Annotated in this window: 68 protein-coding genes and 1 tRNA gene (2 of these 69 only partly in view); 28 read left to right on the top strand and 41 right to left on the bottom strand. The window is 70.7% G+C overall.

The features are described 5' to 3' along the window. Nucleotides 1–296, bottom strand: the start of a protein-coding gene (locus tag ACFXI3_RS02195; RefSeq protein WP_378397512.1) for an ABC-F family ATP-binding cassette domain-containing protein. Its footprint begins 1342 nt before the window's first position; the window shows 296 of its 1638 coding nt (coding positions 1–296); it begins with the start codon at nucleotides 294–296; its stop codon lies off the left edge, out of view. A 121-nt stretch (nucleotides 297–417) separates the two neighbouring features. On the opposite strand from ACFXI3_RS02195, the gene ACFXI3_RS02190 reads away from it, so the two are divergent. From ACFXI3_RS02190 to ACFXI3_RS02180, 3 genes are all read left to right on the top strand, one after another. Beyond that, a complete protein-coding gene (locus ACFXI3_RS02190; RefSeq protein ID WP_344276044.1) occupies nucleotides 418–1308 on the top strand; it encodes a PaaX family transcriptional regulator C-terminal domain-containing protein in 891 nt (296 codons plus the stop codon). After that, complete coding sequence (locus ACFXI3_RS02185; RefSeq protein WP_378397511.1) at nucleotides 1305–2075, top strand: enoyl-CoA hydratase/isomerase family protein; 771 nt, start codon at nucleotides 1305–1307, stop codon at nucleotides 2073–2075. The genes ACFXI3_RS02190 and ACFXI3_RS02185 overlap by 4 nt, the downstream gene beginning before the upstream one ends. A 259-nt stretch (nucleotides 2076–2334) precedes the next feature. Further along, nucleotides 2335–2408, top strand: a tRNA-Pro gene (locus tag ACFXI3_RS02180). 676 nt (nucleotides 2409–3084) lie between these two features. Here the strand turns inward: ACFXI3_RS02180 and ACFXI3_RS02175 are convergent. The 8 genes from ACFXI3_RS02175 to ACFXI3_RS02140 form a co-directional block, all read right to left on the bottom strand. Further along, nucleotides 3085–4176: a tyrosine-type recombinase/integrase gene (locus ACFXI3_RS02175; RefSeq protein WP_378397510.1), complete on the bottom strand. Its 1092-nt coding sequence runs from the start codon at nucleotides 4174–4176 to the stop codon at nucleotides 3085–3087. 107 nt (nucleotides 4177–4283) lie between these two features. Then, on the bottom strand, nucleotides 4284–4502 hold the full coding sequence (locus tag ACFXI3_RS02170) for a helix-turn-helix transcriptional regulator (protein WP_378397509.1): 219 nt from the start codon (nucleotides 4500–4502) through the stop codon (nucleotides 4284–4286). Between the two features lie 14 nt (nucleotides 4503–4516). Then, on the bottom strand, nucleotides 4517–6106 hold the full coding sequence (locus tag ACFXI3_RS02165) for a replication initiator (RefSeq protein WP_378397507.1): 1590 nt from the start codon (nucleotides 6104–6106) through the stop codon (nucleotides 4517–4519). Continuing rightward, nucleotides 6103–6228 carry a hypothetical protein gene (locus ACFXI3_RS02160; protein WP_378397506.1) on the bottom strand — a complete coding sequence of 42 codons (126 nt, stop codon included), beginning with the start codon at nucleotides 6226–6228 and terminating at the stop codon, nucleotides 6103–6105. Before ACFXI3_RS02160 ends, ACFXI3_RS02165 begins: the two co-directional genes overlap by 4 nt. A gap of 252 nt (nucleotides 6229–6480) precedes the next feature. Then, nucleotides 6481–8043, bottom strand: coding sequence for an FtsK/SpoIIIE domain-containing protein (locus tag ACFXI3_RS02155; RefSeq protein ID WP_378397505.1), 1563 nt, complete (start codon nucleotides 8041–8043; stop codon nucleotides 6481–6483). 321 nt (nucleotides 8044–8364) lie between these two features. Beyond that, nucleotides 8365–9291 (bottom strand): helix-turn-helix domain-containing protein, encoded by a 927-nt coding sequence (locus tag ACFXI3_RS02150; RefSeq protein WP_378397503.1) that lies wholly within the window; start codon nucleotides 9289–9291, stop codon nucleotides 8365–8367. A 53-nt stretch (nucleotides 9292–9344) separates the two neighbouring features. Next, nucleotides 9345–9803 carry a hypothetical protein gene (locus tag ACFXI3_RS02145; protein WP_378397502.1) on the bottom strand — a complete coding sequence of 153 codons (459 nt, stop codon included), beginning with the start codon at nucleotides 9801–9803 and terminating at the stop codon, nucleotides 9345–9347. A gap of 25 nt (nucleotides 9804–9828) precedes the next feature. Further along, entirely contained in the window at nucleotides 9829–10251 is a 423-nt protein-coding gene (locus ACFXI3_RS02140; protein ID WP_378397500.1) for a hypothetical protein, read from the bottom strand. Nucleotides 10252–10307: 56 nt separating this feature from the next. Between ACFXI3_RS02140 and ACFXI3_RS02135 the strand changes: the two genes are divergently transcribed. Beyond that, the gene (locus ACFXI3_RS02135; protein ID WP_378397499.1) at nucleotides 10308–11051 is read left to right on the top strand and encodes an XRE family transcriptional regulator; all 744 of its coding nucleotides are present in this window, start codon (nucleotides 10308–10310) and stop codon (nucleotides 11049–11051) included. A gap of 10 nt (nucleotides 11052–11061) precedes the next feature. Beyond that, entirely contained in the window at nucleotides 11062–11529 is a 468-nt protein-coding gene (locus tag ACFXI3_RS02130) for an NUDIX hydrolase (protein WP_378397498.1), read from the top strand. On the opposite strand, the gene ACFXI3_RS02125 is transcribed toward ACFXI3_RS02130, so the two are convergent. Beyond that, nucleotides 11522–13549 carry an AAA family ATPase gene (locus tag ACFXI3_RS02125; RefSeq protein ID WP_378397497.1) on the bottom strand — a complete coding sequence of 676 codons (2028 nt, stop codon included), beginning with the start codon at nucleotides 13547–13549 and terminating at the stop codon, nucleotides 11522–11524. The two genes, ACFXI3_RS02130 and ACFXI3_RS02125, sit on opposite strands and share 8 nt — an antisense overlap. An 894-nt stretch (nucleotides 13550–14443) precedes the next feature. Between ACFXI3_RS02125 and ACFXI3_RS02120 the strand changes: the two genes are divergently transcribed. The 3 genes from ACFXI3_RS02120 to ACFXI3_RS02110 all read left to right on the top strand — a co-directional run bounded on the left by ACFXI3_RS02120 (nucleotide 14444) and on the right by ACFXI3_RS02110 (nucleotide 16905). After that, nucleotides 14444–14800, top strand: coding sequence for a hypothetical protein (locus tag ACFXI3_RS02120; RefSeq protein ID WP_378397495.1), 357 nt, complete (start codon nucleotides 14444–14446; stop codon nucleotides 14798–14800). A 123-nt stretch (nucleotides 14801–14923) separates the two neighbouring features. Beyond that, on the top strand, nucleotides 14924–15460 hold the full coding sequence (locus tag ACFXI3_RS02115) for a DUF1883 domain-containing protein (protein WP_378397493.1): 537 nt from the start codon (nucleotides 14924–14926) through the stop codon (nucleotides 15458–15460). Nucleotides 15461–15474: 14 nt separating this feature from the next. Further along, complete coding sequence (locus tag ACFXI3_RS02110) at nucleotides 15475–16905, top strand: hypothetical protein (protein WP_378397492.1); 1431 nt, start codon at nucleotides 15475–15477, stop codon at nucleotides 16903–16905. 14 nt (nucleotides 16906–16919) lie between these two features. Here ACFXI3_RS02110 and ACFXI3_RS02105 read toward each other — a convergent pair whose 3' ends face one another. Then, nucleotides 16920–17825, bottom strand: a complete 906-nt coding sequence (locus tag ACFXI3_RS02105; RefSeq protein ID WP_378397491.1) for a TIR domain-containing protein — start codon at nucleotides 17823–17825, stop codon at nucleotides 16920–16922. Between the two features lie 38 nt (nucleotides 17826–17863). On the opposite strand from ACFXI3_RS02105, the gene ACFXI3_RS02100 reads away from it, so the two are divergent. Next, nucleotides 17864–18685, top strand: a complete 822-nt coding sequence (locus ACFXI3_RS02100; protein WP_344276136.1) for a hypothetical protein — start codon at nucleotides 17864–17866, stop codon at nucleotides 18683–18685. Between the two features lie 204 nt (nucleotides 18686–18889). Here ACFXI3_RS02100 and ACFXI3_RS02095 read toward each other — a convergent pair whose 3' ends face one another. Beyond that, entirely contained in the window at nucleotides 18890–19426 is a 537-nt protein-coding gene (locus ACFXI3_RS02095; RefSeq protein WP_378397489.1) for a ricin-type beta-trefoil lectin domain protein, read from the bottom strand. Between the two features lie 158 nt (nucleotides 19427–19584). Here ACFXI3_RS02095 and ACFXI3_RS02090 point away from each other — a divergent pair, with 158 nt between their 5' ends. The 3 genes from ACFXI3_RS02090 to ACFXI3_RS02080 are packed head-to-tail and all read left to right on the top strand — an operon-like array spanning nucleotide 19585 to nucleotide 21603. Continuing rightward, a complete protein-coding gene (locus ACFXI3_RS02090) occupies nucleotides 19585–19980 on the top strand; it encodes an XRE family transcriptional regulator (RefSeq protein ID WP_344276142.1) in 396 nt (131 codons plus the stop codon). Nucleotides 19981–20002: 22 nt separating this feature from the next. Further along, nucleotides 20003–20491 (top strand): hypothetical protein, encoded by a 489-nt coding sequence (locus ACFXI3_RS02085; protein WP_378397487.1) that lies wholly within the window; start codon nucleotides 20003–20005, stop codon nucleotides 20489–20491. After that, entirely contained in the window at nucleotides 20488–21603 is a 1116-nt protein-coding gene (locus ACFXI3_RS02080; protein ID WP_378397486.1) for an MAB_1171c family putative transporter, read from the top strand. The genes ACFXI3_RS02085 and ACFXI3_RS02080 overlap by 4 nt, the downstream gene beginning before the upstream one ends. On the opposite strand, the gene ACFXI3_RS02075 is transcribed toward ACFXI3_RS02080, so the two are convergent. From ACFXI3_RS02075 to ACFXI3_RS02065, 3 genes are read right to left on the bottom strand one after another with little or no spacing between them, the layout of a single operon-like run. Further along, a complete protein-coding gene (locus ACFXI3_RS02075) occupies nucleotides 21597–22766 on the bottom strand; it encodes a cytochrome P450 (RefSeq protein WP_378397484.1) in 1170 nt (389 codons plus the stop codon). The two genes, ACFXI3_RS02080 and ACFXI3_RS02075, sit on opposite strands and share 7 nt — an antisense overlap. Continuing rightward, nucleotides 22763–27103 carry a beta-ketoacyl synthase N-terminal-like domain-containing protein gene (locus ACFXI3_RS02070; protein ID WP_378397483.1) on the bottom strand — a complete coding sequence of 1447 codons (4341 nt, stop codon included), beginning with the start codon at nucleotides 27101–27103 and terminating at the stop codon, nucleotides 22763–22765. Before ACFXI3_RS02070 ends, ACFXI3_RS02075 begins: the two co-directional genes overlap by 4 nt. After that, nucleotides 27100–31584, bottom strand: a complete 4485-nt coding sequence (locus ACFXI3_RS02065; RefSeq protein ID WP_378397482.1) for an SDR family NAD(P)-dependent oxidoreductase — start codon at nucleotides 31582–31584, stop codon at nucleotides 27100–27102. The genes ACFXI3_RS02070 and ACFXI3_RS02065 overlap by 4 nt, the downstream gene beginning before the upstream one ends. Nucleotides 31585–31794: 210 nt before the next feature. On the opposite strand from ACFXI3_RS02065, the gene ACFXI3_RS02060 reads away from it, so the two are divergent. Both ACFXI3_RS02060 and ACFXI3_RS02055 read left to right on the top strand, forming a co-directional pair. Beyond that, nucleotides 31795–45357, top strand: a complete 13563-nt coding sequence (locus ACFXI3_RS02060; RefSeq protein ID WP_378397480.1) for an amino acid adenylation domain-containing protein — start codon at nucleotides 31795–31797, stop codon at nucleotides 45355–45357. Then, entirely contained in the window at nucleotides 45354–46526 is a 1173-nt protein-coding gene (locus ACFXI3_RS02055) for a macrolide family glycosyltransferase (protein ID WP_378397478.1), read from the top strand. The genes ACFXI3_RS02060 and ACFXI3_RS02055 overlap by 4 nt, the downstream gene beginning before the upstream one ends. 61 nt (nucleotides 46527–46587) lie before the next feature. Here the strand turns inward: ACFXI3_RS02055 and ACFXI3_RS02050 are convergent, their stop codons facing one another. Both ACFXI3_RS02050 and ACFXI3_RS02045 read right to left on the bottom strand, forming a co-directional pair. Then, a complete protein-coding gene (locus ACFXI3_RS02050) occupies nucleotides 46588–47274 on the bottom strand; it encodes a response regulator (RefSeq protein ID WP_378397477.1) in 687 nt (228 codons plus the stop codon). Further along, nucleotides 47271–48443 (bottom strand): histidine kinase, encoded by a 1173-nt coding sequence (locus ACFXI3_RS02045; RefSeq protein WP_378397476.1) that lies wholly within the window; start codon nucleotides 48441–48443, stop codon nucleotides 47271–47273. The genes ACFXI3_RS02050 and ACFXI3_RS02045 overlap by 4 nt, the downstream gene beginning before the upstream one ends. Before the next feature lie 148 nt (nucleotides 48444–48591). On the opposite strand from ACFXI3_RS02045, the gene ACFXI3_RS02040 reads away from it, so the two are divergent. Next, nucleotides 48592–49362 (top strand): hypothetical protein, encoded by a 771-nt coding sequence (locus ACFXI3_RS02040; protein ID WP_378397475.1) that lies wholly within the window; start codon nucleotides 48592–48594, stop codon nucleotides 49360–49362. Here ACFXI3_RS02040 and ACFXI3_RS02035 read toward each other — a convergent pair. Genes ACFXI3_RS02035 through ACFXI3_RS02025 form a run of 3 tightly spaced genes read right to left on the bottom strand, consistent with a single transcriptional unit; the run spans nucleotide 49352 to nucleotide 53065 of the window. Then, entirely contained in the window at nucleotides 49352–50014 is a 663-nt protein-coding gene (locus tag ACFXI3_RS02035) for a response regulator transcription factor (RefSeq protein WP_344276176.1), read from the bottom strand. The two genes, ACFXI3_RS02040 and ACFXI3_RS02035, sit on opposite strands and share 11 nt — an antisense overlap. A 10-nt stretch (nucleotides 50015–50024) precedes the next feature. Then, nucleotides 50025–51671, bottom strand: coding sequence for a right-handed parallel beta-helix repeat-containing protein (locus ACFXI3_RS02030; protein ID WP_378397474.1), 1647 nt, complete (start codon nucleotides 51669–51671; stop codon nucleotides 50025–50027). Next, a complete protein-coding gene (locus tag ACFXI3_RS02025; protein ID WP_378397473.1) occupies nucleotides 51671–53065 on the bottom strand; it encodes a BTAD domain-containing putative transcriptional regulator in 1395 nt (464 codons plus the stop codon). Before ACFXI3_RS02025 ends, ACFXI3_RS02030 begins: the two co-directional genes overlap by 1 nt. Nucleotides 53066–53099: 34 nt before the next feature. Between ACFXI3_RS02025 and ACFXI3_RS02020 the strand changes: the two genes are divergently transcribed. Further along, complete coding sequence (locus tag ACFXI3_RS02020) at nucleotides 53100–53774, top strand: response regulator transcription factor (protein ID WP_344276185.1); 675 nt, start codon at nucleotides 53100–53102, stop codon at nucleotides 53772–53774. Then, nucleotides 53771–55021, top strand: a complete 1251-nt coding sequence (locus ACFXI3_RS02015) for a sensor histidine kinase (protein WP_378397472.1) — start codon at nucleotides 53771–53773, stop codon at nucleotides 55019–55021. Before ACFXI3_RS02020 ends, ACFXI3_RS02015 begins: the two co-directional genes overlap by 4 nt. Nucleotides 55022–55058: 37 nt before the next feature. Here ACFXI3_RS02015 and ACFXI3_RS02010 read toward each other — a convergent pair whose 3' ends face one another. The 5 genes from ACFXI3_RS02010 to eccCa are packed head-to-tail and all read right to left on the bottom strand — an operon-like array spanning nucleotide 55059 to nucleotide 62545. Next, complete coding sequence (locus ACFXI3_RS02010) at nucleotides 55059–56267, bottom strand: hypothetical protein (protein WP_378397471.1); 1209 nt, start codon at nucleotides 56265–56267, stop codon at nucleotides 55059–55061. Between the two features lie 14 nt (nucleotides 56268–56281). Next, complete coding sequence (locus ACFXI3_RS02005; RefSeq protein WP_378397470.1) at nucleotides 56282–56752, bottom strand: hypothetical protein; 471 nt, start codon at nucleotides 56750–56752, stop codon at nucleotides 56282–56284. Nucleotides 56753–56763: 11 nt separating this feature from the next. Next, nucleotides 56764–58122: a hypothetical protein gene (locus ACFXI3_RS02000; RefSeq protein ID WP_378397468.1), complete on the bottom strand. Its 1359-nt coding sequence runs from the start codon at nucleotides 58120–58122 to the stop codon at nucleotides 56764–56766. Between the two features lie 10 nt (nucleotides 58123–58132). Beyond that, nucleotides 58133–58531: a hypothetical protein gene (locus ACFXI3_RS01995; protein ID WP_344276201.1), complete on the bottom strand. Its 399-nt coding sequence runs from the start codon at nucleotides 58529–58531 to the stop codon at nucleotides 58133–58135. Nucleotides 58532–58579: 48 nt separating this feature from the next. Further along, nucleotides 58580–62545, bottom strand: coding sequence for a type VII secretion protein EccCa (gene eccCa / locus ACFXI3_RS01990; protein ID WP_378397467.1), 3966 nt, complete (start codon nucleotides 62543–62545; stop codon nucleotides 58580–58582). Nucleotides 62546–62719: 174 nt separating this feature from the next. On the opposite strand from eccCa, the gene ACFXI3_RS01985 reads away from it, so the two are divergent. Both ACFXI3_RS01985 and ACFXI3_RS01980 read left to right on the top strand, forming a co-directional pair. Next, nucleotides 62720–63055, top strand: a complete 336-nt coding sequence (locus ACFXI3_RS01985) for a type VII secretion target (protein ID WP_344276208.1) — start codon at nucleotides 62720–62722, stop codon at nucleotides 63053–63055. A 28-nt stretch (nucleotides 63056–63083) separates the two neighbouring features. Beyond that, nucleotides 63084–63380: a hypothetical protein gene (locus ACFXI3_RS01980; RefSeq protein ID WP_344276211.1), complete on the top strand. Its 297-nt coding sequence runs from the start codon at nucleotides 63084–63086 to the stop codon at nucleotides 63378–63380. Between the two features lie 57 nt (nucleotides 63381–63437). Here ACFXI3_RS01980 and mycP read toward each other — a convergent pair whose 3' ends face one another. Next, nucleotides 63438–64724: a type VII secretion-associated serine protease mycosin gene (gene mycP / locus ACFXI3_RS01975; RefSeq protein ID WP_378397466.1), complete on the bottom strand. Its 1287-nt coding sequence runs from the start codon at nucleotides 64722–64724 to the stop codon at nucleotides 63438–63440. Between the two features lie 117 nt (nucleotides 64725–64841). Between mycP and ACFXI3_RS01970 the strand changes: the two genes are divergently transcribed. The 4 genes from ACFXI3_RS01970 to ACFXI3_RS01955 are packed head-to-tail and all read left to right on the top strand — an operon-like array spanning nucleotide 64842 to nucleotide 80573. Beyond that, entirely contained in the window at nucleotides 64842–65219 is a 378-nt protein-coding gene (locus ACFXI3_RS01970; RefSeq protein WP_378397464.1) for a YbaB/EbfC family nucleoid-associated protein, read from the top strand. Further along, nucleotides 65219–65593 (top strand): hypothetical protein, encoded by a 375-nt coding sequence (locus ACFXI3_RS01965; protein ID WP_378397462.1) that lies wholly within the window; start codon nucleotides 65219–65221, stop codon nucleotides 65591–65593. Before ACFXI3_RS01970 ends, ACFXI3_RS01965 begins: the two co-directional genes overlap by 1 nt. Nucleotides 65594–65601: 8 nt before the next feature. Beyond that, entirely contained in the window at nucleotides 65602–78447 is a 12846-nt protein-coding gene (locus ACFXI3_RS01960) for a hypothetical protein (protein ID WP_378397461.1), read from the top strand. Between the two features lie 14 nt (nucleotides 78448–78461). Beyond that, on the top strand, nucleotides 78462–80573 hold the full coding sequence (locus ACFXI3_RS01955; RefSeq protein WP_378397573.1) for a YrhB domain-containing protein: 2112 nt from the start codon (nucleotides 78462–78464) through the stop codon (nucleotides 80571–80573). A gap of 13 nt (nucleotides 80574–80586) precedes the next feature. On the opposite strand, the gene ACFXI3_RS01950 is transcribed toward ACFXI3_RS01955, so the two are convergent. From ACFXI3_RS01950 to ACFXI3_RS01930, 5 genes are all read right to left on the bottom strand, one after another. Next, a complete protein-coding gene (locus tag ACFXI3_RS01950; RefSeq protein WP_378397460.1) occupies nucleotides 80587–81252 on the bottom strand; it encodes a precorrin-3B C(17)-methyltransferase in 666 nt (221 codons plus the stop codon). Nucleotides 81253–81295: 43 nt separating this feature from the next. After that, nucleotides 81296–82732 carry a type VII secretion protein EccB gene (gene eccB, locus ACFXI3_RS01945; protein WP_378397458.1) on the bottom strand — a complete coding sequence of 479 codons (1437 nt, stop codon included), beginning with the start codon at nucleotides 82730–82732 and terminating at the stop codon, nucleotides 81296–81298. A gap of 5 nt (nucleotides 82733–82737) precedes the next feature. Beyond that, the gene (gene eccD, locus ACFXI3_RS01940; protein ID WP_378397457.1) at nucleotides 82738–84117 is read right to left on the bottom strand and encodes a type VII secretion integral membrane protein EccD; all 1380 of its coding nucleotides are present in this window, start codon (nucleotides 84115–84117) and stop codon (nucleotides 82738–82740) included. Between the two features lie 159 nt (nucleotides 84118–84276). Further along, entirely contained in the window at nucleotides 84277–84951 is a 675-nt protein-coding gene (locus ACFXI3_RS01935) for a hypothetical protein (RefSeq protein ID WP_378397456.1), read from the bottom strand. 59 nt (nucleotides 84952–85010) lie between these two features. After that, nucleotides 85011–85355 (bottom strand): hypothetical protein, encoded by a 345-nt coding sequence (locus tag ACFXI3_RS01930; protein ID WP_378397455.1) that lies wholly within the window; start codon nucleotides 85353–85355, stop codon nucleotides 85011–85013. A 163-nt stretch (nucleotides 85356–85518) separates the two neighbouring features. Between ACFXI3_RS01930 and ACFXI3_RS01925 the strand changes: the two genes are divergently transcribed. Further along, nucleotides 85519–87507, top strand: a complete 1989-nt coding sequence (locus ACFXI3_RS01925; protein ID WP_378397454.1) for a protein kinase — start codon at nucleotides 85519–85521, stop codon at nucleotides 87505–87507. 10 nt (nucleotides 87508–87517) lie between these two features. On the opposite strand, the gene ACFXI3_RS01920 is transcribed toward ACFXI3_RS01925, so the two are convergent. The 4 genes from ACFXI3_RS01920 to ACFXI3_RS01905 are packed head-to-tail and all read right to left on the bottom strand — an operon-like array spanning nucleotide 87518 to nucleotide 93740. Then, nucleotides 87518–89635: a transglutaminaseTgpA domain-containing protein gene (locus ACFXI3_RS01920; RefSeq protein WP_378397453.1), complete on the bottom strand. Its 2118-nt coding sequence runs from the start codon at nucleotides 89633–89635 to the stop codon at nucleotides 87518–87520. Beyond that, nucleotides 89632–90750 carry a DUF58 domain-containing protein gene (locus ACFXI3_RS01915; protein ID WP_378397452.1) on the bottom strand — a complete coding sequence of 373 codons (1119 nt, stop codon included), beginning with the start codon at nucleotides 90748–90750 and terminating at the stop codon, nucleotides 89632–89634. The genes ACFXI3_RS01920 and ACFXI3_RS01915 overlap by 4 nt, the downstream gene beginning before the upstream one ends. Nucleotides 90751–90753: 3 nt before the next feature. Beyond that, complete coding sequence (locus ACFXI3_RS01910) at nucleotides 90754–91707, bottom strand: MoxR family ATPase (RefSeq protein ID WP_344276253.1); 954 nt, start codon at nucleotides 91705–91707, stop codon at nucleotides 90754–90756. Between the two features lie 11 nt (nucleotides 91708–91718). Further along, a complete protein-coding gene (locus ACFXI3_RS01905; protein ID WP_378397451.1) occupies nucleotides 91719–93740 on the bottom strand; it encodes a fibronectin type III domain-containing protein in 2022 nt (673 codons plus the stop codon). A 152-nt stretch (nucleotides 93741–93892) separates the two neighbouring features. Between ACFXI3_RS01905 and ACFXI3_RS01900 the strand changes: the two genes are divergently transcribed. Further along, nucleotides 93893–95179, top strand: coding sequence for a type VII secretion protein EccE (locus tag ACFXI3_RS01900; protein ID WP_378397450.1), 1287 nt, complete (start codon nucleotides 93893–93895; stop codon nucleotides 95177–95179). Nucleotides 95180–95272: 93 nt separating this feature from the next. After that, a complete protein-coding gene (locus ACFXI3_RS01895) occupies nucleotides 95273–96676 on the top strand; it encodes a hypothetical protein (protein ID WP_378397449.1) in 1404 nt (467 codons plus the stop codon). 78 nt (nucleotides 96677–96754) lie between these two features. Here ACFXI3_RS01895 and ACFXI3_RS01890 read toward each other — a convergent pair whose 3' ends face one another. From ACFXI3_RS01890 to ACFXI3_RS01865, 6 genes are read right to left on the bottom strand one after another with little or no spacing between them, the layout of a single operon-like run. Beyond that, nucleotides 96755–98482, bottom strand: a complete 1728-nt coding sequence (locus ACFXI3_RS01890; RefSeq protein ID WP_378397448.1) for an ABC transporter ATP-binding protein — start codon at nucleotides 98480–98482, stop codon at nucleotides 96755–96757. After that, complete coding sequence (locus ACFXI3_RS01885) at nucleotides 98479–100155, bottom strand: ABC transporter transmembrane domain-containing protein (protein WP_378397447.1); 1677 nt, start codon at nucleotides 100153–100155, stop codon at nucleotides 98479–98481. The genes ACFXI3_RS01890 and ACFXI3_RS01885 overlap by 4 nt, the downstream gene beginning before the upstream one ends. Continuing rightward, nucleotides 100148–102112, bottom strand: coding sequence for a B12-binding domain-containing radical SAM protein (locus tag ACFXI3_RS01880; RefSeq protein ID WP_378397446.1), 1965 nt, complete (start codon nucleotides 102110–102112; stop codon nucleotides 100148–100150). Before ACFXI3_RS01880 ends, ACFXI3_RS01885 begins: the two co-directional genes overlap by 8 nt. Then, complete coding sequence (locus tag ACFXI3_RS01875) at nucleotides 102097–105429, bottom strand: amino acid adenylation domain-containing protein (RefSeq protein ID WP_378397445.1); 3333 nt, start codon at nucleotides 105427–105429, stop codon at nucleotides 102097–102099. Before ACFXI3_RS01875 ends, ACFXI3_RS01880 begins: the two co-directional genes overlap by 16 nt. Beyond that, nucleotides 105426–107711 carry a lantibiotic dehydratase gene (locus tag ACFXI3_RS01870; protein ID WP_378397444.1) on the bottom strand — a complete coding sequence of 762 codons (2286 nt, stop codon included), beginning with the start codon at nucleotides 107709–107711 and terminating at the stop codon, nucleotides 105426–105428. Before ACFXI3_RS01870 ends, ACFXI3_RS01875 begins: the two co-directional genes overlap by 4 nt. Beyond that, entirely contained in the window at nucleotides 107704–112926 is a 5223-nt protein-coding gene (locus ACFXI3_RS01865) for an SDR family NAD(P)-dependent oxidoreductase (protein WP_378397443.1), read from the bottom strand. Before ACFXI3_RS01865 ends, ACFXI3_RS01870 begins: the two co-directional genes overlap by 8 nt. 160 nt (nucleotides 112927–113086) lie before the next feature. Here ACFXI3_RS01865 and ACFXI3_RS01860 point away from each other — a divergent pair, with 160 nt between their 5' ends. Next, on the top strand, nucleotides 113087–114196 hold the full coding sequence (locus ACFXI3_RS01860; protein WP_378397441.1) for a hypothetical protein: 1110 nt from the start codon (nucleotides 113087–113089) through the stop codon (nucleotides 114194–114196). Beyond that, nucleotides 114166–115343: the 5' portion of a DUF6002 family protein gene (locus ACFXI3_RS01855; RefSeq protein WP_378397440.1), read on the top strand. It continues 181 nt past the right edge of the window; 1178 of the gene's 1359 nt are visible here — the first part of the coding sequence; its start codon is at nucleotides 114166–114168; the stop codon falls past the right edge of the window. Before ACFXI3_RS01860 ends, ACFXI3_RS01855 begins: the two co-directional genes overlap by 31 nt.

The raw sequence follows: 115343 nt of genomic DNA, 5'->3' as shown, positions 1-115343 counted from the left end.
TGCGCGGTCGCGACGCCGGTGCGTCGCGCGAGAAAAGCGCGCACCGACTCGCCCTCGCGCCGCTCCGGCTCCTGCGGGAGGTGCCCGACGGTGGCGGTCGGCGGGTTCAGCCGGACCTCGCCGGATTCCGGGCGGGCCAGCCCGGCCAGCGTGCGCAGCAAGGTGGACTTGCCGGCGCCGTTGACGCCGACCAGGCCGATCACCTCCCCCGGGGCGACGACGAGATCGAGACCGGAGAAGAGAACGCGGTCACCGTGGCCCGCGGCCAGGTCCTTCGCGACAAGTGTGGCGCTCATATCGCAGCCGAGTTTACGGGCGCCCCTCGCGCCGCGTGCCGCGTGTCGGCTCCGTCACTCCGAGTGGGTACTCTGGGCGGGTTGCCGGGTCCAACGAGAGCAGTGAGGTCGGTGAAAAGCGATGGCGGAACCCGCCCCGGTCCCGTTCGGCCGGGGGAAGCAGCGGGCTCCCCGGCCGACCGTCAGCAGACGGCGCGAGGTGAGTCACGCCAGCGCGCGGTCGCTGCTGATGACCGTGCTGGGCGAGTACGTGCTGCCGCGCGACCGTCCGGTGTGGACGTCGATGCTGGTCGAATCCCTCGGCATGCTCGACATCGAGGAGAAGTCCGCGCGCCAGGCGCTGGCCCGGTCCGCCGGCGAGGGCTGGCTGGTGTCCGAACGCATCGGCCGCCGCGTCCGCTGGTCGCTGACCCCGCCCGGACGTCGCCTGCTCACCGAGGGCGCCGAGCGCATATACGCCTTCGGCCGCGACGCGCACGCCTGGGAGAACCGCTGGCTGATGCTGATCGTCTCGGTGCCGGAAGCGAAGCGCGACCTGCGCCACCGCCTGCGCACCCGCCTCACCTGGGCCGGCTTCGGTTCGCCGGTCGCGGGCGTCTGGGTGAGCCCTGATCCGAGCCGCGAGCCCGAAGCGCAGAAGATCGTCGCCGAACTGGGCCTCGAAGCGCAGGCGATGTCCTTCACCGCGGAGTACGGCGCGATCGGCGACCAGGAAAGCATGGTCGCGCGGTCCTGGGACCTCTCCGAGCTGACCGACCGGTACGAGGACTTCATCGACCGCTTCACCGGTGTGTCGCCATCGGGCGCGCAAGCAGTCCTGCGCGCGCAGACCGAACTCGTGCACGAATGGCGGCGTTTCCCCTTCCTCGACCCACAACTGCCCGCAGAACTGCTGCCCGCAAGCTGGAGCGGTGCCAAGGCGGCTGAGCTGTTCCACCGCAAGCACGTGGAATGGCGGCCGGCCGCGCAGGCGTACTGGGACCAACTGACCGCGAACGAGGAGCAAGCATGACGAGGCTGGAACGCGACGGCGGGCTCGCCGTGCTCACCATCGACGAGCCGCCGCTCAACCTCTACACGAAGCCGCTGCAGGACGCGCTGCTCGACGCGATCGGCTCGCTGGAGGAAACCCCCGCCCGAGCCCTCCTGATCCGCGCCGAGGGCCGAGTCGTGAGCGGGGGTGTCGATGTCGCACTGTTCGATGCGCAGTCCTCTCCGGCTGAGGCGAAGGTTCTCTTCGACGAGCTGCTGACTGTCCCGGATCGCCTTGCCGCACTGCCGTTCCCGACGGTTTTCGCTGCGCATGGCCTTTGCCTGACCTGGGCGTTCGAGGTCGCCATGGCTTGCGACCTCCTGCTGGCCGCTTCGCGCGCGAAGTTCGGTTTGGTGGAGAAGGTGGTCGGCCTTACGCCGACGATGGGCGGCACGCAGCGCCTCGCCGCTCGGGCTGGGGTGGCGCGGGCGAAAGAGTTCGTGTTCACCGGCGAGCCGTTCGACGCGGTCACCTTGGAGCGATGGAATGTCGTGAACCGGGTACTGCCGGACGAGGGTTTCGACGACGCGGCGCGAGAGTTCACCCGCCAACTGGCCGAGTGCCCGACCCAGGCGCACGCCGCGACGAAGCGGATCCTGTCGCACTTTGAACACGGCGGGGTACCGGAGGCGAACTCGCACGTGACGGCTATCGCCGCGGATCTGTACAACACCGAGGATCTGCGGGGTGCGGTGAAGTCGTTCCTGGCCGAGGGACCGGGGAAGGCTCGGTTCAGCGGTCGCTGAGCAGGTTGCTCTCCAGCCCTGGTCCCTTACTGCGGACCAGGGCTGGCTTTTTTGGTGCCCGCGCGCTGGGGAGGCTCCCGGCGCGGTTGATCATGGCGGTGCCGTCTTCTCCTTCCCTCAGCTGGATCGTGATCTTTGGGGATTTGGATGGTTTTCGCAGGTCAGGGGGTAATGGAGACCTCGTTGCGGGGCCGGTTCGGGGACCCGCTAGAGTAGTCACATCGCACTCCACGAGGGGTTCCTCGGGGAGTGAGGAGTCCGGGCTGTGGCGCAGTTTGGTAGCGCACTTGACTGGGGGTCAAGGGGTCGCAGGTTCAAATCCTGTCAGCCCGACCGGACGAGAGAGCCGCTTGGCTTGGGTGAAAGCCCAGGTCGGGCGGCTTTTTTGTGTCCAACATGGGCAAGCGTCCGGCCGGACGGGACGGCACGCTTGGGGACCATTTGGGGACCACGCGGCGAGCCCCCCAGAGGTAGCGTCATGAGATCCGCCTCCCTCAGCGGACCCCCTCCGGCGCACTCGCTTAAGGACACGTCTGGCGGGTCCTTGAGATCAGGACCCGCCAGACGTGCGTCGACTTCGCTAGGCGAGTCTGATCAACTTCCACGTGACCGCCTTGCCGTTGTACGGCGGCATTACGTTGGGTTCAGCGATCGGTGCCGTCGTGGTCGGCGAACCAACTACCTGCCACACACCGCTTTCAGGACACCGTTCACCGGTTCGCGCCGTCCGTCCTACTGCCATGTCAAACTCCTAAATTTGTATGATCATTTCTGCCGCGCCCCTCAGAGGAAAGCGCTGCATAAACAGAGTTACACGCCTGTAAGCAATAGCCCATAAGTGTCCCGCTGAGCGGCACTCACGATGCGCCAAGCGGCATACTGCCTGGTGATTGCGCATAGCGCAGGCGAATTTGACCTACCGCTTGACGTCGAACACCTGTTCTTTATAGCGTGCTAAACGTACGTCTTGTTTATGCAAGATCAATTATTCATGCGTGATCAATTTTGGCTACGCGGCTTTCAAATGTGCGTGACGTGGGGACCTCAAATGCTTCGTCAGCAGCTCTCCTGCATCGGCGACTGACTGGCGATCCGGATGCAAGTACCGCTGTGTCGTAGTAAGCGAGCCGTGGCCCGCGATCTTCCGCAGGTGATGCACCGGAACACCGGCATCCGCCATCCAAGTCAGCCCCGTATGCCGCAGGTCGTGGCGGCGAAGGTGGTCATACCCCAGTTTCGACACCACCTCATCCCACGACGTCGCGTCACGGAGCACAGCCGTCGTAATACGACCACCGCGCGGCCCATGGAACAGCCGGGCATCCGGGTCTCGATTGACCGACGCCATCCGCCGCTCAACCAGCTCCCGAATGTCCTCGATCAGCGGCACGTCCCGCGCCCTCTTGCCCTTGGTTCCCTTATCCACCAGTCCGCCAGGTGACGGCGTCGTCTGGCGTCGGACGTTCCACATCCACTCTTTGGTGTCGATGTCCCGCACCCGACAGCCCGAAACCTCCCCGATCCGGGCAGCCGTGCACGCAGCGAACAACACCACGTCACCCCAACCGCGATACTCGTCGGACGACCGCGCCACCAGCGCATCCGCCAACGTCGTCAACGCGTGCCAATCCGGAAGCGCCAACGACCGCGGATCGTCCAACTCGTCCTCAGCCCGCTTGTACTCCTGCTGCCAGCCCGACACCCGCGCCGGATTCCGGTCAATCAGCTCATCCCGCACGGCCTGCTCCATCACCCGCACAAGCACGGCGATGCTGTTCTTCACCGTCGACCGGCCGCACTCGTCCGCGATCCACCCGTGAACCGCCCGGTCAACCGCCCCGTTCGTGATCATGCTGACCGGCAGATGCCCCAACGTCGGCACCACCCGCTTGCGCCAGCCGGCCAGGTACGGATCCGTCGTCTTCGCTTCCAACCCGCGCAGGGCAAGCGTCATGTTGACGTCGCCGTACTCGGCCAGCGACATGGTCGCCGTCAGTGGGTCGATACCCTGCGCCGCAGCACGTTCAATCCGCGAGATCCACGCCCGAGCTTCGTCCTCCTCCGCGAACGCCTCCGATTTGCTCGGCCGCTTCTTCGTCACCGGATCAATCCACCGCACACGGGCCTTGTACGGCTTAGCCCGATCAGGCCGGTACTCGACATCCGACGACAACGAGACGCCGATCGGAAGCCCAGTCTCAGCGCTCATTACGCCGCCACCGCCCCAGGATCGACGCGCTTGCTGCGAAGCCACGCCTCAACGTCGGCAGCGTTGTAGATCGTCACGCGCTCCGAGAGCTGTACAAACGGCGGACCTTGCGGAGGCCGAGAGGTGCGCCAACGCCGCACGGACGACGGATCGACCCCCAACAACTCGGCCAGTTCCTCAGTGGTGAACCACTGCTCGTCCAGAAGCCGCAACTCCATCTCATCCTCCTCCCTCACGCTGCCAACCGAGTTGCCGAAGTTTCTGGCGGTCTCGCTGCCAGTAGCGCCCGGTCGTACTCGGCCCTCCACGCAATCCGCTCCGCGATCGCCCGCATAACCAGGTGAGGCCGAGGCGGCACCTGCGGGTTTCCCGGTTCGACCTTCCGCCAGATGAGGTGCGACCGGTCCGCGTCTGGCTTCTCGATCCCGACTGCCGCGAGCGACTGCAACACAAACGCCCGCCGGTCGGCCTTGTGGTCCACCAGCGTCTTGCCCGACCACTTCCGCGAAACCAACACACGACGCCCCGGCAGCCCCAGCGTCGAGCGTCGGTGCGCGCGACCCTTGCAGTGGCCGGGAGTCGTCTTGCCTGTCGCGCCCTTGGGTTGGATGCCGTACAGCAGCCAGACCGCGCAGCGCGGCGAACACGGCGTGATGGCCAGTTCGGCGTGAAGCCGGTCGTGATGGTCCCGCTGCGCGGCGGTATCGGCGTCGACCACCTCACCGGTTGACTTGGTGAGGTATTTCGTCAGGTACCCGATGTGCCGCCCGGCTTCCTCGCTGCCGCCGAGAATCCCCTTCGAGTGCACCTGTTCCCCGAACCGGACGACATGCGCGGGTTCCTCGACATCCTCAACGGCGTCGTCCCACGTGGTCAGCGGAGCCCGGCTGTCAGGGTCCACGAACGCGCGCATGTCGGGATCCCAGAGCGGCTTCCGGTCTCCGGCGTACAAAATCTGATCGTGGTTGGGCCACCACACTTGGTGATAGGTGGCTTCGGTGACCAGGCGAATGACATCGTGAGGGATCGAACCGCGGAGCGCCGCATGCAGATGAGGCGCGGCGCGTTTCTGCGGTTCGACGGTCGCGAAGTACTGCACGTCGAACCCGACGACACGGCGAAGGTTCTGCCACCACCGATCCACTAACGCCGCGAAGTGCACCGCGTCCCGAGCGGCCCGCCGGTAGTCGTAGGTCGCGGGGTTGACCGGCGAGCCGTCCGGACGAACACGGCCATAGGTGTCGCAGGTGAGCGTGACGAACATCGACGGCCGGAATCGTCCGGCGAACTCCCTTCCTACGGTGGTCTTGGCAACCTTGCGCCGGGGCAGGTTCGGTGCGTCCTGGCGACGCTTGGTCGAGCGTTTCACCGCCCGCTTGACCGTAGCCTCGACGGCCGGGAGCCGCCCAGTCATGCTCGATTCCCGCAGTTCCGTATCCACGGCGGTGATCTCGGCGCGTAGAGCCTCAGCGTCGTCCGCGTGGGCGTCACGGTAGGCGGCGACCAAATCGGCGCGATAAGTCATCAGCTCGGTCTGTGCGGCCGTGGGTTCGGCGCGGGTGATGACCGGTTCCTCAGCGAGGTGCCAGCCCTCTCGGCATTGCGCTTGCCGCAGTGCTTTCACCTTGCGGGCACACGGCAAACAGACGGATTCCACTGTGGACCCGCACGGGACGGGCACGTAGCGCAGTTCCCCGGTATCAGTGTCGGCGACCTCCATCGTGAACGGCCGCACGCACACGCCGTGCTTCTCCGCTGTCGCCTTCACAACATCAGCGGCCAACGCCCCACGCGTGCGCTCGACCCTGGTCTCGGTGCTCATGCGGCCGCCTCCCCGCCGCGTGCCCAGTCGCGCAGCAGCCAGACCGGCATCTCCTGGTCAGTGTCCGAAGGCAGGTCAGGAAACGTCACGGGGTCGAACGGGACCCCGCCGTAGACGGTCACCGGCACACCGCACGGCGTCCGGCCACTCAGCTCCAGCTGAACCCGATCGCCCCGAGCGCCACAAGCTCACTCGCGGTGTGTCCAGGGTGGCCGCCCAGGTGCTCAAACCGTGCGCGACTCCGGTCACCGTGTCTGTGTCGAGGTGAACGCTCACCGGCGTGGACCAGGTGGTGACCTCCACCGAGCAGGACGGAGGCAACGCGTGCGCGTCAAGGTGGTCCCGGATGGCATCGAGGAAGATCATCAGCCGGTTCATGCCGCCCTCCTTTCCTCGGTCTGCGCGTGGTCGAGGTGGTGGGCGCCGCCGTTGGTGACGTACTGCTCCAACGCCTTGACGGTGTCGTCGGAGACCCAGCCCGCGCGGACACGAAGCGGTTCGCGGATGCCCTCGCCCCACACATAGCCGGTGCCGGGCATGGTCTCCGGGATGCGGTTCGCCCACGCGCCTCGCTCGTACGCGCCGTCGCCCAGCACCATCCCAACGTGGGTTTTGGAGGTGACGCGCAGGCAGACGCGGCGGGTGAACAGCTCCCGCACCGGCACCGTGTCCTTCGTCGGCTCTTGGACGTAGCCGCGGACCGACACACCCAACGCCCGGCCCTGGGTGTTGAGGACCGCGACGTGCTCCACGATCGACTCACGGGTCTTGCGGTCGGTGTAGCGGGTCAACGCGCCGATCTCGTCGAACTCCAGCAGCTCGAACGGAAACTCTTGCGAGAGCGGCACATCCCGCGTGTTCCCCGCGAACATGCGCTTGCGGTGTTCCAGTTCGTCCCGCAGGCCCTCCAAGAGTTCGAGGGTGTCCTTTCCGGACACGGCGTAGCGGGCGAAGATCCCGCGCCCGTAGGCCAGCTCCATGCCCTTCGGGTCCACACCGGACACCCGCACCAGCCCGGAGCGGATCGCCGAAGCGGCCGAGACCAGCGGGCACCACATCACCGAGTTCTTCCCCGCGCCGCTGGCACCGGCCACGAGGATGTGCGCGCCCGCACCGGTCAACGGCAACCGCCACGGCGTCCCGTACTCCGTCGTCCCCGCATACACCGCACGCAAGTTCACCCGAGCCGGTTCCAGCCCAGGCAGCTCACCGCATCGGACGGGGGTGGTGAGCAGGTCGCGGCGCATGAAGTCCAGCGACACCACATCCGGCGCGATCTCGCGCACCTGGACCCGCGACACCTTTCGCGCCGTCGCCAGCGCCCGCGCCGCGTCGTCGAAATCCTCCGGCTTCTGCCCGGGCACCAGGCGGACCCGGACCTCGTCCCACGACGCACCCGACCGCACCCGTACCAACGCGGGCACCGCAACACCGGACGTCTTCCGCGCCTGCGTGACGGCCTGGCGCTTCCGCCGACGCGACACGAGGTTCACCGTCACGTCCACCGGGATCGCCTCGTCGCGGACGGTCAGGCCACAGGCGTGCAGCCAGCCCGGCAGCTTGCGCCCGTAGACCGCCCAGCGCAGCCACCACGCCCGCAGCCACCGACCGCACCACCGATCAAACCCGACCACATCGAGCTGATGCCAGACCACCGCGATCAACGCCAGCGTGACGAGCACGACCGTCAGCGACAGCCAGCCCCACCACCGCAACCACGCCACGATCACGACCAACGCCAGGCAGGTGCGCCAGCGGGTCAGGATCTGCCGAACGAGCCAGCCGACCGCCCGCAGCACCGTCCAGAACGCGAAACCCAGGAACGCCAACGCCGCCAGCGTTTCCACAATGGACGCCAACGCGCGCCCCAGCTTCGCCAGCACCCACAACACCACCGCGACACCCGCGCCGACAGCGATCACCACCGCCGCGTTCATCGCCGCTCACCGCCCTCAGCCGCGGTGAGGTCGAGCGGCAGCATTCCTTGACATGCCGCGCACTTCGATTCGCCCCGCACGAGGCGAGCAAACTTTTTGCATGCGGCGCAACGCATCCGGGTGACCCCCGTTGACGCACGCCGTCCAGAACCGGTTATGTTCGTCATTGTTCACTTCCCAGTGGACAGCGCAGAACCGGTGAAGGTTGGTCGCCAGAGGCCGGTTCTGCGTTTATACGGAACAATTCCAAGCGCAAATGGGCGCGTTGAACAAAGCACACGTCGCCGTGCGCTTTTTTGAGTACTCGCTTAGGTTTTTCGGCTAGTCGGTGGTCGATTCGTCGGCGGTTGGTTCCTCGCCGGTCAGGAGCCGGTTCAGCCCGGCGTCAGTCGCCCGCCGCTGTGCCTTCACCTCTTTCAAAAGCTGGTCGACCACGACCGACAGGCGTGCCTGCGATTCCGACGGGGACAACGCCGCCGCCGAAAGCCGCTCGATCGTCACCTTGTACGAGGCCGCTTCATTGCCGACCAGGAACACGCCCATGGCGCGATGCGGGCAGTACACGACGTCCGAGGTGTCCTTCAGCGTGTACCGGCTGAACGCCTCCTCCGTCACCGCCTGACTCGGAGCCAGCCGGATCGTCATCGTCCGCGACAACCCGATCAAGTCCTTGAGAAACCGGGTCTGCCGCAACATCACCTCCGCGTCGCCGAAATGGTTCCGCAGCGCCTCCGACCCGATGAACATCTGCGCCTTCACCGCGCCCGCGCCGAACAAGATCCGGTTGCGGTCCATGCGGCTCTCCACCACCTGATCCAGCTTCTCCTTGTCCCGCAAGTCCGGGCCGAACACCAGCCGCGCATAATCCGGCACCTGCAACAGATCCGGGATCAGCAGCGGAGCCCACACCGTCACCGACGTCGCGACCCGCTCGTGCGCGGTCAACATCGTGTAGTGGGCCGGGTCCGCCTGCGAACCGACCGAGGACCAGCTCGGGCCCGTCACGCCATGCGCCAGCAGCATGATCCAGGCTTTCCGCTCCCCGGTCACGCCGAGCGCACCGAGCACGTTCGACACCTCCTCCGGGGTCGGGACCCTTTGCCCAAGTTCCCAGTTCGACAACAACGCCGGGTTCACCCCGATCCGCCGCCCCAGCTCCCGCAACCCGAACCGCGCCTCGATCCGCGCGTCCCGCAACGCCGCACCCAGGCCACGGGCACGCGGGCTCGCCATATCCGTGCCACGCATCAACCACACCTCCGGCCCGGGATCGTGCCTGTCTGCAAAACGAGAACACCCATCTACGCCGCCTTGCCCTCGCCAGACGCCGACGAGGCGCTGGCCGACCGCGACGACGACTTGCCCGGAGCGGCCTTGAAACCCGTCGCCCGAAAGACGTACGTCTGGTACTTGAACTCGCCCTGCCCGCCGACACGCGGCTCCGCCGTCAACCCGTCCAGCTCCACCGGCCGCATCCCCGGCAACGCCTCCGCCGTCGTCGGCACCGGCTGCACATCCGCCAGGAACGTCACCTCGAACGAGGCACGCTTCGCCTTCGTCTCACCCGGGTCCGTGACCGCAGCCCTCCATTGGCGCTTGCCGGTCACCTCGTCAATCCGTTGCCGCACCGGACGCCCCGCAGCCCGGTCCTCCCGCGACTGATACTCGTTGTCCGGGATCACTTCCCCCACCATCACAAGCCCCTGCGGGAACGCCTCGTCGAAGTCGATCGCAAACCGGTGTCCCTTTTCGATAGCCATAACCGCTAACTCCCTGTGTTCTCTGTCAGTCAGTCGTTTCCGGCGCCTCGCCGCCGTAGTCCGCCCGTGTCGCTGCGCTCAGCGCCGTCTCTGCTTCGTGAAGTTGCTTGCCCAGAACCGCGATCGCATCGGAGTCGACAAGAAGGACCACGGGGAACGCCTTGCCGAAGCGGATCTCCGCTCGGTTCGCGTACGTCAGCGCGCGGACGCGGATCGGCAGGTCTGCCGTCACGTGGATCTGGACCGTGTCGCGCATGTCGCCCGCGCCTAAACCACGTACTTGCACGACACCTGCGCGGTCGGATCGCTCGACCAGCCGTGTAGGGCCGAGGCCGTGCTTGCAGTCCTCATGTCTGCCTCCTTCGTGCTCCGCCGCCGAGCGAGTCCCGGCAACGTGCCACCCAATCTCCGGCAAGAGGCGGGACATGATCACCACGTGGCGGGACATCTTGGGACGTCCCTGGTACGGTCGAAGACGTCCCTAAAAGTCCCAAGGGGGTGCGGATGCCGAACGAACGGCTGCGTGACGCGCTGCTGCGCAACGGGCTCACGCTGGAACAGGTCGCCAAAGCGCTCAGCGTCGACCAGAAGACGGTCGAGCGGTGGATCACCAAAGGCCGCACCCCGTACCCGAAACACCGGCACAAGATCGCCGCGATGGCGCGCGAATCGGAGACCTACCTGTGGCCGGACTCCGTCGCCCCCGAGCGCAGAGCCGAGACCGCTGCCGCCGAAGTGGTGAGCGTGTTCCCGCACCGCAACGCGATCCCAGTCGAACTGTGGGACCGGCTGATCAACGACGCGTCAGAGACCGTGGAGATCCTGGTCCACGCGGCCCTGTTCCTGGTCGAACGCCCGCGTTTCATCAAGGACCTCGCAACCAAGGCCGCGGCCGGCGCGAAGATCCGCCTCGCATTCGGCGACCCGGACGGCAACAGCGTCGCCCTGCGCGGAGAAGAAGAACAGCTCGGCGACGGGACGCTCCCGGCACGCGTCCGCAACGCGCTGGCGTTCTACCGGCCGCTCGTCGGCGTCGAAGGAGTCGAGATGCGGTTCCACAACACCACGCTCTACAACTCCATCTTCCGGTTCGATGACGAGATGATCATCAACACGCACGTCTACGGATTCCAAGGCGCGCACGCGCCGTCGCTCCACCTGCGCCGCTTGTCCGCCGGGGACCTCTTCGAGACCTACTCGGAGAGCTTCGAGACCGTCTGGAACCTCGCCAAGCCCGCCACCATCTAGGAGGCACCACATGGCACGCGTCGACTACTACAACGACCCGAACGCGCCCAAGGCCAACAGCATCGCAGTCGCTGTCTCTGCTTTCATCCAGGATGATGAGGGGCGGATTCTGATGATCCGCCGGACTGACAACGACTTGTTCGCCATCCCGGGTGGTCAACTGGAGCTCGGCGAGACGTTGGCAGAAGCGGCAGTTCGGGAGGTGCGCGAAGAGACCGGCATCGAGTGTGAGATCACTGGAGTGATTGGCCTGTATTCGGACCCGAAACATGTCATCGCCTATGACGACGGCGAAGTTCGCCAAGAATTCTCGATCTGCTTCCGTGCCAGTCCTCGCGGAGGAGAACTGACCACCAGTAGTGAGAGTGCGCAGGTGGGCTGGGTGGATCCCAGTCAGCTTCCCTCGCTTCGCGTTCATGCGTCCATTGAACTACGGATAAAACATGGCCTTGAAGGCGGTGCGCCTTTTTTCACATAGGCAGTTGGCCTGAGCGAGGAAAGTCGTCGGCCTGTACAATAGCCTCCAGAAGTGCGAGTAAGTCTGGAGCTATCAACTCCCTCTTCTCAGACAACCTTTCAATAACCAAATTCTGGAGCGCAGCCTGCGGAAGTTTGATGCTAGCGGAATATAATTCCAGAACTCTCTTTCCGGGAAACACATGGCGCCACGAATTGACGCTTTCCCCCGCTACGGTGAGCGCCCCCCGAACAGCGTCTGTGCATTCATCAATTACTGATCGAACATTCGAGTGATTTAGGCGTCCATTAATTAGGTTTAAGATCTGCGAAGAGTTCTTCGTAAACTGTTCCCGTACAGCTTTCAAGATTGTTTCATCATTGCTGCCACCCTGATTTACCAATGAGATCCCCCGAAATTCTGATCCACCACCGAAGTCTTCCGACTGCGTAAGTGTTTGCAGGCGGGACCTGATCATCGCCGCAAGAACCTCGCCAGAAATGCGCCGAGCGACCTCGCTCAATGCACCAGAGACTTCACTAGGTTTAATTTGACTCCCAAGAGCTACACTTGCCACGTGCGCAATTGCTTCGTCTTGCAGTAAGTAATTCTCTATGTGGCAACGTTGCAGGACCCTGAGTCGCTCACTCTTCTTAGCGTTATACGCATCGACCTCACGTTGAGTGAGGAAGTCCCGATCTCGTATTGCGTAGAAATTGAGGTGACCGATCCCACTTTCAATTATCTTCAATACTGCGGAGTTGACTCGTGTAACTGAGCTTACGCTTCCAGAAGGGACAATGCGAACCTTGTCAGCATGTTCTCCAAGCAGCCTGCTAAACGTGCTGCGATCGACACTGGAATGCTCACCTTCAAGGAAAAGAAGCGATCGACCGACGCCTATATAACCGGAATAACCAAAGAATTCGCGTAGAAGTCTCTCGCCATCACCGATTGACGTTGCGGGGGTTATGCGAGGCAAGGAACGATCAGGCGCGCGATCCAGGAAGAAGGTCCGATCGCGCCCGAGCTGCTCAAATACTTCGCTGTTGTGCGTCGCAATCCAAAGTTGATTTCCCTTGCCGATAGTAAGTAGGGTACTGACCAGTCTTCGCGCAAGCTCTGGATGCAAGTGCAGCTCTGGTTCGTCGATTCCGATTACTGCATCGTTAACATTGTGACGAATGAAGTTGGCTAGAATAAAGAAGGCTTCCTTTTCGCCGGATGATAGCTTAGATATCTCAATTTCCCCTCCGCCGGGTAGTCGAATAAATAGGTTGGTTGGCGTCCTCTCGTATTCCCTGGATACGATCCGATACCCGGGAAGCAGGCCGCCCAGGGCTGCGTTATACACCTCAATTGGGTCAGGTGGATCGACTACACTTTTCCCTCCTTCCCTCTCATTCTTTCGCAAGAAACCAAGTCGCCGAATATAATGATATTGCTCTTCGATTAGGTACGCGACAAGATCGTTGAACTGGTTGACTGGATCTTGAAACGCAGAGTTGCTTAGCCTGCTAGCTTCATCTACTGACTGAAGTAGGTTATTTTGGGCGAATGCATAATTCGCATAGCTGCGATCAGCTCTCAGGGCAAAACCGATTGGTCGCCTGTATCCTTGCCGAAGAGTGCTCTGAACAATTTGGAAAAGACGTTCGCGCATGGCGATATCACTTGCAATACTCTGTGATTGTCGAAAAGTTCTCGTGAATCTTCGCTCACCGGCGAGAGCGTCCAGTTCTTCTGCTCGCACTCCCATGGAATCGTTATTGCGAAGGTACTTTTGAATCATCTCGGATTCGCTTTGAGTGATCTCATAGTCGACTTCGAAGTCCTCATCTCCGGACAGCATGCTCCCTGTGTAGCCGTAACCAAAGGACGTTGAAGTTGCGTACGCCACCAAGTCCAGCAGGGTACTCTTTCCGCCGCCATTCGGCCCAGCCAGGACTACCGCGGATGAATTCTCGCTATGTGTCGGCGCTTCTATCTGAATTCCGCTGAGATGACGGTATCGATTAATTCTGATCGCGCTAATAAACATTTGCCCCATCCGTGCTTGCAGAATTTAGCTCTATAGAATCAAGGCGCGCCGCCTGGGGCGGCGCGCTAGTCGCCGGGCGCGCGGCGGCCCCGCCCCCATGCGGCACGGATGGCCTGCCGCTCCGCTTCGGCCACGGCCGCGGGGCGGGCCGCCGAAGGTGCGGTTGCGTGAGCGCGCCGCCCCAGGCGCACACCGGACATGTAGATCCACATGAGGCATAGAACGCTCAAAACGACGTCCGTGTTACTTCCAGCCGTCTGGACGGGCGGAGGCCGCTCCCTCGTCAGCGATGGTCTAACGGCGGACCGACGCCCTCAAGGGCGCCTCCGGCGTCGCTGGCGCGATGAGCTTCGCTCACCCTTGACCGCGCCACTCCGACGCTAGGTGCGGCAGGGACGAGGATGAGGCCAGGCTGCCTCCGCACGATGGTCACCACCCGAGGGCGATACGAAGACCAAGCAGGCCGTGACCAGGCAGGATCTTGGGGACCATTTGGGGACCACACGTCATGCCCGGACCCACACGACCAGACGTTTCAGGAACGCCAGTCGATCAAGCAAACGCCCTCTGAGCTGCGAAAACCCTGACTCCACCGTCCTGGGGGTCAAGGGGTCGCAGGTTCAAATCCTGTCAGCCCGACCGGACGAGAGAGCCGCTTGGCTTGGGTGAAAGCCCAGGTCGGGCGGCCTTTTTGCTTCCGGGGTTTGATCTTGCTGCTGAGTGCCGGTGTAGCGGCTTGTGGACCCTTTGGGGACCACGTCCAACATCCAGCCTGATCATCCGTCAGCGACTGGCGATCAAGATGCAAGTACGACCGCGACCACAACTAGCTGACGGCAACGATTCCGCGAAAACAGTGTGCGCTCCGGTCGCCACCGCAGTCAGAATCATCCCGTGGAGAACGTCATCGACCTGGATGCGGCCGCGCAGCAGATCGCGCAGCGGCGTGGCGAGTGGCATGACCTCGGCATTACCGCGGGCGAGACCACATGGCGCGAGCAGGGCGAGGGATGGCCGCCCGCATTGAAAACCGATCGCGCGACGATCATCGACGCCGACTCGATTGGCGTTGAACTCGCCAAAGGCGCGCAGGAGGGAAGCGTCGTGCTGTTCACCGGCGGCTGGGCCGATTTCTGCTACTGGGCAGGTAACGCCGACGACCCCATCCTGGAGGCGCCCGGGTACCACGACCCGCTTGACGTCGGCACATTCGGCCAGCTCCTTGATCGGCTCACCAAGCTGTTCGCATAGCCGCCCACCGGCATCGTCGGACCTGCGATGAAACGAATCCCCGGCGTACAGCGACTGTAGGCCGACACGGTGAGGCTTGAGCTCCGGGCAGCAAGCCTCAACCTCTCAAAGCGGTGGTGTGCAATGAGATTCGTATCTTGGGACCTCGGCCAGCAACCTGCGGGTGCCCGCGTCCGTGTCGATCTCAAAGGGACAGAGGCCAACGTTCGACTTCTCGATCCGACGAACTTCGCGGCGTACAAGGCCGGGCGTGGCCATAACTACGTCGGAGGACACTACAAGCGGTCTCCGGTCGTGCTGGCGATTCCGACCACTGGCCATTGGCATCTCACCATCGACTATGGCGGCTACGCCGGGAGCGGCCAGGCAAGCGTCACTGTCCTCCAAGGAAACTACGCGCCGACGTCGTGCCGCATTCGGTCGGCACTGCACCCGTTTCCGGACGAACAAGCTGCTCGGCTAGGGCGAAACTCTGGGTCGAGCGGTTTTCCCTGCGGTGCCGGGCAAATCCTCCGCGGCGCTCAGGGACTGCACGCAACAGCAGCTTGCACTCGGCGATCTGGGCTGTCGCGTTTGAAGAGCCTGGCGGACGATGGGGCCGGCCGAGGACGACGGGTGGCCGTAACGAAGCCGGCCCAGGCGCCGACTCAGGGCGCGTGAATGACTCCAGGACGATGGCCGAGCGCAAATACCAGGACGTCGTCCGGCCGAATCGGGCTCGGCAGCTGGACGACATCAAGGCTGATATCGAACATCGCGCCGCGCACGGGCTGCGGCGACGGCTCGACAGGTTGTTCACCGCGTGGGCCGAGAGGACGGAGGCCGCCGCCTACGAGCATCCGGTGGACGCGGTTCTCGGGGAGAACTCCGGCTTGGTCAAGGCCGCGATGGAGGAGCTCGGCGTTCCGGCCGAACGGCTGGCGGCCGTGCACGTCGGATCGGCTTTGGACGAGGACGTCTCCGCCCAGATGCAGCCGTTCGACGACGGCTCCGGTCTGGTTCTCGTCTCCGACGCGATACTGGCGCTGACCAACGTCTACGGCCTTCACGCCGGAGCCGCGCTGGGAGAGCTCGCCGGCTTCGGGTCCGCGAGGCAGATGCGGCAGTCCTTCCGGATGGCGACCGGCGGCGGGCTCGGCGAGGACCCGTTCTTCCTGACCGGGCTGCTCCGGTACTACAACGTGCACCAGCGGGTCTACGGCATCGCGGCGAAACTCGGCCGTACCGAGGAGCGGGCCGGGAACGACATCGTCGATCTGATCAACACTTCCGCCACGCAGTTCGTCCTCGGCCACGAGATCGCTCACCACGCGCTCGGGCACACCTCCGCTCCCAGCGCGTTCTCCCCCGGCGAGCACCTGCCTGCCTGTTCGGCCGACGCTCAGCGCGAACTCGACGCGGACCTGTTCGCCCACCGCGCCGTCGTCCGGGTGTTCGAGACGCAGCTCGGCGGCCGCCGGAAGTTCGGCCGCGGCCGGGGACGCGAGTCTCCCGAGATCAACGCGACCCTCGGCGCGCTGGTGGCGATCCTGACCGTGCACTCGACCGAGACCGCGCTCTTCATCCGGCGAGGCAATACCCACCCGCCCGCCGCCGAACGCGCCGCGCGGCTGCTCGACGGGCTGGGGCGCAGGGTTCAGCAGTTCTCCCCGTTGTTCCTTGGAAAGATGCTCTCCTCGACCGCGGCCTCGTCGGACTTCGGCGCCTCGGTCGAGCCGTTCGACTGGGCGGCGTTCTACGCGGACCCGCGGGTGGACACCCCGCACCCCCGGAGCTACCTCGACCAGATCGCGCTGTTCGACCGCCTGCAGACCGCGCCCCGGGCACAGCTGCTCGAGGGACTCGCCCGCAAGAGCACGGACTCCTCCGGGATTCTCGCCAGGGGCGCCGCGGCCGCCCTAGAAGGAGACGTGCCCGGAGCCCTCGCGATCTGGGGTGTCGCGGACGAGTGGCAAGAACTCCTCCGCGACCGGCTGCAGCCGCTTTCCTTCCACACCGCCCTGACAGCGGTCAAGGAGGCGTTCGACGGGCAGGAACTGGACGAAGGGCTGGCCTTGCCGGGCTCCGTCGTGTGCACGGCCCTGCTCGCGGAGCAGCTCGCGTGACCCCGGACGGCCGGTTACCGACGGTCTTCCTCGATGAAGTCGACGACCTTGTGCCACAGCGACTCCGCGAACTCATCGGCAGCGAACAGCGCCGATGCTACGGGGGCGTCGCCGTACCTGAGCGCGCCCTTTCGACGACCGGCGTCCCAGTGCGCGGTCACTATTCCGTCGACGGCGGGCGGCCAGGGGCCGAGCCGAACCTCCAGGGAGTCCGGCACGGTCCGGCTCCACACGAGGGCGAGGTTCCAGACCTCGCGTCCGTTCTCCGCGAGGACCAGTTGCACCGACGTTTCCGAAGCCTGCACTCCGCAGGCGAAACCGTAATCCGGCAGCAGCCGCGAATGCCGCTCGAGAACCTGCCCGACCCGGGTCATCGCGTCCGCCAGCACAGCGCGTGGGTCGAAGTGCACCGGCGCGACGCGCGGCAGCCTCGGCCCCGGAGCTTCCGCCACGACGTCCTCGACTTCTCTCGGCTCATGCCCTTCAGCCCGGGAAAGCGCGACTTTCCTTGCGACGAGCCGAGCCAGTTCCTCCGGAGAGTGGTCGGCAGCGCGCAGGTAGATGATCGCGGGGTTGAGCAGTTCCGGAGGAATCTCGACGTTGTCCATCACCACGGGCAGGATGTAGTCGCCGCCGCGCCGCACGCTGACCGTCATGGCGGCGTAGAACTCGTCCATCGGGTACGCGCCGGCGATGTAGTCCTCGGACAGGAAGGGAATCACGTGGCGGACGGCCACCCCGCCGTAGACCCGGCGCAACTCGGTGATGACGTTCTTCCCCCAGAGCCGCACGGTTTCGTCGCGGTCGTAGAAGACCACGACCCCCAGCCCCTCGCAGGCACGGACGACCTGCTCGACGTAGTCGCGCTGGTTGCCGGAGAACGAGACCGCGACGTCGTACGTGCCGGAGCTGTCCGTCATCCGGCCATCCTAGAGCCATCCGCGACCGGTGGCTCCTGATGATCGCCTGGGCGGATCTTGTTCCGCAGTACGAGAATTCGTCCGACGACGCGTTGCACACAGCACTCGGGGCCGCACTGCTCGGCGAGGGGCTGGGCGTCTCGCCGACGGACCGGGCCCGGCTGGGCAGGTTCGCGAAGAGCTGGCTCGCCAACAAGGGCGACGAGATGATTCAGCGGATCAAGGCCACCGACACCTACCGGATCTGGGCGGAGACCGCTGGTCCCGGTCAGCTCGCCGAGAACGGGGTACTGGCCGGGGCGCTGCACGAGCAGGGCAGCGACGACCGGGTCGCGGCGGTGCTCGGCGAGGCGCTGGCACGCGATACGGCGGCTAAGCACACGCGCAGCTACGACGTCGCGGTCTCGTTCACCGACGAGGTGGGCGAATACGTCCGTTCCGTGGTGGAGGCCGCCCGGACGCTGGGCTTGGTCGTCTTCTTCGAGCCCGACATGACCTTCGAGTGGTGGGGGCGGAACTTCCTCGTCGAGGGGCGCAAGGTCTACGGGCAGCGCGCGTGGCACTTCGTCCCGTTCTTGTCGCCCGCATACCTGGCCGCCGCGCACGCGCGCGACGCTTTCGCCACCGCGATCGAGGCCGCCACGCGGCGAAACGACGACTACGTGCTGCCCGTCCTCGTGGACCAGTCGGAGGTGCCGGCCGAACTGCTCAACCCCGCCACCGGTTTCCTCCGCACCAAAGACCACACGCCTGCCGAGCTGGCGGCGCACTTGCTGGCCAAGGTCCGCCGAACCAAGGCCGATGACACCGCCGCGCGTGATTTCGGCACCGCCGTGCGGAACTCCGGCACTGGCACCTGAATGAGCCAGGGTGCCAGCGTCCGACCCGGACTTGTCTGAGCAAGATCCCCGGCTGGGCGAAGCACCCTCAACAACGGACGTCGCGGAGCTCGAATTCACAGTCCGGAACCGCCTCTGCCTCCCGGCCCTTCGCCGTTGTCGGCGAATCCGAGTTCCCGCTGAACCGGGCGGAGCCCCGCGAAAGGCTCCGCCCGGTCCGCGCGATCAGCTGTGCAGGTAGTGCGCGTCCCAGCCCTGCAGGGGGGCGAAGTTGTTGCACTGCCCGACAAACGTGTACACGCCCTTCTTGTTCACCTGGTCCAAACCGAACTGGATGCAGGTGCCCAGGAGGCGGTTGCGGATGGTCCCGTCGTCGTAGAAGACCCACTGCTGTTCGGCTCTGCCGTTGCAGCCCCAGCCCTCCAGGCGCGGGGTCGGGTCGCCCAGGCCGGTCGCGGACGGGGACAGGCAGCGGCCGTCGTTGGTGCTGTGGATGGAGCCGTCCGGGGCGATCGCCCATTGCTGGTTGTAGCTGCCGTTGCAGTTGTAGGTCCAGACTTTGCGGCCGTCGCCTCTGCTGTCGTCCGAGTCTTCGTCGATGCACTTCGTGCCGTTGAAGTAGTACGAGCCGAAGGCGTAATAGCCCACCGGCTGGACCGGCTTGGGGGCGGCGGCGGGGGCGGCGGACGCGGGGGCCGCGGTGAACATCGTGCCGGCCAGGGCCAGTGCGCCGATCGCGCCGGCCAGGAGCTTTCGCTTCATGGTGCTTCTCCTTGATTTCGAGGTGTTAGCTGACATGAGTGCAATCTGACATTCCATTCATCTCAGCTGATAGCCGATCCTGGATGACGGGGCGGCCGATGTCAACTAAGATGAATCCGGAAGCCGTACATGTTCACGCCAGCAGAGGAAGGCTGCCGATGGCCTCGCTCGCCGAGAAGATCGAGAAGCTGTTCGACGTCGTGCGCAAGCCGGGCCGCGATCAGTACTCCAGCGAAGAGGTCGCGAGCGCGTGCCGGGAGGCGACGGGCGAGACCTTCTCGGCTACCTATCTGTGGCAGCTGCGCACGGGCCGCCGGGACAATCCCACCAAGCGGCACCTCGAGGCGCTGGCCGGGTTTTTCCAGGTCCCGCCCGCGTATTTCTTCGACGACGAGCAGAGCGCCCGGATCGCCGAGGAGCTGGAGCTGCTCGGCGCGCTGCGCGACGCGGGGGTGCGGGACGTGGCGCTGCGCGCGGTGACCCTCTCCAGGGCCGGGCTGGGCACCATCAGCGACATGATCGACGCGATCGCGCGAAGAGAAGCGGGCGAGTAAGGCGGAACTGGGGGGTCGGTTCGTGGATCGCAAGCTGTGGCGAAGATGCCGGAAACTGGCCGGCGACCTGGACCTGCCGGAGCCCTTCGACCCGGCCGAGTTCGTCCGGGGCGTCGCCGCCGGGCGGGGCAGGCCGATCGAGCTGCTGCCGGCCAGAGTGATCGTCGGGGGGCCGTGCGGGCTGGTGATGTCCACCGACCGCGCCGACTACATCCTGTTGCCCGCCAACACTTCCGCGCTGCATCGGCAGCACATCCTGTTGCACGAGATCGGGCACCTCGTGTGCGGGCACGCCGGCAGCGTCGACGTCGGCACGCTCCTGCCCACCCTCTCCCCCGAACTCGTCCAGCGGGTGCTCGGCCGTTCGGTGTACACCGAGGTGCAGGAGCAGGAGGCGGAACTGCTCGCCACTCTGGTCGCGCACCGCGCGGCCCGCGGGCACGAGCCCGAGCCTGCCGGGGACGCGCTCGTTTCGCGCGGGCTGGCTTTGGTGGAGCGGTGGTTCGGGTGATCGAGGCGATCGGTTACTCCGGCTGTCTGTGCGCGCTGCTCGCGGTGGCCGCGAAGGTGGAGTCGCGCCGGCCGGTGCCGCCGCCGGGGATCAGGTACCTGGGCATGTTCATCGGCTGCTTGACCGCCGGGATGACCCTGCTCGCCGTCGGGGGCGGCAATACCGCGAGCTTGCTCGGCGACGAGCTGAAACTCGCCTCGCTCGCGTTCCTCGTCCTGTTCGCGCGATCGCTGTCGCCGGGAGAGCCGACGCGGCGGCAGGTCCGCTGTTCCCTGCTCGTGACCGGCGAACTGCTGGCGGTCAACGCCGTTCTGTTCGCCGCCGCCGACGCCAGGGAGATCGCCGGGAACACTGTGGTGAGCAGGGTCGGCGTCCTGCCGTTGCTGATCTACTACGTGATCTACACCTTGGCCGCCGCGTCGGCGTTGTCGCTGTTCATCCTTCTCATCCGGCGGTATGCCAAGCGGATGGCCCCCGGCTCGCTGCGGCGCGGGCTCCAGTTGATCATCGCCGGAGCCTCGGCCGGTCTGTTGTGGACAGCGTGGGCGGTCGAGGACATGTACAGCTTGCTGGCGGCCGGCCGGGTCAGCGCCGCCGAGGACACTCCGTCGGTGCTGCTCGGGGCGGTGGCCGTGACGCTCGCCGCCGCGGGCGCGACGCTTTCCGCGTGGGGGCCGCGGCTGGGCGCGCCTGTGCGATGGCTGCGGGCCTATTTGGGGTACCGCCGGCTCGGTCCTCTGTGGACGGCGATGCGGGAGGCGGTGCCGGGCATCGTCCTGAACACCGGCGGCGGGGTGCATCTCGCCCTGTACCGCCGGATCATCGAGATCCGGGATGGGCATCTGGCGTTGCGGGAGCATTTCGATCCCGCGGTGGCCGAGCGCGCGACGTACCTCGCCCGGCGCGCTGGCATCGCCCCGCAGCGGATACCCGCCGCTGTCGAAGCCGCTTTGATCGTGGCCGCGCTGGCCGCCCACCGCGAAGGGCGCCGTTTCCGCGCTGCGGCGGACTACCGGCCGTCCGGCCTCGCTCCGACCATCGCCGCCGAGACCGCTTGGCTCACGGCGGTTTCCCGGGAACTCCGCTGGCCGGGCACGTACCGGCTTCAGTAAAGCTCCGCGGTATCCGGGACGAACCGCACCGGCAGGGTGCTGTACCCGGTCAGGAAGTTGGAGTGAATCCGCCTTGGTTCGCCGACGACCTCGAACCCGGTCGCGTACTTCCGGAGCGCCGAAAGCAGCTCAGCGATCTCGATCCGCGCCAGCTGGGCGCCGACGCAGTAGTGCGGGCCGTAGCCGAAGGCGAGGTGTTTGTTCGGGGTGCGGCGGAGGTCGAAACGGTCCGGGTCCGCGAAGACGGTGTCGTCGCGGTTCGCCGAACTGAGCCACAGCGTGACGATCTCCCCCGCCGCGACGGGATGACCGGCGATTTCGGTGTCAGCGATCGCAGTGCGGCCGAAGTGCATTGCGGGAGTCGACCAGCGCAGGACCTCGTCGGTGGCGGTGGGCAGAGCGACGTCTCCGTTGCGCAGCAGATCCCATTGCGAAGGGTGAGCAGCGAGGGCGCGGACGGCCTCGATCATGGACAGGCGGCTCGTCTCGTCGCCGCCGATGAGCAGGCTGTAGCAGTTCAGGACGATCTCTTCGGCCGACAACGCAGTGGCAGCCAGTGCGCTGAGGACATCGTCGGCGGGGGCGGCACGGCGCTCGGCCAGCCGGCCGGTGAAGTAGGCCAGGATTTCGTTGCGGGCCAGAGTCGATACCAGCTCGTCGGAGTCGCGGTCCTCCGAGCTGAGGGCGCGTTTTGTTTGCGTCAGAAGGAAATCGTGATCACTCTCGGGCACGCCCAGGAGGTGTCCGACCGTCGTGATGGGGATGCGGCTGGCGACATCGGCGGCGAAGTCGCAATCGCCGCGCGAGACGGCGTCGGTGATCAGGGTGCGCGTGTTCCGGCGGACTTGGCGAGTGAGGCGGGCGAGTGCCGCGGGGGTGAAGGCGCGTTGCAGGATCTGGCGGAGTTCGCGGTGGCGCGGGCCGTCGGTGACCGCGAGCATGCGGCCGGACGCGGAATCTCCCCCGGCCAGCAGGGTGACCAGGACGTTGCCGCGTTCGGACGTGTAGTGGGCGGCGTCGCGGTAGACGGCCAGGACGTCCGCGTGGCGCGACACGACCCAGAAGCCGTGCGGTTCGTGCCGGTAGACCGGATGGTCCGCGCGGGTGGAGCGCCAGAACTCGGTGAGGTCGGACTCGAAGGTGCGAGGGTCGGCCAGGTTCATCGGAGTGCGTTGAGTTCGTCGGCGAGGGCGCGGATCGTCGAGTGGTCGAACAGGGTCGCGGCGGGCAGGTCGACGTCCAGGTGTTCGCGGAGCCGGGCGAGCAACTGGGTGGCTTGCAGCGAGTTGCCGCCGAGTTCGAAGAAGTCGCTGTCCAGGTCGAGGTCGGGGACGCCCAGGGTTTCTTCCCACAGTCGCAGCAGGCTTCGTTGCAGGTCGGTCGCGTCGGCCAGGTCCTCGCGCACTACCGGGGCGAGGTGGTGCGCGGGCGTCGGGGCGGCAGGGGGTTCCATCCGCTGGGCGGCTTCGCGGCCGACTTCGGCGAGGCCACGCGGGGCGGCGATCACTTGCGGGCCGAGGCGGGCGGCGAGGATGCGCCAGAGCAGGTCGAGGCCTTCGCTGGTGCGGAGGTAGTTGCTGTGCGGATCGTCGGACGCGAGCATGCCGGTCTCGCTCCAGGCGTCCCAGTTGACCGACACGGTGTGCCGCGGGCCAGGCGGGCTGGCGTGGGCGAAGGCGTCGAGATAAGCGTTGGCGGCGAGGTAGTCGGCTTGGCCGTAGTAGGTCGGGACGAGTGCGGTGACTGAGGAGAACAGGACGAGGAAGTCCGGGTCCTGGCCGAAAATCCGGTCCAGGACCTGGGTTCCGGTGACCTTCGGGGCGAGCACGGCTTCGACGTCCTCGCGGCGGCGGACCGCCATCATGCCGCCGCCGGGGCTGCCCGCGGCGTGGAAGATGCCGTCGACGCGGCCGCAGGTGTCGCGGATCCGGCGCATGGCGGGTTCGTCGGCGACGTCCGAGACCTGGACCAGGACGGAGCCGCCCAGAGCCTCGATCTCCTTGAAGCGCCTGATGGTCTGCTTGCGGATCGGGCACGGGCCTTCGGCCAGGTAGGTGTCCCAATCGGGCCGGTCCGGGAAGCTGGAGCGGCCGACCAGGACGAGCCGGGCGCGGACCAGCCGGGCGAGGTCTTCGGCGAGAGCCAGGCCGATGCCGCCTAGTCCGCCGGTGATCAGGTAGGTGCCGCGTTCGCGCAGCAGCGACGGCAGGGATTGCGGCGGGTTGCTCGGCAGGGGCCGGATTTCGCGGACCCAGCGGCGGCGTCCGCGCAGGGCGACCTGGTCGTCCGCGGCGGCGAGTTCGGCGAGGACCTGCTGTGCGTCCGCGGGCATCGCGAGGTCGACGACGCGGCTCGACAGGTTCGGGATCTCCTGATTGACCATGTGGTGCGGGCCGAGGACGGTCGCTTTGGCGGGGGTGACCGGGTCGGTGCCGGTGACCTCGTGCAGGCCCGTGGCGAGGACGGTCAGGGTGATCGGAACCGAGATCTGCCGACGCGCCAGAATCCGGCCGAGCGCGAGCAGGCTGTACAGGCCGTGGTCGAGGCTTTCCTCGTCGAGCAGCCAGGCGTGCACGATGCGGCGGGGTGCCAGTCCGGCGGCGGCGAGATCGGTCAACAGTGCGTCGTAGTCGTCGGGGTCGGCTGGGCGGAGTGTGTACCGGCCAGGGGCGCGGCGGGCGAACTCGACGCCGGGTTCGGCTCGGACGACGGTGGCTCCGGCGCGGCGGAGGTCGTCGAGGACCTGGTCTACGACCGGCGAGCCTGCGGTGAAGACGAGCCAAGGTTCGCCGGGGGTGACGCCGACGCTGGTCTGGTCGAGGGGTTGTTCGGCCCAGGTGGGCAGTTCGAGCGGCGTGGTTTCGGCTGCCGGCTCGGAGGTCAGCGGGACGCCGTACATGCCTGCCAGCGGCGGACGTCCGGGATCCGGGTCGACCCAGGCGTGTACGCGTTGGTACGGGTAGCCGGGCAGCGGCAGGCGGCGGCGGTTCTCCCCCGCCCAGAACGTGTCCCAGTCCGGTTCGATTCCGGCGGACCAGAGGGTGCCGAGCGCGCGCAGCAGCAGGTCGGAGTCGGTGCGTTTGTCGGCGCGGTGGCGCATGGAGGAGACGATGGCCGGGGCGGGGGCGGTTCGGGTTTCGCGCCAGTGCAGGCGTGCGATGGTGGACAGTGCGCCGCCGGGGCCGACTTCGAGCAAGGCGTGCTCTCCGTTGTCCCACAACGTGTTCAGCGCGTCGGCGAAGCGGACTGGCTGACGCAGTTGCCGGACCCAGTATTCCGGGTCGCGGGCCTGGTCGCCGGTCAGCCAGTCGCCGGTGACGCTCGAGACGACCGGGATTTCCGGGGCGCGGAGCTCGATGTCCGCGAGTGCGGCGCGGAACTTCGGGAGGATCGGGTCCATCAGCGCGGAATGGAAGGCGTGGTCCACGGGAACCGGGACGCAACGGATTCCCTTGTCTGTCAGCTGGTTTCGGAGCCGATCCATGAGGTGCGCGGGCCCGGAGGCGACGGTGTTGCGGGCGCTGTTGACCGCGGCGATCGACAAGCCCTCCGGCAGTTCGGCGCGCAGGTCGTCCTCGGACAGCGGGACGGCGAGCATCGCGCCGGGAGCGGTGCTCGCCATGAGTTCGCCGCGCAGGACGACCAGGTTGGCGGCGTCTTCGAGGCTGAAGCATCCCGCGACGCAGGCCGCGGCGTACTCGCCGATGCTGTGTCCGGCGAGGGCTCGGGGCCGGATGCCCCAGTGCGTCCAGAGCTGAGCGAGGGCGTATTCGACTGCGAACAGCGCGGGTTGGGCGAGGTCCGTGGTACGCAGGGTTTCCTGGTCCAGGTCGATGCCGAGGAGTTCGGCGCAACGGTCGAGTTCGCGGCGGAACACCGGTTCGCGTGCGGCGAGTTCGCGGCCCATTCTCGTGTATTGCTCGCCCTGCCCCGGGAACAGGAACGCGACTGCCGGCGGACGCCGTGGGGCCGGTGGGCGGCCGTCGACGGCTAGGTCTTCCAGGCGTTGAGCCAGATTCTCGCCGGGGGCGGCCACCAAGGTACGGCGGTGTGCGTGTGCGGCCCGGCCGCGGTGGAGGGTGTGGGCCAGGTCGGCGACGTCGAGGCCCGGGTTCGCGCGCACGGTCTCGGCGAGCGCGCGGACGGCGGCGTTGGCCGCGGCTTCGCTCCGGCCGGAGACGGTGATCAGCTGCCGGGGTCGCGTGCTGGCTTCGGTGGTGACAACCGGGGCTTGGGTGAGCACGACGTGGGCGTTGGTGCCGCCGATGCCGAAGGAGCTGACGCCCGCCGCGCGGCGAACCTGCGGCCAGTCGCGGAGTTCGGTGTTGACGAAGCAGGGGCTGGACTCGAAGCCGACGTCCGGGTTGGGTTCGGCGAAACCGGCGCTCGCCGGGATTTGTCCATTGTGGATCGAGAGCGCGGTTTTGACGAGGCCCGCGATCCCGGCCGCGGAGCCCAGGTGGCCGATATTGCCCTTGACCGAGCCGATCGGGACGTCTCCGCAGCCCGCCAGCACGGTGGTCAGCGCCTCGACCTCGATCGGGTCGCCGACGGTGGTGCCGGTGCCGTGGCATTCGACGTAGCCGAGGTCGGCGGCGGCGAGTCCGGCGCGGGCGAGCGCGGTGTGGACGAGTTCTACCTGGCCGATGATGCCGGGCGAGGTGAAGGTGAACCGGCGGGATCCGTCGTTGTTGACCGCGGAGCCGCCGATCACCGCGTAGATGTGGTCGCGGTCGGCGACGGCGTCGGCGAGGCGTTTGAGCGCGACGACGCCCGCGCCGGAGCCGAAGACGGTTCCGTCGGCGGCGGCGTCGAAGGGGCGGCACCGGCCGGTGCGGGACACGATCGCGCCCTCGTGCCAAAGGTAGCCGTGGCCGTAGGGCGACTGGACGTCGGCGGCTCCGGCGAGGGCGAGGTCGCAGTCGCCCTGCCGCAGGGATTGCGCGGCCAGGTGCACCGCGACGAGGGCCGAGGAGCACGCGGTGGAGACCGCCAGGCTGGGGCCGTCCAGGCCGAGGCGGTGCGAGACGTTCGTGGCCAGGTAGTCGTTTTCGTTGCCCACGCTCCACTCCAGCGACGCGAGCGCGGCGCGGGCGGCTGGGTCGCGGCTGACGTGCAGGGCGCCGTAGAGGTTGGGGGCGGCGGAACCGAACACTCCGGCTCGCCCGGGGACGCGGCCGGTGTCGTAGCCGGCGTTCTGGAGCGCGGCGTGCGCGCATTCGAGGAACAGCCGGTGCTGCGGGTCGGTGGCCCTGGCCAGCTCCGGGCGGTAGCCGAACAGGTCCGCGTCGAATCCGGCCAGGTCGTCTACGAGCGCGGCGGCGCGGACGTAATCCGGGTCGGCGATGCGGGTGAGCGGGACTCCGGCCTCGCGGAGTTGCTCCTCGGTGCGGTCGGCGATCGAGGCGACGCCGCCGCGGAGGTTCTCCCAGAACTGGCCGACCTCGTTCGCGCCGGGGAAACGGCAGGCCAGGCCTACGATCGCGATCTGGTCGCTCATCGTGCTCCTCGGTCGGTCAGGGTGGCCGAGACGGAGCGCACGGTCGCGGATTCGAACAGCGCGCCCGAGCTCAGCGCGATGCCGTAGCGCTGTTCGATCTGGTCCACGATGTGCACGGCGGCGAGCGAACTGCCGCCCACGTCGAAGAAGTCGTCGTCGAGGCCGATGTCGGGGTTGCCGAGCAGGTCTGTCCACAGTTGACGGACGACCTCGACAACCGGCTGCCCGGCCGGGGCGGGCGGCGGGGCCGGCTCGGCGGCGGGTTCCGGTGCGGACGGAGCGCCCAGGTGGTCGACGATCACCGTGGCGGGCAGGTCGCGGCTGAGAGCATCGAGGAAGATCTGCGCGCCTTCCGCTGGCGCGAGCTGCGCGTCGCGCGACGTTGCCGCCGGGGCGGCGGGGCGGCTGAAGTCGGTGCGGGGCACGGCGCGGAAGGTCAGCGAGCGGATCGCGACGAGATGTTTGCCGGTCTCGGTGTCGTGGAGGTCCACGTCGACTACGCGGGTGGTGCCGGTTTGCTCGCGTAGCTGGGAGCGGGCGGTGACCCGGCTGGTCAGGCGGTCGAAGACGGCGACCGAGCGGTAGCGGAACGGGACGAACACCGCGTCGGCGGTGGTGTCGATCAAGGTGGCGGTCGCGACGTCGAGCAGAGCCGGGTGCAGGAGGTGCTCGCGGAGGTCGGCGTGGAACTTTTCGGGCAGTTCGAGTTCGGCGACCGCTTCGTGTTTGTCGCGCCATCGGCGGACTTCGCTTTCCCAGCGCGGGCCGAATCCGAAGCCGGGACCTGCCGCTGCCGTGGGCGCATCCGGCGCAGCGCTGGGGAGCGATGAGCTGGCGAGTTCGGGTTCGGCGCCGGAGGCTTCGATCGATCCCTCGGCGTGGTCCGTCCACTCCCCGTGCCCCTGCACGGGTTTCGCGCGCAGGCGGAAGCGATGGCCCCCGGGTGCGGCGGAGACGGCTACCTCGACGTAGTGGGGCTCGGTGACGGGCAGGGAACGCAGGATCAGCACGTCGCGCAGGCCGACCGGCGACGTGTCCGGCAGGAGGGCTCGCGCGGCGGTGACGGCGAACTCCAGCATCGCGGTGGCGGGCAGGACCGCGACGCCGCCGAACTGGTGCTCGTCGAGCTGCCAGGTCTGTCCGGGGGTGATCACGACGCGGTGGCCGGGGGTGTCGGTCATGCCGGTTCGTTCCCAGGCGGGCCAGGCGATCGAGAGCGTCCGAGGGTGGCGGAGGCGGTGGTGGGCGGCGTGGGCGTTGAGGAACGCGTTGGCGGCAGCGTAGTCGGCGCTGCCGCGGAGGCCGGACACTCCGGCGTGGCTGGAGAAGTAGACGAGGAAGTCGAGGTCTCTTCCGGACAGGGCGTGTTCGAGTGCGAGAGCGCCGTGCACCTTCGGTCGCAGGACTCTGTCCACATCGGACCGGGAGCGGCGTTCGATCAGGCCGCCGCCGGCGATTCCGGCGGCGTGGACGACTCCGTGCGGGCCTCGGCCGAACGTCCGCTCGACCTCGGCGAAGGCGCTGCTCAGGGATTCGGAGTCGGTCACGTCGGCGTTGAGCACCGCGACGGTCGCGCCCGCTGCTTCGAGTCGCGCGATCCCCGGGGTGCGGGCGGCGGAGCGGCCGAGCAGGGCCAATCGCGGGCGGAGGCCGGTGTCCGCCAGTGCCTGCGCGATGACCAGGCCTACTCCCCCGAGGCCGCCGGTGATCAGGTAGATCCCGTTCTCCCGCAGCGGTCGTGGCTCGGCCGGAGTGTCGTCGACGGGAACGATGCTGGGCAGCCACCGGGTGCGGCCGCGCAGGGCGACGTGGGGTGCGGTCAGGGCGGCGAGTTCGGCGGCCAGGACGGAGGTCACGGCGACCGGGCCGACGTCGATCAGTACGCAGCGGAGGCTGGGGATCTCCCGTTCGACGGTGCGGGCGAAGGCATTCAGCATCGCGCGGGCGGGGTTGAGCGGTTCGGCGCCGGTCAGGTCGACTGCGTGCCGGACCAGGATCGCGAGGGTGGCCGGGGTGGACCGGAGTTGCTTCGCCAGGGTTTGGACGCAGGCGAGGACGCTGTAGAGGCTGCTTTCCAGGTCGGGGCTGTCGTCGTCGGTGACGCCGAGGGCGTGGACGATCAGCTCGGGTACCGCAGTTTCGCGCAGGGCCTCGACGGTGAGCAGGTCGGTGGCGTGGTACCCGGCTGCGGCTACGGCATCCGTTACCCACTGGGCGTTCTCGGGTCGGAGGACCAGTGCTCGTCCGCCTCGAACGGTGGTCGCTGGTGCCTCGCCGCCGGGTTGCCAGCGCTCGTGCAACAGCGTCCATCCTGCGGGTTTCGGCGCGTCGCTGGTGGCTGGGCCGTGGTACTCGACCCAGTGCCGCCGTCGTTGGTAGGGATAGCCGGGCACTGGGATCCGGCGGGCGGGGCGCGGGACGCGGCTGCGCCAGTCGATGTCCTGACCGTGGACCCACAGGGTGGCCAGAGCGTCGTCGAGGCCGGTGCCGGACAGGACGGGCAGGGTCCGCGACGACGCGGTGCCGGGGCCGATCAGCACCGTCAGGTCTGCTCGCGGTTCGGTCCTTTGTGGACTCTCCGCGCCGCTCAGCACGCGTTCCGCAAGGTGGCGCGAGATCTCGCCCTCGCGGAAGGCTTGTGCGGCCAGTGTGCCGACGCCGTCTCCGGACACGCTCTCCGGCCGCACTCCCCAGCGGGTCAGGCAGGTGGCCATCGCGTACTGGAGGACGAACAGAATCGGACGGGCGTGTTCGGGCGCGCCACCCGCGAGCCACCGGGCACGCAGCTGTCCGGCTAGGGGTTCGAGGACCTCGAAGGCGGCGTCGCAGGCGTCGCGGAAGTCGGGCTCGGCGGCGTAAAGACCGGTCGCCAACCCGGGCCGCCACGCCGATTCGTCCGGGAAGTGCAGGCCCACGCTGCGGGGACGGTCGTCCGAGCTGAGGATGCTGGACGCCAGTTGCGCGAGGAAATCGTCACGGTCGCGGGCCACCACCGCCGAACGCACCGCCCGGGCGGTCCGGCCGACCTGGAGTGTGTGCGCTGCGGCGGCGAACAGCGCCGGGTCGAGGTCGGCGAAGTAGCCGCGGAGGCGGTCGCGAAGCTCGGTCTCGGCGGTCCGGTCGTCCGCCGACCAGATGACGATCTGCTTTCCGGACGGAGGCGGGCCGGGCTCGATCGGCGGGGCCTCTTCCAGGATGACGTGGGCGTTCGTGCCGCCGATGCCGAAGGAATTCACACAAGCGCGGCGGACCGAACCCGGCTGGCGGGGCCACGGGCGAGACTCGGTGAGCACCTCGAACGGCGAGTCGGCGAGGCCCAGTTCCGGGTTCACCGCGTCCACGTGGATGCTCGCGGGCAGCCGCTCGTGGTGCAGCGCGAGGACGGTCTTGATCACGCCCGCCACTCCGGCCGCGGTGCCGAGGTGGCCGACGTTGGACTTCACCGAGCCGAGCAGGCAGGAACCCGGCGGCAGGGGTTGCCCGGCGAGCGCGCGAAACGCCTGGGTCATCGCGGCGACCTCGGTGCGGTCGCCGATGCCCGTACCGGTGCCGTGGGCTTCGAAATACGAGATCGTGCTCGGGTCGATCTCCGCCGCGGTGAACGCGCCGGTGATGCACTCGGCCTGTCCATCGACGCTCGGCGCGGTGAAGCCGGTGCCGCGTCCGCCGTCGTTGTTCACCATCGAACCGCGCACGACCGCGTGGACGGTGTCGCCGTCGGACAGCGCGTCGGAGAGCCGTTTGAGCACGATCGCGCCGACGCCGTCGCCGAAGTTCGTGCCGGTGGCCGTGCTGGAGAAGGGGCGGCACGAGCCGTCCGCGGAGTTGACCCCGCCGGGCACGTGGACGAATCCGCGTTCGCTCTGCGGATCGATCATCGAACCGCCGACGAGCGCCAGTTCGCAATCGCCCGCGAGCAGCGCTTGACGCGCGAGGTGCAGGGCGACCAGCGAGGTGGAGCAGGCGGTGCGGACGGTCAGGCTCGGCCCGGTCAGCCCGAGGCGTTGCGCGACGCTGGCGGCGAAATAGTCTGGGTCGTTGTTGAAGTCGACGGCGAGCTGGCCGACCGAGCGGAGCAGGCGGGCGTCCGGCTCAACGTGCTCGCTGGCGTACCGGTTGCTGCCCGCGCCGGCGAAAACGCCGATGCGGCCGGGGAAATCGGCGGGCATCTGCCCGGCGTGCTCCAGCGCGGCGTGGCCGACCTCGAGGAACACCCGGAACTGGGGGTCGCGGATCTCGGCTTCTCGTGGGGTGAGGCCGAAGAACGCGGCGTCGAAGTCGTAGGGAGCGTCGATGCGGGGACGGCGGCGCACATAGCCGGGCATGGCGAGGCGTTTCGGGTCTTCTCCGGCGCGCAGGATCTGGTCGTCGGAAAGCGCGGAGAGGCAATCCCGGCCGTCGAGGAGATTCCGCCAGAATGCGCCGAGGTCATTCGAACCCGGAAACCGGACCGCCATCCCGACTACGGCGATCGGCTCCATATCCACCCCTCACCATTTCACTCTCGGCGGAGAGCCGATACGCGCATTGCAGCACACGCGCCGGCGCGGCAGCCAGCATTTCGGACAGAGCCGAAGGGAGCGTCCTGCCTGGAGAAGCACCTGGTCAGAACTTGACCGGGCCGGGCGGGGAACGAAACAATGCGGGCACATCTCGGCCCCGCTCGGGCTCGCTGGCTTCGGGAGTTGCTCATGGCCGAACGGATCTGCCCCGCTTCTTCCGAACAGGAACGGATCTGGTTCGCCAGCCAATTCGCACCGAATTCTCCCGCTTACCACATTTCGGCGGCCATGACGTTGCCGCCGGCCGCTTTGCCGCCAGAGAAAATCGGGGAACTGCTCGCGGCGGTGACCGCGCGGCACGAAGCCCTGCGGACGTCGCTGGCCGCCGACGAGCACGGCGTGCTGCACCAGACGATCCATGACGAGGTCGTCCTCGACGTCGAGCACGTCGATCTGCGCGGGCACGCCGAGGCCGAGGCGGAAGCCCGCGGCCTGCTGCGCGAATTGAGCCTTCGGCCGCTCCCCCTCGATCGCGCACCGCTGTGGCGTGCGGCGTGCGTGCGCTTGTCCGACAAGCACTACTGGCTGCTGTTCGTGGTGCACCATGCGGTTTTCGATGCGGCGTCGAGCGTGCTGTTGCAGTCTGAGCTGGACGAGCTGTGCGCGGCGTCGGCGGCCGGGCGGCCTCCGGAACTGCCCGAACTGGCCACGCAGTACGCCGATTACGCGGTGCGGCAGCGCTCCGCGAGCGGCGATCAGGAGCGGCGGCTGGCGTACTGGCGCGGGCAACTCGCCGAGTTGCCGGACTTGGTGCCCACGGATCTGCCCCGGCCCGCCGTGCCGGGGCAAGAGGCCGCGGCGGTGCCGTTTCATCTGCCAGACGGATTCATCGATCACGTGACGGCGGTCGGGCGCGGTCTTCGCGCGACGGCGTTCATGGTGCTGCTGGCCGCGCATCACGTGCTGCTCGCACGGCTTTCAGGCACCGCTGACGTCGCCGTCGCGGTGCCGACGTCCAGCAGGGACCGGCAGACGCGGTCGGTGATCGGGATGTTCATCGACACCGTGATCGTGCGCGTCGCGCTGCCCGCCGAACTGACCTTCGCGGAAGCGGTCGCGCGGGTGCGGGACGCGCTCTTCGACGGCTTGCGGCACAAGGGAATCTCGTTCCAGGAGATCGCCGAGGAGTTCAGCGCCGACGGGGCCGACCGGTTCGGGCGGCTGTCCCGGGTCGCGTTCAACTACGTGCCGTCGTCGGGACACGAGTCGATCCACAACGGGTGGGCCCGCGCCGATCTCGCGCTTGAGTTGTCCACTGTGGACGGCTGGCTGCTGTACCGGACGGACCTGTTCCAGCGGCGCGGTGCCGAGGCGTTGACCAGGCGGTATCTCGGTTTGCTGACCGCGGCCCTGGACGCGCCGGACACGCGGCTGCGCGACCTGCCCTTGCACGCCGACGGCGAGCTGGCGGAGGTGCTGGCCTGGAGCACCGGCGAGCCCGCACCACCTCCGGCGCCGCTGTCCGAACTGGTCGCCCGGCATGCCGAGAACGCTCCGCAGCGCACGGCAGTGGACGCTGCCGACGGCACGCTGACTTACGCCGAGCTGCACAAACGGGTCGAGCGCCTGGCCGGAGTGCTGGCCGCGCGCGGGATCGGCCCGGAGCAGGTCGTAGCGATCGTCGCTCCGCGCTCGGCCGCTTATCTGACCGCGGTGCTGGCAGTGCTCCGCGTCGGAGCCGCGTTCGCCCCGATCGATGCCGCAACCCCGCCGGCGCGGATCGCGAAGCTGCTGGCCAACACCACGGCAACCTTGGCCACGTCGTCCACAGTGGACCTGTTGCCGCCGGGCAGCGACCCCGTTGTGCTGGACGCGCTGGATGATCTGCCCACCGCAGCTCTGCCGCATCAGGCGCTTCCGGACAATGCCGCGTACCTGCTGCACACTTCAGGGTCGACCGGCGAGCCGAAGGGCGTGCTGGTCACCCGCGATTCGTGGGCGCGGCTGGCGGCGACCTGGGCTGAGCGGCTGGGGCTGACGGGCGAGTCACGGGTCGCGCAACTCGCCTCGGCGGCTTTCGACGCGTCCGTGGCCGAGATCGGCGCTGGGCTGGTCGCCGGAGCGACGCTGGTAATCCCCGAGGTGCCGACCGCCGGAGAGGACCTGGCGAAGTGGCTGGACGATCAGGCAGTCACCGAGCTGCTGCTCACTCCGACCGTTCTCGCCAGTCTCCCGGAAGGATCGCTCCGCGACGTCCGGACCATGTTCGTCGGCAGCGAGGCGTGTCCGACGGACCTGGCGGCGCGGTGGCACGCGGACAGACGCCGGGTAGTCAACGCCTACGGCCCGACCGAGGCGACTGTCAGCGCGACGCTCTGGGACTTCGAGCCCGGTGTCGAGACGCCGACCGTGCCGATCGGCCGCCCGCATCGGGGCGCGCAGGTGTACGTGCTGGACGCGGCGCTGAAACCGGTGCCGCCGGGGGTGACCGGTGAGCTCTATCTCGCGGGATCCGGGGTTGCCCGGGGTTATCTGGGTCAGCCGGGCCGGTCGGCGGAGCGGTTCGTGGCGTGCCCGTTCGGGCCGCCGGGTGCGCGGATGTACCGCAGCGGCGACCTCGCGAGGTGGGGCTACGACGGGCTGCTGGAATTCCGGGGCCGCGCCGACGACCAGGTCAAGGTGAACGGGATCCGGGTCGAGCCCGGCGAGATCGAGGCCGCTCTGCTGGCGCGGCCGGACGTCGAGCACGCGGTCGTTGTGCTCCGCGAAGGACGGCTCGTCGGGTATGTGACCGGATCCACTGTGGACACTGAAGCGGCGTTGGCGGACCTCGCCGGTCGCTTGCCCAGCGGGTTGGTGCCTGGTGCGTTGGTCGTGCTGGAATCGATTCCGTTCACTCGCAACGGCAAGCTGGACCGGAGCGCCTTGCCCGCGCCTGCTGCGCCTACCGCTCCGCGCGGAGAGGTGTCCGGCACGGTCGGGTTGATCTGCCGGTTGTTCGGCGAGGTGCTCGGGGTGGCCGACGCCGGGCCGGAGGACAGTTTTTTCGCGCTTGGCGGAGACAGCATGTCCTCGATCCGGCTGGTGAACCGCGCCCGGAAGGCGGGTCTGACGTTCTCGCCGCGAGACGTGTTCCGGCGGCGGACCCCGGCCCGGATCGCCGCGGCCATGTCCGACAAGCCGCAGGAAGTACTGGTCCGCAACAATTCCCGCACGGTGGACCGGACGCTGGCGGACGTCTTCGCCGAGACTGCGCGACGGCATCCGGAGGCCGCGGCGCTCGACGACGGAACCACGGTGCTGAGCTACTCCGCGCTGTCCGAACAGGCCGGTGCGCTGGCTGAGCGCCTGCGCGGGCTCGGAGTCGGCGCGGGCGACCGGGTCGGCGTGCGGATTCCCTCCGGCACGGCTGAGCTGTACATCGCGATCCTCGGCGTGCTCATCGCCGGGGCCGCGTATGTCCCGGTGGATGCCGACGATCCGGACGAGCGCGTCGAGCTGGTCTTCGCCGAGGCTGAGGTTCGAGCGGTGGTGCGGCAGGGCGGCCGAGTCGAGCCGCGCTCCGCGAGTGCGAGCCGGGCTGACGGCGAGGCGTGGGTGATCTTCACGTCCGGCTCCACCGGGCGGCCGAAGGGCGTGGCGGTCCCGCATTCCGCAGCGGTGTCCTTTGTGGACAGCGAGGCGCGGCTGTTCCGCGCCGGTCAGCCGCTCGGGCCGGGCGACCGGGTCCTCGCCGGGCTCTCGGTCGCCTTCGACGGGTCCTGCGAGGAGATCTGGCTGGCGTGGCGCAGCGGCGCGTGCCTGGTCCCGGCGGCCCGGGAGACGGTCGAGGGGCCTTGGCTGCGGGAACGCGGGATCAGCGTGGTCTCGACGGTGCCCGCCCTCGCCGCCGCGTGGACGGCGCGGGACCTGGAGTCGGTCCGGCTGCTGATCTTCGGCGGCGAGTCGTGCCCGGCGGACCTGCTCGACCGCCTCGCCGGGCCGGACCGGGAGATCTGGAATACCTACGGGCCGACGGAAGCCACGGTGGTCGCGACGCTGTGGCGGCACCGGCCTGGCCGTGCGACGACGGCCGCCGCCCCGATCGGCCGCCCGCTGCCGGGTGTCGCCGCGCACGTGCTCGACGCGCGGTTGCGCCCGGTGGAGCCAGGCGAATCCGGCGAACTTTATCTGACCGGGGCGGGACTGGCCCGCGGCTACGTCGGCCGTCCGGGGTTGGCGGCCGAGCGGTTCGTGGCCTGCCCGTTCGGCCCGCCGGGCGCGCGGATGTACCGGACCGGGGACTTGGTCCGCGAGGACTCGGACGGCATCCTGCACTTCTGCGGGCGCGCCGACGCGCAGGTCAAGATCCACGGCGTGCGGATCGAGCCCGCCGAGGTCGAAGCGGCCTTGCGCGCCGATCCGGCGATCCGGCGCGCGGCGGTGGTCGTGCAGGAAGACGAGCCGGGCAAACGACGCCTCGTCGGTTACGTCGTGCCCGCCGCGGAGTCCACAGTGGACGTCGAGGGCGTGCTGACCGGGCTCGCCGCCGCCCTTCCCGGCGCGTTCGTTCCGGCTGACCTTGTGGTCCTGGAAGAGATCCCGACCACCCGCAACGGCAAGACCGACCTCGCCGCGCTGCCGGCCCCAGTCCGGTCCGCGACTCCGACAAAGCGCGCGACGACCTCCACGGAGCAGCTGCTGTGCCAGGTGTTCGCCGAGGTGCTCGGGCTCGCCGAGGCCGGAGTCGACGACAGCTTCTTCGCGCTCGGCGGGGACAGCCTGCTGGCGATCACGCTGGTCGGCCGGGCGCAGGCGAAAGGCATCCGCTTCACGCCGCACGAGCTGTTCCTGCGCCGCACCCCGGCCCGGCTCGCACGGCTGGCCGGCGACCGTCGCACCCCCGCCGATTTCCCGTTGGCGTCAGTGAACCAGGCCGAGGTCGACTACCTGCTCCGCGACTATCCGGGCCTGATCGACGTCGTGGCGCTCACGCCGCTGCAACAGGGTCTGGTGTTCCACGGCAGCTACGACAACTCCGAGAACTACCGCGTGCAACTGGCGCTCGAGGTGGACGGCGACCTCGATCCGGACCGGCTTCGCGACGCAGTCGACACGCTGGTCCGCCGTTACCCGAATCTCGGCGCGGCGTTTCCGGCCACCCGCGACGGCCGCCTCGTGCAGGTGATCCCGGCGCACCGTCCGCCCCACTGGCGCGAAGCTGACGTGTCCTCGGCAGAGCACGAAGCCGAGCGGATCTCCGCCGAGGAGCTGCAGGCGCCGCTGGACCTTGCCCGTCCCCCGCTGCTGCGGGCTGCGCTGTTGAAGCTCGGCGAGGGACGGTCGAGGCTGCTGCTGACCGTGCACCACGTGCTGCTGGACGGCTGGTCGACGCCCATCGTCATCCGCGAACTGCTCGCGCTGGCCGCCGGCGAGGACCTGCCTCCCGCCGCCGACCACCGCGACTACCTGCGCTGGCTGGCGGAACAGGACCACGCGGTGGCGGCCAAGGCGTGGGCGCAGACATTGCGGGATCTCGACGGGCCGACTCTGGTGGCCCCGCCGCGCTCGCGCGCTGTCCGGCCGAAGCAGGTCAGCGTCCGACTGGGGGCAGACGTCTTCGCCGCGCTCCGGGATCGGTTGCGGGGATTGGACCTGACGCTCAACGCCGCGGTGCAGTCGGCGTGGGCGGTCCTGCTCGGCAGGCTCACCGGCAAGGCCGACGTCGTGTTCGGCACTACGGTTTCCGGACGGCCGGCGGAGCTGGAGCACGCGGACCGGATGGTCGGGCTGCTGATCAACACGATCCCGGTCCGGGTCCGGTGTTCGCCGCACGAACCGCTGGCGGCGTTGCCGCGCCAGGTTCAGGACCAGCAGGCGGATCTGCTGGAGCACCAGTATCTCGGCCTCGCCGACATCCAGCGCGCGGCCGGGCACGGGGTGCTGTTCGACACCGCGACCGTCGTCGAGACGTATCCGGACATCGGCGGGCTCGGCCGCGCCGGCGAGCTGGCGGTCACCGGATTCGGCAGGCAGGAGTCGACGCACTACGCGCTCTACCTTTACGTGATTCCCGGGCACGAGCTGACTGTCGAACTCGCCTACCGGCCGGACGTGCTCAGCGCGGACACCGCGGTGGAGGTCGCCGAGAGCTTCCTCAGCCTGCTGACGGCGATCGCTGATCAGCCTTCGCGACCGGCCGGGGCGCTCCGGCTTTTGACCGACGACCGTGCGCAGGAATTGCTCGCCGCGGGACTCGGTGCCGCTGCGGGAGCGCGGCCGTTCGACCCGATCTCGGCGGGCACGGACCGGGTCGCCGTACGCGACGCGGACGGACAGCTCACCTATCGCGAACTCGACGCGGCGGCGAACCGATTGGCGCACTTGCTGATCGAGCACGGCGTCGGTCCGGAAAGGACAGTGGCGGTGGCGATCCCGCCGTCTGCTTCATACCTGACCGCGCTGCTCGCGATCACTCGCGCAGGCGCGGCCGCACTGCCGCTCGACCTCAACCATCCGCTCCACCGCCGACAGTTCATGGTCGAAGACGCCCGCCCGCTGCTGACGCTCGGAACCGCGACGACCCTCGACGGCCTGCCCGGCCCGCATCTCATCCTGCCGAACACCATCGACCAGCCTGACACGCGACCGGTTGAGCGCGCGATGCCGCAGCATCCGGCTTTTCTCTTCTACACCTCAGGTTCGACCGGCACTCCGAAGGCCGTCGTCACCACACGTGCCGCGGTCGCGAACGCCATCGCCGCCTTCGTGCCCGGCTACCGCCTCGACGAGAACGCCCGGATGGCGCACACCACCTCGGCGGCGTTCGACATCTCGGTGGCGGAACTGTTCGTCCCCCTGGCCGCAGGGGCGACTGTGGTGATCCCGGATCCCAGCGTGCCGCGCGCCGGGGCCGGACTCGGCGATTGGCTTCGCGAGGCCGAAATCAGCCACGCTCAGCTGGTGCCGACGGTCCTGGGCACGATCCCGCCCGAATCGGCGGACGGCCTGACCACCGTGATCGTCGGCGGCGAGGCGTGCCCCGGCGAACTGGCGCAGCGATGGAGCGACGGCCGCACGGTGGTCAACGCCTACGGTCCGACCGAGGCGACCATCTGGGCGACCCTGTGGGACTGCGAGCCCGGCTCAGGAACGGCCGTCGCGCCGATCGGCCGGCCGATGCCGGGAGTGCGCGTGCTGGTGCTCGATTCCGCACTGCGCCCGCTCCCGCCGGGGATCACCGGCGAGCTGTACCTGGCCGGAGACTGCCTGGCCCGCGGCTACGGCGGTCGCCCTGCCCTGACTGCTGAACGCTTCACCGCTTGTCCGTACGGTCCACCGGGCGCGCGCATGTACCGGACCGGCGACCTCGCGCACTGGGACTCCGACGGCACGCTGCACTACGACGGGCGTACCGACGGACAGCTGAAGATCAACGGCGTGCGCGTGGAACCGGGCGAGATCGAAGCTGCCCTTCTGACGCATCCGGACGTCGAGCAGGCTGTGGTGTCCACTGTGGACAAGCGGCTGCTCGCTTACGTGGTGCCTGCCGAGGTGATGGGCGTTCGGGAGCATCTCGCTCAGTTGCTGCCCCAATCCGTGGTGCCCGGTGCGGTCATCGGGCTCGACGAGCTGCCCCGGCTGGCCAACGGCAAGATCGACCGCGCCGCGCTGCCCCGCCCGGCCCGCCGCGAGTCTCGCCGCCCGGCCGATGCGCGAGAGGCGACGTTGTGCCAGATCTTCGGCTCGGTGCTCGGCGTGACCGACGTCGGCGCGGACGACGGATTCCTGGACTTGGGCGGGGACAGCATTTCCGCGATCCAGCTGGTGGCACGCGCGCAGGCCGCCGGTCTCGGGTTCACCCTGCGGGAGGTGTTCCGGCACGGAAGTCCGGCCGGGCTTGCCGCCGTAGCACGGGTCCGGGCCGACGTCGAGCTTGGCGGCGGGGAGGTGCCGCTGACGCCGGTGATGCACTGGCTGGCCGAGACCGGCGGCGATATCGACCGGTTCAGTCAGTCGGCGTTCGTGCACACTCCCGCCGGGCTGACCGAGGATCGGCTGGCGGGTGCGCTGGAGCAGGTCCTCGCGCGGCACGAGATGCTGCGGATGCGGTGGGTGCCGGGTGTTCCCGACAGCCAGGCTGGAGGTTGGCTTGGCGGTGCACCGGGTGCCGGGGAGAGCGCGCGAGGGCGGGGAAGGGATGCCATCGCACCGAGCACTGGAGACAGCCACCCGTCAGCCGACACCAGCGCAGGGCCGAGCATATCCCCCTCGCCCGAACCGGGCACGATCGCCATCGAACCAAGCGCCGGAAACTGTCTTCGCCGCGTCGAGATCACCGGCCCCGACCCCGAAGCGCTCGTCCAGTCCGAAGCCGCGGCAGCGGGAGCATCCCTCGCGCCCGAGCGAGGCGTGATCGTCCGCGCGGTCTGGTTCGACGCCGGACCCGCTCGCCGGGGCCGCCTGTTGCTGATCGTGCACCACCTGGCCGTCGACATCGTCTCCTGGCCCATCCTCCTGTCCGATCTCGCCGCCGCCTGCGAGGACCCCGGCACCCCGTTGCCGGCGGTACCCACGTCCTTCCGCGCTTGGGCGACCCGGCTGAACGAGGAAGCCCGGTCCGCGCGTCGGCTGGCGGAGCTGCCGTACTGGAACTCGGTCATTACCGACACCGGCCCCGCCATCACCACGGGGAGCCTGAACAGCGAACGAGACACTTTCGGCACAGCCACCCACCACACCGTCTCGCTCCCAGCGGACACCACCCACGCCGTACTCGGTCCGGTGTGTGCGGCCTTCCATGCTTCGGCGGAAGACGTCCTGCTCACCGCACTCGCGATCGCGGTCGCCGATTGGCGTGAGCGCAACAGCCTGCCCCGCAAGGCGTTCCGGGTCGACGTCGAGGGACACGGACGCGCGGACCTCGACGACGCGATCGACCTGACCCGCACGGTCGGCTGGTTCACCAGCATGCGTCCGGTCCGCCTCGACCCCGGCCCGCTCCGGTGGGACGACCTCTGGTCCGGCGGCCCGGACGCGGGCGCGTGCCTGCGGCGGGTCAAGGAGCAGGTCCGCTCCGCACCAGGGCAGGGCCTCGGCTACGGGCTGCTGCGCTACCTCAACCCGGACGCCGCGGCCACGCTCGCCGCCGCCCCCGCAGCCCAGATCGCGTTCAACTACCTCGGCCGGTTCACCCCGTCCGCCGAGGCCGACTGGGCCCCGGTGACCGACTACGGCGCGCTCACCGCCGAGGTGATCACCGGCGGCTCCGGCAACCGGCAGCCGCTGGGGCATCCGCTGCTCGTCGACGCCCACGTGACCGAAGGCCCGGACGGTCCCGTCCTCGGCGCCACCTGGACCTGCGCCCCGGCGCTGCTGTCCGAAGCGGACCTCGTAGACCTCGCGGAGAGCTGGACCCGCGCGGTGACCGCGCTCGCCGACCACGCCCGGATTCCCGGCGCCGGCGGGCACACGCCTTCGGACTTCCCGCTGACACCGCTCCGGCAGTCCGATGTGGACCGAATCGCGACGGAGTACCCCGGGTACGCCGACATCCTTCCGCTCACGCCTTTGCAACGCGGATTCGTGTTCCACGCCAACCTCGACGGAGCCGGCACCGATCTCTATCGCATGCAGCTCAGCCTCGATCTCACCGGAGAGGTGGATGCTTCGCGGCTGCGGGCGGCGCTGGTCTCGGTGCTGGAGCGACACCCGCACCTGCGCGCGGCGTTCCCGACAGTCAGTTCCGGCGAGCCGGTCGCGGTGATTCCGGCGCTGACGGAGCCGGAGTGGACCGATGTGCGCGGCAACGGCGAAGTGGAAGCGCTCGTCGAGACGGAGGCGGCCCGGCCGTTCGACCTGGCCAAGCCGCCGCTGCTGCGGGCGCTGCTGGTGCGGATGCCCGGCGGACAGAACCGGCTGGTGCTCACCTATCACCACGTCCTGCTGGACGGGTGGTCGATTCCGCTGCTGCTGGACGAGATTCGCCGTGGGTACGCCGGGGATCACCGGGCGTCCGTGGCGGAGCTGCGCGACTACTTCGACTGGCTCGGCGAACAGGACCGAGAGGCCGCGATTCAGGCGTGGCGGTCTTCGCTGGACGGCCTCCCCGGTCCGACGCTGATCGCGGACCGGCGCGCGACCGCTGATCCGGTCGAGATCACGACGTCACTGTCCACTGAGGACTACGCCAGGTTGTCGGCACGGCTGCGGCAGCTCGGCGTCACGCTCAACACGGCCGTCCAGGCTGCTTGGGCGATTCTGCTCGGCGAGCACACCGGCCGCGCGGACGTCGTGTTCGGCACCACCGTGTCCGGGCGTCCGCCGGAGCTGCCGGCGGCGAACGAGCTGATCGGCCTGCTGATCAACACGCTCCCGGTGCGCGTACGGCTGGTCGCGGACGAGCCGCTCGCCGAGTTCTTGCGGCGGCTCCAGCGGGAACAGACAGAGCTGTTCGAGCATCAGTACCTCGACCTCGCGGAGATCCAGCGTCTTGCCGGGCACGGCGAGCTGTTCGACACGGCCACCGTTGTCGAGAACTACGCTGGCGCCAAGGAACTGCTCGGCGGCGACGGTCTGTTCGCCGGAATCAGCGGCCGGGAATCGACGCATTACCCGCTCGACCTCACCGTCCGCCCCGGCGCGGAACTCGGGATTCGGCTGGCGTACCGGCCTGACGTCGTCAGCCCGGCGACGGCGACTGAGCTGGCCTCGCGCTTCCGCCAGATCCTCCTGACCGTCGCGGCCGAACCCGGCCGGATCCTGCGGCCGACGCCGACCGTCGCGGAGTGGTTCAGCCGGATCGCCGCACGCTACGCCGACCGGCCCGCGGTCTCCGATGCGCGGATTTCCTACACCTACGCGGAATTCGACGCGGCGGCCAACCGGCTCGCGCATCTCCTGATCGCCCACGGCGCGGGCCCGGAGCGGATCGTCGCCGTCGCGGTACCGCGCGGAGCCGACCACGCGCTCGCGATCCTGGCGGTGCTCAAGTCCGGGGCGGCGGTGCTGCCGGTGGACACCGGTTATCCGGCCGAGCGGATCCGGTTCATGCTCGCCGACGCCCAGCCGGTGCTGACGCTGACGCACGAGGAACTGGACACACCACACCTCAATCTCGCCGATTCCCGCACCGCCCTTGCCGCGCGACCAGACACAGTGCCGAAGACCGAGGTCGGGCCGCTCAACCCCGCGTTCGTGCTCTACACCTCCGGTTCGACCGGGACCCCGAAGGCGGTCTCCGTCCCGCACGCGGCGGTCGTGAGCATGGCTGCCGCGCAGATCGACGGGTTCGCCGTCGACGCGACCGCCACCGTCTCGCAGTTGTCGTCGCCGAGCTTCGACGCGGCGATTTCCGAACTGTGCACGGGGTTGCTGTCGGGTGCGCATCTGGTGTTGCCGGGACCCGACGTCATCCTGGAAGGACCTTCGCTAGCTGAATGGATCACCGAACACGAGGTCACGCACGTGCAGCTCGCCCCGGCGGTGCTGGCGACCGTCCCGGCGGAGAGCCTGCCTCAGGTGCGCACCCTCGTGGTCGGCGGCGAAGCCTGTCCGGACACGCTGATCGAGACGTGGGCGCGCGGCCGAAGGATGGTGAACACCTACGGCCCGGCCGAAGCCGCCGACACCGTGACGTTGTGGCCCTGCTCCCCCGGTTCCGGCCGCGCCGTCGCGCCGATCGGCCGCCCGATCCGGGACACCGAGGTGTTCGTGCTGGACTCGCGGCTCGCTCCGGCGGCGCGGGGAACGGTCGGCGAGATCTACGTCTCCGGCCCCGGTCTCACCCGGGGCTATCTGGGCCGGCCGGGGCTGACGGCGGAGCGGTTCACCGCCTGCCCGTTCGGCCCGCCCGGCGCGCGGATGTATCGCACCGGCGACCTGGGCCGCTGGGACGCGGACGGTCTCCTGCACTACGAGGGGCGGGTCGACGACCAGGTCAAGGTCAACGGGATCCGGGTCGAGCTGGGCGAGGTCGAGGCTGCCTTGACCGCTCATCCCGACGTCGGGCAGGCCGTGGTCGTTCCGGACGACGGACGGCTGGTCGGCTACCTCGTGCCCGCGCCCGAAGCGGCGGTCGATCCCGCCGCGGTGCGGGCCGGGCTCACGGCGCGGCTGCCGGTCCATCTCGTGCCGGCGGCGCTGCTGGTGATGGCACAGATTCCGCGTACGGCCAATGGGAAAATCGACCGTGCGGCCCTGCCTCGGCCGCGGACTTCCCAGCAGTCTCCGGTGGCAGCGGGCCGGGCTCCGCGCACCCCGCACGAGCGCATGCTCTGCGAGGTTTTCGCCGACACGCTCGACCGGCCGTCGGTCGGCGTCGACGAGGATTTCCTCGCGCTGGGCGGGCATTCGCTGCTGGCGATGCGGGCGGTCTCCCGGATCCGGGACCTGCTCGGCGTTGAACTGGCCGTACGCGAACTGTTCGATCACCCGACCGCGGCCGGGCTCGCCGCGCGCGTGGAGCAGGCCCGGCCCGCGTTGGCAGGATCGCTGGAGCGTCGGGAGCTTCCGGACCGGATTCCGTTGTCGCATAGTCAGTTCCGGTTCTGGGCGCGGGATCAGCTGCACGGTCCGACGGCCACGACGGTGCTTCCGCTCGCGCTGCGGCTGCCGGAGCTGGACGAGGCGGCGCTGACCGCCGCGCTGACCGATCTCGTCGCACGGCACGAATCGCTGCGGACGGTCTACGACGTGCACGAAGGCCAGCCGTACCAACGTATCCTGCCCCCATCACCGCCTGACCTGCGTCGGCTGACCGCTGTCGACCTGGATCGGGTGCTGTCCGAGGCAGCTTCCGAACCCTTCGACCTGACGCGCGAGCCGCCGCTGCACGCTTATCTGGTCACCGGTGCGGAGCAGCTTCTGCTGCTGGTGCTCCCCCATGTCGCCGCGGACGGCTGGTCGCTGGACGTGCTTTCCCGCGACTTCCGCCAGGCCTACTCCGCTCGCCGCGCCGGGGTCTCGCCCGCCTGGCCGCCGCTTCCGGTCCGTTATGCGGATTACGCGGTGTGGCAGCGTGATCTGCGCGTCGACGAGCAGCTCGCTCACTGGCGATCCGCGCTCGCCGGGCTCCCCTCGGAAATCCCGCTGCCCGCCGACCGGCCGAGACCGTCCATCAGGACCGGACGAGGCGGGACCGTGCTCGGCCGCTTCGACGCCGGGCTGCGCGACGGCCTGACCGCGGTGGCCCGGGAGTGCGGAGCGAGCCTGTTCATGGTGCTGCACGCCGGTCTGGCCGCCCTCCTCACCGGCCTCAGCGGTGCCACTGACCTGCCGCTGGGGACGCCGATCGCCGGCCGTCCCCGCCCTGAACTGGACGATCTTGTCGGGTGTTTCGCCGACTGTCTGGTGCTGCGCACGGATACCGCCGGAGACCCGTCGTTCCAGGAGCTGGTGGCACGGGTGCGCGAGGTGGACCTGACCGCGTACGCCAACCAGGACGTGCCGTTCGACCACCTGGTGGCGGAACTGGGCGCGCGGACGCCCGACCGGCACCCGCTGTTCCAGGTGCAGCTGGCTCTTCAGGACCTGCCAGTCGGCGCGAACCGGGGTGACGAGCGTCCGGTCGCCATCGGCACGGACTCCCACGATCACGACCTGTACCTGGAATTCCAGGAGGCCCGGACGAACGAGCTGGACGCCTATCTGCACTACTCCAGCGATCTGTTCGACCGCGCCACCGCCGCCGGACTGCTCGACCAGCTGCGGGCGCTGCTCACCGCGGCCGTCGATGCTCCTGACGCGCCGCTGTCCCGGCTGGGGTTGTCATGACGCATCTCTGCATGGTGAATCTGCCGTCGTACGGACATGTGCTGCCGAGCCTGGAGGTGATCCGGGAACTCGTCGCGCGCGGGCATCGGGTGAGCTATGCCAACGACCCCGCTTTCGCCGACGTGATCACCGCTGCCGGCGCGGACTTCGTGCCCTACCGGTCGACGCTCTTGTCCTATTTGGACGGCCGGGCGGAGTGGCCTTCCGACGAGATCGCGCACCGGGACCTGTTCCTCGACGACGCTATTGCGATGACCCCGCAGCTGCGGACGGCGTTCGAGCGGGACCGACCGGATCTGGTCCTGTACGACCAGGGCGTCGGCGCGGTGCGGGTGCTGGCCGAACAGTGGCGGGTGCCGCACGTGATGTTCTCGCCGAACTCGGTCCCGGACCGCAGCGACGAGGAACTCTTCCGCGAATTCGAGGAACGACGGCGTGATCCGCGCTACTCCGTCCACTACGGACGGTGGGCGGAGTGGTTGCGCGGCAACGGAATCCCCTCTGGCTATCTGGGCCGTCCGACCCGGGAACTGGCGCTGATCCCGCGAGTGCTGCAGCCGAATCCCGAGCGGGTGGATGCTCGGCGGACCACCTTCGTCGGCCCCTGTTTCGGTTCCCGCTCGGATCCGGGGTGGCGGCCTCCCGCCGGGGCGGAACGGGTGCTGCTGGTGTCGCTGGGGTCGACGTTCACCAGCAAGCCCGGCTTTTACCGGGAATGCGTCGCGGCATTCGGCGATCTTCCGGGGTGGCACGTGGTGCTCCAGATCGGCAAGCACGTCGATCCGGCCGCGCTCGGAGAGTTGCCGGGGACGGTCGAGGTGCGGGATTGGGTTCCGCAGCCGGCGGTGCTGGAGAAGGCTTCCGCGTTCGTGACCCATGGCGGGATGGGCGGGTGCGTGGAGGGGTTGTTCCACGGCGTGCCGATGATCGCGGTGCCGCAGGATCCGCATACCGACCAGCCGGACAATGCCGACGCTCTGGTGCGACTCGGGGTCGGGCGCCGGATCGATCCTGGCCACGTGACCGCGGAGGTGCTGCGGGAGAGTGTGCTGGAGCTGGCCGGGTCGCCGGAGGTCGCGGCTCGGTTGGCGGAGGTTCGCCAGGAGCTGATGGCGGAGGGCGGGACCGGGCGGGCTGCTGATCTGATCGAGGCGGAGCTGGCGGGGTGACAGGTTCCGCGAATTCTCCCCGAGCGGACTTTGTCCACATTGGACCTGCTGAGGCCGGGCATCACTCGGCCGCCCAGCCGGGCCGGACGAGGCCGGTTTCGTAGGCGAGCACGACCAGCCCCGCCCGGTCCCGCACCGCGAGTTTGCCCATGATGCGCGAGACGTGGGTCTTCGCGGTCAGCGGGCTGGCCCGCAGCCGGGCCGCGATGTCCGCATTGGACAGTCCCGTTCCGGCCAGCGCGAGGACCTGCCGTTCCCGCCCGGTCAACGCGGCGAGCGCCGCGGCGGCCGACGGGACCGGCTTCGTGCGGGCGGCGTATTCCGTGATCAGCCGACGCGTGACGCCGGGGGCGAGCAGGGCGTCGCCGGCCGCGGCGGCCCGCACGCCGCGCACGAGTTCGTCCGGTTCGCTGTTCTTCACCAGGAATCCGGCCGCACCTCGGCGGAGTGCCTCGAAGACGTATTCGTCCAGGTCGAAGGTGGTGAGCATGACCACGCGGGTCCCGCCGCACCGCGGGTCCGAGGCGATCTGCCCGGTCGCGGCCAGTCCGTCGAGGCCGGGCATGCGGATGTCCATCAGGACGACGTCGGGCCGCAGTTCCCGCACGAGGTTCAGCGCGGTCTCGCCGTCGTCGGCTTCGCCTGCCACCACGAGGTCCGGGCAGGTCTCCAGCAGCACCCGGATGCCCGCCCGCACCAGCGCCTGGTCGTCGGCGAGGACGACGCGGGCCGGAGCCGGGCCGGTCACCGGGCGCCGCCGATCGGCAAAACCGCGGCCACCCGATACCCGCCGCCGGGAACCCGGCCCGTCGTCAGCGCGCCGCCGAACGCCACCGCGCGTTCCCGCATCCCCGGCAGGCCGTTGCCGCCTCCCGGCGCCGCGCGGCGAGGACGGCCGCCGCCGTCGTCGGTCACGGTGAGTTCCAGCCGGTCGTCGGCGCAGGTCAGGCTGAGTCCGACGGTCGCGCCTGAACCGGCGTGCCGGATCGCGTTCGTGACTGCTTCCTGGGCGATCCGGTACGCGGCCTGGTCCACCGGAGCGGGCAAGGCCGGCAGCGCGTCCTCGATCTCGGTCGCGACGCGCAGGCCCGCCGCTCGAGCGCCGTCCAGCAGTTCGGCCAGGTCGCCGGGCTGGGAAAGCCGGGGGCTCGGGCGGTAGGGGACGTCGCCGGAGTCGGGCGCACGGAGCGCGTCCAGCACCGCGCGCACCTCTCCGAGGGCGGAGTTGCCCGCGTCCTTGATCGCCGTCAGCGCCTGTTCGACGGCTGGCGGATCGCGCGGAAGCAGCGCGAGCCCGGCATTGGCCTGGACGGTGATCAAGGCCAACCGGTGGCCGAGCACGTCGTGGAGATCCCGCGCGATTCGCAGCCGTTCGTCCCCGGCGCGACGCAATGCCTGTTCCCGTTGGGTGCGGGCCTCACCGGCCAGCTCCGCCTCGCGGGCTTTTCGTGCCTGCCGACGCACCCGGACGAGTTCCGCGGCCACGGCCAGCACGAGAAACCACGCGGCCAACCCGACTGCCGCGGCCGTGCTCGGAGCGTCCCAGCCGGGCACCGGGACAGTGACGGCCAGTGCATACCCGCTGGCGAGCACCGCATAAGCGACCGGGCGGCTGCCGAACACCACTGCGGCGGCGAAAGTGCCGACCAGCGGCAGGAACACCGGTGCGGGCACCACGCCCAAGAGCAGATCCGCGACGTACATGGCGAAGCCGGTCAGCAACGCGAGCGTCGGGCGGGTCCGCCACCACGCCACGGCCGCGCCAGCCAAGGCAGCGGTCGCATTCCCCGCCCACGAGCCGCCGTGGGAGGCGACCACCGCGGCCGCAACGGAGACGACGGCGAGAGCCAACGCCAGCACGGCATTCCCGCCGCCCGGCAGGCGGTGGGACGCGGTGGCGGCCCGGCTCAATCTCACCTGGTCATCGTCCGCGTCTCGCGGCGGCAGCGCGTCCGTCCGGAAGCGCATTTCCCGCTACGCCCCCGGACGTACTCCCGTGGGAGCAGACCGGGATACGCCTGCGAAGCGACGCGGGACGGGCGTCGATCGCCGCATGATCCCCGTCATGACCACGCTTCCACCCAAGCTCGGGCGGACGGTCGACGCACCGCCCGATCCGCTGACCATCGCCCCACCCCGCAAGGAGCAATTCATGCCCGCTACCATCGAATTCCGCGTCCGCACCGGCGTGCTGGCCGCAGTGTCCTATGTGGTCTTCTTCGTCCTGTCCCTCGTTCTCCCCGGCCTGCTCGGGCAGAACCGAGGCGCGTCGATCGTCACCCCGTACTCGACGAACTCCGAAGTAGCGGCCTACCTCGCTGCCACCAGCCACGGCGGGCCGCCGATCGCCGCCTTCTGCCAAGCCCTCAGCGGACTCGCCCTGCTGGTCTTCGCAGGTTGGTCAGCCAGCTACCTGCACCGCCTCGACGCCCACGCCGCACTCGCGCGCTCCGCCGGTATCGCAGCGGCAGTGTTCCTCCTGCTCTCGGCCAGCGCCCAATGGATCCTCTCCCTGCCCGGAATCGCCGACAACCTCGCCGTCTACCGGGCCGTCACGGACCTGAGCTTCACCACGGGCGCGGCCGTCCAGGTCGCCACCACCGGGCTCCTCACCGCCGCGGTCTCGGCCGGTGCGCGAGACCGCCTCCCCAAGTGGCTCGCCTGGTTCGGCCTCGGCGTCGCCGCGCTGTCCGTCCTGTCCCTGCTTTCGGTGCTGGCCAAGGGGTTCTCCCCCTTCCTGCCGATCGGCCGCTACCTCGGCATGGCCTGGTTCCTCGGGCTCGCCGCGCTCCTGCCGCGGCGAGCAGGCCGGCGAGCGCGGGCCGCTACCCCGTGAACCGGTAGCCGACGCCGCGGACCGTCTCGATCAAGGTCTGCTCCCGCAGCTTGCGCCGGAGCTGACGGACCACGACCTCCAGGACGTTCGAGTCCGGATCGGCCATCCGGTCCCACGCGTGCTCGATCAGCTCCCGGCGCGGCACCGGCGCGCCCGCCGCGGCCATCAGGCGTTCGAGGACCAGGAATTCCTTCGGGGCCAGGGTGAGCAGCACGCCCGCGCGGCGCACCTCGCGCGTGCCGGCGTCGAGTTCCACGTCGCCGCGGCGCAGGACGGCCGGGCGGGTCCGCGGCGCGGGGCTCAGCCGGCACAGGCTGCGGACGCGCGCGACCAGTTCGGCCATCTCGAACGGTTTGACCAGGTAGTCGCCGCCGAGTTGCAGGCCCTCGACCCGGTCGGCGGTGCTGTCGCGCGCGGTCAGGAACAGCACCGGCACCGGCCAGCCGGACCGGCGACGGTGCTGCACGTAGCCGAGCGAGTCGCCGGAGGGGAGCATCCGGTCGAAGACCACGCAGTCGTAGGCGTTGACGAAGAGCGCTTCGTCGGCGACCGGCAGATCGCCCACCGCGTCCACGGCGAATCCGGCACTGCGCAACGAAACGTCGAGAGCTATCCGCAAGTTGTCATCGTCTTCGACCACCAGCACCCGCACGAAACCCAGGTTAGCGGGCCACCGCCGCCTCGATGTCGGCGATGCTCAGGCTCCGCAGCTCCTCGAGCGTCGGCACCCGGCCGAGCAGCCGCAACCGCTGGGACTGCGACTTCCGCACGCCCTCGAACAACCGGCGCGCGTCGCGGGCGTTGCCGAAGTTCTCGTCGCCGGAGATCCGCGCGAAATGGTCCACGAGCACCGGTTCCGCGGCCGCGTCGAGTTCGTAGTCCTGGCCGGAGACCATCCGGCCGATGATGCCGAGCAGTTCGCCGGGGGTGTAGTTCTCGAACTCGATCGTCTTGCCGAACCGCGACGCGAGCCCGGGGTTGGCGGACAGGAACCCGGCCATCTCCTTGGTGTACCCGGCCGCGATCACGGCCACCTCGTCCCGGTGGTCCTCCATCATCTTGACCAGGGTGTCGATCGCCTCCTGCCCGAAATCGCCGCCCGCCGAACCCGCCCGCGACAGCGTGTAGGCCTCGTCGATGAACAGCACCCCGCCCTTGGCCTCCTCGAAGATCAGCGCCGTCTTCTCCGCGGTGTGGCCGATGTACTGGCCCACCAGATCGCGTCGCGACACCTCCCGGAACTGGCCGTGCGGCAGCACCCCCAGTGCTTGCAGCAGCCGCCCGTACAGCCGGGCCACGGTCGTTTTCCCGGTGCCGGGCGCGCCGGCGAAGATCAGGTGGTGGCTCGCGCCGCCGACCGGCAGGCCCGCGTTCCGCCGCCATTCGTTGACCTTCAGTTCGTCCACCAGCGAGCGCACTTCGGCCTTGACGCGAGGGAGGCCGACCATCGTGTCGAGTTCGGTCAGCAGTTCGTCCGGCGCCCCGCCCCCGGATCCGGCCGGTCCGGTGGCCTCGACTACGACCGGGTTCGCGCCGCTGTCGACGGAAATGCCCGGCTCCGCGGTGTTTTCCGCCCGGCACTCTTCGATGCTGCCGCCGCAGCCCGCCGCGAACGCGATGCCGACGCCGCGCGAGTCCCGGACGGTGCACTGCCGCAGCACCGGCGCGCTGTGCTGGGCCACGGCGATCCCGTCCGAGCCGGTCCGCGAAATGACGCAGTTTTCCAACACCGGGCGGCTGTATTGGTAGACATACACCCCGCGCAGTCCGCAATCGGTCACGGTGCAGCCGCGCAACACGGGCGCGGCCCCCATGCCGATGACGACGCCGTCGCCGGTCACCTCCTCGATGACGGTGTCCACCAGCCGTCCCGGGCTGCCTTCGATCACCACGCCCTGCTCGACAGCTTTCAGCGAGCAGCCCGTCAGCTCGAACGCCGCCATGCCCTCGATCCGCACCGCGGGCCCGCGCCCGCCGGTGATCAGGCAGCGGCGCACGACCAGCTCGACGTTTTCCGCGGACAGCGCGGCCGACTCGCCGCCGTGCAGCTCGATCCCTTGCAGCGTCAGGGATCCGCCGACCGCGTGCAGCACCGGATGATCCGCTCCGGCGCCGTCCACGATCACCTGCGCCCCTGCCTCCGCCGTCAGCGTCACGTGCAGGCCGGACAGGGCGAGCACTTCGCGGTACCGGCCCTCGGCGACCGTGATCTCGGCGTGGTCCGGAGCGACGGAGAGCGCGTCGCCGATCGTCGGGTACGCGCCGGGCCGGTCGGCGACCAGGAGGCGTCGTGCGTTCGGGGTCGTCATCAGCCCGCCTCGGCCATCAGCCAGCCCCGGCCGGCGGCCTTCGCCCCCGCCTGGAACCGGCTGCGCGCGCCGAGCCGGTTCATGATGTCGGCGACCATCCGCCGGACCGTGCGCACCGAGATGTCCAGCCGGGCCGCGGCGGATTCGTCGGTGCTGCCGGAACACAGCAGCGTCAGCAGATCGCGCTCCCGGCGGGTGAGCCCCGCGGTGCCCTCGCGGTCGTCGAGACCGGTCGGGATCAGCGGCACGGCCTCGGGCCAGATCCGGTCGAACAACCCGGCCGTCGCGGCGACGACGCCGGGCAGCCGGAACACCGCCGCCGAGGAACTCCCGGCCCGGTCGTCCGGCAGCACCGCGGCCGAACGGTCGACGACCACCGCGTCCATCGGCACGTCGGCCACGGTCCGCACGTCCGCGCCGGCGAGCGCGAGGCCGCCGAGCGCACCGGACAGCCGGACCGAATCGGGGCACAGCACGCGGTAGCGGACGCCGGGCCGCAGCGTGGCCTGGCCCAGCCGGCGCACCGCGTCCGCCGGTCCCGGCCCGGCGGTGGCGCACATGATCAGCACCTCGCTCGCGGCGGACGCCAGCAGCCCGTCGATCCCGGCCGGACGCGGCGCGGATCCGCCGCCCGCGACCAGGCTGAGCTTCGCGCCCGGGCCAGGCTGCCGTTCCCGCAGCACCTTCCGCTGCGCGGCAACGAGTTCCGGCCCCGGTTCCCAGCCGAGCTCGCGGGCCAGCAGCTTCCGCGCGTGCTCGAACGCGGCGAGCGCCTCGGCCGGACGCCCGGCTTGCTGCAGCGCCAGCACGAGCCGCGCCCAGCTGCTTTCGCGCAGCGGGTCGTGGTCGGCGACCTCGCGCAGCAGCGTGATCGCGTCCGTCGCGCGGTCCGACGCGAGGTACGCCTCGGCGAGCAGGGAGCGAAGCTCGGCGCGCCGTTCCTCCCACTTCGCCGCGGCCGCCCGCGCACCGTCGAACTCGAGCCCCTCGAACGGCTCGCCCTGCCAGTGCTCCAAGGCGGCGGACAGCCGCTCGGCCGCGGTGTCGTACTTCGCGTCGGCCAGCGCCGCGCGGCCGGATTCGGCCAGCGTTTCGACCAGCTCGGTGTCCAGTTCGCCCGGCAGCACCTTGATCCGGTAGCCGCCCGGACGGCTTTCCAGCCGCTCCCCCACGCTTTGGCGCAGCTGCCACACGTAGCTGCGCAGGTTGCGCAGCGCGGAGGCGGGCGCGGCCTGTTCATGCCAGATTCCGCCGATCAGCTGATCGACTCGGACCCAGGCGTTAGCGTGCAGGAGCAACAACGCCAGGAGCGCGCCCGGTTTCGTCGCCCTCAGCTCGATGCGGGTGCCGCTCGACGGGCGCGCCTCGAGCGGACCGAGTAGTTGAAACTGCATGCGCTAACTTTCCATCGGGACACCTGAGGTTTGGATGACAACGGTGATGGTCGTCGAGGACGACGAGAACATGCGGGTCGCGGTCGCCGCGCAGCTGAGCGCGGCCGGGCTCGGCGTGCACGTCTGCGGTGACCTCGCCGAAGCCGGAAGAGCGCTCGGCTCGCACCCCTACGACTGCGCGGTGTTCGACCGGATGCTGCCCGACGGCGATTCCCTCGGCTACGTCGACGCACTGCGCCGCCAGGGCTGGCACACGCCCGTGCTGTTCCTCACCGCACGCGATTCGCCCGCCGACCGCGTCGCCGGGTTCGAACACGGCGCGGACGACTACCTGGTCAAGCCGTTCGCGATGGCCGAGCTGACCCAGCGGGTGCTGAACCTGTGCCGGCGCAGCGGCTCCGACCGGCCCTCGGTGCTCCGCCACGACGACCTCGTGATGGACTGCGCGCGGCGCGAAGTCCGCAGGGCCGACGTGCTGCTCACCCTGTCCAACAAGGAGTTCGCCGTGCTGGAGTACCTGCTCGTCCGGTCCGGGCAGGCGGTGAGCCGGGCCGAACTGCTCGAACACTGCTGGGCCGCGGCTCCCGAGGAAATGGGAGACAAGTCCAATCCGGTCGACGCGGTGGTGAAGCGGCTGCGGCGCAAGCTGCGGGAACCGGAACTGATCCACGCCGTGCGCGGTCTCGGCTACCGGTTCGGCGCTCAGTGAACGGCTCCGCCGCCGACCGGCTGCGCCGGCTGCGCTGGGTCTTGACCGCACTGTTCACCACGATGAACGCGATCGGGCTGATCGTGCTCGCCTGGATCGTGGTCAACGAGGACGCCGACCGCGGGACCGCCGCGGTCACCGCGAGCCTCGACCGCGTCACGTCGTCGGTCAGCAGGCTCGTCGGCTACGACGGCGGCGTGGTCAGCTTCGCGCTCGTCAACAGCGACCTGCTGAACGCCGACTGCCCCCAGTTCGCGATCCTGCCCGGCGGCGCGCAGACCTTCCGGCCGCATCTGTCCGGCCGCTCCTGCGTGCCGATGGACACCGGCGTGCTCAACGGCCTCGCCGCGGACGCGATCCACACCGGCGGCCTGGTCGAGGGCCGCCAGCAAAGCACCGACGGCCGGTCGGTGCTGGTGCGCGCGCAGCCGCTGCTGAACCCGTCCGGGAAGTACCTCGGGGCGGTCGTCGCGGTCGCCGACCTGAGCGACACCCAGTCCGCGCACACGCGGTTCGTGCTGCTGGTGGTCGGCGGCTGCGTCTTGCTGATCGCCGTGCTGGGCTTCGCCGGGCACCTGCTGTCCGGCCGGTCGATCCGGCCCGCGGCGGCGGCGTTGCAGGAACAGGAAGTGCTGCTCGCCGAGACCGCGCACGACCTGCGCAGCCCGGTCGCCGCCCTGCGCGCGCTGGCCGAAACCGCCCAGGCGAACCCGGATCAGCGGGCCGCGCTGCTGCCGAGGACCGTGCAACTGGCGTCGGACATGGGCAGCATCATCGACAGCCTGCTGGTCCGCGCCCGGCTCGCGGCCGGTGTCGAACAGCTGAACCTGCAACCGGTGTGGCTCGATCAGCTGGTCACCGACATCGCCGAGAGCGCGCACACCGGAGGCGCGCAGGTCACCGTGACCGCGGCCCCGACGAAGGTGAACGCCGACCCGACGCTGATCCGCCGCGCGGTCGGAAACCTGCTGGACAACGCCGTCCGCTACGGCAGGCAGCCGGGGGCCGAAGCGATCGTGCACATCACCGTTTACGGCGGGACGGTCACGGTGGCCGACCACGGGCCTGGCATCGACCCGTCGACGGCCGCGGACGCCTTCGACCGGTTCAGCAGCACTGGCGGGTCGTCGGGGCTGGGGCTGTCGATTGTGCGGTGGGTAGCGCAGGCGCATGGCGGCGTGTTGTCGGTGTACAACGCGGATGAGGGCGGAGCGATCTTCGAGCTGCGCTTTCCGCAGGCGGCGTGACGGCCGGAACGAAAGCTCCGGCCGCCGCGCCTCAGCGCTAATCCGTGGTATTGATCAGCTCCACGGTGCCGCTCCCTGACTCACCGAACCGGTTGGGCCGCGCCACGAATCCGTCCTGCGCGCCGTTGGACCGGCCGCGAAGCGCGACGGTTACTCCGTCGTTCGCGGTGGAACGGCGGCGTCCGTTGGCTGAGTGGCCATCCGTGTTCTCCGCGCTGCCGGGCCGCAGAGTCCCGGCGGCTCCGGCGCTCATGCCGTGCGGCGTCATCGGCGGCATCATGCCGCCCGCACCGCCCCGGGCCGAACCGGTCGCCGTCCCCTCGGGTTCAACGCTGCTTCGTTTCGCCGCTGTCGAACGCATCGCGGGCATTGCGCCCAGCCCAGCGCCGGCGGCACCGAGCGCACCGAAGGGCAGCCCCGACGCCACCGGCGCGGAACCGGCCGGGGAAGGCATTCCGCCAATCCCGCCGATCGCGCCGCCCAGGTCGCCCGGCGAGAGCGATCCCGGACCCAGCCCGGCGAGCGCAAGTCCTTGTCCCGACGTCCAATCCTTCGGGTCCAGGCTCAGCCCGTGCCCGGTGCCGCCGAGGGCGCCCGGCAGGCTGCCGGTCAGCTTCGACAGGTCCGGCGAGCTGCCTGAGCCGCTGCCGATTCCCGCCGCCTGAGCCAGGCTTTGCACCTCGGTCAGGAAATTCACCGCCGCGTCCGCCGTCTTCACCGCGTCCGCCGAAGAAATGTTGAAGTTGGGGATCAGGTCCGCCGGGTTCGTCACGCCCGCCGCCCCGCACACGGCCAGCATCGCGCCGTCGTACTGCGCGCCGAGCTCGTTCATCACCGTCGCCGAGCTTTGCCAGGCCTGCAAAGCCAATTCCCAGGTGAGCGGGTTCATCCGGGTCGCCGCGTATTCGGCGTAGAAGCCTTCGACCAGGCCTTGCGTCACCGGCAGGGTGTCCGCGAGCGCGTTCAGGTGGGTCGAGACCTGCGACGCGCCGATGCGATCGCCCCACGTCGTCAGGTCGGCGATCGACCTGCCGACCTTGGCCTCGAAGGAATCCGCGGCCTTGTCCTGCCAGCCGGCCAAGGTCACGGTGCCCGCGTTGCGCCGCAGTTCGGCGGCGGCGGTCTGGCTCCAGGCATGGACCTCCGACCACATCGTCGCCGCGGAGCGCAGCGTCGGGATGTGCGCCTGTTCGGCGTCGATCATCGCCTTGTGGAAATCGGGAAGCAGCACGTTGTAGGGAATCACCGGTCAACTCCTCTTCAGACGGATTCCGGGGCGGACGGATGTTCGGGCGAGGCACCGCCGGCGCCGGTGCCAGTGCCAGTGCCAGTGCCAGTACCGGTACCGGTGTCAGTGCCGGTCCCGGTGCTCGGCGTTTTCCCGGCGCCGGAGAACTGCTTCAGCACGCCGATTCCCTTGTCGGCCACCTTCATCGTGGACGTCGCCAGGTCGATGCTGTTGATCAGGTCGGTGGCCTTGTACTGCGCGGCGGCGGCCTTCACCTTCGCCGAAATGGTCGTCATGTCCTCGCTGGTGTTGCCGATGTAGGCGCCGACCACGCCAGTCGCGGCCTTGTCCAGCACGGCCATCAGGATTCCCTCGACCGTGCCCAGCGGGCTGACCGGCTCCCCCAGCCTGGCCAGTGACGCGGGCGGCGCCGGGGCCTTGGTCTGCGCGGAGAACACCGCCATCGCCTCGGGGTCCCCCTTGATGAAGGATGCGTCGGACATCTTTCCCCTCCTCAGGTTCGGTAACTGCGTTCCGGGCCGGCGCTGCCGACCTGCCACAACTCTTCGTCGAGCACCTCGGCGGGCGGCTGCTCGACCGGCGCCGGCGGCTTCTTCGGGGCCTTCGCCGGAGCGGGTTTCTTGCGCTTGCCTCCGGTTTCCCGTCCGGCCAGCACGACGCCGGTCTTGCCGTCGGTCTTGCGCGACCGCACCGCGTTGACCTGCTCCGCCGCGCCGGGCCGGATCCCGCCGGATCCGGAACCTCCCCGCCCTGCCCCGGATTGCGGCGGATACATCGGCGGCATGCCGCTGCTGCCGGTGCTCCCGGTCCCGCCCGCCGTCGCCGTCCCGGCGGGTGCCGCTCCAGCGGAAAGCCCGGCCTGCGCCGCGTTCGGCGAGACGGCCCCGCCGACCCCCGCGCCCGCCCCGGCCGGACCGCCGCCGCCACCGCCGATTCCCGCTCCCGCCCCGCCGCCGACCGAGCCGGCGAGCCCGGGCAGTCCGGAATCCGGTTGCGGGACCGAGGAAAAGTCCGCGGGCTGATACAGATCTGCGGGGTTGAAGGCGCTGCTGACCGGATTCGGCACCTGCGCGGCGTTTCCCCCGGCGCCGCCCGCGTTCTTCGCCAGGTCGAGCAGCTTGCTCGCCACGTCCGCCGCGTTCTTCGCGGTGACCAGCGGCGATTCGGGAGAACTGTCGGCGGGGTCCTTGGCGGGTTCCTTGGTGTCGGGAACGTCTTGCGGGGACGGGGTTTCCTGCGGATTCGCCGACGCGGGATCCCCGCCGCCGTTGTTCGGCGCGGCCGGACCCGGCCCCGGCTGGTCCGAGGTCGACGTCAACCCGACCTTCGGATCGCCCGACAGCTGCCTGCCGGGAGCGGCGAGCAGCTTCGACGTCACCTCCTGGTACAGCGGCGTCAGCGTGTCCAGCCGGTCTGCGACGTCGTTGCGCGCCTGGTCCACGTCCGCTTGCGACGCGTTCGACGGCAGGTTCGCGATTTTGGCGTCCGCGAACCCCCGCGCGTCGTGGATCCCGTTGATCAGCGCGGAGATCGCCGCGGTGATCTGGTCGGTGGTCGTGCTGGTCGTCAGCGGGCCGCCGGATTCGGGCCCGCCGGCCATCTCGTCGGTCCAGGACTGCGCGACCCGCGCCACTTTGAGCGCCTCGGCGTCGAAGGCGGTGCCCGCGAAGTCCTTCCAGGCGTCGCCGAGATCGAGGCGCATCCTGTCCAGATTGGCCGCTTGGTCCGCCAGCCAGGGACGAACCTGGGACCACATCGCCGACGCCGCGCTGAGCAACGGCACGTGCTGGACGCACTCCGCCACGATCATGTCGCGGAGTTCGCCGAGCTGTTTGCTGTGGTAGTCGATCATGCCGGTCGCCCTACCGCTGCTGCCCGGATGTGAGCGAAGGCAGCACCGCGGGCAGGCCGTCGCCGGTCATCTTGCCGAACGCCGTGCGGGTGTAGTCGTCGAAGGCGGCCTTCGCGAGTTCGTCCTTGGCGGCTTGGTCGGTGAAGTGGTAGTTCTGCGCCGCGTTGTGCGCGAAAGTCCCGAGCGCGTTCACCGTCTCCTTGAACTGGGTGATGAACCGGTAGAGCCGGTCGGTGGTCCCGCTGTCCGCGTCCAGCACGCTTTCGTGGCCGTTCAGCATGCTGCCGCAGCCGCCGCTGCCCCGTCCGGCCACCAGCTCGGGAACCGGGACCCGGGCCAGGTTTCCCGCGGTCTCGGCGAACCGCTCCATCGCGGCCGGGATGCCGTCCATTCTGTCCGGTGGTGCCATCGCGCTCTCCTGCTTCCGCTCGTCTGTCCACAGTGGTCTGCCGGCCGGTCAGGCCCGGGGCGGCGACCAGGCCAGCTGCACCAGCCCCTTGTTCCCGCGCCGGTCGACCAGCCAGCCGCGGCCGGGCGGCAGCACCTGCGCGCGCATTCCGCCGAGCAGCGGGCCCTCGTCCCGGTCGCCGGACATCAGCACGCCGGCCGCGCCGACCTCGCGCAGGCGGTTGAGGACCGGTTCGTACAGGCCCTTGCCCGCGCCGCCGGTGCGGCGGGCGAGCACGACGCGCAGGCCGATGTCGCCCGCTTGGGCGGCCAGCGGCAGCAACGGCATGAGCGGGTGGTTCTGGTGCGTGGCCACCATGTCGTAGTCGTCGACGAGCACGAAGATTTCCGCGCCCTGCCACCAGTTCTTCGCCCGCAACTGCTCGGGAGTGACGTCCGGGCCGGGCAGCCGCCGCGACAGCCTGGTGACCACCTCGTTCAGCAGCGAGATGCTGTGCGCGTCGTTGGTGCCGGTGCCCAGCAGGTACTCGTCGGGGATCTCGCCGAGCAGCCCGCGCCGGTGGTCGATCAGCACGATCCGCGCCTGCTCCGGCGTGTACGCGGCGCAGATGCGGCGGGCCACGGTGCGCAGGAACGAGGTCTTGCCGGACTGGGTGTCGGCCAGCACGAAGAAATGCGGATCGTTCGCGAAGTCCAGCCGCAGCGGCGACAGGTCGTGCTCGTGGACGCCGACCGCCAGCCCGGCGTCCGGTCCGGTCAGCTCGTCGGCGACGGGGAGTTCGCTGTAGTCCAGCAGGCCGGGCAGCAGCCGGACCGGCGGCGCCGCGGCTCCAGGCCACGCGTCCGCGATCGCCGTGACCACGCCGGCGATCCCGTCGGACAGATCGCCGACGCTGTGCCCGCCGTCGATGCGCGGCAGTGCGATCAGCATCTGGTGCTTGCTCGCCGACAGTCCCCGGCCGGGCCGTTCGGCGGGCACGCCCATCGCCGCGCGCCGGTCGATGATCGAATCGATCGGGTCGCTGATCTTCAGCTCGAGCCTGCTGGCGAACAGGTCGCGCACGTTCATCCGCAGGTCGAAGGAGCGGGAGCACGCGGCGACCACGTGGATTCCGTAGGCGAGACCGCGCGAGGCGATGTCGCTGACGATCTCCTCCTGCTGGTCGAAATCGTTGCGCAGGGTCAGCCATCCGTCGATCACGAGGAAGACGTCGCCGTGCGGATCGTCCGGGAACTCGCCGGCGGCCTTCCGCTTCCGGAACGTCGCGACGCTGTCGATCTTGTGCTCGGCGAACAGCCGCTCCCGCTGAGCGAGCAGCGTGGCGACCTCGGAGACCGTGCGCCGGACCGCGCCGGTGTCCAGGCGTCCGGCCACTCCGGCGAGGTGCGGCAGACCCTCCAGCGAAGCGAGCGTCCCGCCGCCGAAGTCGAGACAGTAGAACTGCGTCTCGCGCGGCGTGTGCGTGAGCGCGAGGCTGAGGATCAACGTGCGCAAGGCCGTGCTCTTGCCGCTCCGCGGGCCGCCGATGACCACGACGTGCCCGGCGGCGCCCGACAGGTCCAGGCTCAGCGGATCGCGCCGCTGCTCGTACGGCCGGTCGACGAGGCCGAGCACCGGGCGCAGCGCACCGGCGAGTTCGGTCGAGTTGGCGGTCAGCCCGCGCTCGCGGTGCGCGACCAGGTCCGGCAGCAGTTCGTCCAGGGACGGGGATTCGTCCAGCGGCGGCAGCCACACCTGGTGCGCGGGCGTCCCGCGGCCGACCAGCCGGTCTACCATGATGTCCAGCAACGACTCGCCGACCGCGGCGTCGGACTCCGGCTCGGGCTCGGCGGCGTCCCCGGCGTCGATCGCGGGCGCGTGGTAGGCGGTCGTGTATTCGTGCAGCACCAGGTCCTCCGGCGGACCGGCCGGCCCGCCGGACTGGCTGATCCGGCGGTGCACGCCGGAGACGTAGGCCGACCGGAACCGCACCATGGATTCGGTGCCCACCTTGAGGAAGCCGTTCCCCGGCGCCCGCGGCAGCTTGAACGCGTCCGGCACGCCGAGCACCGCCCTGCTCTCCATCTCGGAGAAGGTCCGCAGGCCGATCCGGTAGGACAGGTGGCCCTCCAGCCCGCGCAGGCGGCCCTCGTCCAGCCGCTGCGAGGCGAGCAGCAGGTGCACGCCGAGCGACCGGCCCAGCCGTCCGATCTGGACGAACATGTCGATGAAATCCGGCTTGGCGGAAAGGAGTTCGGAGAATTCGTCGCAGATGACCAGCAGCGTGGGCACCTCCGGCAGCGGGGCTCCGGCTTGCCGGGCCTTCTCGTAGTCGCGCAGCGAGGAGAAGTTCCCGGCCGCGCGCAGCAGCTCCTGGCGGCGGATCAGCTCGCCGTTGATCGCGTCGGTCATCCGGTCGACCAGGTGCAGTTCCTCGGCGAGGTTGGTGATCACCGCGCTGGTGTGCGGCAGTTTGTCGAGCCGGGTGAAGGTCGCGCCGCCCTTGAAGTCGATCAGCGCGAAGTTCAGCGAGCTCGGCGGATGCGTGATCGCCAGCGCCAGCACGAGCGTCCGCAGCAGTTCGGACTTGCCGGAGCCGGTGGCCCCGATCAGGAGGCCGTGCGGGCCCATGCCCTCCTGCGCGGACTCCTTCAGGTCGAGGTCGATCGGGGCGCCGTCCTCCTGGATGCCGAACCGGATCCGCAGCCGGTCGCGGTTCGGCCGCGGCGTCCAGGTGTCCTCCGGCGACAGGTCGTACGGATCGCCCAGTCCCAGCAGGTCGGCGAGGCCGAGTTCGGAACTCATCGGCGCGTCGCGGATCCCCGAGCTGAGCCGCAGCGGCGCGAGCTGCCTCGCCAGCCCCTCGGCCGCGGCGCCGTCGAGGAAATCCGCCTCGCCGAGCTGCGCTTCGCCCTCGGCTGTCCGGCTGGAAAGCGCGCCGTCGGCCCCGACCGACAGCAGCACGGAAGTCCGGGCGGGCACCCGCGGCGGCGGAGTCGACAGGTCGAACACCGTGACGCCCTCCACGCCGCCGCCGGTCATCAGGTGGTCCGAACCGGCGACCTCGCCGCCGTCCAGCACCACGACCAGGTACGGCCCGGGGACGCTGACCTGCTGGTCGGGATCGAACCGCGGGCGGGCGCCCAGTTCCTCCTCCAGCATCGCTTCCAGCGCCGACACCGCCGGAACCACCAGCCGCAGCGGGCCGAGGGCGTCCGAACGCGCCGGGTGCAGCGAATGCGGGAGCCACTTCAGCCATTCCCAGTCGGCGCGACGGTCTTCGCTCACGCACACCGCGATGCGCAGATCGTCGGGCGACTGCAGCGCGGCGAGCTGTGCCAGCACGGCACGCAGCATGCCGAGCGCCGCGGTGCGGTCGCCGCGCACGTGGATCCGGCTGAAGCCGTTGACCGCGATCGCCAGCGGCAGCCCGTCGACCGTGCGGTGGGTGGCGAGGAACTTCCGCAACGCCAACGCCGACAGCGGCTCAAGCTCTTCGAGCGGCAACGTGTCCGGCGCGACGAGCGCGAGCGCCGGCCCCTGCGGACCGCGCCCGATCCGGGCCACGGCGAAATCCTCGTCGTCCTTGCGGCGCTCCCACAGCCGATAGCTGGCCGCGAGCGACCACAGCGCCGCCGGCTCCGGGTGGAGGTAATCCATGGCCGTGCGCTGCCGGCGCACCGCCCGGCGCAGCCGCACCCGGTGCTGCGCCAGGTGCCGCAGGTACTTTCGGCGGGCCTGTCCCATCTCTCGCTTGCTCGGGCCGCCGCCCTGCAGCAGCCCGGTGAGGATCATCCCCAGCATCCCGACGCCCATCAGCCCGTAGACCACGAACCGGATGGAGCCGCCGAGATTGCCGGAGTAGAGCAGCAGCGTCGAGGCCATCATGGCGAGCATCGGCAGCACCGTGAACACCTGCGCCCACTGCCGTCCCGGCGGGGCCGGGATCGCCGGGGGCGGTTGCAGCATCAGCTCGCCGGCCGGCATCTCCGGGGCCGGTTTCCGCGCGGGCCGCTTGACCAGGACTGTCGCCATGGCACCGATCTTGCGCGCCCGCCGGGCGTTGCGGGCGGCCGTGGCAGGAACGTGCCGCGTGGCGGGCATTCCCCGCCGGAGGAACTAGCTTCGGAAAAGTGGGGAGGCGGCCGGGAAATCCGGGGCGCGTTCCCGTGACCGCGAATGGAGGGTCTTGTGACAGGGTTCAATTTCATGAACGGCGATCCCACGCAGATGCGCGGGATCGCCGACAACTGGCGTGGCCTCTACGAGGAGGTCGCGAACCGCAACACCAGCCTGAACACCGGGAACACCGGACTGGAAGGCGTCTGGAAGGGCGCGGGCGGGCGGATGTTCCAGGGCATCGAGCCGGACCGGTTCTCCCAGAACCAGCGGCTGACGACGAGCGGCCACGGACTGGCCGACACCCTGACGACGTCGGCGAACAAGTATTTCGAGAACGACGCGGAAAACGGCCGGGCGCTCAGCATGACCGGCGATTTCCAGGTCGACACCGGTTCGTTCGGTTCCGCTTTCGGCGCCGTCTGAGCCACCGCACCGGAGAAGGGAGACCGCAGTGACCGACCAGATCCTGATGTATTTCGACCAGGTCCAGAGCCAGGCCCAGGAGATCTTCAAGACCGCGGGCCAGGACTCGACGTCGTTCGGCGACGTGTACCAGCGCGCGAAGGACGCGTTCTCGAGCGTCCTGACCGACGGCAACGGGCACGAGATGGACGCGGCGATGGGCCAGAAGTTCAAGCTGGACAACGAATACAACGACCGGGCCCACGCGATGGGCCGCGCCACCTCGAACTCGGTGGACCGGTCGCAGCATTGCGTGCAGAGCTGCGCCGCTACGTGGCAGGTGTGATCCTGGCACGGTGAAGCGCGCCCCGTTCTCGGACGGGGCGCGCTTTCTTGTGTCCGCTTAGGACTGTCCGAGCAGGGAAACCTGATCCGGCAGCTCCTCCGCCACCGGCTCAGCGGGCAAAGCCGCGGCACGACTCGCACGCCACCCCCGACGACGGCCTCGCCGCAGGACGACCACAATCAGCACCACCAGCAGCAAAACACCAGCACCGCCGAAAGCGAGCCAGGACGCGGTCGAGGCGCTGCTGCGCAGCCACGCGGCGTGCGCGGCCGCGGCCCGGTCCTCCGGAGCCGGGTGATACGCCGGAATCCCCGCCGACGGCGCGAGGTTCATCCCGTCCGTGACCGCGCGGTACGGATTGACCAAACCGGCCCCGTAAGCGTCGCTCGCCTGCCCGCCCCGTGCCGGGCTGGCGGTCGCTTCCAGCCGCCGGATCACCTCAGGCGCGGACAGGTTCGGCCAAGCCGCACGAACCAAAGCCGCGGTACCGGCGACGAACGGAGTGGCGAAGCTGGTTCCGTCGTCATAAGCATGACCATCCACGCGGGTCGCCGCGAGCACCTTCGCGCCCGGCGCGACCAGCCCGACGTACGGCCCGATCTGCGAACTGGACGCCCGCGCGCCGTCGATGTCCACCGCTCCTACGCCGAGCACGCCGGGGTAAGCCGCAGGATATGAGGGAAGTTTCGTCGACGCGTCCTGCTGTGCGTTGCCCGCCGCGGCGATCACCACGACGTCGCTGGCCACCGCGTAGGCGACCGCTTCACGGATCGCCGGGAAGTCGGCGGTCCCGGACATCGACAGGTTCAGCACACGAGCGCCTTGCCCGACCGCGTAGACGATGCCGTTCGCGACGGTCTGCGGGTTGATCCGCTGGATCTGGCCCTGGTCGGTGAGGTCCTGGTCGCTGACCCGGACCGGCAGCACGGCGGCGTCCGGCGCGACGCCGCGGAAACCGACGCCGGGCAACGGATCCGCCGCCACGATGCTCGCCACCGCGGTGCCGTGCGAATCGCAGTCGAAGGAGCCGGGAAGGTCCTGGCCCGCCACGAAATCCCGGCCTGGCAACACCTTTCCGGGACGCCGCAGCTGCGGGTGATCGGCGTCCACTCCGGAATCCACCACCGCCACCACGACACCGCCGCCGCGCGTGTACCGCCACGCCGATTCGGGGGCGAGCATCTGCTGCGCCCAGGGCTGAGCGGTGATCTCCGGGTGCGCGGGTTGGGCGTTGGTACAGGCTCCCGCAGGCGGTGCGGCCCGGGCCGTGCCGCCGCCGAGGACGAATGGGAGCGACGCCACCGTCAGCACGGTGGCGACAGAAGCCTTACGGTGTCGGGTCACCCTCGCGATACTGCGGCACTCCGCGCCCGTTCCCGGCCCCGTGGCCGCTACCGGTCACCGTCCGCCACAGCCGCCGGCGCGGCCCCAGACTGGCGTCCGGAAGCGAGGAGGGCAGGCATGGACACGCCACCGCACCTGAACATGTACGAGGAATACCGGCAGCTGGCCGTCGACATCCGGGCCGCACAGTCGCAAATGGCCGAAGTCCGCGCCGAAGCGTCTTCCGACGACGATCTCATCGCCGCGGTCGTCGGCAGTTCCGGCGAACTCGTGGAACTGCGCCTGGACTCCCGGATCTACCGCGCGCCGGATTCGGACCGGCTGGCCGCCGACATCACCGCTGTCGTGCATCAGGCCGCGGAACTCGCCCGGCAGGAGACCTTCTCGATCCTGTCCGGATTCCTGCCGCCCGACGCCACTCCGGAAACCGCTGACCTGCGCGCCGACCCGATGCTGCACGAACTCGACCGGCAGGTCGCCGGGGAGCGCCGCTGATGGCCCCGCCGGAAAAACCCGCCCCCGGCGAGCACCTCGTCGACCGCACCGACCCCGGCGGGTACGCCGGGATGTACCCCGACGCGACCGAGCAGGTGTTCCGCGCGCTGGCGCACCTGCAGCAGACCTACCACGACACGCTGGGCGGCGTCCGGAAAGACTTGCAGCAGGAGTACCACGTCGGCAACGGGGCGAGCGGCAAGGCGTTCATGGAAACCTATCGCGACTGGGCGATCAGCCTCGATAGGAACGCGCAGCTGGCCTCGATCGGCCTCGCGCAGCTGACCGGCCAGGCCGTCGGGCAGATCGCCGAATACCGCACCGCGGACGCGAAGAACGCCGCCGGGCTGCGTTCCTCCCAGACCGGGCAGTAGGCGGGAAGATGGCCCCCGGCGACGTCCAGGAACCGACCGAAGAGCTGTGGATCCGCGTCAAGTCCGATTGGCTGTCGCGGCACGCCGGATGGCTCGACGCGATCTGGCCGCTGGACAGCGAATCCGACGCGCGGGAGCTGGGCGACGCCTGGGACCGCCTGCGCGACGCGCTGAACACGCTGCACGATCAGGCCGGTCCGCACGTCGAGAGCCTGCACGACACCTGGACCGACCTCGCGGGCGTTTCCGCGTACAACGCCTTGCACCGCTTCCTCGACGGTTCGTCCGGCGGCGAGGGGCTGGCCCAGCTCGCCGGGCACTGCCACGAACTGGCCGAGGCCTGCCGGAAGTACGCGAAGGACCTCGCGGACATCAAAGGCGAGATCGTCGCGGACATCCTGATCAACGTCGCGCTGTTCGCCCTGTCCACGTTGATCGCCGGTCCGGCGGGCGAGGCTTTTTTCGCGGCGAGGCTCGGCGCCCAGATCGCGGCCAAGGTCGCCGCGGCCGTCGAGAAGATCGCCGCGGCCAGCCGGGCGACGCGGCTGGGTCTGGGCGCGCTCAAATTCGGCGGCGAGCTGGCGCTGAACGTCGGGCGCGGTGCCGTCGGCGGCGGGGTCGGCAACCTGCTGGGCCAGGAGTTCAGCTCGTGGCGCGGGTACGGGGACGTCGACCTCGGCAAGGTCAAGAACGCGGTCGAAGCGGGCGCGATCGGCGGGGCGCTCGGGCACGCGGCGAACCGGACGGTGGGAAAGGCCGTTTCCGACACCGCGGCCAAAGGCCTGGGAAAACTGCCGAAACTGTCCGAGGACACCGCGAAGCAGCTCGGCTCGGTCGCCGGCGCGAGCGTGTCCGGAGCGATCACTGGCGCCGGTACGAACTACATCCTCGATCGCCCCATGGACGAGGGCGCGATCGCCGGCGCCGCGCGGGGCGGAATGCACGCGCTCGGGGCGAACGGCATGAAGAACACCTACGAGCGCGTGACCGGGGAGCAGCATCCGACCATCCGCGACCTCATCCGGTCCCACTTGCCGACGCCGCCCGACGGCGGTCCCCCGAACACCCCGATGCCGCCCCCTGACCACGGCTCCCCCGCTCCGTCCGGCGGGGAGGCGCGCGGTTCCGCCGAGCAGGCCGGCCCGTCGCAGCACACCGAGGTGCACAGCTCCGCCGAACATCAGGCGTCGGCGCAGCCCGCCGAAGTGCGAGCCACCGGTACAGACGGCGTTCATTCCGGCGCGGGGCTGGCCCCGCGAGTCGACGCCGGGTCGTCCGGGGCGGAGGTGACGAACCTGGTCCGGTCGCCGTCTTCGGCGCCTGCGCAGCTGCCTGCGCGGACCGCTACCCTCACGCCGCATTCGCCCACGAGCGGAGCACCGCCGGCGCGGTCTGGGGAGGGGCCCGCGCCGGCGCCGGTCAAGGACGCTGGGGCGAGCGGTGGTGCGAAGAGTTCGCCTTCGGGCAAGGACGGGGCTGCTGCGCCGGAGAAGTCTGAGCCCGCACAGGAGGATTCGGCCGCTTCCGGTGCTTCGGAAGAGGGGCGCGGACAGTCGTCTGCTGATGCGTCGGAGTCCAAGTCGGGGAAGGTGATCGACCTCGACTCGCGGCGGAATCCGGACTCAGCTGCGGGACACAAGGCGGTCGAGGCGGAGGGGGTGAACAAGGGTCCGGAGACCCCGCCGGACGATCCGCCGGGGTCGGTTCAGCGGCCGGAGGGGCCGTCCGGCTCGGGCCAGAACCAGGGGGAGGCGGCGCGGACGTCCGACCCTGGCACCCGACCGGCACGAACCGCCGCTGCCCACACCGAGCCCACGCCGCTGCGGACGACCCCATCGGCCGAAACCGGCACCCGGCCGACCGGGGGCCGGGCCACCGCGACCCACAACGAATCCACACCGTCCCGGACGACCCGCGAGCGGGACACCGCGACCCGAACTGCCCTGCCGCACAACGAATCCGCGCCACAACGCACCGCCGCGACGCCCGATAACGGTGCCCGGCCGACGAAAACCGCCTCCGCGACCCACCCCGAACCCGCGCCGCAACGCTCCACCGCCTCGCCGGACACCGCTGCCCGACCGACGAAACCCGCCTCCGCGACCCACACCGAACCCACGCCGCAACGCTCCGCCGCCTCGCCGGACAGCGGTGCCCGGCCGACAAAAACCGCCACCCACTCCGAACCCGCGCCGCCGAAAGCGGCCGAGGGGCGCGACGAGGCCAAACCGGCGACCGAGCTCAAGGACTTCCGGCCGAAGGAGACGTTCGCCGGGCGGGCCAAGAGGGTTCTGCTGTCCGAGCCCGAGGCGAAGCTGGCGGAACTCTCCGAGCGCGCCGCCTACGCGCGCGACCGCGGCGTCGGCTGGCTCGGCGATCAGCTGCTCGGTTCGCTCGGCGGCCATCCCGCCGGGCCGAAGCCGGGCGATCGGTGGTTCGCCCTCGAGAGCCGCCGCACCGAGGCCGAACTCGCTGAGGTCCTCGGCCGGCTGCGCGGGCTCGGGTACTCGCTGCCGGACCTGGCCGAGCAGGGCGTGGCGTCCCGGCATCTCGCGCTCGCCGACCGGATGGCGCACCGGGAACTCAGCGAGTCCGAACTCAAGCAAGCGCTCCTGGCACGAACCAACCTGTCCGCCGCGGAAGGACATCCGGCGCGCTCGGCGTTCGACGAAGTGCTGTCGAGGACCGGCGACCTCCTCGCCGAGGCCAAAGGGCTGGAGGCCAAAGCCCACGAAGCGATAGCCCAGCCTCCCGAACCGCGCCCGGAGCCGGTGACCTTCACGGTGCTGCACGGCGACGGCGAGGAGTCGAGCACGCGAGCCGCGTTGCGGTCGGTTCCCGTCGTCACCGGGGCGAGCGAAGCGCTGGCTGGCGGGAACCGGCCGGCAGGCACCCGGGCACCGGAGGCGGTCGGAGCGCACTTGCCGGACGGCGAGGCACCGGTTTCTCCGGACCGGGCTCGGGCGCTCCCCGATCTGTGGGACAACTACCACGCACAGGCTCGTGTCGGCGGGCTCTCCGCGCACCTGACGCTCCTCCACGACGCCGAAACCGGGAACCTCGACGCTGCCGGACGCCGGGACTTCCGGCTGGCGGTAAGCGACTGGCTCGCCGACACGCCGACGCCGGAAGGAAGCGGGCTCCGCGCACAGTTCCGCGCCGCTTTCGACCAGCTAGCGCACCCGAGCACCGGCCCGCACTCGCCGTCCGCCACGCCGGAACCGGCCCGAACCGAGCCGACGCTCCCCCGGGCGCGGCTCGGACAGACGGTGAGCTTCGCCGAAAGCCTGCTCGGCCCGGTCGTCGGACCGGCACCCGCGACCGTGACGGATCCGGTGCGGCCGTCGATCGGATTCCCCACGCGGCCTCCGGTGCGGACGGAACCGTTCCCGCACGTCGGCGATCCGCGCCCGCATCGGGTGGGCGACCCGGCACCGGTCCGCGTCGGCGATCCGCGCCCAGGCTCCGTCGCCGATCCGCGCCCAGGACCAGCTGTTCCCGGCGACCCGCTCCGCACCGGCGACGTCACCGCCGCCCCGATCCCGCAACTCCCGCTGGACTTCCCCGGCCGCACCGACCCGTCCGTCCCGGAGGTGCGCTACCCCAGCCCCGACGTACTGGAGGTGCCGCCCGCAGTCCCCGCCACTTTCCCCTACCCCGCCGAGAAAACCCCCGCGCGGCCGGTCCGCGAGCGCACCGAGGTCGTACCGCTGCGGCACGACTATCCCGGCGAGACGAAACCGCCGCCGCCGGTTCCGGACGAGGACGCCGACGAGCGTTTCGACCTTCCGCGCGAGGTCCGCGAGCAGCTCACCGAGCAGGAACTCGCCGACGTGTGGGCGCTGGTCCGCGCCACCGGCGCGCGTCCCGGCGACCTGCTCCGCTGGATCGTCGACAAGGTGCTCTACGACCGGGTGCGCAAACCGGGCCGCGGGCTGCCGCACCAGGACGCGAGTCTCGCGGACAAGCTCCGGTTCCTCGCCGTCGAGCGGGAAGCGGACCGCCTCCTTGTCGGCGACCGCCTCGCGGAACTCGTCGGCAGGCCGCAGGCGCGCGTCCAGGTCGTCGAGCAGGAGGAAAGCCCCGCCGACGGCGCCGCGGGCATCTACCTGCGCTACGGCGTCCTCACCACGCTGTCCTTCGCCTACGCCGAGTTCGCCAAGCGGCGAGACCTGCTGGACCGCATCGAGGCGCAGCTCGCGCTCGCGAAGTCCGCGGCGGCCGACAGCCCGGAACTCGCCGAACGAGCGTACGAACTGGCGTTGAAGCTGGTCCAGGAATACCTGGATCTGGTCGGCCCTGACCTGGGTTTCCTCCACGCGCTGAGCCTGTCCGACGACGCGGAGCGAGCCGCGCTCGGCTTCGGCGGTGCGACGGATTTCCAGCCGCGCGGGCAGGTCCACGATCACGGCGAAACCATCGGGCTGGCCGAGTTCTCCTTCTCCCACGCCGACGGCGGACGACGGAACGTCGTCGTGGCCCGGTTGCGCAGTCCCGGCTCCGCCGACCGCGAACGGCTGGTCAAAAACGCCCGGCGTTACCTGCGGAACCAGCGGTCCGGCGGGAAGAAGCCATACCTCGTCCTCAGCCGCGAATGGCGCAATGTCGGCGAAGCGGATCTCGCCGAACTCACGGACAGTTTGCGGAAAATGGGCTTCGCCGCCGTCCTGTACAGCGACGCGACCCGGCCTGCCGAGGAACCGCGGGTCACCGCGCTGCACCTCGACGACGCAGTGCGCGCCGAATCGGCCGCCGCGCCGGCACGTTCGGACAAACCCTGGCTGGGCAAGGTTTTCTCGGAACTGTGGAAAGCCGCCGGGACCAACGGACAGCCTGGCTTGCGGCAGATCGCCCAGCTGCCCGCGAAGGACGCCGTCGACGTCCTGTCTTTGCTGCTCCGGCCCGACAGCACGCCCGCGGCGAGAGATACGCATTTCGCCGCACTGGGGCGGGAACTGGCGCGGGTGCCGGAAGAGCAGCGTCAAGCACTGCGGGACAAGCTGCAGTGGCTCGGGGAATGGATCGACGGACGGCCGCCCTGGAAACAGGCCTACGAGGACGCGCAAGGACTGTGGACCGCGTCCGCGCTGTTCGCCGCGCTCAGCGCCGGAGTGTCCATTAAGGACATTCGGCAGTTCGCGCCGGATTTCGGGCCGCTGCACGCGAGCCCGGACGAGGAGGTCGCAGCGGCGGCGGTGCTGGCCGAGCTGGCCCTTCACTGGCACGGGCTGGGCGATCTGTGGCAGCCCGGGGTCTTCGAAGCACCGGTCAGGCCGGACGGCGAGCCGGCGGCCTTCCCGGATTTCCCCGTGCGGGACGCGACTTCGACCGGTCCGGACTATCACGTGGTCGTCGCGCGGGCGGACAGTCTCGACGAGCGCGAGACGATCTTCGCCCGGCTGCGGCGGAATCTGGCCGCGAACGGCGCGCACCCCCAGTTCGTCGTGCTCACCGGCGAGGTGACGGCCGCGGACCCCGAAACGCTGCGCGAACTGTCCCAGCAGCTGCTTGCCGAGGGCTTCGACGCGGTCGCGGTCCACCGCCCCGGCTCGGCGTTCGACATCCTCGCCGCGCGGACGAATCTCCTCACCAGCCTGACCGCGCACGCCGTCGGCCCGTCCCGGCCGACGATCGCCCCGGGACTCGCCGAATGGCTCTCCGGCAAAGCGGCGGCCAGGCACCAAGAACACGTCCGCCTCGCCGAACAGGCACAACGCTCGGTCGAAGGGGCCGAACACTCCCCCGCCGTTCCTCAGCCGCCCAACGCCGTCCAGCCCAGTGCCAGTCAACCCAGTGCCACCCAACCCAGCGCCGTCCGGCCCGAAGCAGAAGCGCAACCAGCGCCGCCGCTCACCGGCGCCATCGAGATCCACACTCCGCTCAGCACCATCCGCGCCGCCCGCCAGCGGCCGACCGCCGAGGACATCGCCCGCCGGATGCTGCCCGCCGCGGCCGTCGCGGCTGGTGTGCGCGTCGTAGAGCACGGCCCGTTCCCCCGGCCGTCGGACGACACCGTGTTCCTCAGCCAATCCGGCACCGTGTTCGCCTTTCAGGTCGTCTCCACCCCGAACCTCGGCTACTCCGCGCGGAACCCGATCACCTTCCAGGTTTTCCGGGAGCCGACGGCCGGGCAGCCGCTGCCGCTGGTCGTCCTCCGGCTTCCCGACTGGCTCGCCCCGGACCTCGCCGTCCTCCCGATGGCCCACGCGATGGCCGCGGGCGCGGCATTGCTCGCGGCGCACCGGCGCGGCGACCCGGTTTCCCTCCCGGATCAGCACTTCTGGCACGACCGGTTCCCCGGCGCCGCCCCGAGGCCGACGCCCGCCGACCTCGGCTACGTCGCTCAGGTCGCCGCGCTCGGCGCGGAACTCGACCGGGACGGGACGCGGCGGCGCGACCGGCGGCGGATGCGCGAACACCTGTCGCGGCTGCTGTCCTACCTCGGCCTGGCCGCGGACGATCCCCACGCCGGCGTCCGCCGCTCCGCGCTGGACGCCGTCCGCACGGAAGGCATCGAGCGCGCGCTGACTGTGGCCGACCGATACCGCCCGGCCAAGGCGGTCGAGGGCTACCGCGTCACCCACTGGCCCGTCGCAGACCCCGCCGTCGAGATCGGCCACCGCCTCCCGGTGGACACCCCGGCGCGCCGCTTCGACCGTGCGGCGGCGGTCGAAGCCGCGATCCGCGCGCAGGTCGGCAAGGCCGCCGAACGGACCGGAATCCTGCTGGAGCCGGCCGGCCCCGATCTCCGCTACGACGTGTTCCACGACGGCAGGCACCTCTTCACCGCGGCGTTCCACGTGCTGCCGGGCACCACGCTCGAATCGACCGGGGTTTCCGTGCACCCGGGCGCCCGGGTGCTGTCGGGCTACCTCCCGGCCCGGCTCCGGCCCCGTGACGTCGAGGAAATCGTCCGCGCGGCGCTCGCCTTCGGCACGCGCTACTTCCGTACCGCGACCTGCGCCCCGGGAACGCTCCGCCCCGACACCGACGCGGACCGCTTGCCGGAGAGCCCGGCCGACCGGGCGCTGGAAGCCCGGCTCGAAGTGCTCGGCGACCGGATCACCACGACTCCGGCCTGGCGGCTGCGGCACCGGCAGCAGTTGCTCTCTCAGTTGCGCAGCCTGCTCGAACACGCGGGACTGGAAAAGCAGCTGCCGGACTACGCCTACCGCGTCGCCGCCCTCGGAGCCCACGCGCGCGCTGTCGTGGACACCTTCGCCGTCGAGCGGAAGGACACCGCTTACCCGACCACCGCGTTCACCATCAAGACCACAGTCATGTTCGAGCAGCCCGCCACCGTCGCGATGACTGTCGCGCTTTCGATGTCCGGCTTCGCGAGCGGCCACCCGGGAAACGGCATCGGCTATCTCGTGTACGGCGCGGCGTCCGCGGTGCTGGGCGCGGCGATGACCCGGCGCTACGACATCGCCAGCGACAAACAGGCCGCGCTGAAGAAGAAGTACGACGAGATCCGCGCGAACATCGACCGCGGCCGCGATCGGCACGAACTGGTCAACAGCTGGCACGAAGCGAACTTCGGCACCCCGCTGCTGAGCACCGGCGTGCCGGCGCCGGCGCAGCTCGAAAGCGACGCGCCCGACATCGCACTGCCGCTGCGCACCCGGATCGTCCGGTTCAGCACCCCGCCGCTGGTCGCGCTGGGAACAGCCGCCGCGGTCGGGTTCCCGCTGGACATCGCGACCGGCTCGTTCTTCGCGCTCGTGGCGACCGGCGTGGGCACCGCTGTGTTCCGTCCGCTCGCCGAGGGCTACACCCGGCGGCGGCGCAAGGGTGCCGAGCTCGCGGCGCACGACGCGATCCGGCGCGAACTGCACGAGTACGACCTCGAAGACGCGAAGGAGCTGTACCGGCAACTGGTGCACGCCCGCGCGGCGATCGCAAGCCTGCTGGCCGAGGGCGTGATCCCTGATGCCGCACTGGCCGAACTGTCCCCGCCGCCCGCCGAACGCGCCGCGGTGGATTTCGCGGAGCACGTCACGGGTTCGAAGCTGATGGACGCCGTCGCGAGCTTCCTGCCTTACCTGCCCGACCTGTACAAGATCACCCACCCGACTCTCCAGCCGCTCAAGGCCCTTCTCGACCACTTCACGCCGCTGCAGATCCTGGCCGCCGTGGACCTCGCCAAACTCGGGGTCGCGGGCTGGATCTCCGCGCTGGCGGACAACCACCTCGCAGTGGGCGAGGTCAACAACAAGCTCACCCGGATCGCGATGCGGATGCGCGCCGAACGGGAAACCCAGCTGCCGAGGAAAATCCGGGACCGAGACCTGCTGTTGCGGGACCTCGTGGGCGAAGCGCTCGTCGCGGTGGGAACCGCGCGGCCGGGCGCGAATTCGTCCACAGTGGAGCGTGCGCTCGCGGAAATTCGATCGAAGCCGCCGCTGCTGCCGAAGCCGGTCTCTCGCAAGGCCGCTGTTTCCCGGCTGCGGTACTTGGCGGTCATCACCGCCAAATCGTTCACCGTGGGCGGGTTCACGGTCGGCTTGAGCGTGCTCGCCGGAGTCCCCGCCACGTCCGTGTGGGGCGCTGTCGCCGCGGGCGTCGCCGGGCTGTTGGCAGTCGTCGGCAAGCCGTACTACCGGATCCGCGAGATCCTGACCGACGACCGCGCGGGCACCCCGGTCGAGCAGCAGAGCGACCGCGACGCGGTGGCCAACGGGCACGTGCTCGGGCTCCTGCTGAAGACCGCCGGACGAGAGCAAGGCGAACAGCCGGCGCTTCCCGCCGTGACGCCGCTTTCCGAATTCGAGCCGCTCACTTTCGACGACGAGAGCCTGCGATCCGGCGAATGGGCGACGGAACTCCGGGAGAAGCTGGACGCCCTGGACCGTGCGGTCGAGGCCGAACTGGGGCACTGGGGCTTCCGCCCGACACTGGAGCGTCGCCAGGCCTTGCTGCGCGACGATCTGCCGCGCCTTTCCGCGAGGGCAAGGGCGCAGCTGACCAGCTACGAAGGCAGCGAGCACGGCTTCCTCGCCAACCACTTGGACGCGACGCTGCGCGAGTACTTGCGCACTGGTGAGGGAGATTTCGCGACGCAGGTGGCGGAGGTCCTGCGGCAGCACGAAACCGCCGACGCGGAACTGCTCCACGGGCTGATTTCCGTTGTGCGGCAGTACCAAGGCACCGGCACGCTCGCCGAGCGACTGGGAGATCTGGTCCGAGAGCACAACCGCAGCCGCCAGCTCGCCGACCGGGTGACGGAGCTGCTGAACTCGAGGCCCCGGGACGAGGAAATCGCCGCGCACGTCAACCTCCTGGCGCACTGGCACGACACCAGCGGCGACGGCCGGCTCGCCCGGCAGGCCCGCGACCTGCTGCGGCAGCCCGAGCGGCTGCCCGGCGAACTGCGGCGGCTGCTGCTCCCGTTCGAGCACGACCGCACGCGGGCCGCCCGGCTGGGCGTCGCCGCGATCCGGGAACTCAACGAACTCCTCGACGAGTACCAGGCCGCCAGCGACCCGATGCGGTTCACGCGGCTCGAACCCCCGGCCGCCGAACTGCCCGAACCGGATTACCGAAGCCCCGGGCAGCTGCTCGCCGACCGTCTCGGCGCCCGGCCGGACCCGGCCCGGACGGTGCTGGGACTGCGCTTCCTCGCCGGTGTCGTTCCCGAAGACTGGGCGGAGCAGGCACGGACCTGGACCGCCGAACAGCTCGCCGAGGCGAGGAAGGCGGTGGAACTGGCGGTCTGGTCCGGGAAGAAGAACGGGAAGTACACGCTGCCCGCGGTCACCGCCGACACCGCGCCCGCCGCCGTGCTCGAAGCGTTGCTGCGCGAAGAAGTCCCGCTGCTGCGGGAAATCAACCCGAACTACCGCTCGGCCCGGCTCGACCGCTACCGGTACCGGTCGAACTGCGTGTCCGCCACGAGCGCACTCTTCCACCGGATGGCGGGCTGGGACACCACCGCGGCGCCCGCCGGACCGGAGCCGGAAACGCTGGCCGCGCTCTGGCAGCGGCTCGGCGGAACGTGGGAAGCGCACGGCAGCGAGTACGACCGGCTCATCGCCGCGCTCACCGGCCGCAAGGGCCTGGTGGCCGCGGTCGCCGTCCGCTCGCTCAACGACGACGGCACCGTCGCCCGGCACGTGAGCGCGGTGATCGTCAGCGAGCGCACCGGCGTGCCGATCTTCGCCGACCCGATGGCCGGATCCGCCACGAAGCTGCCTGCCCGGGCGTTGGAGATCCACCTGCTCCCGGTCGATCTCGCCGCGCTGCGGTCGACGGAACCGGTCGCCCTGCCGCCGGCCGGACTCCACCGCGTCCGGCCGGCCGAACGGACCGAGGGCTACCACGGGAAACGGCTGCGCGCGGTCTACGACGTGCTGCGGCAATCACCGCAGTTCGCGGGGAAGAACCTCCCGCCGCTGCCCGCCGAACAGCAGAGCCCGCCCGTCCACGTCCTGACCCATCCGGTGTTCCACCTTTGGCGGCGATCGCCGCTCGCGCGCGCGACCCGGACGCACTCCCTGCCCGCGATCGACGCCGGCACCGTGTCGAAGTCGCAGGCGGCGCGTTTCGTGCGAGAGGCGCAGCCCGGCTACGACCGGCCGGACCCGAACGCCTACGGCGCCGCCTGGAACCGTGCCGGACGAGTGGACCAGAGCTACCTCGCGTACTGGTTCGGCGGATTCTGGTTCCACAGCCACGATTCCTACGACAGCGTGATCATCGCGATGGCGGAACGGCCGCTCGGCGCCAGGGCGCTCCTGCACATCGTCACGACGGACCGTCTCGACAACGAATACCACCAGCTCGGCTGGGTCGCCCACGGCCGCTACGGCATCGCGTTCTTCGACCGGCTGCGAGGAAAGCTGCTGCGCCTGCCCGAATATCCGGCCCGGCTGGCCTTGCTGCCGTTCACCGACGCCTTCCTGCCGTGGCCCGACGCGCCGCCGGAGTACCAGCCCGCGGCGGGCAAGTTGTACGTGCCGGACGCCCCGGTGCCGACTCCGGGCGTCGATCTCCGGCGTCCGTACCAAGAACCGCCCGCGACGCCCGCGCCCGGTCCGATGTGGACACCCGGGCACCGGGACCTCGCCCGGGATCCTCTGCTGTCCGGAGTGGACGAAGGACGCGGCATCAAGTTTTCGACGCCCGGACCGCGCCGTCCGCTCCGGCCGCCGATGCGCCAGGCCCCGCACCCCGCCGGACCGCCTTCGGACGCCGCGAAACCGGCGCGCTACGGCCCGTACCACCGGTTGGAAAGCCGCAGCCAATCCCCGGAAACGGCCAAACTGATCGAAGAGTCGAACGAGGTCTGGGGCAGGACGCCCCGGCACGGCAGCAATCCGGCGGTACAGGCGTGGAACGGCCCGCTGCCCTCGAACCGGCGCGGAGTCGAGTTCTACACCGACGTCAAGCCGCACTTCTACGGCGTCAAGGCGTCCGGGCTGCGGGAATGGCGGGCGGACCAAGGGATCCACGTGGACGACGAGTTCGCGAAGCTGGACGTCGTGGTCACCAAGAACACGCAGGTCGAGGCCGCCCCGGAGCCGGCGGAGAACGTCATCCTCGCCGAGGCGGTGGCGGAGGTCGCAGCCCGCGGCCCGGAGGCGGTCCTGCGCGAGGACGCTCTCGCGCCGCCGCCCAGGCCGCTCGAACCGACTCCGGCCCAGGCCCAGACCCTCGACTCGATCCGGGAGAACGTCGGCGCTCCCCTGCCCGCCGGACCGCCCGTCGCCGATCTCGCCCGGTGGCTTGCGGGCGAAACCGGCGGCGCCGCAGGACCCGGCTCCGTCCGGTTCGACCGGGTCTCCTGGATCTACCAGGCGCTGGAGGTGCTGCGGCGGGACGGCCCGGCCCGGATCACCGGCGTCGAGGACGGATTCGCCGCTCCCGGGCCCACCGGGCACCGCGAACTCCGGGTCTCCCTGCTCCTGCCCGACGGACGTCCCGCCGAACTCCGGCTCGGGCTGACCGCGATCGACGCAGTGGCCGGGACAGCACGTGCGCTCGGCAATTTCGCCCGTGCCGTCGAGGAAACACAGCCGAGCACCCCGCAGGACGAGGCCGTCGCGGCGGTCCTGCGGCGGCGCCAGCGCGAGCTGTTCGACGCAGCCCTGCGCCGCGGCCTGCCCGCACCGCCTCCCGACCCGGAGTCCTTTGTGGACCCGGACGAAGCGGTGCTGGCCGCCGCCGAGATAGCCGGTCACGTCGAGTTCGGCGACAACCTCGCCAGTGCCAACGAAACCCACTGGCTCACCTACGCGGACGGTTCGCAAGCCATCTACAAGCCCGCCTCGGGCGAGTCTCGGTCGTTGGCCGTGCCGATTCCCCATGGCGGGCAAGGATTCCGGGAGAACGCGATGTACCGCCTGGCCCGAGCAGCCGGGTCGAACGTCGTGCCGGTCACCGCGCACATCGACGGCCCGCGCGGGCCCGGTTCCGCACAGCGCCGGATCGAGGGGCTCTCGCGCGCGCTGGACGTCTCGGCCTATCCGCGCGTGCAGCAGCAGGAGATGGCGTACCTGGGCTATGTCGGGGCCAGCTCCGATTGCAAGGCGCTGTCGAAGGACGGTCAGGTCGTCGCGATCGACAACGGGCAGAATTTCCCGGACTACGCCGACGATCTCATCGGGATCAACTCCCCGTTCGTGGCGGCCTGGCTGGACCGGCCGCTCGACGCGGAGGTGCTGGCGCGGATCCGGGCTATCGATCCCGGGTGGCTGGTGCGGATGCTGCGGGCGAGCGGGATGAGCGAGCACGCGGCCGACGACGCCCGGGACCGGCACGAGGAAGTCCAGCGGCTCGGCCGGATCGGCGGGCAGCAGTGGACCGGCCGGATCTGGAACGGTCCCGGCGGATTGGCGAGGGATTACCGGTGACAGACCAAGGAGCAGTGTTGGAAGCCTCGGAAGCCGCGGCAAGGGTCGACCAGTGGCTGCGCACCGGCACGCCCGTCGACCTGACCGCCGGCGAGCACGCCGTGCGCGTTGACCGCGAGCACGTGCTGCGCGTGCCCGAGGGCTGGTACGTGCCCTACGACTCGGCCCGCGCGCTGGACACCGGCGACTGGCTCGCGTCCCTGGTCCCGCAGCCCGCGCTCGTCGTGCGCGAGGACGGCGCGCTGCGGCAGCCCGACCTCAGCCCCGAGGGGCGGCTGCCGAGTTCGCCAGTGGCGGCGGGCGGCGAGAGCGACTGGCGCGAAGTCCTGGAACCCGAGTTCGAACGCAGCGGCGTCGCCTACCTCGGCGTTCCGGAGGAAGCCATCCTCGCCTGGCGCGAATACGTCGACGGCGAGCCGACCGGCGAGATCCGGGTCAACCCCGGGTACCGGCAGGGACCGGAACGGCTCGGGTACCCGCCGACGGACACGCCGCTGGAGTACCTGCTCGGCTGCGCGGGAACCGGCCGCTACGACCGGTCCCGCTACCTGGCCGGGCTGCTGAACGCCGAGGTGCTCGTGCCGCTCGACCCCGGCCGCGGGCTGCCGCTGGAGCAGCAGTGGGAGGACGAGCGGACGATCCTGCGGGTGTACAGCTCCCGGCGCAGGCTGCCGGTCGGCACGGCGCAGTGGCTTCGCGCGGACGTGCTGTCGATCCTCGAAGACTTCCCCGGCGCCGGTCTGCTGATCAACCCGGGATCGTTCCCGACCGACCGGCTCACCGCCGCGGACTTGGCTCAGGCACGCGGCGAGTGGCCGCAGTTGCGTCCCGCTCCGCGCGTCGTGGAGGTCTCGCCGGAGCTCTCGGCGCAGGTGGCCGAGACTGCCCGGCTGGTCGGCGAGCGGTTCGGGTTGACGCAACCGCTGGCCGGGCTGTCCGAGGCAGTCGCGAAAGCCCGCGCGGCCGGGTTCGAGCTGTCCGAAGCGGAGTGTGAACGGTTCGTCGTCGGCCGGGCTTGGGAGCGGCACAACGGCGTCGGTCCCGGCGACCTCGACGCGCTGCCGGGACAGGAGTGGCCCGCGGACCTCGCCGCCAACGGGCTGACCACCGGTTACGACTCCCTCGGCCGCGTTCGCCCGCATGCCACGGGTTCGGGCAAGTTCTTCCGGCAGGACGCGGACGGCGTCGGGTTCCAGTGGCATCGCATCGCGGGCGCGTTCGTCGGGTTCGCGCTCGGGGAATCGCTCGGGCTGCCCGTGGACCGGTCGCCCGTCGCCGAGTTCGACGGGGAACCGGCCGAGCGGATCGGCCCGCTTACCGAACAGTTGCTGTTCCACACTGACGGACTGCTGCGGGGGCTTCCTGACCTGCGGGAGACCGGTGCCCGCGCCCAACGTCGTTGGCAGGAACCGGAAACCGTCGACGGCTGGCTGACTCGGGTCGAGGAATTGAGCTCTCGGGTTCCGGTCGCGCCGGATGACGTCAGCTTCCTCGTCCCGGGCCTCGCCGCCGCGTTGTGCGGAGGTGGACCGGAGACCGACGAACACACCGCGGCCGAAGCGGGCCGGCTCCTCGCCGCGGGCGCCGGTGCCGACGGTCCTGCCGCCGACGCGGCCGCAGTGGTCGCCGAACTGTTCGCGCGGTTGTTCCGGCGGGCCGACCCGGTGTTGCCCCCGCATGCGCACGTCGAACAGATGCTGGCGTCGGGGTCGGTGCCCGGCCCGGTCGCCGAGGCGTTGGCGCACGCCGCCCGGGCGCGGGTCGAGCTGATCCGGGCCGACCACGAGGAACTGGACGCGCTCGGCTCCGGGCACACTGCCCCGGACGCGCTCGGCCGGAGCATGACGGCGGTCTTCCGCCGGTTCTTCGACCCGCGGTGGACTTTGGTGTCGGCGATCCGCCACTCCGGCCGCAGCGCGATCACCGGCGCACTGGCCGGCGCGGTGCTCGGCGCGCGGTACGGAATCCCCGGGCTGCCCGCCGAGTGGCTGGACCGGCTTGCGTCGCGCGATCTGGTGGAAACCGTGGCGGGCGACGCGTTCTGGCACTTCTCCGCGCACCCGCCGCAGGCCGATCCCCGGTACGCCGCGCAGTGGGAAGCCCGCTATCCCAGGGAAACCCGCTGAGCCGGTGCCCCGCTCACTGGGCGTCCAGCCAGTCGACGATGTCCTCCGCCTCCGACAGGCTGAACCAGCCGGAGATCTGCGCCCTGCCGCCGGGCATCGCCTGCTGGATGTAGGGCGCGATGATCACCTCTGCGCCCACCACGATCGCGATCGTCTTGCCGACGTTCTTCGCGGTCAGCTCCGCCCACTTGGCGGAACCGTCCGGAGTGAACGTCACCTCGACCGCGAATCCGGTGTTCCCTTGCGCTTCGCCAAGGCCCGCCGACTTGATCGCCGAGCCGTCGAGGACCGCCGGGCCGAGCAGGTACCTGACACCGCCCGACCGGGCGCAGGTCACCAGCGGCAGGTCGGCGTCGTCCTCGCCGGTCAGCGGATCGGGGCGGGTCGATCCGCAGGCGAAACTCCGGAGCGTCCGCTGCTGCACGGCGGGATCGGTGCTCTGCCGGTCCCGCTCGCGCGGCGGCGTGCCGGTGGACGCGCCCTCCGCCGTGCCGAGGACGGGCCGGAACCGCAGTTGCTTCGCCGGGCTGGACGCCCGCACCAGATCGAGGAACGTGGGAGCGCCCGTCGACGGGCTGGCCTCGGGCCGCGGGCCCGCGCCGCACCCGGCCAGTCCGAGTACCGCGATCCCCAGCACGGCCAGCCGCGAAATCCGCTGTCCGGCACGACGTTCCGGCATGACACCCCCAGGCTCATGATCGTTGCCGCGCCAGCTTAGGCCGTCACCCGGACACAGTGGGCCGCATCGCCGACGCCGGATCGAGGCCGGGTCCTTCCGGCAGCCGGGCCACGAGTCCGCCGGGCAGCCGCACCGGCGCGGCCGACGGGTAGCCGAGCGTCTTCGCGACGTCCGGCCGGGCCAGCGGATAGCGCCGGCCCAGGTCGGTGACCAGGGTGAGCGTGCCCGACGCGGCCTGCGCGGACGGCATCGCCTCGACGAGCACCGCCGAGCCCGGCGGCACGTAGACGCGATCAGCCAGCGGCGTGCCTGCGGCGGACCGGCCCGCGGTGGACAGCAGCTGGTTTTCCGGCGGCAGTTCCGGGCCGACGATCAGCTGCGGAGCGCTCGCGCCGGGAGCGTAGACCGCGCACAGCGTGGCGTCCTGATCGGACAGCCGGGCGACCTGCGGACGGGCGACCGGCGCGGCGTCCGCGGTGGCCGGGACCGGGTCCAGCTGACGGGCTGCGGCGGCTTCGGCCGGAGCGAGCGGAAGTGCGCGGGGCTGGGCGCCGGAGTAGGCGGCGCGGGCGAGCTGAGCGTCGGCCAGCTCGATTTGGTACTGCAGCTCGGTGATCGGGCGGAGCGCGTCCGGCTCGGCCGCGTAGTACTGCTGCCCGCCGCCCGCGGTGTGCACGACCAGCAGCGAGCCGGTCACCACGTCGGATCGCCCGGGGACAGCGGTCGACGGACGGCCCGCCTGTGCGGCCGGGAGCGGCCCGATCGGCGCGCCTTCGGGCACCACGTCCAGCCAGGCCTGTCCCGCGCGAGCCCACGACGCGGTGGTCAGCGCGAGCCCGGTGCCGACCGTGCCGTAGTCGGTGATCTTGTGCCGGTAGCCGTGCCAGAGCAGGTAGCGGTCCCCCGTCGACACGAGTTGCACCGGCAGCGCGGCGTCGGCCAATCCGGTCCCGCCGCCCGGTTCGGCCCCGGCCAGCAGGACCGATTCCTGGATCGCGCTCCCGGCGTTGTCGCGGGCCGGAGTCGAGCACAGCGACCACGATCCGGTCCGCAGGCGGTCCGGGCCGGGCAGCGCGTCCGGCGCGTCCGGGATCCCGATCCGCGGCCCGCGCGGGACTCCGGCCAGCGAATTCCCGGACACCTGCTCGGTCGCCGCGTGCTGGCCGAGCGCCAGCAGCGCGGAGGTGTAGTTCGCGACCGGGTACAGCCGCCCGTTCTGGAAGACGTACCGCGTGCCGGTCTCCTTCTCCACGATCACCGCGGCCTGGCCGCGCCAGGAATCGTTGCCGCCCGGCACGATCATCCCGTAGACGCCGACGCAGGCCAGCGACACGATCGCCAGCGCGATGCCCGCGAACGCGGCGGCTCCGGAGCGGCGGAAAGGAGGCTGTTCCGGATCGGTCTCGCGGGTGACCAGCGCGGAAATCGCGCGCTGGACGAGGAATTGGTAAGCCTGGAGCTGATCGCGTTTCGACGCCACGGCCCTCAGCCCCCCAGCCCGCGCACGTAGCCGTACAACCCGAGCACCCAGCACGCGATCGGCACCAGCGAGCACACCAGGAGGATTTCGGAGTACTCCGCGAACCGGCCGAGATACGGGTTCGGCGCGCGGGTGCTGAACAGGAGCCCGGCCGCGACGACGGCCGCCGCGACCACGAGCAGGATCGCCCCGGAGGACACCAGCGGCATCGCCGGCCCGGAGCCCGGTCCCGTCGCGAGCGCCGCGACCCCGGCCATTCCGGCCGCCAGCAACGGGATTCGCTGCCGGAGCGTCGGATACAGCCTGGCCCGCACCAGGAATCCGGCGGAGACCACCGCGACCAGCGTCACCGAAGCCGCGCTGCCGTCGTGCACGAGCAGCACTTCGCAGCACACCACCACCGCGGCCGCGCCGGCCAGCATCCCGGTGAGCAGGCCGTCCGCGCGGGCCACCGCGGCGTGCACGCGGTCGATCGGCGGCTGCGGATCGTCCCGCACCAGGTCCGCGGTCGAACGCGGAAGGACCGGCATCGGCACCTTGCCGAGCCGCAGCGCGAGCGGGGCGAACACAATGGACAGTGCCAGCAGTCCGGCGGCGAGCGCGGCCGCCGCCTGGTACGCCGCGAAATCGCCGCTCGCGCCGACGAAACCGCCGACCAGGGCGAAGATTCCGGCGGTGGCCGCGCCCGCGAACCACGACTGGGCCGCAGCGACGCCGAGGTAGCCCGCCACGGCCGCCAGCGTCAGCGCGACCCCCGCGAGCATCACCTGCCCCGGCGCGAGGTCGGTCAGCGCGTGCGTCCCGGCCGGCAGCAATCCGCCGCCGAGAAAAGCGAACGGCAGCGCGGCGGCGGCGAGCACCGCGCCCGCCCCCGCGTCACCGGCCGCCCGGGCGAGAACGACGCCAGCGACCAGCAGCAGTCCGGCGACCGCGAGCGCCCACACCGCCGGACCGGTCCACGGCGCACCGGCGCGGAGCACCGTGACCAGTCCTAACAGGACAGTCGCACCGCCCGCGGCCAGGCCCGCCGCGCGCGTGTGCCGCGGCCCCCACGCCCGGCCGAGCCCGCTGGCGCCGGTCGCGATCGCGTCCACCACGTCGTCGTACTCCGCTTCCGGCCACTCGGCTCTGGCCGGAAGCAGATGCAGCACCTCGCCGTCGCGCACCCGGTGCCCGGCGAGCGTGCGGCCGAGGTCGAACCGCGCCCCGTCGGGACGGCGCAGCTGCCAGCCACCGCCCGCCGCGCCGTCGTCGGCCAGCCCCTCGCCCGCGCGGGCGAGCAGGCCCGGCAGCAGCTCCGCGACGCTCGCGTGCTCCGGGAGCGCCATGTCGATCCGTCGTTTCGGGGCGGCGACCGTGACTCTGATCAAGCCGGCTGTCTGCATGCGCTCACCTTTCTCCGGGAACCGCCGTCGCGGGGAGCCGAGGCAGGAACCTGCCGTTGATCCGGTCGGCTTGCTGTATGTCCACAAAGGACTTTCGGCCACGGCAATACCCTTGCCCCATCGGTGTTTCCGGGGCAAGGGCAGGCCAACGGGTCGCGCTCAGGCACGCACTCCGCGAAGGGCGGTTTCGAGCCGGGCGGCGAAGTCCAGGACGGTGTCCGCGCGCGATTGCCATCCGGACGAGACGACGCGGTGCAGCGTACGCACCACCAGAACCGCGCCGCCGGATCCCGGGGTGATCATCAGCAGGCGATCGACGTCCCAGCTCTGGTGGGAAGTGCCGCTCGGCAGCGTTTTCGTCTGGCCCGCGCGGGTGCTCGACAGGCGGTTGGCGGCTTCGAGCAGCTCCGCGTCGGCGTTCAGCCGGTTCGCGACCGCCGGGTCGCCCTCGAACGGGGCGAGTCCCCGGCCGCCGGGCGCGCCGAGCGAAACCCGCATCGGGTCCGGCAGGCGCAGCGGCACCGCGTAGACCAGCGCGCCCAGGCCGAGCGCCCGCCGCACCGCGGTGCGGCCGCTCATGACCGCGGCGCGGAGCTCGAACGGACGGGGCTGCTGAGCGTCGAGATAGACGAAGCAGTCGGTCGGCGCGGGCATGCCGCTGAAGCGTTCGCGCGGCGGCAGAAGACTGCCTGCCGGGACGCCGGTGCTGTTGCCCGGCAAGCTCATCGACGCCGGGGCGGCGGCGAGGCCGAGTTCCTTCTGGACGGTCGCGGCGACATCCGCGGCGACCGTGGCGGGCTCGGCACGACGGCCGGTCCACAAGGCGGCGGGCATCAGAATTCCCCCTTCGATTTCAGGCCGGGCGCGCGGACCCGCTCAGCAGCTCGCGATTTTCAGGCCGGGCGCGCGGACCTGCTCAGCTCGTCGAAACGCGCTGAAGCGGCTTGCAATTCGGATTGGAAGCGGCCCGGCCGCAACTGCGCGAGTTCCTGCCAGCTGTCCACCGCCGCGCGCGCCTTGGCCAGCGCGTCCTGTCCGCGGGCGGCCAGCTCGTCGCGTTCGGCGTCGAACTGCTGCGCCTGCCGGAGCACGGCCTGCGAGCGGTCCTCGACCGGTGCCGGCGCGGCTGCTTCCGCCCGGGCGACGCGGCGCTTGCGGATCGTCATGCTGAGCCAGCCGACGCCGAAGATGATCAGGCCGGTGAGGATGGGCTTGGCGAGAATGTGCCAGATGTCCATGGGTGGTTCCTTGTCCGTTCCAGGCGGCGCCGGGCCGCCGAAGCTGCGGTGACGGGATCGAAACTAGGCAGCGGCGGATGAGGTTTCGATGACACGCGCCCGCGAGGCAGGAACCTGCCCGGGCGTTGCGCCGGACAGGCCCGCACAGGGGAGAATGGGAGCCATGAGCATCGGGGTGGGCGAGGAGCGGCTGCTCGCCGAAGGACCGGTCGCCAAGGTCTACGCGGGCCGGCTGGCGGGCGAGGACGTGGCGGTCAAGGTGTTCGACGGCGTCCTCGACCGCGACACGACGGCGCGGTTCGACCGGGAACGCAAGGCGCTCGCCGCCGTGCGCGGCGAACGGGCGATCCTGCCGGTCGACGAGGTGGGCGAACTCTCGGGCGGCCGGCTCGGCGTGCGGATGGAGCTGTGCCAGCGGTCGCTGGCGCACCTGCTCGACGGACAGTTGCCGGTGCGCGACGTACTCGCCGTCGGCTGGACCGTCTCGGCCGCACTGGCGGCGGCGCATCAGGTCGGCGTCGTGCACGGCGGGGTGACGCCGCACAACGTGTTGCTGCGCCGTTCGGGGGAACTCGCGCTCGCCGATTTCGGGCTCGCCTTGCGCCGCCGTTTCCCGCGCGACCCCCTGCACGCGGTGGACTACGCCGCCCCGGAAACGCTGCGCGACGACGCCCTCTCCGAAGCAAGCGACCTGTACGGCCTCGGCGCGGTGCTCTACACGGCGCTCACCGGCTCGTCGCCGTTCCCGCGCCACACCGGGCAGCAGCGCGCCGAACGGATCCTGCAGGTGTTCCGCGACCCCGTGCCGCCGATCCGGGTGCCCGGGACACCGCCCGCGCTGGCCGACCTGATCGGCCGGCTGCTGGCCAAGGACCCGGCGGACCGCCCGCAGGACCCGGCCGCGGCGGCGGAGACACTGGAGCGGCTGTACCGGGCCAGCGCTGCTCCGGCCGAGGTGGAATTCGACGATTTCGCGGGGCAGGGGCAGCAGGGCGGCTTCGGCGGGATGGCCGCGCAGCCACGCGGGTTCGGCGGGGCGCCGCAACCGGGCGGGTGGCTTGGTGCCGCGTCGGGGGCTGGGGGTTTCGCCACGCCGCAGCAGGCCGGTTGGCCCGCCGCCGCACAGCAGCCCGGCAATTTCGCCGCGCCGCAACAGCAACCCAGCGCTCCGGGCGGCACACCACCGCAATCCAGCGAGTGGCCTGTCACTGCCCAACTGCCCGGGCCCGTCGCACCACAGCAACCAGACGGCGGTGCCACCGCCGCACCGCAGCCTGGCGGTTGGCGCGGCCCCGCCCAGCAGCCGAGCGGTTTCGCCGCGTCGCAGCACCAAGCTAACGGTTCGAGCGGCGTTCCCCAGCAACCCGCCCACGTCTCCGGCGCACCACACCAACCCGCCGACCGGTCCAACCCCGCCCAGCAATCAGGTGCCTTCGCCGCACCGGGGCACGATCCCGGCGGTGCGGGCGGAGCTCTTCAACAGCCCGGCAGCCAGCAAAGCCCCGTCGCGCACCTGCCCGGAACCGGCCACGCACCACACCAACCCGCCGGCTGGGCCAACCCCGCCCAGCAACCGAGCGCCACACCCCAGCAACCCCACGTCCCAAGCGGCGCTCCGCACCAGCCCGCCAACTTCTCCACTGCACCCGCACCGACCCCCGGCCGAACCCTCCTCCACACCTTCGACGACACCAAAGAACCCCGCCGGGACCGGAAGCTGCCGAAGATCACCTGGTGGCCCGCCCTCGCCGCCGGGCTGGTCGCCGCGGTCGGTGCGCTCATCGCGGTCCCGATGCTGACCTCGAAACAAGACCCCCGCCCCGCGCTCCCCCTCCCGAACGCGCCGTCCTCGGGGCAGCTCCCGCCCGCCGAACGGCCCGCCGCCCCGGACGTGCATCTCGCCCTGGCCGCGCCCGCCGATCTCGGCACGCAGATCAAGCTCGCCTGGACCGCCGAGGGGAATTTGGACTTCGCGGTCGTCGTGGGCGCCGAGCGCATCCCGCCGATGGTCCTCGTGGCCAACCGCAATCGCACGATGTCGGTCCCGGTCGACCCGGCGCGCAAGTACTGCTTCCAGATCCGCGCGACGGACGGCAACCACGTCTACGAAACTCCCCCGGTGCCGATTCGCGGCGCCGTCTGCACTTCCTGACCGCACCGTCCTAAGCGGACCGCCGGAACAACGGACGAGGATCGAATACCGCGCGCACCCGCTTCAGCCAAGGACGTCCGGCCAGCGCCCGGCGCAGTTCCCGGATCTCCATCCACGCCACCCCCACCGCGCTCTCCGACGGCGGGAACCGCGACCACAGCGCCGAATCCATCACGCCGGACAGCCGCAGCACCGGCTCGCCCACCCGCTCCCCCAGCGCCGACCCGGCCGATTCCGCCAGATCCCGGGGCGTCATCCCCACTCGGTAAGCGACTCCGTGTGCGCGCAGCCGGTCCCGCGCTTCCGCCCACGCACCGAAAATCGCGTCTTTGCCCAGGCGGCGACGTCGGCGTCTGGTCCGGAGAAGCTTCGCCAACGGCACCGCGACCAGCCCGCACAGCAGCACCACGGGCACCACCGCCGCGGCGATCCACCACGGCCAGCTGGCCGATCCGGAGACGGAGGCGGCGGCTTCCGGTTTGCCACCCGGCGGCGCGACCGGCGGCTGGAGCTTTTCCAGCGGCGGCAACTGCGACTGGGCCCGCCCGGCCGCGCCTGCCAGACCGGACGACTTCGCGGACGTGGTCGCGGACTTCGTCGGGTCCAGCGGCACCCAGCCGACCCCGGCGACCGCCACCTCCGGCCACGCCAGCGCGTCTCCGGCGTGCACGACGTGCTCCCCGGCGGTGTCCGCGCCGCGGTAGCCGACCACGAGCCGCGCGGGAATGCCGGTGATCCGGGCCAAAGCCACGTACGCGGCGGCGAACTGTTCGCTCGTCCCCCGTTTCGAGACGGTCAGGAACTGCCGCAGCTGCGGCCAGGAAGCCCCGGTCGGCAGGTCGTCGCCGACCGCGAGCTGATAGTTCTGCTGGAGAAATCGCTGCAGTTGCAACGCGGATTGGAACGTCGGGCGCAGACCGTGCACCGCTGTCCAGGCGAGCCGGGCGACGTCGTCGGGCACCGCGCCGACACCGCTGAGGCCGCCCGGCGCGTCCGCGTCCACCGGCGCGGTGGCCAGGGATTTCGCGTCCGCCTCCGGTGCCGACCAGGTCATCCGGTAGTCGGTCTGCCCGCCCGGGGAGGCCGACAACAGCACGCCCGCGCCGGGGTCCACGAGCGGCGCGGCACCGGTCACGCTGGTCAAGCCGGGCTGGCTCGGCAGCCACGGCCCGGACAGCGGCGGCACGCTCAGCTCCGCCGAGGCCTCCGGCGCGCCGGGAATACCGTCCAGTCTCTGGCCGAGCCGCCGCAGCTTCGGTTCCGCCGACCAGCCCGCGCCGTCGAACCCGTTCAGCACGACCAGCCGCCATCGGTCGACCGGAGCCGTGCTTCGGTAGCTGAACACCGGGCGCGCCGGATCGGCCAGCTGCCCGGCGATCTCGTCGAGCGGGTTGCTCACCGGAGTTTGCGGAGGCGGCACCGGATGGCCGTCCGCGAGCCGGAACGGCTCCCGCCCCGCCGGGTCGAGCCCGCCGAAAGCGACTGCTCCGGCGGCGATCGCGACCACCAGCGGGAGCACCGCCAACGCCGCTGAGCCGGACGGCCGCCGCAGCCGCAGCGACCCGCCTCCAGAACGCGCCGCCCACAGCATCAGTCCGGCAGGCGCGAAATATGCGACGGCGGCGTACAGCGCGGCGAAACCGGTCAGCGCCTGATACGCCTGCGCAAGACCCGCGACCGCCAGGCTCGGCAGGAGCGCCACGAGCGGCATTCGCAGGCGCAGCAACAGTTCCAGCCCGAGCACGACGGCAAGCAGCACCGCCAGCGGCACGAACAGCAACTGCCCGGGGTCCGGTCGCGCGGGCCAGGTCGATTGCAGTGTCTGCAGCCAGCTCTCGGTCAGCCCGTGGCTCAATCCCTGAAGCGAGGCACCCGTAGGCAACCCGGAGAGAGTGGTCGAAAACAGCGTCGTCTCAACGATTCCGAGCAATCCGGCGACCAGCACGACCAGCGGACGCCACGCTGCCAGCCGCGGCAGGCGAAGGCACAGCTCGGCACTCGCGTAGCCGAGCGCCGCGACTACGAGCACCGGCAGCAGCAGCGCCGACAACCCGAAAACCGGCGCGAACAACAGCCCGGCCACCGACGTGGCACCGAGCAGTCCGGTCACCGCCAACCGGGCGTTCACCCGTCGCCCCGGGCATTCCACTTCGCCGCCGCGTCCACGGCGTCCGTCGCGTCGATCGAGCCGGCGCGCACGCCCGGTTCGCGAACGCCCAGCCGGATAACGGTGTCCGGACGCCAGCGCAGCGCCGCCCCGAGATCGGCCTCCGGCCCGGTGACCACGACCAGTGCCCCGCCGGGCCGCGCGCCGGCCAGCCGCGCCGCGGGCAGCAGCAACGCATCGTCCGGGTCTTGCGCGGCCAGGCAGAGTTCGTCCAGCAGCAAGCGAGCCGTCGGAACGCCGGTCCCCACTGGGGTTTCGAGCCCGGACGACGTCAGCAGCCGGCAATGCTGGCCCGCCATCGCGGACGCGTACAGCAGCGACGCCACGACTTCGACCGCTTCCTCGAACACCTCCGGTCGCATCGCCTCCGACCGGGTGTCGAGCACCGCGGTGAGCCGCGATTGCGCCGGATCGGCGTAGTCGCGCACCATCAATCGTCCGGTCCGCGCGCTGGCTTTCCAGTGCAGGTGCCGGACTTCGTCGCCGAGCATGTATTCGCGCACGGCCAGCAGATCCGCGGAACCGCGCAGCGGCGGATCGGTGATCGGGCCGTCGTGGTGGTGGCGCGGATGTCCGGAAGCGGCCGGGCGCATCGGGTTCAGCCGCGGGTGCACCCACAGGCAAGCGGCGGCACCCAGCGTCCGGTCGGCGCGCGCGAACCCGAACGGATCCGACCGGTGCAGCACCAGCGGCCCGACCTCGAGCCTGCCGCGCACACTGGTCGGCAGCTCGTAGTGGTAAGTCGCCTCCGCGCCGGGCGCGAGCGCGCGAACCTGCACCTCGCGAACGTCCGCGCCGACGCAATCCTGCGCGGAGAATCCGCCGTGCCGTCGCTCGCTTTCGTTGCGCACCGCCAAAGTCGCCAGTGCCGGACGGCCGCGTTCGATGCGTTCCGGGTGCACGGACCGCGAAACCTCGGCCTTCGGCCGGGCCCGGGTCACGAGCACCGCGGCGACCACGGCGCCGGCCGCGATCCCGGCGAGCACGCGCAGCAGCGGGTATCCGGCCAGTTCGCCGAGCGCGTAGCCCAGCACAGCACCGGCGAGCGCCGCGATTCCGCGGCGGGTGAGCCGCACCGCTCAGCGCCCAGGAGCGGCCGTCGGAGCGGCGGTGTCGGCGAGCAGTTCGGCGACGACGTCCTCGGCCCGCCGCTGGTTCAATTCGGCGTCCGGGGTCAGCACCAGCCGGTGGCACAGCACCGGAAGCGCCACGTCCTTGACGTCGTCCGGGGTCACGAAATCGCGGCCGTGCGTGGCCGCGAGGCCCTGTCCGGCGCGGATCAGCGCGATGCTGCCGCGCGGGCTCACGCCGTAGCGCACGGCCGGATGGCTGCGGCTCGCCGCGGCGAGCCGGACCGCGTACGACACGACCTCCGGCGCCAGGTACGCCTGCCGCACGCGGGCGATGACCTGCTGCACGTCCTCGATCCGCAGCACCGGCCGCAATTCGTCGGCGGTGACGCCCGCGCAGTCGCCCATCACGACCATCACTTCCGCGTCGTGGCTCGGATAGCCGACCGACAACCGCATCAGGAACCGGTCCAGCTGCGCCTCGGGCAGCCGGTAGGTGCCCTCCATCTCGATCGGGTTCTGGGTCGCCACCACCAGGAACGGCCGCGGCACCGGCGTGCTGACCGCGTCGACCGTGACCCGGCGCTCGGCCATCGCCTCCAGCAGCGCCGCCTGCGTTTTCGGGGTGCCGCGGTTGATCTCGTCGGCGAGCACCACGTTGGCGAAGATCCCGCCGGGGTGGAACTGGAACTTCTCGGCGTGCTGGTGGTAGACCATCACGCCGAGGATGTCGCCGGGCAGCAGGTCCGGGGTGAACTGGATGCGGTTCCACCGGCCGCCGACGCTGGCCGCGAGGCACCGCGCGAGCGTGGTCTTCCCGACCCCGGGCACGTCCTCGATCAGCAAGTGCCCCTCGGCGAACAGCGCCGCGACCGCCATCCGGACGACGTCCGGGTGGCCGCGCAGCACCGTCTGCACGTTGTCGGCAATGAGGTCGTAGGCCGCTTTCGGCGTGAAGCTCACGTTCGCCCTTCTCATGAAGTGGTCGGAGTGCCGGTCCAGCTGTCGTTCGCCGAACCCGCCGAATTCCGGATCGTAGCCTTGATCGTGATCGCCCCCATCCAGACCACGTTGGAAATCGTGAGCTGGGTGGTGCCGGAACAGGACTTCGCGGGCGAAGTCGCTCCCATGAACGAGGCCTGGCAGGTGGCCGCGCCGCCGTTGGGGTCCGCGTCGACTGTCACGATCAGCGCGTTCGTGCTGCGCACGCTCGTGATCTTCACCGACGGCGGGCCGGACGCGAGAGTCGCCCGCGCCGAACCGGGACTGCCGGTGAGCTGCCCCGAGCCGTACGAGGTGATCGCCCGGACCGTGAAAGTGATGGTGCCGCTCAGACCCTGGAAGCTGGTCGACGTCCCGGACACCGACCGGTCGCCCTGTCCGGACGCGCTGACCGCGTAGTGGTCGAGGTCCGCGCCGTGCAGGTCCGGCGTCGTCCAGCTCACCGAGACCGCGCCGTTCGACCCGACGGTCGCGGTGACCTTCGGCGCCTCCGCGGCACCGCCGGGCACGATCGAGCGGGAACTGGCCGCCGCGCCCCGGCCCGCGGAGTTTTCCGCGGCCACGCTGAACGAATAGGACTGGCCGTTGGTCAACCCGCTCACGGTGACCCGCGACCGCGCACCGTCCACTGTGGTCGAACCGCCGTCCCACGACACCACATACCGGGTCACGCGGGAACCGTTGCTGGGGGCGGACGTCCACATCACCGTGGCCGAACCGGTGCCCGGGGTCGCGCGGACGTTGCGCGGCGCGCCCGGCGGGGTCGGCTTCGCGACCGGCGGAGGCGGATTGTCCCGCTGCGCGGGCGGACCCGGCGGACCCGGCGGCGCGGGTGGCTGGCTGCTGGGCGTGGTTTCCGGCTGCGGCGGCGGGGTGGGCTTCGGCTGGGTCTTCGCGCTGACGTCCACATCCGCGGCCACGCCGTTGCCGCCGTCGACGACGACCATGTGCGAGCCGTCGTGGTTGTCGACGTAGATCCGGTGGTCCTGGCCGAGCGACAGCCGCGCTTCGCCGCCGCCCTCGGGCACCGCCTTGCTGCTCTTCAGCGCGCCCTTGCTGTCGTAGGTGCGCACCTCGTGCCGAGCCTGGTCGACCACGGCGACGGTGTGCGACGTCGCGACCGGGCCGGCGTAGTGGCCGCCCTTCTCCAGCGGTACCGAAACCGGCCGCGCGACCGGACGGCTCTGCAGCAGGCCGGCGGCGTCGATCAGGTGCAGCTGGCCGTGATCCGGGTCGACGACGGCGAGCCGCCCGTCGACGTCATCGCTGGCCACCTGGACGGTCGCGGGCAGCGAGAGCCCGATGTCGGCCGGGTCGCCGAGCCCGTTCGCGCCGACCGAGCGGAGCACGCTGGCCGTCGTGTCGAGCACGACGGGACGGTCGCCGACGATCGAGAGCGACGCGTCGTGTCCCTGCGGCAGCTGTGCGGGGCAGGTCAGGAGCGTGGCGCCGCGCGGGAGGTCGCAGATCGAGCCGTTGTCGATGCGATGCACCCAGACCGTGCCGTCGGACGTCGTGACCGGCGCGGACAGCGGTCCGCCTGCCGGGGCGGTCGCCGCCGGGTCGCCGAGCCGCGCGATCTGCCCGGCGTTGCGGTACACGAGGTACGGGCCGCCCGTGACCTCCAGCACGACCGGTTCCTCGGCGGCGGGCGGCGCTTTGCTGCTCTCGACGCCGAGCGTCGACTTGCTGAACTCGGTGATCCGCGTCCGGTCGACGACGTAGCCCGAACGGCCGCCTTGCGCGACCGGGCTGCCCGCCTCCGCGCCGGGGACCGCCGCCTGGGCGTCGACCTGGCCGGTCGCGCCGTCGACGTGCACCGCCGACTGCGACGAGGTGTTGTAGACCCAGTGCCCGGCGTCGGCGAACTGCATGTCCGCGGGCAGCGAGGCGTGCCCGGTGACGGCGATGCCGACCACGGCGAGGGCGGCGACAACGACCGTACCCAGCCGGAACATGGCGGCGCGCCTCGCGCGCGGCGTTTCTGTGGTCACCGGAGGACCGTAACGGGGTCGGCTACAGCCGAGATACATCCGGAACCCATGCCCGGACGCTAGAGCACGCCGTTGAAATCCTGATTAAACGAGCTGTCACGGAAACCTCAGCTTCTCCCCGCGACCCTGTCCGGGACGTGAGGAGAGCTGCCGTGACCCATCCCGGCGAGGCACATCCCGGCCGGCGCGCCAGCGCCCCCGCGCGAGGAGTCCCGGAGCCGATGCCGCTCGCCCGGCCGATCGGCCAAGGCCAGCGGATTCCCGTGCCGGCGGACGCGCAGGCAGCGGCCCGCAGCGCCGCGCTGGCGGCGCTCACCGCGGCGAGAGCAGCGGCTCCTCCCCCGGCGGCGACCTACGCCCAGCCGTGGCGTCCGGTCGTCACGACCCCGCCGCCGGCTCCAGCGCACCTGCCCGCGGAACGACGTCGCCGATGGGGCGCGCTGCAGATCGTCTGCGGGCAACTGGTGCTGGTGGCAGCGGTCCTTGCGATCGGCAGGCCGTGGCCGGTGGCGGCCACGATCGGGCTCGGCGCCGCTGTGCTGCTGGCCCTGACGGCACTGCGCTACCACGGCCGCTGGGGCTACGAATGGCTGTCGCTTTCGGTCGGTTACGCACTGCGCGACCGGGAACGCGAACTGGCCGACGCCGACGAGACCGGCCGTGCCCTGCTGCGCACCCTGTCACCGGAGGGTTCCGGACATCCCGGGCAACTCGGCGACGATCCGGTGTTCCTCTTCAGCCGCACGGACGGGATCAGCGCCGTCCTGCGCCCGGATTCGCTCCCGCCGACCCCGATCCCCGGCCCCGAAGCGCTGCTGCCGCCCGCCGAACCGGGCACCGGCTTCGCCGCCCAGGTGCTCTACCACGCAGGCGTCGACCGTCGGCAACCACCGCGGATTTGGCTTGCGCTGCAGGCATTGCGCACCGTCGAGCGATACGAGGACGATGTGGTGCGCCAAGCGCTGGCCAACGCACTGAGGCGCGTGCAGCGTCGCTTGCGCCGCGACGGCCTGCCGACGACTCCGTTAGGAGAGCCCGAATTTCTCGGCTCGATCGCTTCGCTCGCGCACGTCACCGCGGGGCGCACCCAGGTCCGGGAGCAATGGCGGCTTTGGCACAGCGGCACGGTGTCCCAGGCGGCATTCCGGCTGGACGGCTGGTCTGCGCTCCCGCCAGCGACTACTCCTCGCTTGATCCACGCTGTGCTCGGCGCGACGTCCCAGACCGCGGTGACGCTCTCGCTGAGCGCCCGCCGCTCGGCCGGAGCGCCCGAGGTCACGGCCGCGGTGCGGGTCGCCTCCCCTAACGCGGCGGCGGTCGAGCAGGCGGCCCAGGTGCTGGCCCGGCTCACGGCGGAATGGGGCCTCCGGCTGGACCGGCTCGAAGGCCGTCAGCACGACGGGTTGACCGCCACTTTGCCGCTGGGGTCTTTCTGCTGAGTTTCAGTTCCGCAATTCCCGGAAAACCGCCCTTTTCCCGGTCTCCGTCGCTAATCTGCGTTTCCACCCTGATTGCGTACGGAGAACGACACGATGAACGCCCCCGCTTTGCGCGATTCCCCGGCGATACGCCCGACAACGGCCGCCGCGGCCGCCGCGTTCGGCACCGTCGCCAGCGTCCTGATCGGGACTCCGGAACCGCTTTCGCCCTTCGTGGCTTCGGTTACGCCGACCGGGTGGAGCGGCGGGGTCGTGCTGGCCCAGATTGTCCCGATGATCGGGATTCTGGTCGCGGTTTTCACCATTCGATGGTGGCCGTGGACATTGCTGGCGGGCACCGTCCTCGCCATTCCTCGCACGCTCGCTCCGCTGCTTCCGGACGGACTCGGCGCGCATCCGTCGATCGGAGTAATCGCGAGCGTCGGCGCGCCGATGGTCCTGATCGCCGTGCTCGGCGCGGCCCAAGAGCTGCACCAACGCGGCGCGCGGAAGACCGGGCTTTCGCTGACGGGGCTGGCGCTCGGATGCCAGATCTTCGCCGCCGCGCTCACCGGCGTCCGGTGGCTCTCGCTGCCGCTGGGCGGAGATTTCTGGCGGGTCGCGCTCGGCGTGCTCGGGATCGTCGGGGCCGTGCTGGCGGTTGTCGGCCAGCGCTTCCGCCGCAACGACAGCGCCTGGCCGGAGCCAACCGCACCCGGGCCGCGTCTCGCGGTCGCGGCGGTCTGCGCGGTGCTGCTGCCCATGCTCGCCAGCCTGGTGGACGACAGCCTGGTCAGCCGGACGCTCGGGGTGTCGCCGAGTTCGCTGGCCCGGCACCCCGGGGTCGCCCCGACCATCGCCGGACTCGGGGTGCTGGTCCTCGCGGTCGCGATCACCGCGGTCGCCGGGGCTCGGGTGTTTTTCGGCGTGGCGACCATGGCGCTGGTCCAGCTGGGCGTCGCCGGCCCCCTGCTGCTGGCCCTGTACGCGACGGTGGCCGACCCGATCCTCAGCTGGATCGCGGCGGCCGCCGGTGTCGCCGCCGGATGCTGGGCCGCGGCGACCCGGTGGCGGGCCCAGTTCGCCGTCGGCGCCGGGGTGCTCGCGGCGTTGGTGTTGTGCGTCCTCTCGTTCGCGACCGACGGAAAGCCGGAGAAGATCATCGACCATCAGGCTTCGGCGGCCGGGGCGCTCCTGCTGGCGGTGCTCGCCGCGACCGCCGCGGTCATGGTGGCGACTGCCGCCCCGATCACCGTGCCCGGCGCGCTCCCCGCCTCCTTCGGCCCGATCACGTCAACGGTCATCCTCGGCGGCGGCGCGGCGCTCGTCGCTGCCCGGCTGCACGAGGAGGACTCCAGCACCGGCGAGCTCGCTCCAGCGCATCACCTTGGGCTGAACGCGACGCTGCTGTTCCTCGCGGCACTTCTGGTGGCGGGGTTCGCCGGGCTGCAAGCGCTCCGGGCGGCACAGCAGCCTGCCGCGCCGTCGGAGGTTGGGCCGTCCGCGGAGGGAGCCTGACACTGCCGCACCCACGAACCTCGGCGTCCTTTATGGACGTTCCACACCAACCGCTCCCAAGCCGTCCATCCGCAGCGTTCAGCCGTGCCACGACCCCCACAACGCCGCATAAGTCCCCTGTGCGGCAAGAAGCTCGTCATGACTGCCGAGTTCAGTGAGCCTGCCATGCTCCAGCACCGCGACCCGGTCCGCGTCGTACGCGGTGTGCAGGCGGTGCGCGATCGCGATGACCGTCCGGCCCTCCAGGACCGCGGCCAGGGCTCGTTCGATCCGGCGCGCCGCGTTCGGGTCGAGCATCGCGGTGGTCTCGTCGAGGATCACCGTCCGCGGGTCGGCCAGCAGGACCCGGGCTAGCGCGATCTGTTGTGCCTGGGCGGGATCGAGCGAAGGGTCGCCGCGGGCCGGGTCGCCGAGTTCGGTGTCCAGGTCGTCCGGGAGGGGGCGGGTCCAGCCGACGGCGTCCAGCGCCGAGGCGAGCCGGGCGTCGGGGGCTTCGGGGGCCGCCATCGCCAGGTTGTCCCGGAGGGTTCCGACGAAGACGTGGTGCTCCTGCGTGACCAGCAGCGCCCGGCCGGGGGCGAGCCGGTGCACGTCGACGCCTCCCAGGGTGATGCTGCCCGTTCGCGGGGTGTCCATTCCGGCCAGCAACCGGGCGAGCGTGGACTTGCCCGCGCCGGACGGGCCGACGATCGCCAGCCGTTCGCCGGGGCGCACGGTCAGGTCCAGGTCGTGGAGGACGTCGGCGGCGCCGTGGTAGGCGTAGCGCAGGGCCTTGACCTCGATCCGGTCGTCGACGGGCACGGCCCCGGCCGGCTCGTCATCGGCGGCGGCTTCGGCGACGCCCTTGATCCTGGCGAGGGAGGCACCGCTGCTTTGCAGTTGCTCCAACCAGAACAGGACGTGGTCGAGCGGATCCACGAGCTGCCACAGGTACAGCCCGGCCGCGATCACCGCGCCCAGGCTGACGAGCCCGGCCCGGTGTGCGGTACCGCCCCCGACGAGGATCGCCGCGACCGGGATCGAGTGCGCGAAAACCGTTCCGGGGATGAACACTGTCCGCAGCGACAACGTCCGCATCCGGGCGGCATACGAAGCGGAGATCGCGCGTTCCGCGGCGTCGATCCGCTGCTGCTGCAAGCCGAACACCTCGACGGCCCGGGCTCCTTCGGCGGTCGCGGCCATGGCGTCGGCGAGCGCGGAGTTGGCCTCCCCCTCGGCAAGGTAGGCGGTGCGAGACCGGTTGAGATACCACCGGGTCACGCACCACATCAGCGGAATCCCCGCGAGCGCGCACAGGCCGAGCAGCGGATGCAGCGCGAAAACGGCGCCGAGGATGAACACCGCTTGCACCACCGAAACGAACAGGTCCGGGACCGCGTCGCGCAGAGTGCCGCCGGCCTGCGCGACGTCGCTGGACCCTCGCGTGATCAGATCTCCGACGCCCGCGCGTTCCACCACGGACACCGGCAGCGCGAGCGTGTCGTCCACGAATCGCTCCCGCAGGCTGGCCAGCGACCGTTCCCCGAACCGGAACGCCGCGTACCGCGCGAACCGGGTGACCAGCATCTGCGCCACCGCGAAGGCGACGATCGCGACGGCCAGTAAGTCCACAGTGGACATTTCCGCGCCCGCGGTGACCCGGTTGACGATCTCGCCGACCAGCCACGGGGCGGCGAGGCCGAGCGCGGCCGCCGCACAGTTCAGGACGACGATCACGGTGACGGCGCGCGGGTCGGCGCGGAGGAGCCGCAGGGCCTCGTGGCGCACTGCGCGGCTGTCCGCGACCGGCAGCGACACACCGCTCACACCGCACCTCCGCGAGCGACCAGCGCCTGGTAGTCAGCGACCCGGGCAAGCAAATCCGCATGCGAACCCGCGGCGACAACCCGCCCGTCGCTCAAGAAAGCGACCCGGTCCGCCTTTGCCAGCAACAGCGGCGACGTGGTCACCACCACCGTGGTCCGCCCCTGCCGCGCCGCCCGGAGCCGGTCCGCGATCAGCGATTCGGTATGCGCGTCCACCGCCGCCGCGGGATCGACCAGCAGCAGGACGTCCGGATCAGCGAGCACGGCACGCGCCAGCCGCAGCCGTTGCCGTTGGCCGCCGGACAGGCTCCAGCCCTTTGCGTCCACTGTGGACGAAAGGCCGGAGGGCAGCGCGGCCAGCACATCTTCCGCCGCCGCGACCTCCAAAGCCGCCGCAATCGCGGCGTCATCCCGTTGCGCGGCAAGGGTTTCGCGCAGCGGCCCGGCGAACAGGTACCCGTCGACGTCGCTCAGCACAACCCGGCGCCGGACCTCCGCCAGCGAGACCGCGCTGAGGGGAACCTCGCCCCATCGGACGTCCGAGTCCGTGAGCCGGGCGAGCCGTTCCAGGACCGCGGCGGCCTCGGCCGTCGTCGAAGGCGCGAGCACCAGGAACTCCCCCGCGCGCACCTCCAGCCCAGAGGCGCGATCTGTCATCGGCGCCTGCCCCGGCGGGCCCGAAAGCGCACCGGGGCGCGAGGTGACCTCGGGGCGCAGCAACAGGATCCGCACCACCCGCCGCGCGGCCACCAGACCAAGACTGATGTCCCCCGCGCCCTCGATGAAGTACGAGACCGGCACCACCAGCACGGCCACATACCCGTACACAGCGACCAGCTCGCCGATCGTGATCTCCCCCGCCGCGGTCATTCGCGCCGCGATCCACGTGACCGCGCCCAGGAACAGCGCGGGCAGCCCGACGCCGAGCGCCTGGATCCAGCTGATCACCGCGCCGATCCGGTTGCCCTCCGCGCGCAGCGCCTGCGACGCACCGCGGTAACCGCGCGCGAACCGGTCCTTTCCGCCGATTCCGCACAGGATTCGCAGTCCTCCGGCGATATCGGCGGCCCGGGTCGTCAGCGCCGCCTCCTGCCGCCGGTACTCGGTCTCCACGTGCTGGAGCCGCCTCAGCAGCGGTCCGGTGAGCACGACGAGCAGCGGCACCCCGAGCAGGACCACGAGCGCCAGCGTCGGCGACACCGAGAACAGCAGCACCGCGACCACCGCGAACGCCACGACGCCGCCGAAACCGGGGCCGGTGACCGTCAAAGCCCAGCTGATCCGCATGACGTCGGTCGCCGAGATGCTGACGACCTCGCCCGCCGAAACCTTCCGCGGCAGGGTCGCGCCGACCTCGACGGCCTGGCGCGTCAAGGCCCGCACGGTGCGGAAGGAAGCATCCATCCGGACCTGTGTCATGGTGCGGTGCCGCACAGTCTCCAGCGTCGCATTGACCGCGCCGATGCCCACGATCGCGGCGGCCCAGCCCAGCAGCGCCGCCGTGCTCCCGCCGCGCAGTCCCTCGTCGACGGCGCGCGACAGGAAGTACGGCGGCAGCATCAGGCAGCCCATCCACGCCGCGCTCACCAGCCCGCCGGACAGCACCCGGCCCGGCTGGCACCGCACCAGCCACCACAGGTAGCGGCCGGGCCCCCGGGTGTCCGGGTCAGCCACCGGCGCCGTCCTGAACCGTCACCAGTCCCTTCGCCACCAGAGTGTCCACAGTGGACGGCAGTTCGCCGGCGCGCGCGTCACCCTCGGCTAACCGGCGCAAGACCTTCTCCTCGTTGTCCCCCAAGGGGAGCACGCGCGAGTGGTTGCGGTCGAGGGCGATCGTGATCGCCAGGTGAGACTTTTCGAAGCCCGCGTGAGAGGACTCGGAGTCGTCGAAGTGGACCGCACCGGAGTTCGCGACCACCACGCGGTGCAGCACGACACCGTCGGCCAGCGACAGTTTCGCCTCGGCGGGAAGCGGATCGGCCGCTTCGCCACCGCCGTCGAAGAACTTCCGGAACGCATTGGGACCGAACCGGGCGGTGTAGAGGATGTCCTCCGGCACGTCGATCAGCGCGACCTCCGGGTAGAGCCGCTGGATCCGCTCGGCCAGCCCGGTCGAGACGCCGGTGTCCTCCTCGTAGTCGAGGTGGTACCAGCGGCGCGCCGGGTCGTCCTTGACGGTGATCCCGTACACCTCGGGCTCGTCGGCGATCGGCGCGCCCTTGAGCAGCCGGAACGTGCCCGCGTCGGCGCGGCCGATCACGTGCCGGTGGTCGCGGACGAACCGGTAGGTGTCCTCCGCCTCGGCCGCCGTCTCCGACGGGAAGTCGCTGAACACCCCGGCTTCGACGGAGATCCCCGCGGTGTGGCACATCTCGAGGATACCGGCCATCCGCTGCGGGGTCGTGCCCTTGTCCATCGCCTTGAGCACGCGTTCGTTGGCGCTTTCCAGTCCCATGTAGAGCCGCACGCACCCGGCTTCGCGCATGGTCGCGAACACTTCCGGGGTGAAGCCCTTCTCGAAGCGGGCGACGCCGTGCCAGCTGATGTCGGTCTGCCGTTCCAGCAACGCCTCCGACAGCGACCGAAGGTGAGCGGGCAGCATCACGTCCGCCTCGAAGGAGAACACGTCCTCGCCGGTCGACGCGACGACGGACGCCACGTCCTCCGCGATCAGTTTCGGCGAACGCATCCGGTAGGGCGCGATCTTGATGAAGGCGTAGTTGCAGAACGCGCACCGGTTGAAGTAGCAGCCGCGCGTGGGCATCATGCAGATGACCCGCTTGGGCGCGAAGTAGTCGTTCAGCGGCAGCATCGTGAAATCCGGGGCGGGCAGCCAGTCCAGGTTGAGCTGGTAGGTCGGGTCGAGCTGCTCGCGGACCGCGCCGCCGGCGTAGCGGACGATGTTGCGCACCGAGGCCGGGTCCCGTTCTCCGGCAAGGGAATCCGCGAAGTGCAGCAGAGTCTCGTCGGCCTCGCCGACCAGGAACGAGTCGAGCCAGCGGCCGAACCGGGCGTCGGCGGTGAGCACCTCGCGTCCCCACGTGATCACCGGCCCGCCCGCGGTGACGTGCACGCTCGGGTCCTGCCGGCGGATCTCCTCGGCGAGCAGGAACGCCGGGATCAGCTGCGAGAAATACGGCACGGAAAGGCCGATCAGCCGCGGTTTCCGCGCCAGCAGCGACGGGACGGCAACGTCACGGAAGTAGCCCGCGAGCGGCCCGGTCTCGGTGTCGACCGCGTGTGCGACCTCCTCGTAGCTGTCGTAGGCCGCCTGCGAATAGGAGTACTTGCCGAACCGCGATTCCGGCTGTCCCGCCGTGATCAGGTCGCCGGCGAGATGGAAAATCCGCTTGGCGTAGAGCAGTTTCGCCGGATCGTAGAAGTCGGCCGGATCCCGCAGGATCCGCCGGGATTCGGCGATGTTCGCGACGACTTCGGCGGCCCCGCCGTCCGCCGCCGCCGCGAGCGGTTCCGGCCGCAGCAGGTGGTCGAAGGCCTCCAGGTTGAGGTCGCGGAGTTCGACCTCGTCGTGCCCGCCGCGCCGGAGCACCGCGCCGAGCAGCGGCAGCGCGCCGTGCGGCAGCGACGGATCCGCCGCGGGCGGGAAGACGAGCGTTACCGGGAGGCCCATGACCGCCCTCCTCGTGTCTGGGCTCGGTTCCGGCGGGCGCGGGCCCGCCGGTCGGCCGCTTCGAGTGCCGTGTCCGCGGCCTGGCCGTCCAGGAACGCCGCGAACGCGCGCACGGTGGGATAGCGGAACAGGTCGACGAGCCGGGCGCGGCTGCCCCACTGCCGCTCGATCCGGCCGTGCAGGACCGTCAGGGCGAACGAGGTCCCGCCGAGGTCGAAGAAGTTGTCGGCGACCCCGGCCGCGCGCCCGTCCAGGACCTCGGTCCACAGCCGGACCAACTCCCGTTCGGTGTCGGACCAAGTACCGTGCTCCGCCGCTGGCACCTCATCCGCCGGGGCCTCGCGGATTCCCTGGCTGAGCGAGGTGTCCAGCGAGGGTTTCTCGCCGGTCGTCACCAATGCGGTGATCCATTCGAGGTACGCGGCGAGCAGCCGGTCGATCCGGTCAGGCTCGTACAGCGCGCGGTCGTAGAGGATTTCGACGCCGAAGCCGTCCTCGCGGCGCTCCACATAGACGGTCAGGTCGAACGCGGAGCCGGGCTGTCCGGCGGGCAGGGTTTCCGTCGCGACGCAGGGAAGGACGACCTCGCCGGGCGCGAACCCGTAGACGTTGAACAACACCTGCACCAGCGGACCGCGAGTGGATTCGCGGGGCACGCGCAGTTCGGCGACGATGCGTTCCAGCGGTGCGGCGGGGTGCGCGAGGGCGGCCACGAACTCGGCGGCCGCGCCGCGAACTGTGTCGGCGAAGCTCCGCGTGTCGTCGGCGCGGCACCGCAACGGGGCGATCTCGACGAAGAAGCCGACCAAGTCGTGGAAGGCGACGTGGCCGCGGTCGGCGACCGGGGTGCCGACCACGAGGTCGTCACGGCCGGTGACGCGGTGCAGCAGCTCGGCGAAGGCCGCGAACAACACTACCGAGGATGTCGTGTCCACTGTGGACGCGAGTGCCTCGACCGCGGTGGCGACGTCTTGGCCGAGCTGGCCTTTGACGAGGGCTCCGCGGTGCGTTTGCGCTGGTGGCCGGAGGTGGTCGCGAGGAAGGTCGAGGACGGTCGGCGCGTCCGAGAGATGGTCGCGCCACCACTGCAGGTCCTCGGCGGAACGACGCCGGTCGCGTTCGCTCCGCCAGGCCGGGTAGTCGGCGTAGCTGACCGGCAGCGGCGGCAGCTTGCCGGTGTAAGCAGCGGACAGGTCGCGGCAGAACGGCTGGAGCGACCAGCCGTCGAACACCGCGTGGTGGAAAGTGATCGCGAGAACGTGGTCGTCCGGGGCGAGCCGCAGCAGCTTCGCTCGCACCAGCGGCCCGCTCGCCAGGTCGAACGGCGCGGTGGCTTCGGCGTCCAGCGCCGCTTGGAGCTGGTCGGCGGATGTGTCCAGGACCGGCAGCGGGAGTACGGACGGCGGGTCGGCCACCGCTCGGGGTGTGCCGCCGCCGGCCGGGAATCGCCATCGCAGCACCTCGTGCCGGGCGAGGACAGCGGTAAGCGCGGCCTGGAGCCTCGCCGGGTCGACCGGTCCGCGCAGTCTGCGCGCCATCGGCGTGTTGTACGCGGCGGAGCCGGGGGCCAGCTGGTCGAGGAACCACAGCCGTCGCTGTCCCGGCGAGAGCTCTGGCGGATGTCCGGTGGTCAGCTCGATCTCGTCGGTGCGCGCAGCTTGTGCGACGCGGGCGGTGAGCCCGGCGAGGGTGCGGCTTTGGTAGATGTCGCCGACCCCGATGTCTCGGCCGAGTTCGGCGCGCAGGGCGGCGGCCATGGTCATCGCGGTGAGGGAATGTCCGCCGCTGGCGAAGAAATCCTCCCCTTCGCCGAGCAGCCCGTGCCACACGCGGGCCACCGCCGCGGGCAGCGGCTCGTCCGGGGCTCCGGCTGGCTCGTGGGTGCTTTCCACCAGTTCCCGGAGCCGGTTCAGATCGACCTTGTGCGAGGTCAGCAGGGGCAGCTCGGGCAGGCAGAACACCCGCGCCGGGACCATCGCGGCGGGCAGCCGGGCCGCGCAGTACTCCCGCAACGCCGACGGGTCCGCGGTCTCCGGTACGCAGAACGCGACGACCGTGCCGGAAACCGCGTCCGCGACGGCGTGCCGGACCTTCGGATGCGCCCGCAGCGCGGTCTCGATCTCGCCGAGTTCCACGCGCTGGCCACGGATCTTGACCTGACGGTCCAGCCGGCCGAGGAACTCCAGGTCTCCGTCCGCGGTGCGGCGCACGAGATCGCCGGTGCGATACGCCCGCCCGCCGCTGCCGAACGGATCCGCGATGAACCGTTCCGCGGTCAGCCCAGGCCGCCCGAGGTAGCCGCGCGCGAGGCCAACCCCGCTGATCAGCAGCTCGCCGGGGGTGCCGACGGGTACCGGGCACAGCTTCTCGTCGACCACGTGCAGCCCGTGCTCCCCCAGCGCACGGCCGATCGGAATCGGCCGCGTCCACTCGCCGCGAGCATCAAAGGAGGACACCATGACCGTGGCCTCGGTCGGCCCGTAGCTGTTGAGGAACCGGCGGCCCGGCGCGGTCCACCGCGCGACCTGCTCCGGTCCCGGTGCCTCGGAACCCGTCCCGAGCACCGTCAACGCGGGCAGTCCGTGCGGTTCGACTAGCGGCAGCACCGAAACCGGCAGGTTCGCGTAGGAGACCTCGTGGGCGCGCAGGAACTCGTGCAGGCGAACCGGGTCGAGACGGTCGGCCTCGGGAATGAGCGCCACTTCCGCGCCGAACGCGAGTGCGACCCCGATCTCGTGCAACGAGAGGTCGAACCCGCAGGACGCGAAGGCCAGGACACGGGCGTCCCGGTCGAGCCCGACCCACTCGGCGGCGGCTTCCAGGTGTGCGATCAGACCGCCGTGCCCGAGCGCGACGCCCTTCGGTTCGCCGGTGGAGCCAGAGGTGTACATCAGGAACGCGAGGTTGCCCGGCTCGGTCTCGACCGGGCCGGCGTCCTCTGCGGTTCCCTGGCGGAGGCGCGGAATACTATGGTGCGCCAAGGATTTCTCGCCGTCGTCGTCGACGATGACCAGCTTTGGCCGAGCATCGGCGAGGATGGCGTCGCGGCGGTGGCGAGGGTGGGACAGCTCCAGCGGCAGGTACACCCCGCCCGCCAGCATGATCCCGAGAAGGCCGACGATCATCTCCGGCGTGCGGCGGTGGCACAGGCCGACCGGCGTCTCCGGGCCGACACCGCGGGCGCGCAGAGTCGCGGCGAGGCCGGTGGCTGCTGCGGCCAACGCGGCGTAGGTCAGCCGGTGGTCCCATTGGCGGACGGCGATCGCGCCGGGCCGCTGCCGGGCGTGGGCCAGGACCCGTTGCGGCAGAAGGGTCATTCGGCCGCCTCCGGATCCCGCAACTGGACACGAAGCTCCGACAAGTACGTCCGCCCTTCGGCATCAGGCACCCACGCGTGCTCCGGACCCGGCAGCAACTCGGTGAGCGTCAGCGCGCTGTCCTCTCCGGCACGGGCGGCGGCCCGCAGCGCGGAGCAGAATCCCGCGACGTAGACCGGACTGGTGAAGTCGACGTAGAGCGGTTTGCCCTCCGTCGCGAACTTGGCGAAAACCCGTTCCGGCAGGCCGAGCCCACGCCGCCAGCGCCGCACCGCCAGATACCGCGGGCAATGCCCCTCGACCTCGGACAACCCGGTCTCGCCGACGGTCGTCCGCCAGCTCTCCCGGCACACCACCAGCCGGTCCACGGTGATCCGCGGCGTGTGCGGCCGTGCGGTGGCCGAGCGGAACGCGTCGACCGCCCGCATCATCAGCAGTTCGGAGAACAAGTCGAGCACGGGACGGCGGAAACCGGGCCCGTGCACGAGGAGTTCGCCGTCGTGTTCGGTGACGGCCAACGCGGCGATCCGCACCAGCCGACCGGGATCAGCGCCCGGTGCGTCGACGAAGCCGAACTGGCGGTCGCCGTCGTTCTCCAGGCAGCGGTTCACCCGCGCGGTCACGCGCGGCCAAGTGGACGGGAACAACGGCAGCATCCGATCGGAACCGATGTCGTCGCGCAGGTCGGCGCGCAGTCGCTCGGGATCGGGGTGGACGCGGACGGTGACCCCGGAGTCGAACGTCGGCCACGAGACGTGCAGCTCACCGAGAACGGCGAAGAAGTCCCCACGGCGCAAGGCGGCCAGATCCTCCGCGCACAGCTGGAGATCCGGGCTGTGCAACCTCGCCCCGGGCCAGCCGGGCTGGTCAGCGGGGAACAGCGTCTCGACGTCGAGGCTCGCGCTGTCGCACCGGATGTCCTCAGACTGGGTGTCGAGCGCGAACAACGCCGCCCACCGCCGGGAGAACTCCGCCAGCACGGCGGCGACCGGTCCGTCGTCCTGACCGAAGAGGACGCCTCGGGCGAGGTACCACAACTGTCCAAACGGGACGCCCCGGCCGCCGCTGTCCTCAGCCAGATCGGCGTGCAGCCGCATCAGTCCATTGTGGACAGCGGCCGCGAGTTCCGCGGTGAGCCAGCGCGCGAGGTGGGCCATCCGGGTGAGCGCGGGCCCGACTCCGTCCAGCAGCCCGGTGCCGAAACTGAGGTCCAGGTCCCGGATCGTGTCCTCGTAGCACGGAGTCCGGCCCGCGTACATCTCGCCGGCACGCTGCCTCGGCGCGCTGCCGGTCACGGCGGTGACCTCGGCGTCCAGGTCCGCGAGGGCGGTCAGCAACGCGTCGGCGTCGCCCGCTGCTTCGGCCACTCGCGCGCGTGCCCGGTCAAGACGGTCCAGTCCGGCGAGCGCGTCGTGCCTGATCCGCTCGTCGCCGATCGCCTGGATTCCTTGGTGCAGCGCGGATTGGGCGGTGTAGTTCAGCGGCAGATCGATGCCCCACGACACCAGCGAACGGTCGTGCAGGTCGGCGAGCATCCGCTCCAGGTCGGCCCGCGCCGCGAGTGTTCCGTCGAGCGCGGCCAGGACTTCCCGGGCCGGACGGCCGTCGCAGCAGGCGAGCAGTCGCGCTTGCTGCGGCGTGAGGGTCCGGGCGGGCTCGGTGGGGTGCAGCAGCCGGGTCCCGTCGAGCGCGAGGTGCGGCGGCAGGCGAACCGGGAGCCAGGACCGGGTCTCGCGGTCCTCGGCCAGGTGCCGGGCGTAGGCGTCGAGCACCCAGTACTCGAGATGGGTCGCGCGGGCGCGGACCAGGCGCGGGCCGATCTCGGCGGTGACGACGTCCGGCCGGGCGGTGATCCCGGTCCAGCTGACGGGGCCGAAGAAACCGATCGTCTCGGTCTTGGCGCAGTAGCGCTGCCAGTAGCGGGCGAGCAGGTCCTCGTCCCGGCGGCGACGCCGGTTCAGCCGCGCGGGCTCGGTCTCCGCGGCGACCGAATCGGCCACCCGCAGCACCCGCGCGTTCTGCCAGACGAGCGCCTCGCGGAACAACGGGTCCGCCGCGATCTTCGACAGCGCGCGGCTCCCCTGCGCGGCAGCCTCGGCGAACGCCTGCTCAGCCTCGTGCTGGCCGACGGCACCGTCGAGATGCGCGTCGACGATGGCCGCGGCTTCGGAGCAGGTGAAGGCCGCGAGTCCGTCGGCGGGAAAACCGGTGGTGCGGAGCAGGGCCGCGCGCCAGACCTTCCAGTCGCCGCCGGGAACCTCGACGAGGTGCGCGTCAGCCACTGGCGTCGCCCCGCATCCGCGCGACCACGCCCGCCATCGCCGCGACGGTCGGCGCTTCGAACAGCACCTGCATCGGCACCCGGACACCGACCGCGCTGCGCACCTGGGAGATCAGCTGGACCGCGGTCAGCGAATTCCCGCCGAGCTCCGCGAAATCCTCGTCCACGCCGACCTCGGCGATCCCGAGCACGTCGGCCCACACGCGGGCGATGGCGGTCTCCAGGTCGTCCGCGGGCGCGGCGTCGGAGCCGGTCGCCATGATCGCCTCGGCACGCTGGCGGATCCTGGCCAGCGGCACCGCGGAGACGATCGCCCTGGGTCCGAGGTCAGCGCCGAGGAGCCGGTCGAGGAGATCCACGGCCTCCACCGGACGCAGTCCCTCGCCGCCCGGCGCGGCGGGTTTGCTGCTGAGCGCGGCGACGTCGGTGCGGCGCATGACGAAATCGGTGACCGTCAGCACCGGTTCCCCGCGTTCGTCCACAACGGACAGATCAGCGGTGATGACCTCGCCGTCTCGGGCCCCCTGGTAGCGCGCCCAGGCCCACAGCCGCACGGGGAACGGCCGGTGCACGACCAGCCGTCCGTAGCTCAGCGGCAGATACTTGCCCTGTCCGTCGCTGGCCACCGAGGTGACCTCGTCGAGCACCGCCGGGTGGAGCGGCAGCCTTTCGGCCTCCGCCTGTACCGAACCGGGGAGTTCGAACCAGGCCAGCCTGCTCATGCCGTCGGCGGCGTCGGTCGTGTGCCGCAGGCTGCGCCACCTCCCGCCCAGCGCGAAACCGCCCGCCTGCGCGAGCCGTTCGCCGTCGTAGTCCTGACGGCGTCCGCTGTGGCCAGCCCGAATCGCGCGCAGATCGACCGGCTCAGGGCCAGGATCGGTCCACCGTGCCCGGGCCTCGGCATGCACCCCCGCCTCGCTGGCGACTTCGACCCGGTGCTCCCCCGCGCCGGCGCGCACGGTGACCCGGAGGCGGGCGCTCTCGTCGTCGGCGAGCACCAGCGGGCGAACGAACACGAGACCGCCGAGTTCGATCCGGTGGCGCGCCGAGGATCGCGGCACCTGGTCCTCGAACGCCGCCCGGATCAGCTCGACGTGCGCGGCTCCCGGCATCAGGGCGCGGCCTTGGTGACGGTGCTCGTCAAGCACCCAATGCGTTGCCGGGGAAACGGTCCCGCTGTATCCGCCGTTGCCGTCGCGGTGGGTCAGGATCGGGTGGTCCCAGGCCTCGCCGGGCTGGTCGAGCACGCGCTGCCATTCCCGGGGCACCGCAGTCTCGACGGCCATGCCGACCTCCAGCCACCGCCCCCAGTTGACCGACAGCCGCCGCGTCGGCCATCCGCCCGCGGCGCCCGCGCACGCGTCCAGATAGGCGTTCGCCGCGCTGTAGTCGACCTGTCCCGGGGCTCCGGCCAGGGCCGAAGTCGAGGAGCAGAGCACGAGGAAATCCGGGGAGAGATCGCCGAAGGCGGCAGCGAGGAGTCTGGTGCCGAGCAGCTTCGGGCCGAGCACGCGCTCGGCTTCGGCGCGGTCCCACGCCTCGATCATCTGCCCGCCGGCGACGCCTGCCGCGTGCACGATGCCGTCGAGGCGGCCGAACCGTCCCAGGAGGACTTCGCGCACGCGGGCCAGGTCTTCGGCGTCGCTGACATCAGCCGCGACGACCTCGACTTCCGCCCCGGCCGCGCGCATCCGGCGGATCGCCGCGACCGCCCGGCCGATGCGATCGGTCTCGCCCAGCGCGTCCCACTCGTGTTCCGCCGGGAGGCCGTGGCGGCTGGTGAGGACGAGCCGTGCCGCGACCCGCCGCGCGAGGTGCTCGGCGACGGTGATCCCGATTCCTCCGGTGCCCCCGGTGATCAGGTACACGCCGTGCTGCCGGAGCGTCGCCGGGTCCGCTTCGGACAGTTCAGGAACGGGCTGGTGCTCCGGGACCCACCGGCGTCCGCCTCGCAGAGCCACGACCGGATCGCCCGGCGCAGAACGCAGTTCCGCCAAGAGAGCACCGGCGGGACGATCGTCCGGCCCGAGATCGAGGTGGCGGACGCGCAAGACGGGCAGCTCGATCGGAGCGACCTCAGCGAACGCGGTCACCGTCGCGCTGGCCGGATTGACGAGGTCGGCACCGGTGACATCGCGCGCGCCCCGAGTAAGCACGTCCAGCCCGATCGCGCCGCTCGCCCCTGATTGGGCCCGCGGGGTCGCGGCGAGCGCCCGCACACAGGCGATGAGACTGAACAGCCCGCGGTCCTGGGCGCGAAGAGGATCGTCCTCCTCGGCGTCGAGCAGCCAGGCGTGCGCGATCCGCGTCGGCATCCCACCGCGAGCGGCAAGGTCGGCGAACAGGCGCGCGTAGTCGTCCGGTTCGGTGGCGCGGACACAGTAGGGGTTGCCCGGCTCCTCTCCGGAGACGACGACGTCGGCACCACTGCGCCGGAGCGCCGCGACCAGGTCGGTGCCGCGCGGGCCGTCGCTGAAAACCAGCCAGCTTGCCGGCTCTCCGGTCGCTGCCAGCGGCGCGGTCTGCCGCCAAGTCGGCACGGACACCCGGCTGTGGTCTGCCGGGGCGACGGGTTGCGGCGCGCCCGGCGGATCGGGTTCGACGAAGTAATGCGTGCGCTCGAACGGATAGGTGGGCAAGGGCACGCGACGTCCGGGAGCGCCGATGCGGTCAGTGCGCACCGGGACGCCGACCGTCCACAAGCGACCAGCCGCGGCGTACAGAGTCTCGACGTCGCCGCGAGAATCGCCGGGCGTCGGCAGGCTCGGCAGGGCCAGCGGGCCCTTCGACCGTGCCGCGCCACGGGGCCGGATCCGCGCCAGCCCGGCGAGCTGCCGCCCGGGACCGCATTCCACCAACGCCCAGGAACCGTCCGCGAGCAGCCGCTGCACGCAGTCGCCGAAGCGGACGGTGTCGCGCAGCTGCCGGACCCAGTGTTCGGGATCGGTGGCCTGGTCCGGGGTGATCCAGTCCCCGGTGCGGGTCGAGAGGTAGGGCCGGCTCGGGCGGCGCGGCGACACCGCCGAGACCTCGGCACGGAAGTCCGCGAGAACCCCGTCCATCAGCGGAGAGTGGAAGGCATGCGAGGTACGCAGACCGCGGTTCTGGATCTTCTCCGCGGACAGTTTCGCGGCGAACTCTTCGACCGCTTCCGCAGGCCCGGCGACCACGCAAGCCCCCGAACCGTTGACCGCGGCGAGCGACAGGTCGGCGGGCAGCCATTCGCGGAGCCGGTCCTCGTCCATCGAGACGGCCAGCATGGCCCCCGGCGGTGCCTGCTGCATCAGCCTTCCGCGCGCGCACACCAACCGGACCGCCTCGGAGACGGTGAACACTCCGGCTTCGGCAGCCGCCACGTACTCGCCGACGGAATGGCCGATCATCGCCTCGGGCTCGACGCCCCACGACCGCCACAACCGGCTCAAGGCGTAGCCGACAGCGAACAGCGCTGGCTGCGCGAACTGGGTTTCCTCCGGGCGCGCCGCGAGCAGCTCTCGCAGGTCGCCACCGAGTTCGTCCCGCGCCAGCTCAAGACATTCGTCCAGTGCGGACCGGAAGACCGGTTCGGCGCGGTGCAGTTCCTCGCCCATGCCCGGGTACTGGCTGCCTTGGCCGGAGAACAGGAACGCGACCTTCGTGGCGGGATCGGCGACCGCTGCGGTCGGCCGAGCCAGCGCGCGGACAAGGTCTTCGCGAGTCCGCGCGACCATTGCGGCGCGGTGCGGATGCTCGTCGCGCCCGGTGCGCAACGTGTGGGCGATGTCGGTGAGACTCAGTCCTGAGGATTCGGCCACGTGCTCGGCCAGCCGCGTCGCCGCCGTCTGCAGGGCGCTCTCGGTCTTGGCGGACAACGGAATCAGCGCGACCTCCCCCGCTTCGGACACCGGCAGCTCGGGCGGTTGTCCAACCACCAGATGCGCGTTCGTACCGCCGAAGCCGAACGAACTCACCCCCGCCCGGCGCGGCCCCGTCGCCTCCCAGGCCCGTGCGACTGTGTTGACCACGAACGGCGAGTTCGCGAAATCGATGTCCGGATGCGGCGCGGTGACGTTCAGCGAAGGCGGCATCAGCCCGTTCGACACCATCAGCGCGGCCTTGATCAGCCCCACGACCCCGGCCCCTTGGCTGAGGTGGCCGATGTTGGACTTGGCCGAGCCGATCGCGCACCGCTGCCCGGCGCGCGGCTCGCGGCCGAAAACCTCGGTCAGCGCGGCGATTTCGATCGGGTCGCCGAGCCGGGTGCCGGTGCCGTGCGCCTCCACGTAACCGATCTCCGCCGGGGTCACGCCGGCCACGCTCAGCGCCTGCGCGATCACCGCAGTCTGCCCCTTCGGCCCGGGAGCGGTGAAGGACACCTTCTCCGAACCGTCGTTGTTGACCGCGTTGCCGAGGATCACCGCGTGGACGTGGTCGCCGTCCTCGACCGCCTCCGACAACCGCTTGAGCACGACGGTCCCGCCGCCGCTGCCCCAGACCGTCCCCGACGCCTGCTCGCTGAACGGCGCGCAATGCCCGTCGCTCGAATCGACACCGCCGACGCGCGGAAGGTAGCCGCGGTGGTGCGGCAGTTCGATGTTGGTGCCGCCAGCCACCGCCAGGTCGCATTCGCCGGACCGCAGGGCCTCGCAGGCGAGGTGCACCGCGACCAGGGACGTCGAGCACGCGGTCTGCACGGTCAGGCTCGGCCCGCGCAGGTCGAGCTTGTACGAGGTGAAGGTCGCGAGGTAGTCCGGCGAGTTGCCGACCATCGTCAGGCCGCGGCCGGCCGACTCCCAGATCCGCCGGTTGCCGCGGATGTTGCGCCAGAGGTAGTCGTCCACGCCGGTGCCGCCGTAGACCCCGACCTCGCCGCGGACCCGGCCCGGCGGATGGCCGGCGTCCTCCAGCGCGGTGTGGCACAGCTCGAGGAACAACCGTTGCTGCGGGTCGGCCAGTTCTGCCTCGCGCGGGGTCATGCCGAAGAACGCCGCGTCGAAGCCCGCCATGTCGTCCAGGACCGGCGCGGCCGGGACGAACGAAGGGTCGTCCAGCTCCTCGGCTGGCACGCCGGCGGCGAGCTGCTCGGCGCGGGTGAACCGCCGGACCGATTCGACGCCTGCGGTCAGGTTGCGCCAGAACTGGCGGACGTCGGCCGCGCCCGGCACCCGGCAGGCCATCCCGACGATCGCGACCGGTTCGACGGCCGGGCCGGGGTCAGCGGAGTCACCGATCGCCATACCGCCTCACTCATCGCACACGTCGGCCGACAACCTTCTCCTCGCCAGTAGATCCAGGCCGTCCCCGCGCGTCCATGCTTTCGGACCCAGGCGAAACCACAGTGGCGAGCGGGCGAGCGCGGCTACCGTAAGCCCCGTTCTCCCGCGAAAGGACACCAGATTGACCGAAAATTCGGCCGGGGTGCCCCGCGTCGTCGTCGCCGGGAGCGGTTCCCTGGCGCGCGGCGGGTGTTTTTCGCTTGCCCTGGCGAAGATTCCGGCCGTGGTGCACATACTGGCGCGCAGGCCCGGCCAGGCGCGGGAGGTCGCGGATCTCGCCGCGATGCGCGCGCGGCTGAGCGGTTCGCCGGTCCGTTTCGAAGCGGGTGCCCTGACCGATCTCCGAGAGGTGCTGGCGCGGTTTCAGCCTCGCGTCGTGCTGAACTGTGCCTCGCACCAGTCCCCTTGGGAACGGATGACGAGCCCGTCGGAGTGGACGAACCTGCTGCGACACGGCGGTTTCGGGCTCACTCTGCCGCTGCAAGCCGGACCCGCGATCTCGCTCGCCCAGGCAGTGGCGGAGGCCAGCCCGGCCACGATGCTGGTCAACGGCTGCTTCCCGGACGCGGTCAATCCCCTGCTGAAAGCGCTGGGACTGCCGGTGTTCTGCGGCATCGGCAACGTGATGACCCTCGCCGCCGCCCTGCGTGCGACGCTTCCCGCCGACGAAACCCGGACGTTGCGCGTGCTCGCCCACCACGTCCACCTGCACGCGCCCGAAGACGAGGCCGGCGAAGCGTTGGCCTGGCTGGACGACGAGCCGCTGACCGACGTCACGGCCCGGCTGGCCAAGCTCCGCGCAGCCGACCGCCGGGAGCTGAACGCGGTGACCGGACACGCCGCCGCGCTGCTGGTCGAAAACCTCCTGGCCGGCGCGGACACCCGGACGAACGTGCCGGGACCGCTCGGGCTGCCGGGCGGATACCCAGTGCGGATTCGCGACGGCTCACTCGCGCTCGACCTGCCCGTCGCCGAAGACGTCGCGGTGCGGCGAAACCAGCACGACGGGCACCGGGACGGAGTCGTGGTCGAAGGATCGGACGTCGTGTTCGGCGAAACCGCGTGCCAGGCCTTGCTGCCGTATCTGCCTGACCTCGCGGCCGGATTCCCGGTCCACGACACCGCTTCCGTCTGCGACCGGCTCCTGGAACTGCGCGACCGCCTGCGCTCCCCGGCCCGTTTCCCGAACGAGGAGGAGCGATGCCCGTCCCCCGCGCGTCCCGGAACCTGATCACCGACTACTACGACCGGATCCGCGGGGAGATCGAGCGGCGGGTCCCCGCTCCGGTGACCTTGCCGGGCCGGTTCGCTCCCGGCTCCGCGCTGCCAGACCTCGACCCCGCGGCCCGGGAGTACTTCTCCGTCGCGACCGCCGCGTGGGGCCCGTTGGCGGAGATCGACGGCCACTCGATCCGGCTGCTCGACCTCACCGGCAACCCCGGCACCCACACGACGAAAACCTTCGCCTCCCTGCTGATCGTCGCCAGAGCGGTCGAGCACATCCGCCAGACCGGCGAGCCGATCGTGATCTTCACGCCGACGTCCGCGAACAAGGGCGTGGCCCTGCGCGACGCGGTGGACCGCGCGATCGCGACCGGTCTCGTCCGACCCGGCCAGCTCCGGGTGATCGTGCTCGCGCCCGCTCGCTCCGAGCCGAAATTCCGCTCCAGCGCGCTGTCGCGGGAACCGGAGCCGGCCCGCCGCAATCCAGTGCTGCTGCTGGACAGCGCGCGACCGGAACAGGTCAAAGATCTCGCCCGGGAATTCGTGGCCCGCGAAGAAGTCCGCCCCGGTTCGCCGCGCCTGTGGTTCACCCTCGACCTCGACAACTACCTGGTCGCCGACGCCGCCCGGGCCTTCCTCGAACACGACGTGGACCCAGCCCGCGGCAACCGCTGGCACGCGCACGCGGTGTCGAGCGCGTTCGGCCTGCTCGGCTACCACCAGGGCCGGGAACAACTCGAAGCCGCCGGCGAGGCGGACCCGGCCGCGCACCCGGGTTTCCTGCTCGTCCAGCACCTCGGCGCGCCCGACATGGTGCTGAGCCTGCTCCACGGCGACCACGACCCCGCCAACGCGCCCCGGTACCGCCGCTCCGCAGATCGCTATGTCCAGGACGCCGACCCGCACTTCCCACTGTCCACAGAGGACCCGGACGAGGTGCTGGAGCCGACGTTCTACACCCGCCGCCCGGTCACCTCGCAGACGATGGACCCGCTCGTGCGGCGCTTCGGCGGGACCGGGATCGTCGTGTCCCGGCAGGAGTGCGCGAGCCGGTACCCGATGATCCGCGACCTGCTGAACGCCGCCGGGCGGCCGATGCCCGCCGACCACGCCGAACTGCGGGAATGGTCGCTGGTAATGGCGATGACCGGGGT

Source organism: Amycolatopsis sp. NPDC059235 (genome assembly GCF_042754125.1).
Classification (GTDB): Bacteria; Actinomycetota; Actinomycetes; order Mycobacteriales; family Pseudonocardiaceae; genus Amycolatopsis; species Amycolatopsis albidoflava.
Note: the sequence above shows the minus strand (reverse complement) of the source record. Positions and strands in the feature narration are given on the sequence as shown.

Coding starts and splice junctions, on each gene's coding strand:
- ACFXI3_RS02190 (WP_344276044.1), top strand. CDS start 418: ATGGCGGAACCCGCCCCGGTCCCGTTCGGCCGGGGGAAGCAGCGGGCT.
- ACFXI3_RS02185 (WP_378397511.1), top strand. CDS start 1,305: ATGACGAGGCTGGAACGCGACGGCGGGCTCGCCGTGCTCACCATCGAC.
- ACFXI3_RS02170 (WP_378397509.1), bottom strand. CDS start 4,502: ATGGAGTTGCGGCTTCTGGACGAGCAGTGGTTCACCACTGAGGAACTG.
- ACFXI3_RS02165 (WP_378397507.1), bottom strand. CDS start 6,106: ATGAGCACCGAGACCAGGGTCGAGCGCACGCGTGGGGCGTTGGCCGCT.
- ACFXI3_RS02155 (WP_378397505.1), bottom strand. CDS start 8,043: ATGAACGCGGCGGTGGTGATCGCTGTCGGCGCGGGTGTCGCGGTGGTG.
- ACFXI3_RS02150 (WP_378397503.1), bottom strand. CDS start 9,291: ATGCGTGGCACGGATATGGCGAGCCCGCGTGCCCGTGGCCTGGGTGCG.
- ACFXI3_RS02145 (WP_378397502.1), bottom strand. CDS start 9,803: ATGGCTATCGAAAAGGGACACCGGTTTGCGATCGACTTCGACGAGGCG.
- ACFXI3_RS02140 (WP_378397500.1), bottom strand. CDS start 10,251: ATGTCCCGCCACGTGGTGATCATGTCCCGCCTCTTGCCGGAGATTGGG.
- ACFXI3_RS02135 (WP_378397499.1), top strand. CDS start 10,308: ATGCCGAACGAACGGCTGCGTGACGCGCTGCTGCGCAACGGGCTCACG.
- ACFXI3_RS02130 (WP_378397498.1), top strand. CDS start 11,062: ATGGCACGCGTCGACTACTACAACGACCCGAACGCGCCCAAGGCCAAC.
- ACFXI3_RS02125 (WP_378397497.1), bottom strand. CDS start 13,549: ATGTTTATTAGCGCGATCAGAATTAATCGATACCGTCATCTCAGCGGA.
- ACFXI3_RS02115 (WP_378397493.1), top strand. CDS start 14,924: ATGAGATTCGTATCTTGGGACCTCGGCCAGCAACCTGCGGGTGCCCGC.
- ACFXI3_RS02110 (WP_378397492.1), top strand. CDS start 15,475: ATGGCCGAGCGCAAATACCAGGACGTCGTCCGGCCGAATCGGGCTCGG.
- ACFXI3_RS02105 (WP_378397491.1), bottom strand. CDS start 17,825: ATGACGGACAGCTCCGGCACGTACGACGTCGCGGTCTCGTTCTCCGGC.
- ACFXI3_RS02100 (WP_344276136.1), top strand. CDS start 17,864: ATGATCGCCTGGGCGGATCTTGTTCCGCAGTACGAGAATTCGTCCGAC.
- ACFXI3_RS02095 (WP_378397489.1), bottom strand. CDS start 19,426: ATGAAGCGAAAGCTCCTGGCCGGCGCGATCGGCGCACTGGCCCTGGCC.
- ACFXI3_RS02090 (WP_344276142.1), top strand. CDS start 19,585: ATGGCCTCGCTCGCCGAGAAGATCGAGAAGCTGTTCGACGTCGTGCGC.
- ACFXI3_RS02075 (WP_378397484.1), bottom strand. CDS start 22,766: ATGAACCTGGCCGACCCTCGCACCTTCGAGTCCGACCTCACCGAGTTC.
- ACFXI3_RS02070 (WP_378397483.1), bottom strand. CDS start 27,103: ATGAGCGACCAGATCGCGATCGTAGGCCTGGCCTGCCGTTTCCCCGGC.
- ACFXI3_RS02065 (WP_378397482.1), bottom strand. CDS start 31,584: ATGGAGCCGATCGCCGTAGTCGGGATGGCGGTCCGGTTTCCGGGTTCG.
- ACFXI3_RS02060 (WP_378397480.1), top strand. CDS start 31,795: ATGGCCGAACGGATCTGCCCCGCTTCTTCCGAACAGGAACGGATCTGG.
- ACFXI3_RS02055 (WP_378397478.1), top strand. CDS start 45,354: ATGACGCATCTCTGCATGGTGAATCTGCCGTCGTACGGACATGTGCTG.
- ACFXI3_RS02040 (WP_378397475.1), top strand. CDS start 48,592: ATGACCACGCTTCCACCCAAGCTCGGGCGGACGGTCGACGCACCGCCC.
- ACFXI3_RS02030 (WP_378397474.1), bottom strand. CDS start 51,671: ATGACGACCCCGAACGCACGACGCCTCCTGGTCGCCGACCGGCCCGGC.
- ACFXI3_RS02025 (WP_378397473.1), bottom strand. CDS start 53,065: ATGCAGTTTCAACTACTCGGTCCGCTCGAGGCGCGCCCGTCGAGCGGC.
- ACFXI3_RS02020 (WP_344276185.1), top strand. CDS start 53,100: ATGACAACGGTGATGGTCGTCGAGGACGACGAGAACATGCGGGTCGCG.
- ACFXI3_RS02005 (WP_378397470.1), bottom strand. CDS start 56,752: ATGTCCGACGCATCCTTCATCAAGGGGGACCCCGAGGCGATGGCGGTG.
- ACFXI3_RS02000 (WP_378397468.1), bottom strand. CDS start 58,122: ATGATCGACTACCACAGCAAACAGCTCGGCGAACTCCGCGACATGATC.
- ACFXI3_RS01995 (WP_344276201.1), bottom strand. CDS start 58,531: ATGGCACCACCGGACAGAATGGACGGCATCCCGGCCGCGATGGAGCGG.
- eccCa (WP_378397467.1), bottom strand. CDS start 62,545: ATGGCGACAGTCCTGGTCAAGCGGCCCGCGCGGAAACCGGCCCCGGAG.
- ACFXI3_RS01985 (WP_344276208.1), top strand. CDS start 62,720: ATGAACGGCGATCCCACGCAGATGCGCGGGATCGCCGACAACTGGCGT.
- ACFXI3_RS01970 (WP_378397464.1), top strand. CDS start 64,842: ATGGACACGCCACCGCACCTGAACATGTACGAGGAATACCGGCAGCTG.
- ACFXI3_RS01965 (WP_378397462.1), top strand. CDS start 65,219: ATGGCCCCGCCGGAAAAACCCGCCCCCGGCGAGCACCTCGTCGACCGC.
- ACFXI3_RS01960 (WP_378397461.1), top strand. CDS start 65,602: ATGGCCCCCGGCGACGTCCAGGAACCGACCGAAGAGCTGTGGATCCGC.
- ACFXI3_RS01950 (WP_378397460.1), bottom strand. CDS start 81,252: ATGCCGGAACGTCGTGCCGGACAGCGGATTTCGCGGCTGGCCGTGCTG.
- eccD (WP_378397457.1), bottom strand. CDS start 84,117: ATGCAGACAGCCGGCTTGATCAGAGTCACGGTCGCCGCCCCGAAACGA.
- ACFXI3_RS01935 (WP_378397456.1), bottom strand. CDS start 84,951: ATGCCCGCCGCCTTGTGGACCGGCCGTCGTGCCGAGCCCGCCACGGTC.
- ACFXI3_RS01930 (WP_378397455.1), bottom strand. CDS start 85,355: ATGGACATCTGGCACATTCTCGCCAAGCCCATCCTCACCGGCCTGATC.
- ACFXI3_RS01925 (WP_378397454.1), top strand. CDS start 85,519: ATGAGCATCGGGGTGGGCGAGGAGCGGCTGCTCGCCGAAGGACCGGTC.
- ACFXI3_RS01895 (WP_378397449.1), top strand. CDS start 95,273: ATGAACGCCCCCGCTTTGCGCGATTCCCCGGCGATACGCCCGACAACG.
- ACFXI3_RS01880 (WP_378397446.1), bottom strand. CDS start 102,112: ATGGGCCTCCCGGTAACGCTCGTCTTCCCGCCCGCGGCGGATCCGTCG.
- ACFXI3_RS01875 (WP_378397445.1), bottom strand. CDS start 105,429: ATGACCCTTCTGCCGCAACGGGTCCTGGCCCACGCCCGGCAGCGGCCC.
- ACFXI3_RS01865 (WP_378397443.1), bottom strand. CDS start 112,926: ATGGCGATCGGTGACTCCGCTGACCCCGGCCCGGCCGTCGAACCGGTC.